102 protein-coding genes and 6 pseudogenes (2 of these 108 cut by a window edge) are annotated in these 113,684 nt (G+C 66.0%); 40 read left to right on the top strand and 68 right to left on the bottom strand.

From position 1 onward, the window contains the following. Positions 1–192, bottom strand: partial view of a branched-chain amino acid ABC transporter permease gene (locus tag ACZ5PO_RS11080; protein ID WP_464193276.1) — the beginning only. The gene continues 675 nt to the left of window position 1, outside the view; 192 of the gene's 867 nt are visible here — the first part of the coding sequence; the start codon lies at positions 190–192; its stop codon lies off the left edge, out of view. A 29-nt stretch (positions 193–221) separates the two neighbouring features. Further along, positions 222–1,385, bottom strand: a complete 1,164-nt coding sequence (locus ACZ5PO_RS11075) for an ABC transporter substrate-binding protein (RefSeq protein ID WP_464193274.1) — start codon at positions 1,383–1,385, stop codon at positions 222–224. A gap of 151 nt (positions 1,386–1,536) precedes the next feature. Between ACZ5PO_RS11075 and ACZ5PO_RS11070 the strand changes: the two genes are divergently transcribed. From ACZ5PO_RS11070 to ACZ5PO_RS11060, 3 genes are all read left to right on the top strand, one after another. Then, positions 1,537–2,874 carry an LLM class flavin-dependent oxidoreductase gene (locus tag ACZ5PO_RS11070; protein ID WP_464193272.1) on the top strand — a complete coding sequence of 446 codons (1,338 nt, stop codon included), beginning with the start codon at positions 1,537–1,539 and terminating at the stop codon, positions 2,872–2,874. A 58-nt stretch (positions 2,875–2,932) separates the two neighbouring features. Then, entirely contained in the window at positions 2,933–4,486 is a 1,554-nt protein-coding gene (locus tag ACZ5PO_RS11065; protein WP_464193270.1) for a class I adenylate-forming enzyme family protein, read from the top strand. Positions 4,487–4,642: 156 nt separating this feature from the next. Then, entirely contained in the window at positions 4,643–5,002 is a 360-nt protein-coding gene (locus ACZ5PO_RS11060; protein WP_464193268.1) for a rhodanese-like domain-containing protein, read from the top strand. On the opposite strand, the gene ACZ5PO_RS11055 is transcribed toward ACZ5PO_RS11060, so the two are convergent. The 13 genes from ACZ5PO_RS11055 to ACZ5PO_RS10995 form a co-directional block, all read right to left on the bottom strand. After that, entirely contained in the window at positions 5,003–5,449 is a 447-nt protein-coding gene (locus ACZ5PO_RS11055; protein ID WP_464193266.1) for an RrF2 family transcriptional regulator, read from the bottom strand. 1,328 nt (positions 5,450–6,777) lie between these two features. After that, entirely contained in the window at positions 6,778–7,539 is a 762-nt protein-coding gene (locus ACZ5PO_RS11050; RefSeq protein WP_464193263.1) for a 2,3-dihydro-2,3-dihydroxybenzoate dehydrogenase, read from the bottom strand. A gap of 34 nt (positions 7,540–7,573) precedes the next feature. Further along, the gene (locus ACZ5PO_RS11045) at positions 7,574–8,245 is read right to left on the bottom strand and encodes an isochorismatase family protein (protein WP_464193261.1); all 672 of its coding nucleotides are present in this window, start codon (positions 8,243–8,245) and stop codon (positions 7,574–7,576) included. After that, positions 8,242–9,888, bottom strand: a complete 1,647-nt coding sequence (locus ACZ5PO_RS11040; protein WP_464193258.1) for a (2,3-dihydroxybenzoyl)adenylate synthase — start codon at positions 9,886–9,888, stop codon at positions 8,242–8,244. Before ACZ5PO_RS11040 ends, ACZ5PO_RS11045 begins: the two co-directional genes overlap by 4 nt. Then, entirely contained in the window at positions 9,885–11,084 is a 1,200-nt protein-coding gene (locus ACZ5PO_RS11035) for an isochorismate synthase (protein ID WP_464193255.1), read from the bottom strand. The genes ACZ5PO_RS11040 and ACZ5PO_RS11035 overlap by 4 nt, the downstream gene beginning before the upstream one ends. Positions 11,085–11,178: 94 nt before the next feature. Then, complete coding sequence (locus tag ACZ5PO_RS11030) at positions 11,179–18,387, bottom strand: amino acid adenylation domain-containing protein (protein WP_464193253.1); 7,209 nt, start codon at positions 18,385–18,387, stop codon at positions 11,179–11,181. A 66-nt stretch (positions 18,388–18,453) separates the two neighbouring features. Continuing rightward, a complete protein-coding gene (locus ACZ5PO_RS11025; RefSeq protein ID WP_464193251.1) occupies positions 18,454–18,660 on the bottom strand; it encodes an MbtH family protein in 207 nt (68 codons plus the stop codon). A 102-nt stretch (positions 18,661–18,762) separates the two neighbouring features. Then, positions 18,763–19,023, bottom strand: coding sequence for a phosphopantetheine-binding protein (locus ACZ5PO_RS11020; protein ID WP_464193248.1), 261 nt, complete (start codon positions 19,021–19,023; stop codon positions 18,763–18,765). A gap of 159 nt (positions 19,024–19,182) precedes the next feature. After that, a complete protein-coding gene (locus tag ACZ5PO_RS11015) occupies positions 19,183–21,249 on the bottom strand; it encodes an ABC transporter permease (RefSeq protein WP_464193246.1) in 2,067 nt (688 codons plus the stop codon). 5 nt (positions 21,250–21,254) lie between these two features. After that, positions 21,255–22,436 (bottom strand): efflux RND transporter periplasmic adaptor subunit, encoded by a 1,182-nt coding sequence (locus tag ACZ5PO_RS11010; RefSeq protein ID WP_464193243.1) that lies wholly within the window; start codon positions 22,434–22,436, stop codon positions 21,255–21,257. Positions 22,437–22,441: 5 nt separating this feature from the next. Then, positions 22,442–23,707 carry an enterobactin transporter EntS gene (entS, locus tag ACZ5PO_RS11005; RefSeq protein ID WP_464193241.1) on the bottom strand — a complete coding sequence of 422 codons (1,266 nt, stop codon included), beginning with the start codon at positions 23,705–23,707 and terminating at the stop codon, positions 22,442–22,444. 417 nt (positions 23,708–24,124) lie between these two features. Next, positions 24,125–25,738, bottom strand: a complete 1,614-nt coding sequence (locus tag ACZ5PO_RS11000; RefSeq protein WP_464193239.1) for an alpha/beta hydrolase-fold protein — start codon at positions 25,736–25,738, stop codon at positions 24,125–24,127. Further along, entirely contained in the window at positions 25,732–27,900 is a 2,169-nt protein-coding gene (locus tag ACZ5PO_RS10995; protein WP_464193236.1) for a TonB-dependent siderophore receptor, read from the bottom strand. Before ACZ5PO_RS10995 ends, ACZ5PO_RS11000 begins: the two co-directional genes overlap by 7 nt. A 218-nt stretch (positions 27,901–28,118) precedes the next feature. Between ACZ5PO_RS10995 and ACZ5PO_RS10990 the strand changes: the two genes are divergently transcribed. The 7 genes from ACZ5PO_RS10990 to ACZ5PO_RS10960 all read left to right on the top strand — a co-directional run bounded on the left by ACZ5PO_RS10990 (position 28,119) and on the right by ACZ5PO_RS10960 (position 34,307). After that, positions 28,119–29,003, top strand: a complete 885-nt coding sequence (locus tag ACZ5PO_RS10990; protein WP_464193234.1) for a helix-turn-helix transcriptional regulator — start codon at positions 28,119–28,121, stop codon at positions 29,001–29,003. A 115-nt stretch (positions 29,004–29,118) separates the two neighbouring features. Further along, positions 29,119–30,057: a siderophore ABC transporter substrate-binding protein gene (locus tag ACZ5PO_RS10985; RefSeq protein WP_464193230.1), complete on the top strand. Its 939-nt coding sequence runs from the start codon at positions 29,119–29,121 to the stop codon at positions 30,055–30,057. Positions 30,058–30,186: 129 nt separating this feature from the next. Continuing rightward, a complete protein-coding gene (locus ACZ5PO_RS10980; protein ID WP_464196798.1) occupies positions 30,187–31,128 on the top strand; it encodes an ABC transporter permease in 942 nt (313 codons plus the stop codon). Next, a complete protein-coding gene (locus ACZ5PO_RS10975) occupies positions 31,112–32,086 on the top strand; it encodes an iron chelate uptake ABC transporter family permease subunit (protein WP_464193228.1) in 975 nt (324 codons plus the stop codon). The genes ACZ5PO_RS10980 and ACZ5PO_RS10975 overlap by 17 nt, the downstream gene beginning before the upstream one ends. After that, the gene (locus ACZ5PO_RS10970) at positions 32,083–32,841 is read left to right on the top strand and encodes an iron ABC transporter ATP-binding protein (protein WP_464193225.1); all 759 of its coding nucleotides are present in this window, start codon (positions 32,083–32,085) and stop codon (positions 32,839–32,841) included. Before ACZ5PO_RS10975 ends, ACZ5PO_RS10970 begins: the two co-directional genes overlap by 4 nt. A 265-nt stretch (positions 32,842–33,106) precedes the next feature. After that, complete coding sequence (locus ACZ5PO_RS10965; RefSeq protein ID WP_464193223.1) at positions 33,107–33,853, top strand: hypothetical protein; 747 nt, start codon at positions 33,107–33,109, stop codon at positions 33,851–33,853. A 253-nt stretch (positions 33,854–34,106) separates the two neighbouring features. After that, on the top strand, positions 34,107–34,307 hold the full coding sequence (locus ACZ5PO_RS10960) for a hypothetical protein (RefSeq protein WP_464193221.1): 201 nt from the start codon (positions 34,107–34,109) through the stop codon (positions 34,305–34,307). A 308-nt stretch (positions 34,308–34,615) separates the two neighbouring features. On the opposite strand, the gene ACZ5PO_RS10955 is transcribed toward ACZ5PO_RS10960, so the two are convergent. Beyond that, positions 34,616–35,812: an outer membrane beta-barrel protein gene (locus ACZ5PO_RS10955; protein WP_464193218.1), complete on the bottom strand. Its 1,197-nt coding sequence runs from the start codon at positions 35,810–35,812 to the stop codon at positions 34,616–34,618. A gap of 508 nt (positions 35,813–36,320) precedes the next feature. Here ACZ5PO_RS10955 and ACZ5PO_RS10950 point away from each other — a divergent pair. Continuing rightward, positions 36,321–36,593: a hypothetical protein gene (locus tag ACZ5PO_RS10950; protein ID WP_464193216.1), complete on the top strand. Its 273-nt coding sequence runs from the start codon at positions 36,321–36,323 to the stop codon at positions 36,591–36,593. Between the two features lie 62 nt (positions 36,594–36,655). Here the strand turns inward: ACZ5PO_RS10950 and ACZ5PO_RS10945 are convergent, their stop codons facing one another. Continuing rightward, complete coding sequence (locus ACZ5PO_RS10945) at positions 36,656–38,203, bottom strand: Fic family protein (protein WP_464193213.1); 1,548 nt, start codon at positions 38,201–38,203, stop codon at positions 36,656–36,658. A gap of 68 nt (positions 38,204–38,271) precedes the next feature. After that, positions 38,272–38,418 (bottom strand): hypothetical protein, encoded by a 147-nt coding sequence (locus tag ACZ5PO_RS10940; protein WP_464197266.1) that lies wholly within the window; start codon positions 38,416–38,418, stop codon positions 38,272–38,274. 72 nt (positions 38,419–38,490) lie between these two features. Between ACZ5PO_RS10940 and ACZ5PO_RS10935 the strand changes: the two are divergent. After that, positions 38,491–38,712 (top strand): annotated as a pseudogene (locus ACZ5PO_RS10935) (GDCCVxC domain-containing (seleno)protein); the annotation flags it as partial. 186 nt (positions 38,713–38,898) lie between these two features. Here the strand turns inward: ACZ5PO_RS10935 and ACZ5PO_RS10930 are convergent. From ACZ5PO_RS10930 to ACZ5PO_RS10910, 5 genes are all read right to left on the bottom strand, one after another. Beyond that, positions 38,899–40,041, bottom strand: a complete 1,143-nt coding sequence (locus tag ACZ5PO_RS10930; RefSeq protein WP_464193210.1) for an iron-containing alcohol dehydrogenase — start codon at positions 40,039–40,041, stop codon at positions 38,899–38,901. A 139-nt stretch (positions 40,042–40,180) separates the two neighbouring features. Then, positions 40,181–41,431 (bottom strand): ABC transporter substrate-binding protein, encoded by a 1,251-nt coding sequence (locus ACZ5PO_RS10925; protein ID WP_464193207.1) that lies wholly within the window; start codon positions 41,429–41,431, stop codon positions 40,181–40,183. An 84-nt stretch (positions 41,432–41,515) separates the two neighbouring features. After that, complete coding sequence (locus ACZ5PO_RS10920; protein WP_464193205.1) at positions 41,516–42,457, bottom strand: alpha/beta hydrolase; 942 nt, start codon at positions 42,455–42,457, stop codon at positions 41,516–41,518. 48 nt (positions 42,458–42,505) lie between these two features. Further along, positions 42,506–43,603: an LLM class flavin-dependent oxidoreductase gene (locus tag ACZ5PO_RS10915; RefSeq protein WP_464193202.1), complete on the bottom strand. Its 1,098-nt coding sequence runs from the start codon at positions 43,601–43,603 to the stop codon at positions 42,506–42,508. A 323-nt stretch (positions 43,604–43,926) separates the two neighbouring features. Further along, positions 43,927–44,718, bottom strand: a complete 792-nt coding sequence (locus tag ACZ5PO_RS10910; protein WP_464193200.1) for an IclR family transcriptional regulator — start codon at positions 44,716–44,718, stop codon at positions 43,927–43,929. A 566-nt stretch (positions 44,719–45,284) separates the two neighbouring features. Here ACZ5PO_RS10910 and ACZ5PO_RS10905 point away from each other — a divergent pair. The 15 genes from ACZ5PO_RS10905 (at position 45,285) to ACZ5PO_RS10835 (ending at position 61,146) form a co-directional block, all read left to right on the top strand. Further along, positions 45,285–46,307 (top strand): PDR/VanB family oxidoreductase, encoded by a 1,023-nt coding sequence (locus tag ACZ5PO_RS10905; RefSeq protein WP_464193198.1) that lies wholly within the window; start codon positions 45,285–45,287, stop codon positions 46,305–46,307. 69 nt (positions 46,308–46,376) lie between these two features. Beyond that, complete coding sequence (locus tag ACZ5PO_RS10900; protein ID WP_464193196.1) at positions 46,377–47,144, top strand: SDR family NAD(P)-dependent oxidoreductase; 768 nt, start codon at positions 46,377–46,379, stop codon at positions 47,142–47,144. Between the two features lie 40 nt (positions 47,145–47,184). Further along, a complete protein-coding gene (locus ACZ5PO_RS10895) occupies positions 47,185–48,759 on the top strand; it encodes a class I adenylate-forming enzyme family protein (protein ID WP_464193193.1) in 1,575 nt (524 codons plus the stop codon). A gap of 76 nt (positions 48,760–48,835) precedes the next feature. Next, a complete protein-coding gene (locus ACZ5PO_RS10890) occupies positions 48,836–50,434 on the top strand; it encodes an AMP-binding protein (protein ID WP_464193191.1) in 1,599 nt (532 codons plus the stop codon). A gap of 202 nt (positions 50,435–50,636) precedes the next feature. Further along, entirely contained in the window at positions 50,637–51,755 is a 1,119-nt protein-coding gene (locus tag ACZ5PO_RS10885; protein ID WP_464193189.1) for a cytochrome P450, read from the top strand. Between the two features lie 23 nt (positions 51,756–51,778). After that, on the top strand, positions 51,779–52,180 hold the full coding sequence (locus ACZ5PO_RS10880) for a Zn-ribbon domain-containing OB-fold protein (protein ID WP_464193186.1): 402 nt from the start codon (positions 51,779–51,781) through the stop codon (positions 52,178–52,180). Continuing rightward, a complete protein-coding gene (locus tag ACZ5PO_RS10875) occupies positions 52,177–53,349 on the top strand; it encodes a thiolase family protein (protein WP_464193184.1) in 1,173 nt (390 codons plus the stop codon). The genes ACZ5PO_RS10880 and ACZ5PO_RS10875 overlap by 4 nt, the downstream gene beginning before the upstream one ends. A gap of 109 nt (positions 53,350–53,458) precedes the next feature. Continuing rightward, positions 53,459–53,893 (top strand): PaaI family thioesterase, encoded by a 435-nt coding sequence (locus tag ACZ5PO_RS10870; protein ID WP_464193182.1) that lies wholly within the window; start codon positions 53,459–53,461, stop codon positions 53,891–53,893. An 82-nt stretch (positions 53,894–53,975) separates the two neighbouring features. Next, entirely contained in the window at positions 53,976–55,004 is a 1,029-nt protein-coding gene (locus ACZ5PO_RS10865; RefSeq protein ID WP_464193180.1) for a hypothetical protein, read from the top strand. Beyond that, the gene (locus ACZ5PO_RS10860; RefSeq protein ID WP_464193177.1) at positions 55,001–56,197 is read left to right on the top strand and encodes a thiolase family protein; all 1,197 of its coding nucleotides are present in this window, start codon (positions 55,001–55,003) and stop codon (positions 56,195–56,197) included. Before ACZ5PO_RS10865 ends, ACZ5PO_RS10860 begins: the two co-directional genes overlap by 4 nt. Further along, complete coding sequence (locus tag ACZ5PO_RS10855) at positions 56,190–56,660, top strand: Zn-ribbon domain-containing OB-fold protein (protein WP_464193175.1); 471 nt, start codon at positions 56,190–56,192, stop codon at positions 56,658–56,660. The genes ACZ5PO_RS10860 and ACZ5PO_RS10855 overlap by 8 nt, the downstream gene beginning before the upstream one ends. An 87-nt stretch (positions 56,661–56,747) precedes the next feature. Further along, the gene (locus ACZ5PO_RS10850; RefSeq protein ID WP_464193173.1) at positions 56,748–57,980 is read left to right on the top strand and encodes an ABC transporter substrate-binding protein; all 1,233 of its coding nucleotides are present in this window, start codon (positions 56,748–56,750) and stop codon (positions 57,978–57,980) included. Between the two features lie 601 nt (positions 57,981–58,581). Further along, positions 58,582–59,307, top strand: coding sequence for a helix-turn-helix transcriptional regulator (locus ACZ5PO_RS10845; RefSeq protein ID WP_464193171.1), 726 nt, complete (start codon positions 58,582–58,584; stop codon positions 59,305–59,307). A gap of 260 nt (positions 59,308–59,567) precedes the next feature. Then, complete coding sequence (locus ACZ5PO_RS10840; RefSeq protein ID WP_464193169.1) at positions 59,568–60,206, top strand: acyl-homoserine-lactone synthase; 639 nt, start codon at positions 59,568–59,570, stop codon at positions 60,204–60,206. A 7-nt stretch (positions 60,207–60,213) separates the two neighbouring features. Then, the gene (locus ACZ5PO_RS10835; RefSeq protein WP_464193167.1) at positions 60,214–61,146 is read left to right on the top strand and encodes a LysR substrate-binding domain-containing protein; all 933 of its coding nucleotides are present in this window, start codon (positions 60,214–60,216) and stop codon (positions 61,144–61,146) included. On the opposite strand, the gene ACZ5PO_RS10830 is transcribed toward ACZ5PO_RS10835, so the two are convergent. Genes ACZ5PO_RS10830 through trbB form a run of 11 tightly spaced genes read right to left on the bottom strand, consistent with a single transcriptional unit; the run spans position 61,091 to position 70,945 of the window. Next, a complete protein-coding gene (locus ACZ5PO_RS10830; RefSeq protein WP_464193164.1) occupies positions 61,091–61,390 on the bottom strand; it encodes a DUF2274 domain-containing protein in 300 nt (99 codons plus the stop codon). The two genes, ACZ5PO_RS10835 and ACZ5PO_RS10830, sit on opposite strands and share 56 nt — an antisense overlap. A gap of 25 nt (positions 61,391–61,415) precedes the next feature. Then, positions 61,416–62,594, bottom strand: a complete 1,179-nt coding sequence (locus ACZ5PO_RS10825) for a TraB/TrbI/VirB10 family type IV secretion system protein (RefSeq protein WP_464193162.1) — start codon at positions 62,592–62,594, stop codon at positions 61,416–61,418. Continuing rightward, entirely contained in the window at positions 62,591–63,631 is a 1,041-nt protein-coding gene (gene trbG, locus ACZ5PO_RS10820; protein WP_464193160.1) for a P-type conjugative transfer protein TrbG, read from the bottom strand. The genes ACZ5PO_RS10825 and trbG overlap by 4 nt, the downstream gene beginning before the upstream one ends. 59 nt (positions 63,632–63,690) lie before the next feature. Then, complete coding sequence (gene trbF / locus ACZ5PO_RS10815) at positions 63,691–64,371, bottom strand: conjugal transfer protein TrbF (protein WP_464193157.1); 681 nt, start codon at positions 64,369–64,371, stop codon at positions 63,691–63,693. Further along, positions 64,371–65,741, bottom strand: a complete 1,371-nt coding sequence (gene trbL, locus ACZ5PO_RS10810; protein WP_464193155.1) for a P-type conjugative transfer protein TrbL — start codon at positions 65,739–65,741, stop codon at positions 64,371–64,373. The genes trbF and trbL overlap by 1 nt, the downstream gene beginning before the upstream one ends. A gap of 4 nt (positions 65,742–65,745) precedes the next feature. Next, entirely contained in the window at positions 65,746–66,108 is a 363-nt protein-coding gene (trbK-alt, locus tag ACZ5PO_RS10805) for a putative entry exclusion protein TrbK-alt (protein WP_464193152.1), read from the bottom strand. A 24-nt stretch (positions 66,109–66,132) separates the two neighbouring features. Next, on the bottom strand, positions 66,133–66,894 hold the full coding sequence (gene trbJ / locus ACZ5PO_RS10800) for a P-type conjugative transfer protein TrbJ (RefSeq protein WP_464193150.1): 762 nt from the start codon (positions 66,892–66,894) through the stop codon (positions 66,133–66,135). Continuing rightward, positions 66,891–69,329, bottom strand: coding sequence for a conjugal transfer protein TrbE (gene trbE, locus ACZ5PO_RS10795; RefSeq protein WP_464193148.1), 2,439 nt, complete (start codon positions 69,327–69,329; stop codon positions 66,891–66,893). The genes trbJ and trbE overlap by 4 nt, the downstream gene beginning before the upstream one ends. Before the next feature lie 3 nt (positions 69,330–69,332). Next, positions 69,333–69,614 (bottom strand): VirB3 family type IV secretion system protein, encoded by a 282-nt coding sequence (locus ACZ5PO_RS10790; RefSeq protein WP_464193146.1) that lies wholly within the window; start codon positions 69,612–69,614, stop codon positions 69,333–69,335. Then, positions 69,615–69,905 (bottom strand): TrbC/VirB2 family type IV secretion system protein, encoded by a 291-nt coding sequence (locus tag ACZ5PO_RS10785; RefSeq protein ID WP_464196796.1) that lies wholly within the window; start codon positions 69,903–69,905, stop codon positions 69,615–69,617. It lies immediately after the preceding gene. A 38-nt stretch (positions 69,906–69,943) separates the two neighbouring features. After that, the gene (gene trbB, locus ACZ5PO_RS10780; RefSeq protein WP_464193144.1) at positions 69,944–70,945 is read right to left on the bottom strand and encodes a P-type conjugative transfer ATPase TrbB; all 1,002 of its coding nucleotides are present in this window, start codon (positions 70,943–70,945) and stop codon (positions 69,944–69,946) included. 423 nt (positions 70,946–71,368) lie between these two features. Here trbB and ACZ5PO_RS10775 point away from each other — a divergent pair, with 423 nt between their 5' ends. The 3 genes from ACZ5PO_RS10775 (at position 71,369) to ACZ5PO_RS10765 (ending at position 74,463) form a co-directional block, all read left to right on the top strand. Beyond that, positions 71,369–72,739 (top strand): hypothetical protein, encoded by a 1,371-nt coding sequence (locus ACZ5PO_RS10775; RefSeq protein WP_464193142.1) that lies wholly within the window; start codon positions 71,369–71,371, stop codon positions 72,737–72,739. 232 nt (positions 72,740–72,971) lie between these two features. Continuing rightward, entirely contained in the window at positions 72,972–73,424 is a 453-nt protein-coding gene (locus tag ACZ5PO_RS10770) for a hypothetical protein (protein ID WP_464193140.1), read from the top strand. After that, complete coding sequence (locus tag ACZ5PO_RS10765; protein WP_464193138.1) at positions 73,417–74,463, top strand: serine/threonine-protein kinase; 1,047 nt, start codon at positions 73,417–73,419, stop codon at positions 74,461–74,463. The genes ACZ5PO_RS10770 and ACZ5PO_RS10765 overlap by 8 nt, the downstream gene beginning before the upstream one ends. Positions 74,464–74,737: 274 nt before the next feature. Here ACZ5PO_RS10765 and ACZ5PO_RS10760 read toward each other — a convergent pair whose 3' ends face one another. The 16 genes from ACZ5PO_RS10760 to ACZ5PO_RS10685 all read right to left on the bottom strand — a co-directional run bounded on the left by ACZ5PO_RS10760 (position 74,738) and on the right by ACZ5PO_RS10685 (position 88,706). Then, a complete protein-coding gene (locus ACZ5PO_RS10760) occupies positions 74,738–76,648 on the bottom strand; it encodes a hypothetical protein (RefSeq protein WP_464193136.1) in 1,911 nt (636 codons plus the stop codon). Further along, positions 76,645–77,205, bottom strand: coding sequence for a hypothetical protein (locus ACZ5PO_RS10755; protein WP_464193134.1), 561 nt, complete (start codon positions 77,203–77,205; stop codon positions 76,645–76,647). The genes ACZ5PO_RS10760 and ACZ5PO_RS10755 overlap by 4 nt, the downstream gene beginning before the upstream one ends. Beyond that, on the bottom strand, positions 77,202–78,386 hold the full coding sequence (locus tag ACZ5PO_RS10750; RefSeq protein WP_464193131.1) for a dsDNA nuclease domain-containing protein: 1,185 nt from the start codon (positions 78,384–78,386) through the stop codon (positions 77,202–77,204). The genes ACZ5PO_RS10755 and ACZ5PO_RS10750 overlap by 4 nt, the downstream gene beginning before the upstream one ends. Before the next feature lie 235 nt (positions 78,387–78,621). Continuing rightward, positions 78,622–79,086: a CopG family transcriptional regulator gene (locus ACZ5PO_RS10745; protein ID WP_464193129.1), complete on the bottom strand. Its 465-nt coding sequence runs from the start codon at positions 79,084–79,086 to the stop codon at positions 78,622–78,624. Positions 79,087–79,095: 9 nt separating this feature from the next. Further along, the gene (locus tag ACZ5PO_RS10740) at positions 79,096–81,081 is read right to left on the bottom strand and encodes a conjugal transfer protein TraG (protein ID WP_464193127.1); all 1,986 of its coding nucleotides are present in this window, start codon (positions 81,079–81,081) and stop codon (positions 79,096–79,098) included. Between the two features lie 149 nt (positions 81,082–81,230). Then, positions 81,231–82,970 (bottom strand): relaxase/mobilization nuclease domain-containing protein, encoded by a 1,740-nt coding sequence (locus ACZ5PO_RS10735; protein WP_464193125.1) that lies wholly within the window; start codon positions 82,968–82,970, stop codon positions 81,231–81,233. A gap of 244 nt (positions 82,971–83,214) precedes the next feature. Continuing rightward, a complete protein-coding gene (locus ACZ5PO_RS10730) occupies positions 83,215–83,925 on the bottom strand; it encodes a lytic transglycosylase domain-containing protein (protein WP_464193123.1) in 711 nt (236 codons plus the stop codon). A gap of 46 nt (positions 83,926–83,971) precedes the next feature. Next, on the bottom strand, positions 83,972–84,517 hold the full coding sequence (locus ACZ5PO_RS10725; RefSeq protein WP_464193121.1) for a S26 family signal peptidase: 546 nt from the start codon (positions 84,515–84,517) through the stop codon (positions 83,972–83,974). After that, positions 84,514–85,032: a DUF2840 domain-containing protein gene (locus ACZ5PO_RS10720; protein WP_464193119.1), complete on the bottom strand. Its 519-nt coding sequence runs from the start codon at positions 85,030–85,032 to the stop codon at positions 84,514–84,516. The genes ACZ5PO_RS10725 and ACZ5PO_RS10720 overlap by 4 nt, the downstream gene beginning before the upstream one ends. After that, positions 85,029–85,283 carry a hypothetical protein gene (locus ACZ5PO_RS10715; RefSeq protein WP_464193117.1) on the bottom strand — a complete coding sequence of 85 codons (255 nt, stop codon included), beginning with the start codon at positions 85,281–85,283 and terminating at the stop codon, positions 85,029–85,031. Before ACZ5PO_RS10715 ends, ACZ5PO_RS10720 begins: the two co-directional genes overlap by 4 nt. Next, the gene (gene parA / locus ACZ5PO_RS10710; protein WP_464193115.1) at positions 85,280–85,915 is read right to left on the bottom strand and encodes a ParA family partition ATPase; all 636 of its coding nucleotides are present in this window, start codon (positions 85,913–85,915) and stop codon (positions 85,280–85,282) included. Before parA ends, ACZ5PO_RS10715 begins: the two co-directional genes overlap by 4 nt. Beyond that, a complete protein-coding gene (locus ACZ5PO_RS10705; RefSeq protein WP_464193113.1) occupies positions 85,912–87,075 on the bottom strand; it encodes a replication initiator protein A in 1,164 nt (387 codons plus the stop codon). Before ACZ5PO_RS10705 ends, parA begins: the two co-directional genes overlap by 4 nt. Positions 87,076–87,095: 20 nt before the next feature. Then, on the bottom strand, positions 87,096–87,377 hold the full coding sequence (locus tag ACZ5PO_RS10700; protein WP_464193111.1) for a helix-turn-helix transcriptional regulator: 282 nt from the start codon (positions 87,375–87,377) through the stop codon (positions 87,096–87,098). 121 nt (positions 87,378–87,498) lie between these two features. Beyond that, on the bottom strand, positions 87,499–88,146 hold the full coding sequence (locus ACZ5PO_RS10695; RefSeq protein ID WP_464193109.1) for a DUF2285 domain-containing protein: 648 nt from the start codon (positions 88,144–88,146) through the stop codon (positions 87,499–87,501). Next, positions 88,073–88,291 (bottom strand): transcriptional regulator domain-containing protein, encoded by a 219-nt coding sequence (locus ACZ5PO_RS10690; protein WP_464193107.1) that lies wholly within the window; start codon positions 88,289–88,291, stop codon positions 88,073–88,075. Before ACZ5PO_RS10690 ends, ACZ5PO_RS10695 begins: the two co-directional genes overlap by 74 nt. 136 nt (positions 88,292–88,427) lie before the next feature. Then, the gene (locus ACZ5PO_RS10685) at positions 88,428–88,706 is read right to left on the bottom strand and encodes a DNA -binding domain-containing protein (protein ID WP_464193105.1); all 279 of its coding nucleotides are present in this window, start codon (positions 88,704–88,706) and stop codon (positions 88,428–88,430) included. A gap of 142 nt (positions 88,707–88,848) precedes the next feature. On the opposite strand from ACZ5PO_RS10685, the gene ACZ5PO_RS10680 reads away from it, so the two are divergent. Then, positions 88,849–89,103, top strand: a complete 255-nt coding sequence (locus ACZ5PO_RS10680; protein WP_464193101.1) for a helix-turn-helix domain-containing protein — start codon at positions 88,849–88,851, stop codon at positions 89,101–89,103. A gap of 117 nt (positions 89,104–89,220) precedes the next feature. On the opposite strand, the gene ACZ5PO_RS10675 is transcribed toward ACZ5PO_RS10680, so the two are convergent. After that, on the bottom strand, positions 89,221–89,547 hold the full coding sequence (locus ACZ5PO_RS10675; protein ID WP_464193099.1) for a DUF736 domain-containing protein: 327 nt from the start codon (positions 89,545–89,547) through the stop codon (positions 89,221–89,223). Between the two features lie 1,030 nt (positions 89,548–90,577). Between ACZ5PO_RS10675 and ACZ5PO_RS10670 the strand changes: the two genes are divergently transcribed. Beyond that, positions 90,578–91,213 carry a DUF433 domain-containing protein gene (locus ACZ5PO_RS10670; RefSeq protein WP_464193097.1) on the top strand — a complete coding sequence of 212 codons (636 nt, stop codon included), beginning with the start codon at positions 90,578–90,580 and terminating at the stop codon, positions 91,211–91,213. A gap of 742 nt (positions 91,214–91,955) precedes the next feature. Here ACZ5PO_RS10670 and ACZ5PO_RS10665 read toward each other — a convergent pair. After that, positions 91,956–92,081, bottom strand: a pseudogene (locus ACZ5PO_RS10665) (DUF736 family protein); the annotation flags it as partial. Here ACZ5PO_RS10665 and ACZ5PO_RS10660 point away from each other — a divergent pair. The 5 genes and pseudogenes from ACZ5PO_RS10660 to ACZ5PO_RS10640 all read left to right on the top strand — a co-directional run. Then, positions 92,074–92,172 (top strand): annotated as a pseudogene (locus ACZ5PO_RS10660) (DUF736 family protein); the annotation flags it as partial. The pseudogenes ACZ5PO_RS10665 and ACZ5PO_RS10660 overlap by 8 nt on opposite strands. Before the next feature lie 123 nt (positions 92,173–92,295). Further along, positions 92,296–92,736, top strand: coding sequence for a P-loop nucleotide/nucleoside kinase family protein (locus ACZ5PO_RS10655; RefSeq protein WP_464193094.1), 441 nt, complete (start codon positions 92,296–92,298; stop codon positions 92,734–92,736). 37 nt (positions 92,737–92,773) lie between these two features. Then, entirely contained in the window at positions 92,774–93,115 is a 342-nt protein-coding gene (locus ACZ5PO_RS10650; protein WP_464193092.1) for an NmrA family NAD(P)-binding protein, read from the top strand. Between the two features lie 78 nt (positions 93,116–93,193). Then, the gene (locus ACZ5PO_RS10645; protein ID WP_464193090.1) at positions 93,194–93,850 is read left to right on the top strand and encodes an NAD-dependent epimerase/dehydratase family protein; all 657 of its coding nucleotides are present in this window, start codon (positions 93,194–93,196) and stop codon (positions 93,848–93,850) included. Between the two features lie 83 nt (positions 93,851–93,933). Then, positions 93,934–95,562, top strand: a complete 1,629-nt coding sequence (locus ACZ5PO_RS10640) for an ABC transporter ATP-binding protein (protein ID WP_464193088.1) — start codon at positions 93,934–93,936, stop codon at positions 95,560–95,562. Between the two features lie 61 nt (positions 95,563–95,623). On the opposite strand, the gene ACZ5PO_RS10635 is transcribed toward ACZ5PO_RS10640, so the two are convergent. The 6 genes from ACZ5PO_RS10635 to ACZ5PO_RS10610 form a co-directional block, all read right to left on the bottom strand. Further along, a complete protein-coding gene (locus ACZ5PO_RS10635) occupies positions 95,624–96,589 on the bottom strand; it encodes a hypothetical protein (protein WP_464193086.1) in 966 nt (321 codons plus the stop codon). A 33-nt stretch (positions 96,590–96,622) separates the two neighbouring features. Further along, positions 96,623–97,576, bottom strand: a complete 954-nt coding sequence (locus ACZ5PO_RS10630) for an OmpA family protein (protein WP_464193083.1) — start codon at positions 97,574–97,576, stop codon at positions 96,623–96,625. 71 nt (positions 97,577–97,647) lie between these two features. Next, positions 97,648–98,640 carry a trypsin-like serine peptidase gene (locus tag ACZ5PO_RS10625; protein ID WP_464193081.1) on the bottom strand — a complete coding sequence of 331 codons (993 nt, stop codon included), beginning with the start codon at positions 98,638–98,640 and terminating at the stop codon, positions 97,648–97,650. Positions 98,641–98,645: 5 nt separating this feature from the next. After that, positions 98,646–99,818, bottom strand: coding sequence for a hypothetical protein (locus ACZ5PO_RS10620; RefSeq protein WP_464193079.1), 1,173 nt, complete (start codon positions 99,816–99,818; stop codon positions 98,646–98,648). Between the two features lie 23 nt (positions 99,819–99,841). Continuing rightward, positions 99,842–100,384, bottom strand: a complete 543-nt coding sequence (locus ACZ5PO_RS10615) for a hypothetical protein (RefSeq protein ID WP_464193076.1) — start codon at positions 100,382–100,384, stop codon at positions 99,842–99,844. Beyond that, positions 100,353–101,813 (bottom strand): hypothetical protein, encoded by a 1,461-nt coding sequence (locus tag ACZ5PO_RS10610; protein ID WP_464193074.1) that lies wholly within the window; start codon positions 101,811–101,813, stop codon positions 100,353–100,355. The genes ACZ5PO_RS10615 and ACZ5PO_RS10610 overlap by 32 nt, the downstream gene beginning before the upstream one ends. A 231-nt stretch (positions 101,814–102,044) precedes the next feature. Here ACZ5PO_RS10610 and ACZ5PO_RS10605 point away from each other — a divergent pair, with 231 nt between their 5' ends. Next, positions 102,045–103,754: a S8 family peptidase gene (locus tag ACZ5PO_RS10605; RefSeq protein WP_464193072.1), complete on the top strand. Its 1,710-nt coding sequence runs from the start codon at positions 102,045–102,047 to the stop codon at positions 103,752–103,754. A gap of 5 nt (positions 103,755–103,759) precedes the next feature. Here the strand turns inward: ACZ5PO_RS10605 and ACZ5PO_RS10600 are convergent, their stop codons facing one another. The 3 genes from ACZ5PO_RS10600 to ACZ5PO_RS10590 all read right to left on the bottom strand — a co-directional run bounded on the left by ACZ5PO_RS10600 (position 103,760) and on the right by ACZ5PO_RS10590 (position 107,601). Next, on the bottom strand, positions 103,760–105,106 hold the full coding sequence (locus ACZ5PO_RS10600) for a hypothetical protein (RefSeq protein WP_464193069.1): 1,347 nt from the start codon (positions 105,104–105,106) through the stop codon (positions 103,760–103,762). Between the two features lie 30 nt (positions 105,107–105,136). After that, positions 105,137–107,242, bottom strand: coding sequence for a caspase family protein (locus ACZ5PO_RS10595; protein ID WP_464193067.1), 2,106 nt, complete (start codon positions 107,240–107,242; stop codon positions 105,137–105,139). Positions 107,243–107,334: 92 nt separating this feature from the next. Then, positions 107,335–107,601: a hypothetical protein gene (locus ACZ5PO_RS10590; protein WP_464193064.1), complete on the bottom strand. Its 267-nt coding sequence runs from the start codon at positions 107,599–107,601 to the stop codon at positions 107,335–107,337. 232 nt (positions 107,602–107,833) lie between these two features. Between ACZ5PO_RS10590 and ACZ5PO_RS10585 the strand changes: the two genes are divergently transcribed. Beyond that, a complete protein-coding gene (locus tag ACZ5PO_RS10585) occupies positions 107,834–108,010 on the top strand; it encodes a transposase (protein ID WP_464193062.1) in 177 nt (58 codons plus the stop codon). 321 nt (positions 108,011–108,331) lie between these two features. Here ACZ5PO_RS10585 and ACZ5PO_RS10580 read toward each other — a convergent pair. The 4 genes and pseudogenes from ACZ5PO_RS10580 to ACZ5PO_RS10565 all read right to left on the bottom strand — a co-directional run. Further along, positions 108,332–108,526 (bottom strand): annotated as a pseudogene (locus ACZ5PO_RS10580) (serine hydrolase); the annotation flags it as partial. Positions 108,527–108,663: 137 nt separating this feature from the next. Beyond that, a pseudogene (locus ACZ5PO_RS10575) lies at positions 108,664–108,822 on the bottom strand (DUF736 family protein); the annotation flags it as partial. Between the two features lie 142 nt (positions 108,823–108,964). Then, positions 108,965–109,288 (bottom strand): DUF736 domain-containing protein, encoded by a 324-nt coding sequence (locus tag ACZ5PO_RS10570; RefSeq protein WP_464193060.1) that lies wholly within the window; start codon positions 109,286–109,288, stop codon positions 108,965–108,967. A 549-nt stretch (positions 109,289–109,837) separates the two neighbouring features. Beyond that, positions 109,838–110,800 (bottom strand): annotated as a pseudogene (locus ACZ5PO_RS10565) (IS110 family RNA-guided transposase); the annotation flags it as partial. Between the two features lie 200 nt (positions 110,801–111,000). On the opposite strand from ACZ5PO_RS10565, the gene ACZ5PO_RS10560 reads away from it, so the two are divergent. Then, positions 111,001–111,267 carry a hypothetical protein gene (locus ACZ5PO_RS10560; RefSeq protein ID WP_464193057.1) on the top strand — a complete coding sequence of 89 codons (267 nt, stop codon included), beginning with the start codon at positions 111,001–111,003 and terminating at the stop codon, positions 111,265–111,267. 173 nt (positions 111,268–111,440) lie between these two features. Here the strand turns inward: ACZ5PO_RS10560 and ACZ5PO_RS10555 are convergent, their stop codons facing one another. From ACZ5PO_RS10555 to ACZ5PO_RS10545, 3 genes are all read right to left on the bottom strand, one after another. Then, positions 111,441–112,358, bottom strand: coding sequence for a DUF2493 domain-containing protein (locus ACZ5PO_RS10555; protein WP_464193055.1), 918 nt, complete (start codon positions 112,356–112,358; stop codon positions 111,441–111,443). A gap of 533 nt (positions 112,359–112,891) precedes the next feature. Then, on the bottom strand, positions 112,892–113,335 hold the full coding sequence (locus ACZ5PO_RS10550) for a DoxX family protein (protein ID WP_464193052.1): 444 nt from the start codon (positions 113,333–113,335) through the stop codon (positions 112,892–112,894). Positions 113,336–113,363: 28 nt separating this feature from the next. Further along, on the bottom strand, positions 113,364–113,684 hold the 3' portion of the coding sequence (locus tag ACZ5PO_RS10545) for a LuxR C-terminal-related transcriptional regulator (protein WP_464193050.1). The gene runs 309 nt beyond the window's last position; the window shows 321 of its 630 coding nt (coding positions 310–630); the start codon falls outside the window, past its right edge — the gene reads right to left on this strand; the stop codon is at positions 113,364–113,366.

The raw sequence follows: 113,684 nt of genomic DNA, 5'->3' as shown, positions 1-113,684 counted from the left end.
GAGCACGCAGGCAATCCAGACGAGAGGAATGCCGTGCTGCAGGGAGAAGGCGGCGATCATGCCCCCCAGCATCACCCATTCGCCCTGCGTGAAATTCAGCGCGTCGGTGCTCTTGAAGATGATGTTGAAGCCGACGGCGATCAGCGCATAGATGCTCCCCGTCCCGATCCCGCCGATGATGATCTCGATCATGTCCGGGCTCTCGTCGCCAGGTTTGCCGGTCACTTATAGTCGACGAGTCGGAAGCCTCCCTTGCCGTAGGTGATGATCACGAGATCGTCCTTCGACAGGCCCGAATGGCGGGTCGGGGAGAAGTTGAAGACACCGCCGACGGCCGGAAAGTTTGTCGTGGTTTCGAGCGCGCTGCGCACCTTCTCCTTGTCGTCCCCGCCCGCCTTCAGGGCTTTGGACGCGAGCAGGATGGAGTCGTAGGCCTGCGCCACATAGAAGCTCGGCGCCCGGCCGTGCTTGGCCTTGAACTTCTCGGTCAGCTCCTGGATCGGCTTTTTCGACCGATCGCCGTCCGGCAGGTCGTCGCCCACGACGAACTTGCCGGAAACGAGCAGAAGCCCCTCGACGGCGTCGCCCGCTAGATCCAGGTAGCGTTGCGCGACGAAGCCGAAGCCGTGCACGAGCGTGCGGTCCCCCAGGCCGAGCTGCTTGGCTTGCTTGATGAAGATGACGCCGGCCGGCGTCGCCGTCCAGGCCACGAGCGCCTGCACGCCGTTGTTCTTGGCACGGGTCAACTGCGGGGTAAGGTCGGTATCCGTCGGCGTGAAGGGCTCGTAGGAGACCTCCCAGCCATACTTCGCGGCGTTGCGCTTGACCACGTCGGCGGCCGACTGCCCGAAGCCGCTGGTATCATAAACGAGCGCGACCTTGGTGACGCCCTTCTTCTTGAAGTAGTCGGCCAGCCTGTCGAAGCACTGTTCGTCGTCGAGCGTGCTCTTGAACAGCCATTTCCGGCTGTCGTCGACCGGATATACAATGTCGGCGGCCCCCGAGATCGAAATCGTCGGGATCTTGGCTGCGTTGAGCACGGGACCGGTAGCAAGATCGATGCCGCTCGTGCCGCCATTGCTCGCAACGAAATCGACCCTGTCCTGGGAAATCAGGCGGCGAACCGCCGCCAGGCCCTTGGCGGTCTGGCTCTCGGAGTCGTAGGTGATCAACTCAACCTTCTTGCCGCCGATTCCGCCCGCCGCGTTGATCTCCTCGACGGCGATCTCCTGAGCGAATTTCTCATCCTGCCCGAGGAACGCCGCCGGTCCGGTCAGCGCCACGCTCGAGCCGATCTTTATCGTTTCGGCCGCTGCGGCCATGGACGGCACCAGCAACAGCACGACACCGGCCATGGCGGAGGTCACCTTCGACCCTTGCGTCATTCCTACATATCCTCTTATATCTATCAACTTGATAGGTTATTGGATCGCTAACGCGACGCACCGTGGTTGTCAAGCACAGTTTGAATTGATCCGATGTCCGATCGAGGGCGCAACGGACAATTGAGATTAAATAACTATGTCAGAGGCAAAAATGAGAAAGAAACGCAACGATACGATGCATCTCGGTGCGTTCGCGATCGCCGGTCCCGTCATGGGTAATTTTGGCTCATGGCGTTATCCGACGGCCGATAAGAACATTCTGGAGGCAAAGTACTACGCGAAGCTCGGCCGAATTCTGGAAGAAGGCAAGTTCGACCTGGTCTTTTTTCCCGACGTGCAGGCCGTGGCCGATACCTACGGCGGCAGCACCGACGCGCAGATCAGATACGGCGCGTTGGGCTCGCTGCGTCTCGATCCGCTCGTGGTGCTTTCGGCCATGGCCATCACGACGGAGCGCCTGGGTCTCACGGGAACCATCTCGACATCGTATTTCGAGCCCTATGCGGTCGCGCGCAAGCTCGCCACCCTCGACCACCTGAGCGGTGGCCGCGCCGGCTGGAACATCGTGACCTCGATCATGAACGCGGAGGCGGCGAACTACGGGCGGACCAATCACTTCCCGCGTGCCGACCGCTACGAGCGAGCGGACGAGTTCGTCGGGGTCGTCTGCAAGCTGTGGGACAGCTGGGAGGACGGCGCGGTCGTCTACGACCGGGAGACGCCGCTCTTCGCCGACCCGGCCAAGGTCGCCCCCATCGACCACCAGGGGAAATGGTTCCAGGTCAAGGGGCCTCTCAACATCAGCCGCCCGCCGCAAGGGCGTCCCGTCTTCGCTCAGGCCGGCGCCTCTCATCGGGGGCGAGATTTCTCGGCGCGGTGGGCGGACATCATCTTCGTCAACCACTCGTCGCTCGAGGCGGCGCAGGAGTTCTACGCCGACATCAAGGCCCGGGCCCGCGGCTTCGGGCGGAACCCGGACGATATCAAGATCCTGCCGGGCATCGTGCCGGTGGTCGCCGAAACCGAAACCATCGCCAGGGAACACGACAGGCTGCTCGTCGAGCTGATGCCGATGCTGGGCGGGCTCTCCACTCTCGCCTATCACCTCGACGTCGATCTCTCGAAGTTCCCGCATGACGAGATCCTGCCGGAGCTGGATGTTCCCGGCATCCAGGGCCACTACGACGAGGTGTCCCAGCTCACGCGCAAACTCGGCCTGACCCTTGCGGAGCTGGGCAAGCGTTACGGCATCGGCACGTTGCGCGACTTCATCGGCGATCCCGAACAGGTCGTCGATCGGCTGGAGGAATGGTACGATTCCCATGCCTGCGATGGCTTCATGATCCAGATCCCGTTCTTTCCCGGTGGAATCGAGGACTTCGTCCGCCTCGCCATCCCGGAGCTGCAGAGGCGCGGCCGCTTCCGCCTGGACTACGAAGGCACGACGCTGCGCGATCACCTTCGCATTCCGCGCCCGCCCTCCCGTTGAGATCGCCCGGTGCAGCCGCGCGAGCGGAAATTGCGCCCGTTGTTGCTCGGAACACCGTATGAACGGCATTGACTACTTCGAGAGAGGCTGGAGCCTCGGGCCCGATGCCGAGTGCATGGTCGACGCGTCGTCGGGCGAGCGCTTCACCTACGCGCAGGTGCGAGGCCTCACGCTCCGCATCGCCGACGCCCTGAAGGCCCGCGGCCACGGCATTCACTCCAAGGCCGCCGTCCTCAGCTACAACAACGGCACGGCCCTGACCGTCTTCCTGTCCCTGTTGAGGCTCGGGGTTGCGCCGATCCCCGTCAACGCGCGCAACACGCCGGAGGAGAACGGGCGTACGCTGGCCGCGCTCGATTGCGACATCGTGTTCTTCAAGGAGGAGTTTCTATCCGCCATCCCGACCATCGCGGCGCTTGCCCCTCGTATTCGCGATTTCGTCTGTCTCGACGAGGTTGCGGGCTGCGTGTCGCTCCAGGCGTGGATCGCGGAGCACGGAGAGACATGGTTCGAGCTGCCCCATGACGGAGACCGCATCTACCAGATCCTGCCGACAGGCGGCACCACGGGCCAACCCAAGGGTGTGATGCTCGCCAACCGCAGCATCGAGAGCCACGTCACCAACATGATGGCGCTGGCTCCATGCAAGGAGCGGATGGTGTTCCTGGCCGTCGCGCCGGTGACGCACGCAGCAGGCTACCTCGTCCAGACCACGTTCGTGAACGGCGGCCTGGTCGTCATCATGCCGACGGTGGATCATGCGCGGCTGCTGGAGGCGATCCCGCGCTACGGCGTGACCCACACCTTCCTGCCTCCGACGCTGCTCTACGACCTGATCGACCATCCCGACATCGGCCAGCACGACTACGCGTCGCTGCGCTATGTGATCTATGGGGGCGCCCCCATGGCGCCTGAGAAGGTACGCAAGGCGATCGGCATCTTCGGGCCGACGCTCTGCCAGATCTACGGCCAATCGGAAACGTCGTTTCCCAACACGTTCCTATCGCCAGACGACCATCTCCAGGACGGCCGTGTCGCCTCGCCCGAGCGCCTGCTGAGCTGCGGACGGGCAACCCCGTTCTGCCGCGTCGAGGTCATCCGCGACGGTGAGGTCGCACCCATGGGCGAGATTGGCGAAATCGCGGTGCGGGGCACCAGCGTAATGCTGGGATACTACAAGAACGAGGCGGCGACCGCCGAAGTCTCGGTGAACGGCTGGCACCTCACTGGGGACATCGGCTACCGCGATGCGGAGGGCTATTTCTATATCGTCGATCGCAAGAAGGACATGATCATCTCGGGAGGGTTCAACGTCTACTCGATCGAGGTCGAAGCGGTCCTGCTCAGCCATCCCGCCGTCCGCGAATGCGCCGTGATCGGGATACCCGATTCTCGCTGGGGCGAGATGGTTGCAGCGGAGGTCGAGCTGCTGTCGGGCAAGACAGCCTCCGCGGAGGAGATCCTCGCGTTCTGCAAGGAGCGCCTCGGCTCCGTGAAGGCTCCCAAGCGGGTCGAGATCGTGGAGCAGCTCCCGCGCAGCACCGTCGGCAAGGTCCTCAAGCGCGAAGTCCGCTCCAAGTACTGGAGGGGCAAGGTCAGGCAGGTCAATTGACCTGCCCGGCCGCCCATGCGGCTGCCGGCCTGACAGCGCATCCGTCGCGTGAAGCCTCTCGCCGCCGCCAGCCTCGCCGGCAGCGATGGACAGCCGCGCCCGAACGGTTCACCTTCCGCGTGTCTGGTTGCAAGCACGCAGTAGAGGACCACAGGGATGGGCATCGAAAGCCGTTTGTCGGCTGAGGCGGCCACCAAGGCGATGGCCGAGGGTGCCGTGGCCATCGACATCCGCCCCGAGCCCTCGCGCCTCCGTGACGGTCTGCTGGAGGGCGCCCTCATCATCGGCAAGAACGAGATCGTCGATGCGCTGAGCCCGACATCGCGGCGGCGTATTCAGCGAAGACCCGGCCAGCTGGCCATCATCTTCTGCACGACCGAGGGCGGCTCGGAGGCCTACCTCAAGGTACTCAAGACGCTGGGCGTGCCCGACCTCTACGATGTCGACGGAGGCTTCCGGGCGCTGTCGGCCATCGAAGGCCTTCCTATCCGCCGGCCTGAGCAGCCGACGTCCTGATCAAGGACAGGGGATCTCGACGAAAGCCGCCAGCGAGGCCTGGGCACGCAGATCGGCGAGCGTGCGCTCATCCAGCACCTCGCAGATCGCGTGCCGAACTTCGGTCATGATATGGCGCACTTCGCAACTGGCTTCGTCGCAGTCGTCGCAGGGCTCGTAGCGGGATCGGCTGGCGCAAGCGATGGGGGCGAGGGGCCCGTCGATCGCCCGCACCACCGAGCCGACCGTGATCTCGCCCGGGGGGCGGGCCAGGCGATATCCGCCCGATTTTCCCTTGCGGCTCACGACGAAACCACCGGTGCGCAGATCGGAGAGAATGGCTTCCAGAAACTTCCGCGGGATATGGCGCGCTGTGGCGATATCACTCGCCATGACGAGGGCTCCATTCTCGGCCCCGGCGAGATGAACCAGCGCCTTGAGCGCGTACTTGCCCTTCCTGCTCAGCATGACCGAACAACCCTATAAACGCACTATCCATATAGGGTAAGTGTTATTTTATCAGCAAGCCTCCCTGCGTAAGGCCCGCGATGGTCCTGCCGCTGCCACCTCCGATAGAGCGCGTCGCCGACGATCGACCGGCCAATCGTCCGCAATGCCGCATGGCCCCCGGCACATTGGCCGCCTGCGCCGCGGCACGCCTGGCCACGCCGAACGGGAAGCCGGATTCTCGGCAGCGCGGGCGAGATGGCGCCAGGAGAGCGCGAGCATCGGACGTCTCCGCTGATGCAGGAGAAGTTTGCGGGGTACTGTGGTCGGCCACGGCGGGTACGGCGGCGCGCCGGCCGCTCATGTCCTAGCCGCCAACGACCCGACACCGGGGAGGGCTACGGATGGATGATCTCGTCTCCCCAGAAGATCTCGACAAGTGGGTTCCGGGCCAGTAGATCGTCGACAGCAGCGAGCGGCTGGAACGGCGTAACGCTGCGGCGTTACCGCTCGCGACCGATCAGGCTGAGCTCGCCGGCGTGGAACTGGGCTTCAAAGTGGCCCTTGACTACGAATCTGGGGGTCAGAGGTTCGAATCCTTTCGGGCTCGCCATTATTTCCAACAACTTAGCCGAGTTTCACCGTTTCAGGCGCTGAAACGGTAAGGTTCGCGAGCTGGCGGGTAGGCTAACGAAGCGACGCCGGACCGGATAGCTGTGCCACGCCGCGTTCCAACCTTGCCAAGGTTGGGGTCGAGGGTTCGAATCCCTTCGCCCGCTCCAAATTCTCTCGCCTATTCAATGTTTTATAGAGCTCCGCCCGCCGAGCGGATCGGCGAGATTCGGCGTAGGCTACCACCGGGCTACCACGGCATAGACGCGATCTCCGAAGCGGGCCCTTGGCGACCGCTTCCGCGTGACCGATAACCTCCGCGCTCACCGCCACCAGTGCGGGCGGCAGGCGGAACCATTGCGATTAAAGATAGTCGGGGGGCTGGATTTAATCATAACTTGGGCATTGGCGCGGACGGCTCTGCGCAGGCGGTCGGCACGACCGATCTAGCGGCACAACTGAAAGCGCTTGAAGAGACCCACCGCCGCCTCAGATTGCCTTTCGAGCCGCAGCGTAACTATAGCCGCTGCCAATGTCGGGTCGAGCGTTCGAGTCGCCGGACCGGTACCGTCGTTCCCCACACCCTGGTCCCCCATCCTCTTCAAGTTGGCGGCATAGCAACTGCCATTGGACCGCGGACGAAATTTTGACCTCGAAGCCCACCGGCAGCGCCGACTGGAGCAACAGAGCGAGGCGCCTCTCGCCGACGATGCGAGGCGTTGGGCTCCTGAACCGGCTTATGCGCGCTGCGTTGCACCACCATCGACGTAGAGATCGGCCATCGTAACGTGGGCCGCGCGGTCAGATGCCAAGAATACCACGGCGTCGGCAATATCTTCCGGCATCGCCAGCTTGCCGAGGGGAATGCCTCCCTTGAACGTCGCGGGAGAGCCGGCGATGACCGATGCCGCTCCGTTCTCATCAGTCCACATGCCCGTCTGCATGGGGGTGAGCGTCGAGCCGGGCGCCACGACGTTGCAACGGATGCCTAATGGCGCAAGCTCCAGCCCGAGGCACCGCGTGAACATGGTCGCGGCCGCCTTGGAGGCCGCGTAGGCGGCCATGCCGTGGCGGGGGATGCCGGCGGCGTTGGAGCTGACAGTCACGATGCTGCCGGTGCGCCGCGGCGTCATCCGTCGCGCCAAGGCCCGGCCGAGATGAAACACGCCCTGGCTGTTGATGGCGAAGACTCGCTGCCAGGCCGCGTCGCTGGTCTCGGCGACCAGCCCCGTGGCGAGCACCCCGGCGATGCTCACGCCGATGTCGATGGGCCCCCATCCGGCCTCGATCTCGTCCACCAGCGCGTCAACGGCGGCGCTGTCGGTGACGTCCAGCGCCGCGTACCTCACGCCGCTGCGCACGGGCTGCCCCGCCACGTCGATATCGGTGGCCACGACGCGGGCTCCTTCGCCGGCCAGGGCCTCGACGACGGCGGCGCCTATGCCCCCCGCCGCGCCGGTCAGAAAGGCGATCCTGCCCGCGATGCCGCTCGGCCGCATCAGAGCCGGCTCCATCGGCCTGCCGATGCGCCGCTCATGGCGCACCGATGAGCTGGGCGGTGGTCAGCGGCACGCCGCAGACCGACGCCACGTAGGCGAGTGCCATGTCGTGCTTCTCCCGGGAGAAATCGGCGACGGCATCGGCCACCATAAAGGGCTCGATGTCGCGCATGAAAGCGTCCGCCGTCGTCAGCAGGCAGCCGATGTGGGCGTAGATGCCGCAGACCGCGAGCTGGTCGCGCCCGCGGGCCCGCATGAGCTCCTCCAGGTTGCTGCGCTGGAAGGCGCTGTAGCGGTGCTTGACGAGGCGGAGATCGCGCAGCCCCGGCGCAAGCTCGGGCAGGATCGGCTGGTGGGCGTGCTCATCGCTCATGCCCGGCCCCCACAGCGCCGCCTGCAGGCCGCGGTCGCGGCTGTCCTGGTTGACGGTCTGTGCCGTGTAGAAGACCGGAATGTCCGCCTCCCGGCACCGCGCGATCAGCCGCGCGATGTTGGCGATCGCCGGCGCGATCGGCGGCTGGTCGCCGGCGAACGGGCGCACGAAATAGCGCTGCATGTCGTGCACCAGCAGCGCCAGCCGCTGGCGCTGCGGCACGAAGGCGGCCCGCGCCGGCGGGATCTCGGCCGCGGTGGGCAGCGGATAGGGAGCGATGCCGGGCAGCCCCTTGGCTGCGGCCTCCGTGCTGGACTGAGCGATCGCGGTCATGGAGCCATCTCCTCTTCGTGCACGGGCTCGCTCGCCTGGACCAGGAGCGTGTCGCGCAGCCGCGCGCGCAGCTCCTTGCGGCTGACCTTGCCCGCTGCCGTCGTCGCGAAGCGATCGACGAACACCACCTGGTCCGGCACCTTGAATTCGGCGACGCCGCGCCGGCGCACCCATGCCCGCAAAGTCGCGGCCGTCAGCTTCGCCTGCCGCGGGATGACGACGGCGCAGCTCCGCTCGCCCAGCGCCGGATCGGGGACGGATACGATGGCGGCGTCGAACACGTCGGGATGGGCGAGCAGGTGGTCCTCGACCTCCTCGGCGGAGATCTTCTCGCCGGCGCGGTTGATGTGATCGCCGGCGCGGCCCTGGACCTCGATGTACCCGCCCGGCAGCCGGCGCACGATGTCGCCGGTCCGGTAGAAGCCGTCGTCGGAGAAGGCACGCCGGTTGGCCGTGGGGTCGTCGTGGTAGGCGCGTATGGTGTACGGCCCGCGCGTCATCAGATGGCCCGACGTCCCGTCGGGCACAGGGGTGCCGTGGTCGTCGACCACCAGGACCTCGTCGTCGGGGCTGATGGGCCGTCCTTGCGTGTTGATGACGACGTCGTCGGGATCGTCGAGGCGCGTATAGTTGACGAGGCCCTCCGCCATGCCGAACACCTGCTGGAGCTGGCAGCCGAGCGTCGGCCGCACGCGGCGCGCCACCTCGGGGATGAGCTTGGCGCCGCCCACCTGCAGCACGTCGAGGCTGGAGATGTCGAGCGCGGCTGCCGGCGCCGCATTGAGCCACAGCAGGGCGAGCGGCGGCACGAGGCCGGTGATGGTGACGCGTTCCTGCGCGATCAGCGCAAACGCCGTCTCCGGACTGGGCGCCGGGCTCAGCACCACGCGCCCGCCCGCGTAGAGCGTGCCCATGTGGCCTGGCGAGCTCATGGGAAAGTTGTGCGCCGCAGGCAGGGCGACGAGGTACACGCTCTGCGCCGTGATCCCGCAGATCTCGTTGCTGGCACGGAAGCTGTAGATGTAGTCGTCGTGGGTGCGGGGAATGAGCTTCGGCAGTCCGGTGCTGCCGCCGGAGATCTGCAGGAACGCCACCGACGCCGATGCGGGATCGGCAGGCAAGGCGCCGCCGGCAACGCACGACTCGAGCGCCGTGAACTCCTGCGCCTCGCCGACGATGATGACGTGACGCAGTGTCGGCTGCCGTGCCTGCAGCGCGCGGGCGAGACCTCGGTAGTCGAACTCGGCGTTTCGATCGGCCGCGATGTAGGCGGCTGCCTCGGAGCGCTCGGCCAGGTGGGCGATCTCCGTGAGCCGATGCGCCGGCAGCGCGTAGACGGGAATGAGCCCGGCCCGGAACAGGCCGAATACCACCGAGAAGAACTCGGCAATATTGGGCAGCTGCACGACGACACGCTCCCCCGGACGGAGCCCGAGCTCCAGCAGGCCTGCGGCGTGCGCCTCGGCGCGGCGGTTGAGCTCGGCATAGCTCCAGCGCCGTCCGCCATCCACGATGGCGATGGCGTCGGGCCGCTGCTCCGCGCGTCGGCGCAGGAACGCCGGGAAGGTCTCGCCCCGCCAGTAGCCCGCCTCGCGATAGCGACGGGCGAACGCGTCCGGCCAGCGCTGCTCCACGGGCTTCATGACCGGATCTCCCGCTCGAGATCGATGCCGAGGGCGGTGAGGAGCGCGGTGTACTTCGCCTTCGTCTCCTCTGCTTCGGCCCACGGGTCGGAACCGGGCACGATGCCGGCGCCCGCATAGAGGCGCGCCTCGCGCCCGCTGATCTCGGCGCAGCGGATGGTCACGTACCAGGCGCCGTCGCCCTGGCGATCGCACCAGCCGACCGTGCCGGCGTAGAAGTCGCGGTCGTAGGCCTCCAGCTCGCCGATCAGGCGAGCCGCCTTGGCGCGCGGCAGGCCGCAGACCGCCGGCGTCGGGTGGAGCGCCGCTGCCAGGGCGGCGGCGGAGGCGTCCGCATCCTTCAACTCGCCCTCGATCCGCGTGCCGAGGTGCCACATGCTGTTGGTCGCCGTCAGCGCCATGCCCTCGGGCCTGATCAGGCGACGGCACCAGGGCGTCAGCGTATCCAGGATGAACTCGACGACGAGGGCGTGCTCCCGGCGGTCCTTCTCCGAGCGGCCGAGGGCCGCGGACGCCGCCGCATCCGCGGCGAGGTCGGCCTGCCGCCGCGCCGAGCCGGCGAGCGGATGGGACAAGATGCGGCCTCGGCTCTTGGAGAGCAGCAGCTCGGGCGTGGCGCCGACCATGCTGCGCGGCGCGCCGTTCCGGGCCGGCAGGGGCATCCGGAACGCCGTCACCGCCGGGTCGGCCGACAGCCGCTGCAGCAGGGCAGCGACATCGATCGGCTCCTCGGCAACCGCCACCAGGCTACGCGACAGCACGATCTTGACCAGTCTGTCGTCCGAGGTCGGCTCGCCGGCCATCAGCGTCAGCGCGCGGGCGACCGCGGCGGCGAAGCCGGCGGCATCGGGCTCGTGGCGGATGTGCCAGCGACCAGCCGGGAGGCGCGGACGCCCGGACGCCTCGGCGGCGCTCCGCACGGCGCGGTGGACGGGCCAGAGACAGTCGTGGGCCGAACGGTCGAACGGCAACGCGCCGGCGACGATCGCCTCCGGGCCAGCCTGCCGGAAGAACGCGGCGACGCGCTCGCCGATGGTGGCGTGGGTCCCGCGCGGCAGCGGCGCCGGCCCGCCGAGGCCACGCAGCAGCCCGCGGCGCGACTGGAAGCTGATGAGGGTATCGCCGTCCGGCAGCGGCGCCTGAGCGATCCGCCTGGTGCGCTGGACGGCGCGGCCGTCCTCGATCGACAGTCTCATGATCGGTCTCCTGCCCGGCGCGCGGAGCCCATGCTCTGCGGGCAAGGGCAAACGCGCTTTGCGTCAACGTCGATGTTCACAAGCACGGACCGGCCTATTCGGCAGCGGGGCTGAGGCACCCGGCCGGCGCGTCGGCCTCTTCGATCAGCGCGTTGAGGAGAGGACCGAGCCGTTCGAGCGAAGCCGGAGAGACGATGTCCTCGTGCGAGCAATAGGGGAGGCGGTGGATCGAGAGGCTCCCCACCCGGCCGATCCAGCAGCCGTCGGTGTCGATCCCCGGCAGCATCGATTTGCCGGCAACGAACAGGTTCATGTGCCCGCCGTAGCGGGCGGTCGAGGCGCGCGACAGCAGCGTGACGCTGTCGCGATAGTTCTCGAAGATGTGGCCGAACATCTCCTCCTTTTCGCGCCGGAAGGCGTCGTCCATCACGTCGGCCATGGCGTCGTTGATGAACTTCTCCTGCTCGCGCTCGGCGCCGATGTTCGCCTGGGCACCGTCCGGGTCGCTCCAGTCGTGCGCCTCGGCGGGATAGGTGTCGAGCAGGCCGAGGAAACGGACGCATTCGCCCATGCGCTCCAGCCGGACGGCCACGCCGTGGGCGATCGTGCCGCCGAGCGAATAGCCCAGGAGAAAATACGGGCCGCGCGGCTGCACCTCGCGCAGGATAGCGAGCTGCCGGTCGCAGACCTCGTCCATGTCGGCGCTCATGGCGATCGGCCCGTGCGGACGGGGCGATTGCAGGCCGATGATCGGCATGTCCTTGCGCACATAACGCGACAGGACGCTGTACTGCCAGGAGACGCCGGACGCGGGATAGATGCAGATCAGCGGCGTGCCCCGGCCTTCGCGCAGGCGGACGACGAGGTCGAAGCCATCCTTTGCCATGCCGTCGACCAGCTCGCCCGCGACGAGGTGCTCGGCGAGCTTGGCGACCGTCGGCATGACCACGATCTGTCCGACCGAGACCTGGCGGCGCAGGTCGCGGCGGATGCGGGCGGCGAGGCGCATGGCGAGCAGCGAGTGGCCGCCGATGGCGAAGAAGTCGTCGTCGGCGCCGACGGACGGGGCGCCGAGCAGCTCCGCGAAGATGGCCGCGAGGCGGCTCTCGAGCCCCTCGGCCGGAGCCCGGCCGGCCGTGCCGGCAGCACCCAGGCCGGGCAGCGGCAACGCCTTGCGGTCGAGCTTGCCGTTCACCGACAGCGGCAGCGCGTCGAGCGCGACGAAGGCCACCGGGATCATGTGGGACGGCAGCACCGCCTGCAGCCGGCTCCGGATCTCGTCGGCGGTCGGTGCGGCGGAGCCCGCCGGAACCATGTAGGCCACCAGTTGGCGTTCGTCCGCGCCGGCGAGCCGGCTGCCACCGAGCGCGACCGCCTGGACCACGGCCCGCGCGACCCCCGGCAGCCGCTCGATCTGGGTCTCGATCTCGCCCAGCTCGACGCGCTGGCCGCGGATCTTGATCTGGTCATCGGTCCGCCCGAGGTAGTCCACCTGGCCGTCGGGCAACCAGCGGGCGACGTCGCCGGTCCGGTACATGCGCGTGCCGGCGTCGTCGGGCGAGGCGACAAAGCGCTCTGCCGTGATGTCGGGCCTGCCCAGGTAGCCCGACGCGAGCTGAACGCCGCTCAGGTAGAGCTCGCCGGCGACGCCGACCGGAGTCCGGCGCAACAGATGATCGAGAATGTGCAGCCGGGTGTTCCACACCGGCCGGCCGATCGGAACGCCGCCGCCGCCCCGGACGGCCTCGCCGAGGGCGGCGGCGTAGGTCACGTCGACGGCGGCCTCGGTCGGGCCGTAGAGGTTGTGCAGCTCGGCGGCGAAGCAGCCGCCGAATTCCTGCGCCAGGCTGCGCGGCAGCGCCTCGCCGGAGCAGAACACGCGCCTCAGGGTCGGGCAGATCACGTCCTGCCGGTCGCCGGTCTCCCGGACGGTGGCAAGGAACAGCGCCAGCATCGAGGGCACGAAATGCAGCGTCGTCACCCCGTGCGTCTCGATGAGCTCGACCAGGGCCGCCGGATCGCGGTGGGCCTCGGGCGGCGCCATCACCAGGCGCCCGCCGACGATGTAGCTCCAGAAGAGCTCCCACACCGAGACGTCGAAACCGCACGGCGTCTTCTGCAGCACCGTGTCGTCGGCGGCGAGCGGATAGGCATCCTGCATCCACAGGATCCGGTTCACGATGGCGTCGTGAGGCACGACCACGGCCTTGGGCCGGCCCGTGGTGCCCGAGGTGTACAGAACGTAGGCGGGGTGGCGCGGCGACAGCCCGTCCCCGGTCGACAGATCGCGCGTCTCCTGGTCCGGATCCGACAGGTGCTCGAAGAGGATGGCGGGGAGGCTGCCGCCGACGACCTGCCGGGTGGACGCATCGGTGACGAGGAGGCGTGGCCGCGCATCCTCGAGCATGAATGCGAGCCGGTCGCGCGGGTAGCTGAGATCCAGGGGCAGGAATGCCGCGCCGGCTTCGACCACCGCCAGCAGCGCAAGGCTGAGGCGTGCCGAGCGCGGCAGCGCCACGGCAACGATATCGCCGGGGCCGACGCCGCACTGCCGGAGCTGCTCGGCCAGGTGCAGCACCTCGTGGCGCACCTGGCGGAAGCTGAGGCGATGCGCTTCGTCGATCAGGGCGATCGCGTCGGGCGTTCGCGCCGCCTGGGCCACGAGCAGATCGCGCACCGTGAGCGCCGGCAGCGGCCTCTCGGTGGCATTGGCCGCCGCAAACAGCGTCAGATCGGCAGCGGTGGTCAGCGCGAGTCCCGCCACCGGCACGGCCGGCTGCCGCGCCAGCGTTTCGATGACCTGGGCCACACGCTCGGCCAGGCCGCGGGCGTCGCTCACCGCTCCGCGGTTTTCGACGAGCAGGGTCAGGCGGTCGCCCGGCAGCACCAGCAGCGCGAGGGGATAGTGGCTGTAGCCGCGGTTGCGGATGTCGCGCACTGCGAGGCCGTCGAGCTCCTGATCGAGGTAGCCGCTGTCCGGGTAGTTCTCCACGACCAGCAGGGTGTCGAACAGGTTGCCGCGGCCGGCGATCTCCTGGATCTCGCCGAGGCCCAGGCCGTCGTGCTCCATCAGCAGCGCATGCCGCTGCTGCTGCACCGCCATCTGCGCCCAGAGCGGCTGGTCCGGCTCGAGCGCGATGCGCACCGGAACGGTGTTGAGGAAGAGCCCGACCTGCTCGCCGATGCCGGCGACGTTGGCGGCGCGCCCCGACACGGGCGTGCCGAAGACCACGTCGTTCCGCCCCGCCATGGCACCGAGCACGACGGCCCATACCGCCTGCATCAGCACGTTCAGGGTGACACCCCGCCGGCGCGCCTCCGCCGTGACGGCTTGCGAGAGATCCGTCGGCAGCCTCAGCGTGACCTCCTCCACCGCGGCGGTGGCCGACACATGCTCGAACAGGCGGCAGGGAGCGGCGTCGGCGAGCGCCTCGGCCCAGATGGCGCGGCTCGCCGTCATGTCGCGCGCGGCGAGCTGGGTCACCACCTCGCCGTAGCCGACGGCGAGGGGCGTGAGCGGGGCATCGCGCCGATAGGCCTCGAACAGATCGCGCAACAGGAGCGGGGTCGACCAGCCGTCGATCATGAGATGATGGACGACAAGGATGAGAACATGGCGATCCGAGCCGCAGCGGATGAGCACGGCCTGGGCCAGGCGCCGGACGGCGGAGGCGACCAGATTGCGCTCGACCGCCGCCTGCTCGAGGCGCGCCAGCGCCGCATCCTGTTCCGCCGCGGCCAGGCTGCCGATGTCGTGCGCCGACCAGGGCCAGAGGTCGGCGCCGTCGGCGGACAGCGCCGGCACGACGAGGAGCGGCTCGTCACGCCCGTCGGCATCGAACACGCCGGCAAGCTGGGGGTGGCGGCGCAGCACGGCGTCGAGCGCCCGGCGCAGGCGCGCCACGTCGAGCGCGCCGTCGAGGTCGAGGCGGGTGAACGCGTTGTAACTGGCGGACCGGTCGCCGAGCTGGGCATGGAACAGCATGCCTCGCTGCGTCGGCAGGACGGGCAGGATGGCGTCGATGGCCCCATAGCGAGCCCGCAGAGCCAGAGCTTCGACCGGCGACACCAGCTCGGCGCGAGCGAGGCGGTCCGATTCGTCCTGCCGTGCCGGCGCGGCCGCCTCCCGCAGCGGCGACAGGGCAAGCGCCATGCGCCGCGGATCCCGGTGCATGAAGACGTCGCGCGGCCGCAGCGCGAAGCCGTCGGCCCGCAAGGCGTTGCACAGTACGATGGCGCTGATGCTGTCGCCGCCGAGCGCGAAGAAGTCCGCCTCGGCCCCCGCGGCCGGCAGCTTCAGCGCGCGGGCCATGGCTGCGGCGACCAGGGCTTCCTCCGGTGTCGCGGGCGCCGCGTCCACGTACACGGTGGGAGCGGGCAGGCGAGCCCGGTCGACCTTTCCGTTGACGTTGAGCGGGAGAGCATCCAGCACCACGATCGTGGCTGGAACCATGTAGTCCGGCAGCCGCTGCCGCAGGCCGACGCGCAACGTCTGGGCGTGGTCGGCGCGCGCACGCTCGTCCCAGCTCCGGGCTTCGGCCATCGCGCAATAGCCGATCAGACGATGGCTGTCGTTCAGCGCTTCGGCGATCACGAGGGCCGTATCGACGCCTGGAGCCGCCGCGAGCGCGGCTTCGATGTCGCTCGTCTCCACCCGGTAGCCGCGCACCTTCACCTGGTGATCGACCCGCCCGATGAACTCGACGAGGCCGGCGGCGCTCCATCGCACCAGGTCTCCGGTCCGGTACATCACGTCGCCGGTGCCTGACGGCGCGGCGACGAAGCGCTGTGCCGTGAGGTCAGGCCGCCCGAGATAGCCGCGGGCGAGGCCTCTGCCGGCGATGTAGAGCTCGCCCGCAACGCCGACCGGCACCGGCTTCAGCATCCGGTCCAGCACGTGGATCCGGGTGTTGGCGATCGGCCGACCGATCGCCGGCGCGGCGACGTCGTGCACCCGGGCGCGCAGCGCATCGACCGTATATTCGGTGGGGCCGTAGAGATTGTGCGCATGCAGGCCGCGGTGGCGGCGCAGCTCCGTCCAGAGCGCCGCCGGCGCGGCCTCCCCGCCGATCAGCACGATGCTGGGGTGGTGGTGGCCAGGAGCCATCAGCCCGCTGTTGAGCATCTGCGCGCAGAAGGAGGGCGGCAGGTCCATGGCGTCGATGCTGTCCGCCCGCACCCGCTCGACCAGCGCCACGGCGTCGCGGCGCGTGTCCTCGTCGATGACGTGCAACTCCTGGCCGAGGACCATCCAGAACAGCTGCAGCCAGGATGAATCGAAGGCGAAGGAATGGGTGTGCGCAGCGCGCAGGGCCCGGCCCGGATGGCGCTCGGCGACGGTGGCGAGGCCGGGCTCATAGATGGCCGTCCGGTGCGACCACAACAGGTTCACGAGCGCGCCGTGGGTGTTCATGACCCCCTTCGGACGGCCGGTCGAGCCGGACGTGAAGATGACGTAGGCCACGTCGTCCGGCCGCGGCGGGCGCTTCAATTCGGACGCGTCGACGCGGCCGCCGGCGAAACGCGCGCAGGCCGTTCGCGTGGCCGCATCATCGAGGCGCAGAACCGGGACGGCCTTCGGCAGCAGCCCGGCCGCCGCCGCCACCGTGAGTGCGAGGGCCGGGCGCGCGTCCTCGCACATGGCCGCCAGTCGCTCGGCCGGATAGTCGACATCGAGCGGAACGTAGGTGGCGCCGCTGGCCATCACCGCGAGCATCGCAAGGACGGCCTCCGTCGAACGCGGCAGCGCGACCGCAACGGCGTCTCCAGGCCCGAGGCCCCTGTCGACCAGAAGGCGGGCGAGTCGGAAGGCGCCGGCCGAAAGATCTATGAACGAGAGGGCGGCGCCGTCGCAGACCAGCGCCGTTGACTCGGGGGTCCGCGCGGCCTGTTCCGCGAAGACATCGACGATGGAGACGATTGCTCGCGGCGCGGCGATCTCCGCCCCTGCGGCGTGGGTGGCGATGATCCGCGCTTCGCCCGGCTCGATCACCGGCAACGCGGCGACCGGCGTTGCGGGATCGCGGCAGCACGCTTCCAGCAGGCCCTGCAGGCGCACACCGTGCCGGACGAGGTCCTCCTGGTCGTAGCGGACCGCATCGGCCCGCAGCTCCAGGGTGATGACGCCGTCGCGGATCAGGAGGCCGAACTCGATATCGTCGACGGGGCCGGTCGCCAGATGATGCGTCGTGCCGCGGACGTCGCCGAAGCGCAGGTCGTAGTCGAACATCCGATAGTTGACGACAGGGCCATAGAGCACGCGTCCCGAGCCGACGTAGCCGATGTCGCGCTGGATCTGCTCCGCGTCGTAGCGCTGGTGGCGACGGGCGTCGCGCAGCGCCAGCTTGACCTGCCGGGCGAGGTCCGCAAGCGTCATGGCGCCGTCCGCGTCGACCCGGACCGGCAGCACGTTGACGACGGGCGCAACGGCGGTGAGGGCGACGGACCCCATGCGCCGCATGAAGGGGACACCGACCACCTGCGGTCCGACGCCGGACAGACGGTGCAGGTAGGCGACGATCGCCGCCATGAGCAGGTCGAAGACCGCGAGCCCGTGCTCGGCGGCCATCCCGTCCAGGGCATCGAAGATGGCCGGCGGCAGCGGACGCGCGTGAGCGACGACGGCGGCCAGCGCTGCCGCCGGCCGCTCCCGGTGAAGAGACAGATTGCAGGGCTGTGGCAGATCCCGGCAGTAATCGCGCCAGTAGTCTCGATCCTTGGCGAAGGCCGGCGAGGCCGCGTAGGCCCGGTGCTCCTCGATCACCTCGGCGACGCCGGCGAACGGCGACGCGGTCAGCGCCTCGCCGGCGAGCAGGCCGCTGTAGATCTCGGCGACGCGGCGTGTAAGCGCCGTGAAGCTGAACCCGTCCAGCATCAGATGGTGATAGCGCTGGTACCAGAACCGGCGTGGCAGCCCGTCGGTGGAGGCGTCGATGATGACCTGCCGTTGCAGCGGCCGGTCGCCGCCCGCCGGCAGCTCGCGATGCAGATCCCCCTGCATGAACGCCCGGGCTGCCGCCTCCGGATCGGCTGCGCCGGTCAGGTCCAGATGCTCCGGGACGATCCGCGGCCGCTCGGTGGCGTCCGGGATCGTCTGCCACGGGCCGTCGGCATCCTCGCCGAACGAGGCGCCGACGGTGTCCGCCTCCGCCAATCCGCGCGCGATCGCGTCGGCCAGCAGGTCCGCCCGGATGGCGCCGCCGAGCTCGATCGCATGCGCGATCACATAGGCATTTCGCCCGGCCGAGACCTGATCGGCCAACCAGATACCGAGTTGAGTGCTGACGAGGGGCAGCTTTCGCATGGCGAATTCCTTGCGGCGCCGAAGGAGCGCGGAAAGGGGGAGGAACGGGGCGGCCGGCGCGATGGCTCAGCCGGAGGCCGGATCGAGGTCGCGCCAGGCGTGCGCGATGTGCTCCAGGCAGCTCGCCCGCTCATCGGGGCCGTGGACCACGCGCCAGCCCGGCGGCACGTCGCGGAACGTCGGCCACAGGCTGTATTGGCCGGCCGCATTGAGAAGCGCGTAGAAGTGTTGGCGCTCGTCGTCGAACGGGTTGACATACTGATCATCGATCATGATGGCGATCTCCAGCGGTGCGCCACGAAGCGCGTCTCGATCGATGCGGATTGAAGGACGGCCTCGGCGGCCCGGCGAGGACTTGGTTCGGGAACGGCGCACTCAGACCTCGCGTGAACGTTTCTGCTGCAGCAGGTTCCAGAGACCGTCGACGGTCGGGTTGCCGGCAAACTCGACGAAGCTCACGTCGAGCTTGGCGCGCTTCCATTCGCTGACGATCTGCATCGCCACGATCGAGTTCAGGCCAAAATCCAGCAGATTGTCGTCGTCGGCCGGATCGTCGTCCAGGAAGCGGCGCAGCTGCGCGCGGAGTGCCTCCTTGGACGAGATGCCGGCAACGATGTCCTGGCTGGGCGCATGCATATCTCATCTCCCACGGTTGCTTGCGCTGCGGTCTGCGATCATTATAAATTACCTATAATATTGGAAATTATATTTGTTGAATTCAAATAATTCATCTTGAGGACAGTTCTGATTGTTCATTTGTGATGGCAGGTCTGCTGGTGAGGCATTGCTTGTCCGTCACTCCCGCGCCAGCGCCTTGATGGGGTCCAGCCGCGAGGCCCGCAGCGCGGGCACGTAGCCGAACAGCAGGCCCATGCCGACGGCCGCCCCCAGCGCCAACGCGATGGCGCGCAACTGGAAGACCATGGTGACGTCGAAGAGCGTCGCGGCGGCGATGCCCAGGGCGAGCCCCAGGGCCACGCCGGCCACGCCGCCGGCGCCGGAGAGAATCATGGCCTCGACCAGGAACTGTCGAACGATGTCGCGGCTCGACGCGCCGACGGCCATGCGGATGCCGATCTCGCGGGTCCGCTCGGTCACGCTCATCAGCATGATGTTCATCACGCCGATGCCGCCGACCAGCAGCGATACCCCGGCGATCATCGCCAGCAGTCCGGCGAGCGCCGATTGAGTCTGCGCCACCGCGGCGATGCGTCCGGCCATGTCGTTGATGAAAAAGTCTTCCATCCGATGCCGCTGCAGCAGCGTCTCGCGCACGAGGCGCTTGGTCTCGGGCAGGCGCGCGGCATCCGCCACCGTGAGCTGGATGCCGCCGAGATCCATGCTGCCGATCAGCCGGGTCGCCGCCGTGAGCAGGGGCAGCACCACGCGATCGTCGCGATCCATGCCGCGTTCGTCGGGTCCCTTCGGCTCGAGCACGCCGGTGACCAGGAAGGGGATCTCGTTGACCAGCACGTAGCGCCCGGACGGATCGGGCTCGTCCGGGAACAGCCGGGATGCCACCGTCGAGCCGAGCACCATGACTGGCGCGCCGGCGCGCTCGTCGGCCGCGGTGAAGAAGCCACCCCTGCGCGTGCGCCAGCGGAACGTCTCGGTGTAGGCCGTCGACGTGCCAAAGGCCTCTGATCGGATGCTGGTGCTGCCCGCGGTCAGGGTTACCGTCGTCCAGCGTCCGGGATTGACCGTCTTGGCGTTGGGCAGCGCTGCGAGCGCCTCGGCGTCGGCGAGGCTGATCTGGCCGCCGGGAAGGTTGGGGTTGTCGTTGTCGGGCATGACCACGATCCAGTCGGTGCCCGTCGCCGCGGCGCGCGCCATCACCTCCCGGCGCGTGCCCTCGCCGGCCGCCAGCATCGCGATGACGGAGGCGGTGCCGATGACGATGCCGAGCAGCGTCAGAGCGGTGCGGAACGGATTGCCCACCAGCGCCGCACAGGCGGCGCGGAGCGCCTCGGTCAAGGCGAAGAGCGCCGGCGTGCGGCGCGCGGCGGTGTAAAGCTGCACCGGGCCTGCGTCGCCGGCGTGACTAGAGCCTTGCCGCGCTTCATCGAACCGCGGAAATGCTCTATCTGTTTGTTTTCCTGCACTTTCTTGACGCGAACCGGCGTCCGCTTCGCTCGAAAATGCGCTAGCGCGGGCCTCGCCGCTATCGGCGACAATGGCGCCGTCACGCAGCTCGACGATGCGGCGCGCCGCCTTGGCGACACCCGGATCGTGGGTGATCAGGATGATCGTGTGGCCCTCGGCGGCCAGATCCTGCAGCAGCGCCATCACGGCCTCGCCGGTGCGGCTGTCGAGCGCGCCGGTCGGCTCGTCCGCGAGGATGACCGCGCCGCCGTTGATGAGCGCCCGCGCGATGGAGACGCGCTGCTGCTGGCCGCCCGACAGCTGGTCCGGCCGATGCTCGAAGCGCCCGCTCAGACCGAGGCGCTCGAGCAGGGCTACCGCACGCGCGTGGCGCTCGAGGCGCGGCACGCCGGCATAGATGGCCGGCAGCTCGGCGTTGGCGCGGGCGCCGACGTTCGGCACCAGGTGGTAGCGCTGGAATACGAAGCCGAAGACATCGCGGCGCAGCCGCGCCTGTTCGTCACGCGCCAGGCCCGAGACGTCCCGGCCGGCGAAGCGATAGACCCCGGCCGTCGGCCGATCGAGGAGGCCGAGGATGTGCATCAACGTGGACTTGCCGGAGCCCGACTGCCCGACGATCGCAACGAATTCGCCGCGGCGTATGGTCAGGCTGAGGCCGCGCAGCACCTCGGTCGACACCGTGCCCTCGACGAACACGCGCCGGACGTCGACGAGCTCGATCAACGGCGCCGTCTGCGCGGGAGGGCGGTCGATGTGCATCGTCGTCACGGCGTGAAGCGGACGGCGCTCCGCCCCTCCTCGATGCGCTCGCCGGTCACGACCTTGGCGCCTTCGCTCAGGCCGTCGAGCACCTCCGCCTTGAAGCGCGAGCGCACGCCGATGCGAACGGGCCGGCTCGCGGGCGAGCCGTCGCCCTCCATGACCCTGACCGTGAACCGGTCCGTCTCCCCCTCCACTGGCTGGAGCGCCGTGGCCGGCACGACGAGCACATCGCGCGCCTCAGCGGTGATGAAGAAGGTCTGCGCGCTCATTTCGGGGCGGAGCTCGCCTTCCGAGTTGGGCACATCGAAGACGGCCGTGTAGAGCACGACCGAGCTGCGCCCCGACGTGGCGTTGGCGCCCGTCGCCGCCGCGCTTCCCGTGCGGCTGGGGCCCGGCAGGATCTGCCGCACCCGGCTGTCCCAGCGCCGCCCCGGCTGCCCCAGCGTGGTGAACCACACCGGCATGCCGGCTCGCAGCCGCGGCACGTCGGCTTCCGCGACCTGGGTCCAAACCGTCATCACGGTGAGATCGGCGATGCGCAGCAGTTGGGGCGTCTGGTAGGTGGCGACGAGCGTCTGGCCCTGGCGGGCATCGACCGACACCACGGTTCCCCCCATGGGGGCGAACACCCGGGTGTAGCCGAGCTGGGTCTGGTTCGAGCGCACGGTCGCCGTGGTCTGTCGGATCTGCGCGCGCGTCATCGCCAATTGCGCTGCGGCGGTCGCCGCCTCCATCAGCGCACGGTCGTGCTCCTCGGCGCTGGTGTACTGATTGCGCACCAGGCGGGCCTGACGCTCCTCGCGCCGGCCGGCGAAGCGTACCTTGGCCTCGAGCTCCGTCAGCTGGGCCTTGAGGCGCGCCAGTTCGGCCTCGCCCGCCTCGACCTGGGCCTGCGCCAGGGACGGATCGATCTCGGCCAGCAACTGGCCGGCCGACACCACGTCGCCTTCGCGCACATGCAGGCGCACCAATTGCCCGGAGGCCTGGGCGCCGACATCGACGTAGTCGCGCGGCTGCAGCTTGCCCAGCGCGGTGACGTTGTCCTCGATGTCGCCGCGCGTCACCACGGCCGTCTCGAAACGTGCCTCCTGCGACTGGGCGCCGAGGCGCGCATCGGCGAGCCAGGCGCCGCCTCCGCCCAGCGCGGCCGTGGCGGCCACGAGCCAGATGCGTGTCCGCGCCACGCCGCTCATCCGTCGGCCTGCTCTGCGGGCGCGATGGCGATGCCGCGAGCCGCGCCGGAGCGCCCCATGGCGGCGAAGATGGACGTGATCAGTCCGCCGAGCAGCAGTGCGGCGGCGCCGAGGATGACGATGCCCGTGCCTGGCACGACGCGCGCCACCAGGGCACCGATGCCGACGGCGCCGACGCTGTCGCCGACGACGTCCTGCGCGGCCCACAGACTGCTGATCCGGCCCAAGAAATGATCGGGCGTGTGGGTCTGGACGATCGTGTACTGCAGGAGCGAGGCGACCGATGTGGCGTAGCCGTAGGCCACCAGCACAGGCAGCGCGACGTACACGTGGCCTGCCGCTCCCAGCGCCACCACGCAGACGAAGGCCGCCATGCAAAGGCCCCCCATCACGACCTCGGGCTGGCGCAGGTCCTTCGCCCATCCGCTGAGGAGGGCGCTTACCGTGGCGCCGAGCGGGACCGCCGAATACATCAGCCCGATTTCGAAGGCGCCGGCGCCGTAGACGTCGGTCACCAGGGCCGGAAACAGGATGCGAATCGATGCCGTGAGGGTAACGAGCGTGCCGATGGCGAAGACGCACAGCAGCATCCGGTGCCGGAGCAGGAAACCGAACGCCTCGGCCATCATCCGCAGCGGATGCTGGACAGCTTGCCGCTCCGGCACCATTGCCGGCAGCGGCATCAGCGTCAGCACGGTCATCAGCGTGCCGAGCGCGGCCGCGCCGTAGTTCCAGCTCAGGCCGGCCCAGGCGATCACCATGCCGCCGAGGGCGGGCGAGACGATGTTGGCGAAGCGGGCGGTCAGCATGCCCAGCGCGCCCGCCTGCATCAGGTTCTCCCGGCCGACGATCATCGGCATCGCCGCCATCAGCGCCGAGACGCCGAGCGCGCCGAAAAAACCGTCCCAGAAGGCGAGGGCGTAGATGACCGGAAGCGAAGGGCTGTGCAGCGCGCTGTTGATCGCCAGCGCGACGAAGCCGGCGCCGCAGATGCTGCGCGCCATCAGGATCAGCCGGCGGCGATCGTAGAGGTCCGACAGCACGCCTCCGAGCATCAGCCCGATGAACATCCCGACGCCATCGAGCGCGGCGACGACGCCCACCTGAAAGCTCGACCCGGTGAGCTCATAGACCTGCACAGGAAGGCTGACCGCGAGCATGCCCAGGCTCATGAGCGAGATCGTCCGCGCGACCAGCAGGCGCCTAAAGTTGGCGTTGCGCCGCAACAGCCCCACGTCGACGAAGAGCCGCGATGCCGTCATGACGGAAAGCTCCCGGCGACGCGCCGCCGCTCGTCGGCGAGGGCAGACGGTTGTCGGGTCATGTCGCGTCCTCCTTTCGGGTTGACGTCGCAGTCTCGGCCGATCCGCGCACCCTCCGGCATCGCCAATGCCGGTCGATGCCGACGCCGGTTACGCCGAGGGCGCCACGGGGTGCTGCGGTCTGCTGCTCGCGACAGCCAAGCTGGACGTGATCAGCAACAGCCGACCGGCCGTGTGTATATCCGCGCTAGAGGAGGTCGTCGACTTCTCGATTCTGCGTTAAAACGGCAATTCCATTTTTGAAAACGGCAAGACGAAAGATTTCAATTTAACAATTATAAAGTCAATACGAATTAGTATAGCTAATAATATGTCTTCCTGGCTCGGAGACCAAATATTATTTCCTGTCGACTGCGGTTAGCGCCAAAGAGCGAGCAGGCCGTCGGCCAAGGCCCCGCGCCAGACGTAATAGTCGTGGCCTCCAGCATATTCCCGGTAGCTGACGGGGTAGCCTTTGGCGACGAGCACATCGCGCAGGTGACGCGAGGTTTCGAGGATGGCCGGCACATTGCCGTGCGACCTCTCGAACAGGCCGGCGGTCAGGTGGAAGCGCACGTCCCGGCGCGCGTGGCGCGCCACCCAGCCCGCGACGGACTCGGGCTGGTCCGGGGGGCTTTCCGGCGGGTGCCACCAGAACGAACCGGACAGGCAGATCGCATTGCCGAACGCATCGGGCCGCCGAAGCGCGATCGTGGCCGACGCGAGCCCGCCATAGCTGGACCCCGCCAAAGCAGTGCGGTCGGCCGGGATCGCTGCGCCGAGTTCCTGGCGTACGCGCGACAACAGCTCGTCGGCAAGCGCATCGGCGAACGCATCGTTGCCGGGCAATTCCCGGCCTCGCGTCTCCTGATCGATCGACGGAACGAAGACGGCGGCGATGGGTGGAAGCTGCCCCGACGCGATCAAATTATCCAGGATGGCCGGCGTCGGCACCTTGCTCAGGTAGTCGTCGGCATCGAAGACGACGAGCAGCCGGTTGCGCTGATCGCGCGGGTCGAAGCCTTTGGGGCGGTAGAGCGTGATGGTGCGCTCGTTACCCAGGCGAGGGCTTGCGAAGCGGAAGCTCGAAAGCGAGCCGGATTGCGCCCCCCGTTGCACGCCCGGTTTGGGCAAGCCCGGCTGCGGCGGCGCCTCCGGCAGCTCGAGGATCGAGTCCTGATTGAACGGGTCGATCGCCTCGGCGGGCCAGACCTTGGGGTTCAACGGGTCGGCCTTGGCGGTGGCGCGGATCGCCAGGCGCTGCTCGCGGGGCGTTCCGGGCAGCACGGGAACGTCCGGCGCCAGCTGATACGACAGCCGCGTCGACCGCGGCACGACGAAGCTCTTGAACCAGACATCCGAATCGGCCACGCGCGTCAGGTTCTCGTGGTCACCCGACGGGGCGCCGAACAGGCGCACGTTGCGCTTGGCGCCGCGCGCCAGGAAGGTCACGAGCGCCTGGCCGTCGGGGCCGGGCTCCAACAGCGGCGCGCCGTCCCGTTCGATCCGCTGCCAGAAGGCCGCGCTGCTGGCGCCCTTCGCCAGATCGGCGGCGAGGCCGGCGATGGTGGGACTGAGATATGGCGTCGGCGGCGCCACCTGCTCGGCCAGCGTCAGGTGCGACGTGAGCGTGACTGCCGCCTCGCTGTCGGCGGCGCGGGCGGTTGCCCTGATGGTCAGCGGCCCGGTGTCCTCGGCGACGAACTGAAAGGACATGCGTCCGCCCATCCGTGTCGCCAGCCGGCGGAGATGCCGGCCGTTGGCCGCCGTGAGGTCGACATCGAAGCTGCCGGCGCGAACGGCGAGATCGCCGCGCACGTAGTCCCCGGCCTGCGCATCCATCGAGAAGGAGGCGACGTCTCCCGCCCGAAGGACCGGCGTGGCCGATGGCCTGTCGATGCTGAGGCTCTCCGAAGCGGCCCGGGCGGGAACGCCCCCCGCAAGGGCCGCGGCCAGGCAGGCCCGCGCCACGACGGGAATCCGGCCTACCATCGATACTTGAGCTCGGCGGTCACCAGGCGGCCCTCGCCGTAGAAGCAGGCGTAGAGGTTGGCGCAGGACGCGACGTAGCGCTTGTCGCCCAGGTTCTTGGCGTTGATCTGCAGCGCGAGCCCCTTCAGCGTCGGGCTGACCGCCTCGAAGTCGTAGGCGAGCATGGCGTCAAAGAGCGTGTACGGATCGACCTTGAAGGTATTGGCGTTGTTGCCCCAGCTCCAGCCGATGTAGCGCACGCCGCCGCCCAACGTCAGCCCCCGCAGGGCGCCTGTCGTGAAGGCGTACTTGGCCCACAGCGCGGCCTGGTTGGTCGGCACGCGGGCCGGCATCCCGCCGACCTCGTCCTCCGTCGGCGAATCGACGATCTTGGAGCGGATGTGCGAATAGCTGGCGATCAGCGACAGGTTCTCGTTGATCTCGGTGCGGGCCGACAGCTCGACGCCGCGATTGTGGATCTCGCCGATCTGCGAATAGACGGTCTGGCCGACCGCCGGGTCCCAGGCGCCCCAGACGATGTTCTGCTGCTTGAGGTCGTAATAGGCGGCCGTCAGCAGCGTTCTGGTGCCGGGAATGGCATACTTGACGCCCGCTTCGAACTGCTGCGCGGTGGTCGGTTTGAACGCCGGATCGCCGGTCTGCGGGGCCTGGATCGCCGGCTCGAACGAGGTCGAGTAGCTGGCATAGGGGGCCAGGCCGAAGTCGAAATTGTAGACGGCGCCGACGCGCCAGGTCCAGGCACGGTCGTCGTAGGACTGGTTGTCGCCGAAGAGCTTGTCCCGGATCTTGGTGCTCGCCCAGTCGTGACGCACGCCGCCGGTGATGTTGAGGTTGCCGATGGCGACCTGGTCCTGGAGGTAGACGCCGGTCTGCTTGGCGGTGAGGGTCTGGTCGTCGGAGGGATCGAGCAGCACGCCGCCGTAGTTGAAGCCGCCGTAGATCGGGTTGATGAGGTCGATGGTGGGAACGTCCGAATTGTAGCCCCACTGGTAGTCACGCTTGCGGTAGCGGTAGTCGAGACCGGCGAGCAGCGTGTGGGAGGCGAAACCCGTATCGAAGTTCGCCACCATCTGGTTGTCGACCGCGAATTGCTTCCACTTGTCACGGCCGCCGCTGGCGTTGCGGTGGACCACCGTATCGTTGCCCGTGACCGGATCGGCGCTCGTGTAGCCCCAGACCAGCGTGCGATGCTCCAGATCGACCTGCTGGTAGCGCAGGTTCTGGCGGAACTTGAGCTGGTCGTTGAAGGCGTGCTCGAACTCGTAGCCGATCCAGGCCTGCTCGCGCCGCATCCGTTCGTAGTTGGGGTCGGAGACGAAGAAGCTGCGCGGCACGAAGCCGTATCCGGCGATCGGCTTCACGGTGCCCGCGGCGTCGAGGAAGTTGCGGAAGCCGGCGTCGGGCTCGTATTCGTAGCCGCCGAGCACGGTAAGCTTGGTCGCGTCGCTCGGCGTGAAGGTCACCGATGGGGCGATGGCGAGCGCCCGCTGCTTGGTGAAGTCCTCCTGCAGGTCGCGGCTCAGGCCATAGCCGACGACGCGGTAGGCGAGCGTATCGCTGCCGGGCACGCGGTCGCTGACGTCGAAGCCGGCGCTGACGTAGTTGCCCGAGCCGGCGGTGAGCACGAGCTCGTGCAGGGGCGTGGCCGTCGGCTTCTTGCTCGTCATGGCGATGATGCCGCCGGGGTTGGCCTGGCCGTAGATGACCGACGACGGGCCCGACAGCAGCTCGACGCGCTCGAGCAGGTAGGGGTAGATCTTGGCGTAGTCGACGTCGCCGCCGAAGAACAGGCCGTCGAGGTAGCGCGGAACGTAGTAGAAGCCGCGCACGAACACCTCGTCGCGCACGTTGGAGGCGCCGCGGTATTCGGTGAACACGCCCGGCGAATAGCGCAGCGCCTCGGCGACGCTGTCGACATGCTGGTCCTGCATCTGCTCGCGAGAGACCACCGAGATCGACTGCGGCGTCTTCAGGATCGCGGTGTCGGTCTTGGTTCCGCTCATGCTCTGCTTGGCGACGTAGCCGCCTACGGGACCGTTGCCGACCTCGCGCCGATCCGACGTGCCCCCCTGGATCTCGATCGTGTCGAGCGCGATGCTGCCGCCCCGCTCCTCGGCGCCGGCGGCGCTCGCCGCCAACAGGCTGGCGGAGCCCAGCAGCACGGCACGCGCGGCGCCACGACAAACCGACGATCTTGGACGACGACGCCCCATGCCTCACCCCTGAACAACCTGCGTTCAGAACCGTTCTAAGTTCGTCCCGCAAACTTGACTGATGGGGCCTTGTATATGAATAGGTAATGGAGCGTCGACCGTGAGTGTGTCGGTGAAAACGGCAAAAAGGCCCGTAGAAACGGCACGTTCTTTGGATTGGTTTAAAGATGCAAGACCTGCCGCAGGTGGAACTGAAGCCTAACATTCCGCAACATTTGTTTGTTGGAACGGTCGACGGCGCGCCGACCTGTGAGGAAAATCCGGACATCTATGATATCTGGCCCAAATTCACGGTCATGGTGATTCTTCAGGGGGCCCAGCATTTCGTGGTCGATGACGTGCCGTTCCGCATCAATGCGGGTTTCGGGTCATCGTGCGTGCCGCAGCTGTTCCTGCTGAATATCGCCCGCTACGCGAAATTGCGCTTCATCAACGACAGCGTCGTGCCGCTTCGCAAGGTGATGATCTCGGCGCCGCTGCCCTGGATCCGGCGCCTGACGGAGTCGCAGCGTACCGGCCTGCCGGAACTGAAGGCCTTTTTCGCCAAGCATCTCGCCCACTTCAGCATGAAGCCGGGGCGCAACATCCTGCTGCTGGCCGAGCAGGTGATGGCGCCGCCGCCCACCATGCAGGGGGAGATGACGACGCTCTACAAGCAGTCGCGCGCGCTCGACATCATGTGCTTCGCATGCGCGGCCATGGTGGAGCACAACCGCGCGCGGCCCCGGCCCCACATCATGAACGGGCGTCAGAGCGAACGCGTGCGCGACTACATCGCCGAGAACCTGGACCAGACGCTGACGATCGAGGCGATCGCGCGCCATGTCGGCGCCAGCGTCTCCAGCGTGCAGCGCCATTTCAAGGAGCACTTCGGCATCACCGTGTTCGAGTTCATTCGCAACCGGCGGCTGGCACTCGCCCACGACATTCTCGAGCGCGACGGCGTGACCATCGCCCAGGCGGCCTATGCGGCCGGATATGCCGACCCGTCGAGCTTCGCCACGGCATTCAAGCGGGCCTACGGCGTCGCCCCCAAATACAAGCGCAGGTGATCGCCGCCGGCGCCGCTACAACTCCGGCGCGCCCGCCCTCCACGAGCTTGCAGCGCCGCGCAGCCTGCGGGGCCGTCCGACCATCCCGCGAACCGATCTCACGAGGCGCATCGTCATGAATACACTCCGGCTCACCATGGCCCGGCTGATGGTCGCCGCCTGCGCGGTGGTCGCCGCCGCGGGACCGGCCCGGGCGGCCGAGATCGTCATCGACCACGCGCAGGGCAGGACGTCCTTGCCCGAGCCACCCCGCAAGGTGCTCGTCTTCGACATGGCGAGCCTCGATACGCTCGACGCCCTGGGCGTCGCCGTTGCCGGTGTCCCCGGCGCCAACATCCCGGACTATCTCGGCAAATACCGGGCCGAGCGCTACCTCAAGGTCGGCACCTTGTTCGAGCCGGACTACGAAGCGGTCAATGCGGCGAAGCCGGACCTCGTCATCGTCGGCGCCCGCTCGGCCCCGAAATACCGGCAACTGGCCAGAATCGCGCCGACCGTCGATCTCACCATCGATCCACGCCATTTCCTCGCGAGTGCGCGGACCAACATCGAGACGCTCGGTCGCGTCTTCGGCAAGGAGGCCGAAGCGGCGGCCCTGGTTGCCGGCATCGATCGCTCGGCCGCCCGCTTGCGCGAGCGCGCGCCGTCCGCCGGCAAGGTCCTCATGGTCATGGTCAACGGCGGCAAGCTGACGGTCTACGGCCACGGCTCCCGCTTCGGCTGGATCTTCGACGAGATGGGCCTGGACTCCGCCGTCTCCCAGGCGACGGCACCGACGCCCCATGGCGAGGCGGTGTCGTTCGAATTCATCCTGAAGACCGATCCCGACATCATGATCGTGCTCGACCGCGACGCCGCCGTCGGACAGGCCGGAACGTCGGCGCGCCAGGTCATGAGCAACGATCTGATCGCCGCCACCAAGGCGGCCAAGGCCGGACGCATCATCTACGTCGACCCCGCCTTCTGGTACATCGCCAGCGGCGGCGCCACGGCCCTGCGCCGGACCACGGAGGATCTCGCCGCCGCCCTCGGCACCGGGCCGGTGCCCCGGTGAGCATCCGAGGCCGAGGTCCGGTGCCGCGTCGGGGTGCCTGCGGTGGATAAGAGCGATCGCTGCGATCCAGCACAGCCGCCGCGGCGCGCCGACCGGCCATGGCCTCGCCGGAACGCCCTTGGCGCGGCGCTGGCCGGCCTTGCGGGCCTCGCGGCGGTCAGCCTGTTCATCGGCGTCGGCGATATGGACCTGGCCGCGCTGGCAAGCGGAGGAGGCGACGGGCACGCGCTGCAGCTCCTGCTCATCAGTCGGATCCCCCGCACCCTGAGCACGATGTTCGTCGGCATGTCGCTCGCCATCGCGGCCGTGATCATGCAGATGCTGTTCCGCAACCGCTTCGTCGAGCCGACCACCGCGGGCACCGCGGAAGCCGCAAGCCTCGGCCTGCTGGCGGTGACGCTTGTCGCGCCGGGGCTGCCGGTGCTCGCCAAGATGCTCGTCGCCGCAGGGTTTGCGCTCGCCGGGACCTTCCTGTTTCTGCGCATCGTCGGCCGCATCGCCTGGCGGGGCGGGCTCCTCGTGCCGCTGACCGGCATCGTGCTCGGCGGCATCGTCCACGCCGTGACGACGTTCTTCGCCTATCGCTATGACCTGCTGCAATCGCTGCACGGCTGGACCAGCGGCGATTTCTCGGGCGTTCTGCGCGGCCGCTACGAGCTGCTGTGGCTGACCGTCGGGCTGGCGCTGCTGGCCTACGCCACGGCGGACCGCTTCACCGTCGCCGGCCTTGGCGATGCCTTCGCGGTCAGCCTCGGGCTCGACTACGGCAAGGTCGTCACGCTCGGCCTGATCATCGTCTCGCTGGTCGTCGCCGCCTGCGTCGTCACGGCGGGCATCGTTCCCTTTCTCGGCCTCATCGTCGCCAACGTCACCGGCCTGATCCTCGGCGACAACGTGCGCCGGACGCTGCCTTGGACGGGGATTGCCGGGGCGGCGTTCCTGCTGGCCTGCGACATGGCGGGCCGGCTCGTCCATTATCCCTACGAGATACCGGTCGGCACCGTCGCCGGTGTCGTCGGCAGCGCCATCTTCCTCTATCTGCTGTTCCGCCGGAATGGCCGCCTTGGCTGAGCCCGCGCCGAGGCGACCGCGCCGCGTGCTGGCGGCCCTCGCGCTGCTGGCGCTGGCCGCCTGCGTCTGCTTCATGACCGTTGGGGCGCGCGGCAACTGGGACTTCGTGCTGCCGTTCCGCGGCGCCAAGCTCGCCGGCCTCGTGCTGGTCGGGCTGGCCATCGCGGTGGCCACCGTGCTGTTCCAGACGGTGACGCAGAACCGCATCCTGACGCCCGCGGTCATGGGCTTCGATGCGCTCTACGCCGCGATGCAATCGGCGCTCGTGCTGGGCCTCGGCACCAGCGCCATGAGCGCGCTCGATCCGCAGTGGTCGTTCGCCCTTCAGGCGCTGCTGATGATCGGCGCTGCGACGGGGCTCGCGCGATGGCTCTTTCTCGGACGTCGGCGCGACATCCATTTGCTTCTCCTCGCCGGCGTCGTCTTCGGCATCTTCTGCCGCAGCGTCGCGCAGATGCTCCAGCGCGTGCTCGACCCCAACGACTTTTCGGTGCTGCAGGACCTGCTCTTCGCCCGCTTCAACGCGGTCGCGACCGAGCTGCTCCCGATCGCGGCCGTCGCGATCCTGCTCGCCTGCGCGCTGGCCTGGCACGCGCGCCGCAGCCTCGACGTGCTCGCGCTCGGGCGCGAGCACGCCATCAACCTCGGGCTCGACTATGAACGGCTGGTGGGCGTCCAGCTCGCCGTCGTGGCGCTATTGGTCGCCGTCTCCACCGCCTTGACCGGCCCGGTCCTGTTCTTCGGCCTCCTGGTCTCGAACCTCGCGTACCATCTGCTGGGCACGGACAGCCATCGCTACACGCTGCCGGCGTCGGCGCTGCTCGCCGTCATCTGCCTGGTCGGCGGGCAGACCGTCCTCGAGCGCCTGCTGAGCCTCGCCACGGCGCTCAGCATCGTCATCGAGTTTGCCGGCGGCCTGGTCTTCATCCTGCTCCTGCTGAGGGATCGCCGCCCGTGATCGAGATCACCGATCTGAGAAAACGGTACGGCGATGCCGTCATCCTCGATGGCGTCTCGATGTCCGTGCCGCGAGGCGGCCTGACCGCGGTCATCGGCCCCAACGGAGCCGGCAAATCGACGCTCCTGTCGATCGCCGCCCGCATCGTTCCCATGGACGGCGGGCGCGTGACCGTCGATGGCCTCGACGTGGCGCGCACGCCGGGCGACGTGCTGGCCCGCAAGCTCGCGATCATGCGCCAGGACAATCACATCACGCCGCGGCTGACCGTTGCGGAGCTCGTCGCGTTCGGCCGCTATCCGCACAGCCGCGGCCGGCTGACCGTGGTCGACCAGGAGAGGATCGCCGCCGCCCTCGGATACGTCGAGCTGGGCGGGCTGCGCGGACGCTTCCTCGACGAATTGTCCGGCGGGCAGCGTCAGCGCGCCTTCCTGGCCATGGTCTTGGCCCAGGACGCGGACTGCCTGCTGCTCGACGAGCCGCTCGGCGGCCTGGACATGAAGCATTCCGCCGCCCTGATGAAGCTCCTGCGCCGGGCCGCGGACGAGCTCGGCAAGACCGTGGTGCTCGTGCTGCACGATATCAACTTCGCGTCGTGCTACGCCGACCGCATCGTCGCCCTGAAGCGGGGACGGGTCGTTGCCGACGGAACTCCTGCGGAAGTTATGGATGCCTCCGTCTTGGCCTCGGTCTACGAAATGGACATCAACGTTCAGCAAATCGATGGCCGAAAGCTGGCTCTATATTACGTATGACGACCGCGCCCGCCCCGCCGGCTCCAGCGCCGCTCTTGTCGACTGCGTTCGGCCGGCGCTCTGACTATGGCAACCTTGGGGGGGCGATTGGCCGCCCTACGCCGACATCATCTCGACCGCGGACGGGCCGTCGTGAGCCACGACTGGCTCGCGACGGGGCGGGTCGAACAGCGGCAGCGATCGGAATCTCGCGCCCCCGGTTTGCGTAGCTGCTGGCTGGGCCGTAGGATCGCCGAGGCCGTCGTCTCGGGGAGAACCACAGCTCATGTTGACCGTCTCTGCCATTGGAAGCTGTCGCGTCTTCACACCGCTGAACCTGGTCCGCCGGCGCAAAGAGATCTTGACGGGGCACGCCAATGCCGAATGGTATACTCATTCGACGAAGGATGTTCTTCAGAAACTGGAGATTATGAACGCCAAAAAATCCGTGCCGACGGACGTTCTTCCCATGCTGATCCACGGCATGCACAAGTATTTTCCCGACGCTATCAAGCCAGACTTCTATCAAAATACCGACGTATTCGTGATTGAGATTGCATCGATTAAGCTATTCTTGCACGAAGGTTGGTATCTGCAACAGTGGTGCGTGCATGACGCCGAGAAGGGTCTGATCGACGACGAACGCGCCGCAGCCCTGGCCAAATCGGCGACGAGAACGGTTCAGACCAAGGACGAGCTCGTCTCGGACATGCTGGAGATCGTCTCGCGATCGAGCGCGCCGGTGGTCTTTGTGCCCCACGTCAATTGCATGGGCCGGAATGGCGCTCCGATCCCCGAACGAGTGCTGATCCGCGAAGCCATCATCGAGGCGTGCGAACAATGCGCCGCCAAGATGTTTGACCCGACGCCCCACGTCTTCGAGGCGGGATATCAGATCGCGATGTCTGACGTCGGCCATTACCGGAACGAGTTTAATCTGCCCATCGGCCGGAAGCTCGCGGCCTTTATCGAGGATGCATACGGCCCAATCGATGCGGCCAGCGATTCAGCCGCACAGCCGACCGCTGCCTGAGCCGAGACCTTGCGCGTCACCAGGAGCGGGGGAGAGCCTTAGCCCGTAGAGCTCTCGGCCAGCGCGCCCTCCGCACGGGGCCCTAGATTGGGGTGCTCTGCAGGTCGTATCGGCTCAACGTGCGCCAAGCGCGACGGTTCCGGGTCGACATCTTCGGCTGCCGCCCTATTTCATTATCACCGGCACGGGATTCCCGGGCGCCGGCGGCTGTGAGACCAAGCGTGCTCCCGCCTGAAGGCAATGGAGCGACGCCGTGCCGAATATCCAGCAGATGCTCAATGAGATTGAGCTTGACCTTGCCGACGGGGAAGCCCACCTCGCGCGACAACGCGAACTGATCGCCGACCTCCGTATGCGGGGTCAGGGCTCTGCCTTTGCCGACGAGATCCTGATGGAGCTCCAGGAGATTCAGGCCAGGCAGATCGCACTGCGCGAGAAGCTCCGGGGGAGGTGATGCACCGGGTCCGGCTGCGCGCTGCCCCCTTCCCTGCGGACGACAGCTGCCCCTTGAGCGAGCGGCTGTAGAGCCGCAGCGGCGCTACCCCTACGATCGAAGGCGATAGCGTGCTGCGTCGGGGCAGGCCGATGTTCCTCAATCCGAAGAACGGTATGTCTGCTCTCAGGCCTTCTGGCGTCTGCTTCTGCACCGTGCGAACGGTGCAGATCAGGATATCGCTCTTGGCGAACCGGACCAGCGAGATCGGCCGCAGGGAGGGACAAATCGGGAACAACCTCGCTCCGGAGGTTGCGCGATCGGATGATTCAAAAAAGGACGCCGGCTTCAATAGCGAACACGGACTGGGTTTTCTTGTTGCCGTTGCGCCCGAACGTTTGGCCGACACCGGCATCGATGATGCCAACGAAGGAATACTCGGCCCGCGCGAAGAATCGGTCTTTCTGCCAAGTCGGCGTGAGCGTCACCGAATAGGCTTTGCTATCAGGTCCATAAAGCAAGTTGATCGCATTTGAGTTACGATTGCCCGACTTCTTAATATACTCGACACGAGCGGATAGTGATAAATTCTTCGTAAAAGCGTAATTCGCGAGAAATGCACCGCCAAATGTCGATTCAGATTCGGAAATTCCGATAGATGCATCCTTAGATACGCGTGTATACTGAATGAAAGGCGTTAACGTCCACGATCCCGAGGTGTAATTGTAGCCGAGACTGTACATGCTCTGGTTGTTTTGTAGCAACGGAGCTGCAGGGGTCTCGCGCGCTGACGGCGCAAGATTGCCTCCCGCACTGAAGTTCAACTTGCTGCTTTCGCCAAGCTTGTAGGTGATGGCACCCATTAACCAGGTCAGCCGCCCAGAATAGAAACCATCCGTAATCGATCCGGCGATCGATAGATCGCCCTTCTCGTACAAGATCTGTGCGCCCCTGCTGATACTGTTCGACTGATTGAAGAGCAGTCCACGAACAATGTTCAGATTTTGATATGTAAAGGTGGCTTCTCCGCCGAACAATGAGTTCAGCTGACCGGCTGAGAGCGACAAACCGCCGCCAAGATCAACGGTGGCGAAGGCCAGCGGCACAGGGCCAAAATTCCTGACCATCGTCGTCTCAACTACATTCGCGTTCGATGCGCCGAGTGACGGAATGGAATAGATGCCTGCTTGGACAAAAAATTGAACCGGCCCATCGGCTTTCTGAATGATGAGCTGCAGGTTGCCGAAATCCATGCGTCCAGCCCGGTCTTCCAGGAACGCGTTGCTCTGCAGATACCCGTAACCGGTAAGCGCGCCCGAGATGCTTAGCTCGCCGAGAGGGCCGGCATCGTATTTGGTTGGATTGGGATTGAGACTGATGGTGCCCCCGCCGAGGCTGTCGGAAACGGTAGCGGGGATCGTCTTGTTTGGTGCATCTTGCGCATTGGCAGTCTCCACCAGAGCCGGCGCAGTCATGCTGCTGAGACTTAAGGCCATGACGATGCGCGGAGCGAGCCGGAGCGCCATTACCGTACTTTCGGGTTGAAATGCGGGAAGCGTGGATTGGGCTCAAGCTCGAAAGCCCATGCGAATCACAAATAGAAATGAACGGGCGCCATGCCGACTGTGCCGAACAAGACGTTCGGCCAGATGCCATCGCTGGCTGCCGCAAACATGAGCCTAGGACGGCCACCGGTACGGTTGACCGTACGATCACGGAGACGGATTGCGCGAGAACTACCGTGTAAGATAGACAATCGCGCCCTAGCGAGCCGCTGGGCTCAAACGAAAGAGCCGGACCACCTGGGCCCTGGCTTTGTTGGATCATGCTTCGTAGCCTTCTTGGGTCAGAGCTGCTTGGAAAATAAATTGCATGTTTCGGCATTTTTTAAGAAAAACGACCTCCTAAAGCATATAGTTGTAAAAATAATTTATAGTATTTCATTCAACCTCTGTCGTTATTTCAAATGCAATGCGTCGCTTGCTGTCAAGAGGAAAATTCAGCGGCCGCCACAGGCGCCGCGAACATGAAAAGATGCCCTCACGACTTGGTGAAGGCATAGGTCTGAAACAAGTTCGTCGCGGCCGCGAGCCGGCTTCCGTCGCGGTGGCTAGGCCGGGCAGCCGGCTCGCCTGCCAAGCTGCGCCGACCGGCGTGCCTTTAGTTTTGTCGCTGATAAAAGAGCACGCAGCCCGCTGGGAGAAGCTGGTCGAAGCAATCGAAATCCCGAACATTGCGCGGAATCCCGACGTCAGCCCCGTCTTGCGTGACCAGTTCCGGTTCGCCGTCGCGACGGGCGGTTCGTGAGCGAGGAATTCAAGGCCAAGGGCTGTCCCTGTCGGCAAATGTGAACTGCCCCGCACTGTCCGCTAGGACCTCGACAGGCGCCGCGCCGTCGAGCCGAAGGTCTCCTCGTAGATGGTCTCGACGGCTTCCGCTTCGTCGGGGGTCAGCCCGGCGAATTCGCCGCTGAGCGCCCGCTTCGACAGCCGGCCTGAATTCTGGTCCAGGAAGCTTCTCAGGAGCTCAACCTTGCGATCCGGCATGTCGGCGACCCGCTGCACGGCCAGGGCGAAGCGGTCGTAGGCTTCGAGGAAGGCGACTTCATCGGGCAGGTCCTGCTCCACTGTCTGCGCCACGCAGGCGTAGAGGAATTCTGCATGGGCTGTGGCGTCGAAGTACCGGTAGTAGTCCGCGGTCTCGCTCAGCACGTCGACATTGCCCCTCGGCGTGGGGCGCCAGTCGATGAGCGGCAGCATCTCCGACGAGTAGCTCTCCAGCACCGCCTTGTAGGCTTCGATCCGGCGCTCGATCGCGCTGCTGATCGGAAAGGCCACGCCCGGCGGGTTATAGCGGGCCTGCGCCAGCACATGGTGGAACAGCCAGCGGTGGAGGCGGCCGTTTCCGTCGTCGAATGGATGGACGTAGACGAAGCCGAAGCCAATCGAGGCCGCCGCGATCACTGGATCCAGGCCCCTCGGCGCGGCGCGCTCGTCGAACTCGCATATGCCCTCTACGAGGTCCGGAAGGTCCTGATAGCGCGCGCTGATGTGGTCTGGGACGGGCTCATGGGTGTCGCGGTCATGCACGCCGACGAAGCCGCCTTCCTGCCGAAGACCGAGACGGACGAAGCGCGCGTCGCCGATGACGACCCTCTGAAGCCGTTCCAGTTCCGTCAAGTTGAGCGGCCGGGTGCCGGCTTGGGCGATCGCTTGCGCCCAGCGCGTAGCGCGCCCGCCTGAGGCGCGCTCGCCCTCGATGGCAAATGACGACTTGCTGTCCTTCACGAGGAGGAAGGCCGCAGCGCGAGCGATGAGGTCGGATCGGGTGCGCCCGATGACCTCGCGGGCCCGCTCGCCGTAGCGACCAGCGCCGGCGACCTGGAGGGCTGCGGAACGGCGGACCAGGGGGCAGAAGCGCGGTGTGCCCGGCAGGTTGTCGAGCACTTTGTGCCGCGAGGACGGCAACGCCGTCTCCAGCCCATACTGGAGGTCTGGATCGAGCACGGGAACGGCGCGCACCTTGCCTGGGTCTGGGACGTCGAGCGTGCGAGCGGTCAGCCACTCGTAGAGGAACCAAAGCCGTCGCGCGAACGCGCCGGTCGGCGTCGCCAGGACGATCGCGGCGACCTCCGGCTCGGAGACATTGCGAAACAGGGCGGCGAGGACGCCGAGGTCAATACCCTCCCATTTGAAGGCGAAGGCGAGATGGCCGGCGAGATCCGGCGTCGGGCGATGGCGGGGCGTCAGCATCAGCCAGTCGCCCGTCGAGCTCGGATGGTGCCGGCGCGCCAGCGCGGTGAGACGGGGCGGCAGGGGCGTCCGCAGGCCGTAGCGCTGAATGAGCGCGGCGTACCCTGCCGGCGCACCGGGCTCTGGCAGAGGCCGTCCGGCGAAGTCGCGGACGTAAGGCTGCACCCATTCCCCTGCGCCGACAGTCTCTGTTAGGTTGTTCCCCATCGAAGACTCAATTCTGCGGATTCGGTTCACGCCGTGCGAATATCTATCACCGACCCCGCAGTTTTGCGAGAGAGGTTCACCGCATGTCGGGCGGCGGCGCCAGGGCCGACCGCGATCAACTCGCCAACGATGAGCCGGAACTGCAGCCCGGGATAATCAATGGTCGTTCCCATTCAGGCAATCTATCCGCGCGGCTGTTCACGGGCATCCCCATCACGATGGACTTGCGATCTCCGGTGACGCCGATGCCTGAGACAGCTCTCGTTCTGGAATCCACGATCACGTGCCCGAACTGCGGTCATCGCGCGACCGAGACCATGCCGTCGGATGCCTGCCAGTATTTCTACGGCTGCAAGGCGTGCTGCGCACTTCTGAAGCCGAAGTCCGGGGATTGTTGCGTATTCTGTTCCTACGGCAGCGTGCCGTGCCCGCCGATTCAGGCTGGAGGCGGCGCGCCGACCTGCTGCGTCGGTGATGCTGCGGCCGTCGAGACCAGGCCGGGCCGGACGTGCGCGAGGGGCTGGCCGCGTTCCACCAGAGGCGAACGCCCCGGTTCGCGCCGGACTCACCTGTCTAGCTGGGCCGGCCAAGGAGAGGCGCGTGGCGAGTGCAGCTTCTCGCGCGGCGCGCGAGAAGCTGCACCCCTCCCCTGACTACCAGGCGCATTCCAGCAGCGCGCCGACCGTCTCTACATCCGGAATTGGCCTTGGGTTAGCCAGCACCCAAGCGTCGCGCAAGGCTACCTCGGCGATATATGGGAGGGCATCCTGCCTAACTCCCGCATCCCTCAATCGCGCGGGCAATCCGAGGACGCTGACCAACTGAGCAACGGCATCACCAAGCGCCGCCTCTTTAGAGCCCATCGCCCCCAATAACGCAGATTGCCGATCATTGTTCGCCGACGCGTTGAACCGCAATACATGAGGCAGCATCACGCATGACGTCTCTCCATGCGGCATGCCCGCCACACCACCAAGCGCATGTCCAATTCCATGGCTTGCCCCCATATCGACCCCGGCGGCCATCCCTTGGCTGGCCAACCATGCCCCAATTTGGCAATCCAGACGCCATGCCAGGTCGCCCGGGTCCTTCCTGGAGGCCAGAAGTGCATTCGGCAGGACGCTCGCGGCGTGAAGCGATGTCGCATCGCTCAGCGGCGTAGCATTTGTCGAGCACCAAGTCTCCACAATATGGTCGATGGAACGCATTCCCGTGCCGTGCCAGAGTCGCGGCGGGGTCGCGAGGGTCATACGAGCATCCAAAATGACAATGTTTGGAGCGATTTCGGCGTGAAAGTAACCCTGCTTACGGCTCAGAACTTCGTTGGTGAAACCTGCTATGTTCGTATATTCGGCGGCCGAAAGAGTGGTCGGAATCATGATATATGGCGGACGTGGGCCGGCAGCAGGAAATGGCGGCAGCAATCTATCCATTTCCTGGTGATCTACAATATTATTTGCCAGGCACAATCTCGCGGCTTTGATTGCGTCGCAGACTGACCCTCCACCGAGGCCAACAACACCATCCGCCTCCGTGTCCCGCAACAACTTCGCAATTCCCGTAACGTCCTCGCGCGGAACATGGGCGCGCACCGCGCTGAACTCGGCCGCATAAGCTGATCCGATCGCGGCTCGGATATCTTCTATCAGACCGCCGGAGCTCGCCAAGCTGCGATTCGTAACGAGTACAACCCGGGCTAAGGACAGCTCTCTGATCGCATCTGGTAGAGCTTGTCTCGTAGGAACTCCATATGAGATCGACTGTCGAGGCGTGGGTCGATAGTAGCCCGATCGCATACCTTGCTATCTCCTTCGTAGCGACTTAAAGCCCGTCCAGAGCCGAAGCTCGCGACTGTCGCCGTCTGCTCCCTCCGTCCAGCGGACAAATGGCAACGGATTGTACTCGGCATCGATAAACGAACCCGTCAGCAGCAAACTATCTGCCGGCAGGCTCGCCAACGTGCTGCCAACGTTGGCCGTCAAATCGAACCATCGGAAAGTCTTTGAAGGGGCTACGATCACTGGGGGTAACTTTAAACTTCAACCCCGGCATAAACAGAGGAGGAGAAATATCGATATCGATCGCCTTTTTCATGATGTTCTGGCGCGTCAGATCATCGCCAGCTCTTTCTAGTATATCAATTAGAATGCTACTGGTTGCATAAGCGTAAATGAAAGTGAAACTTTCAACATCCTCCTTCGGCAGATAACTCGCCATGAAAGCCCTATAGCCGCGGACGTCGCTATCAGCACTCACCTTGGGATCCGTGACGTCTTTGACAGCCGTATGCGTCAGAATTCCCTTGGCATTCTCAAGCCCTGCTGGTGCAAGGACGAGGGGAATTGACCCCGACGTCCAACTCAAGTATATTTGCGGCTTCCAATCCAGCTCTCCTATTTTTCGAATCGCCTGGGCCGAAGCCTTCGCCAGCGCACCCAGAACCACAACGTCCACCCCGGCATTTCGCAGGCTAACGATCTGCGAGTCGACCGTCGGATCGGCGAACTGATAGGGTTGCTCGCTCACTATGAAGCGCGCGGCGTCAGCGCCAAAGCCGTCCTTTAGTCCGTTAATATAATCACGCCCGAAGTCGTCAGCTTGATAAAGAATTCCAACCTTAGCATTTTGATTTCTCCGTTTAATGTCGATCGCAAACAGCCTCGCATCAAGATAATATGCCGGAACAGCTTTTGTCGTCCAAGGATTCTCACTCGCTATATCGAATGTGACGGCCCCGGAATTTGCCAGAATCTGCGGCACTTTCCTTTGCGTTAGATAACGTCGCACAGCAATATTACCCGCCGTTCCTTGCGAATTGTATATGAATAAGACGTTATCGGATTCGACCAGCTTACGCGTCTTTTCGATAGCCTTGGGCGGCGACAAGCCGTCGTCCTCACATAGCAGCGTGAGTTTGCGGCCATTGACCCCGCCACGGTCATTCACCATCGTAAAAAAGGCGCGCGTCGCCGCGCACGTCAACCCGTAGGCCGACGCCGGACCACTCAGCGGCACGGTCATTCCAATCTTGATTTCGGTGTCGCTCGCGCCCGGGTCATACTTTCCTTCAGCGACGGCAGCACCTGCGATCAACATGGCCGAAAGCGGCAACATGCTTGCCGCACGGCGGACGGTTTTCATTTCCTTGGCCCTCCCTTTATCTTTTGAGCCGCCGAACTCAATCATGAGCGAAGCGTGCGTCGTGGCCGCCCCTACAAGGCGGCCGTAGCCGTTAAGCCGGCACGGCAGGCAATAGAGCCGATGCGACGATCACAGAAATCTCGCTTTGAGCTGAAGGGCGGCTAGTGCCACCTCGCTCTCGGCGACCCCGATGAACTTGCCCATCGTGACAAAGCCGTGCAACTGGCCTTCAACGAGCCGATAGGTAACTGGAACGCCCGCTTGCTCGAGCTTGGATGCGTAAGCCCTCCCCTCGGGGAGGATCGGATCAACCCCAGCTGCCATGACATAAGCGGGCGGCAGCCCAGCATGGGATTTTGCGAGCATCGGAGATGCGCGCCAGTCGCTGCGGTCGGCGACGCCGTTCAGATAATGATCGCGAAAATAGTCGAGCCCGCCCGTGGTCACCGGCACGCCCGTCATGAGCTCCTTTTCGGGCTCGCTCCCCCATGTAAAGTCGACGGCCGGATAGATCAACAGCTGGAAGCCGAGTTCTGGCCCGCTGCCATCGCGAGCCGCAATCGCGACCGCAGCCGCGAGATTACCGCCGGCGCTGTCGCCGCCGACGGCAACACGCGAGGGGTCAACACCCAGCGCGGTTCCGTTCGCCGCAACCCATCTTGTCGCAGCAAAGGCATCCTCGAACGCGGCTGGAAACTTGCAATCCGGGGCTAACCGGTAGTCGACTGAAACGACAGCACATCCGGCAAAATTCGCTATCCAAGCGCATGGTACCTCATGTGTGTCGAGGTTGCCGACGACCCATCCACCTCCGTGGAAGTATACGAGCACCGGAAGCTGATCGCTCGGTCGAGTGCCGACCCCGCGGAAGAGCCGCAGCGCAATCTCTCCGGCTGGCCCTGGCGCTGCGAGTTCGCGCACTTCGGCGACCGCCGGCATTGAGGGTTGCAGAGCATGGCGCGCGGTAATATAGGTTGCACGAGCCTGCTCTGGAGTGAGCGTTTCAAATGACGGTCGGCCCGAGCGCCTCATAAATTCGAGCACTGCCGCTGAGTCGGGATGGATGTACACGGCGTGTCTCCGCATCACCTGCCGAGAGCGAAATACTTCTATTCGCGGCTACGTCGGCGCATTCGTCATTTTCGCGGGGCCCCACGTCTTTAAAACGGGCAAGACCTCCTTTGCGAATAGCTTAAGGCTCTCCTCGGCGAGGACGTACGGCGTGCCGCCAAAACGAAAGCCGGCAGCGAAATCAAAGTCACCGATCACGCGCCGGCGCTCTTCAAGCCCACGGAGGATCTTATCCGGGGTGCCCCAGCTCGAAGCTTTCATGTAGCCTTCGATTGCTCCGGGTAAGCCGCCGCCCTTGCGCGCAAGTTCCGCCTTTTCTTGATAGCTGTCGTAGCCCTTCACAGTCTTGAAGTGCTCGCCTAACAGCTCGTACATGTGAAAGTTACTTTCGACGAATTTACCTTGATGTTTTCGCGCTAGCTCCTCCGTCGCAGCAAGATCCGCTCCGCATACACAATACTCGGCGATCAGATGCGGAGGCAAATCTTTATTATGCTGCTGCCGATAGAGCTCCCGCCCGCGATTGATCGCGGGCGCGCGAAGCTCCCATGGCCGGTCCGCAAACATCATCATGCGCGCTCCCAGCTTTGCCGCGGACGCGATAGAGTCTTCACTCGAGGCTACAGCGTAGATCCGATCATCGAACGAGTGCTGTGGTTTCGGCCTCAGTTCTACGCGCGGTTGTCTGTAGAATGGCCCGTCACCCTCGAAGATACCGGTCTCGAGCGCCCTCACGACCATGGGAGCAGCTTCGTCAAACCGGGCTCGGGATTCGTCCATGCTTACGCGAAAACCTTCAAATTCGCGGCGCGCCAGACCACGGCCCAGGCCAAGTCGGAGACGCCCGCCGGATAGCAGATCCAGCACAGCGGCATTCTCCGCAACCCGCAGCGGATCATGCCACGGCAGGATCACCGCGGCCGTCCCCACGTCGACGTTGGGGCAAAGCGCGGCGAGATGCGTCATAAGCTGAATGTTGTCGGGGATCATCGAATAGTTGAAGAAGTGATGTTCAGCCGTCCAGAGCACGTCGAAGCCGCTGTCGGCGGCAAGCCGCGCAAGCTTGATCTCCTCACTCCAGACCTGATGGTCGCTCATCCCCTCCCAGCCATAGCTGGAGAAGATCATTGTGAAGCCGACATCCATTGCGCTTTCCTCTTCCCCAACGAGCCGTCTTTGCGGCGCATGCTGCTGAAACAGGTACGCTACCCTATGATCCGAGGCAAGCGGCTTAATTCGCCTTCGGCGAATCTATCCGCCATTGGCTGATTCCGACCGGACCATCGACCGGATCATCTGCCAAGCGAACGCATCCCACGGCGCCCTAATGGACGCGGGCTCTCCAGATCTGCCATTTGGTGAGGTTGATGATGACCTCGGCCACGGACGCGAGCGATGTCCGCGGCCGTCGAAGCGCTTGGCGTAAGCGCGATGGGCCCGATCGAAAGCAGGCGGTTGCTCAAGGCCCCCTAGCGGAATTCCTGCTGGGATGGGGGCCGATAGCCCAGCCTCTCAGATATTCGCTGCGCGCAAGCGATGACCTTGCGCGCCAGATCGCCCTCTGGTTCGGCATCCGAAGCCGCCCCTGGCTTGACAAGCGCTATAGCCAACGCAACGGTGCCATCCTGTTCAAAAACTGGTGCACCGAGAGCTATTACGCCTGGCGTGGTCGCGCCCACGTTGCGGGCGACTCCAAGCCGCCGAACTTCGCTGACGTCGCGCTCCAAAACGGACAGTGAGGGAGGACGTTGCTGGCCGCCGAACCGATGGCTCTCAAATTTCAGCGCGGCCCGTACAACTGAACGGGGCATATAGGCAGCAAACACGCGCCCGGTCGCGGTTGTCGAGAGAGAGAGTACGGTTCCGGGCCTCAGCACGACATGCAGGGGATAGTCAGCCTCTATGACAGAGACGGCTGCAGGCCCTAGATTGCCCCAAACCGAAATGGCACCGGAATGATCGGCGCCACTGCAGAGCTTCCGGACCTCCTCGTTTGCAATTCGTAATGGATCCAACCGCTGAAGCGCTGCTAGTCCAATGTGCAACGCTTGCGGACCGAGATCGTATCTCCCGGAGGCCGGATCCTGTTCGACGAGCCGCAACCTGCCGAAGCTTACCAAGTATGGATGCGCCTTTGCAGGCGTCATCCCTGCCTCACGCGCTAAGTCCTTCAGCGTCATCGCCTTCCGGCTTCTGGCGAGCGCGAGCAGGAGCTCTCCACCTATCTCGAGTGACTGAATTCTCCGCTGTCCACGTTCCATCGGTAACCCAAAGCGCAATCGAGGGAGGGCGCACTGTATCAGTGCGCCAGCTTTGTCGCCATGCCTCAGCCATCGCTTGGCCAAAATCCGCCAGTGGCGGAGGCATTATCTATTGACAAATTTATTTGCTACCCGATTATGGGCGAGCGGGATGCGGCTATGTCGGCCTGCGGCTCCACCTAAGGTCGGCTCAAACCGGCCCTCGCCGCCTTCATTCGGCCGGCTCAGTCCCACGCCCGATCGGCCGCGACGGCGGTCGGCGAATGTAAACGATAGTTGCCTGATGCTCGCGAGACGGGAGCTTTGCTGATAGAATCGTGGTGACCCAAGGCGGATCAGACTTTGCTTGCCAGGATGTCGGCAGACGTAGCCATACGATAGGCGCGGTCGAAGGGATGCGGATCCGCGGGCTCGGCGCAATCAACGAATGTCGGGATCCGGGTTGGGCGCGCAGTCGATGATTAGCAAACGCCCCTTCCGTCGACCGAGCGTCCCGTCAGGGGTGATTAGACCAAACTGAGAATGATGTGGAATCCAGTTCCAGCGTTAGAAGGCTCCGCTTATCCGTGACCATCGACACTGACCTAGGGCTCGATCTTACCGCCCTTCCATCAAGCAATCAGGGGCTCCACGCCGACCCGCAGGAACTCGATTGGGTCGACGCAGTTGTCAGCCATGTGCGGGACGAGGCCCTGGACGTCCGGTCGTTTGACTTCGCCGCGGCGAGCGGCATGCGGTTGCCAGACTGGGCCCCCGGAGCGCATATCGACATTGAGATCGACGGAGGAAGGGTTACGCGGCAATTCTCGCTCTGCGGAGCGGCAAATAGCGGTACCTGGACTGTCGCGGTTCTGTACGAGGGCGCCGGGCGGGGTGGATCGGTCTGGATGCATCGAAACGCCGCTCCGGGCGCGCGGCTGAAGGTTCGCGGACCCCGTAATCATTTCCCGCTCCGTGAGGGGGCGCATACCAAGCTGATCGCCGGCGGAATCGGCATTACGCCGATCATTGCCATGGTGCGAGACCTCGAGGCGCGCGGCAGAAGCTGGGAACTGCTTTATGGCGGGCGGCGCCGCGAGACGATGGCATTCTTGGACGAGCTGACGCAATTCGGGCCAAAGGTTATGATCTGCCCGGCAGACGAACTCGGCCAGCTCAACCTCGACGCCTTTCTGGGCCGTCTGGCTGCGGATACCAACGTATATTGCTGTGGGCCTGAACAGCTTCTTGACGCGGTTCAGGCCTTTGCCCGCGAATGGCCCGACGGCGCCTTGAACATGGAGCGCTTCCGACCTATTCGCGGCCGGACATTTGAGGATGATCGACCCTTCGAGCTTGAACTCTCCCGCTCCGGCACAACAGTCACCGTCGCAGCAGGCGAGACCATGGTGGAAGCCGCCGCGCGTATAGGCGTCCATATCCCGACGTCTTGCGGCGAGGGCATCTGTGGCACCTGTGTTTGCGACGTCGTCGACGGCATGCCCGAGCATCGCGATTCTTTCCTCAGCGGCCTCGACCGCGATGAGAATCGGAGGGTCGCTCCATGCTGTTCGCGCGCCCGGACCAGCAGACTGGTGATCGACTACTAGAATGGAATGCTCAGGCGGCTTCATCAAGGGATCACTGTCCCGCGGTCCGATCAGAAGTGGGTGTCTACGGTGAGTGACGTGACTCGAACCTATATCATTACCGGCGCGGCAGGGGCCATAGGTGGCGCCGCCGTCGAGCGTCTGCTGAGCAAGGGCGCAAACATACTCGCTACGGATATCAGTCAGCGCCGCCTGGACATGCTCAGCGAGCGTATGGCGGGGGGCAGCGGTCGGTTGGCGACCTTTCGAGCAAACCTCAAGTACGAAGGCGAGGTCAACGCCGCCGTCGCCTGCTGTCTCGAAACCTTCTCGGCCCTGCACGGCGTCGCGAACGTCGTCGGCGGCATCGTCGGAATGGACGCTGAATCTGTCGACCGACCGCTGAGCAGGACCGACCCCGCATACTTCCAGCGGACGTTCGAGCTGAACGTCGATACGGTGTTCTTGATGTGCAGGGCGGTAGAACCGCATTTCACTGCACAGTCCTACGGCAAGATCGTTAATGTCGCCTCTCTTGCAGCTTTTGCGAACCGGAATGAGCAAGGCGATTTCCCCTACAGCGCGGCGAAAGCGGCGGTCATCGCGCTGACGCAACGGTTGAGCCTTCTCCTCGGCCCAGCCGGGATCCGATTGAATTGCGTTGCGCCAGGATTGGTAATGAGCGACCTCCCCCTGGAGGTGTTCGATGCCGGCTATGTCGAGCGCCACATTGCCGATACTGCGCTCAAGAAGCTCGCGACCGCTCACGATCAGGCGGAAGCAATCGCCTTCTTTCTCGAACCGCAATCCGACGCGATCACCGGCGAGGTTCTCCGGGTCGCAGCCGGATTGCGCTGACCCGGTCAGGTTGCTTGAGAAGACCTTGAGAAGAGCGACGATGCTGAGATACGAATTTGATTGTCTGAGCAGTGACATCCTCGTCCACAATGCGCGGGCTTACGCCAACTCCGACGCTGTGGTCTGTGAGGGTCGTCGACTGTCTTGGAAGGACCTCAATGCGCGCGTGAACCGCCTTGCGAACCTTCTGAATGCTCGCGGGGTGCGCAAGGGCGACAAAGTCTGCACCCTGATGACGAATTCGATAGAAGCCTTCGTCGCGTTTTGGGGGACGATCAAAGCTGGCGCCGTAATCGTGCCGCTAAACCCGATGCTCGACAGGGACGCCTTCGCGCGCCTTGCGGACGCGTCGGACGCCGTCGCAATGATGTCGGATGCCTCGAACCACTCCTTAGTCGACGCTGTGCGATCCGCGCTGACAAAGGTGCGCCAGGACCTATATCTGGGGTTCGGCTTTGCCGCGCAGGGTTGGCAGGATGGCGAAGCCGCGCTTGACGCTCATTCGGATGCCGAGCCATGTGTGCGTATCGGACCTGCGGACACGATGACGATCATCTATTCCTCGGGCACGACAGGCGAGCCAAAAGGCATTGAACACACTCATGGGGCGCGGCTCTACTACTTTCTTGCCTTCTCGCTCTCAACCGAAATAAATCGCAATTCCGTCGCGATCTGCTCGACGCCGATCTATGCAACCGGAACTTGGATCACGATGTTCCCAGCTATCTTGCGAGGTGCCAAGATCGTGCTCCTCAAGAAATTCACCCCCGAGGACATACTGCGCGCGATCGAGGCTGAAGGCGGCACCCACACATTTATGGTGCCGGCGCAGTACATCGCAATGCTGCAGGCCGATATCGGCCAATATAACCTCTCCTCGCTAAAAGTCTTCGTTACCGCCGGTCAACCACTGCCGGAAGTGGTTCAGGAGCGCCTGCTCAAGTCTTACCCCGGGGTCACCATTCGCGAGGTCTATGGAGCGTCGGAGGGTTATGCGACGATCAGGCTTCCGGACGATGCGGGCGAGTTCGCGCGCAAGTCAGTCGGCAAGCCGAACCTGCTCGATGAATTCAGAATCATCGATGAAGCCGGGAACGAACTACCCGATGGCGAGACGGGCGAGATCGTGGCGTATGGACCCGGTATTATGAAAGGCTACTACAAGCGCGAGGATCTAACGCGGGCCGCGATGTGGACCAGCCCGAGCGGAAGGACGTTTGTCCGCTCCGGCGACGCCGGCTTCCTCGATCCCGATGGTCATCTGCACTATGTCGGTAGGATCAAGGACATGATCAAGTCCGGCGGAATCAATATCTATGCGATCGACATTGAGGACGTCATCATGCGTCATCCGTCGGTGCACGAGTTGGCGGTGATTGGCGTGCCGCATCCGAAATGGGGCGAGGCGCCGTTAGCCATTATTGTGCCGAAGGCGGGAGAGGAGACAGATCCTAACGACATTCGCGAATGGGCGAACAGCCGCGTCGCCAAATATCAGCGCGTCGCAGCGGTGATCTTGTGCGATGATCTGCCGCGCGCCACTTACGGGAAAATTCAGAAACAGGTACTCCGACGCCGGTATGCGGACTTCTTCGGCACGGAAGGATTTCTGTGATGCCCTGCCCGCAGCAGCATCCATGGGCTCACGACGCGTGTGTGGCCTACAGCAAATGACCTCGGGAAATAGTTCGATGTCCGATATTCGCACTTTCGACTATGCGACAATCGTCGGTCGTCAAGCGCGGGAACGCGGTGATCGGGTGTATATGCGCTTCGAGGACATGAGCTACAGCTTCGCCGATGCACACCGGTTGAGCAACAGGATTGCCAACGGATTGCTTCGGCTCGGGCTAGGCAAGGGAACTACTGTCGCGCTGCTGCTCGACAACTGTCCCGAAATAGCCTGGTACTACTTTGGCCTCGGCAAGATCGGCGCCGTGGCGGTGCCACTGAATACGGCCGCAAAGGGCGAGCTGTTGGCCGGGTATATCAAACGCTCCGAAAGCGCCGCTATCGTGATCGACGCTGCCTATGTGGACAAAGTCGCAGCGCTTAGCTCCGTCGGCATTGATGTCCGGACTTGCGTCGTCGTCGGCGAGGCAGATGTCAGTCCGCTCCTGGCTGCAGGGCTAACCATCGTCCCGCACGAACGAGTTATGGAGGCGTCTGACGTGGAACCGGACATCGCAGTCCACTTCAATGACATCGCTTATCTGTCCTTCACGTCCGGCACGAGTGGCCCATCGAAGGCCAACATATCGACCCATTCGCATGCGCTGACGATGGCGAAGGCCGTAGCCGATGCCTTCGACTATGGTCCCGATGAGGTTATGTATTCCTGCCTACCGTTGTTCCATGGCAATGCGATGAGATCGCTCTTCGTCCCGATGCTCACGGGTGGCAGCGTTGCGGTGGCTCGCCGGTTCTCTGCTTCCGGCTTTTTCGCGGACGTCAGGCGATACGGCGCGACACAGTTCAATTTGCTGGGAGCGATGGCCAATATTCTGTGGTCGCTCCCTGAAAGCGAAGCGGATCGAAGCCACGGCGCATCCAAATGCATGATCATACCTGTACCGGCCTTTTCTGACGCCTTCAGCCGCCGGTTCGGGGTGCAGCTCCTGTCGGCCTACGCGCTCACGGACTTCGGCTACGTTTCGTTTCTCAATGCGACCCGCCATCCTACGAAGCAAGCTTCCGCTGGCAGGGTGCAGCCGGATGTCGATCTGGCCATTCTTGACGATGATGATTTTGAGGTCTCGCGCGGCCAGGTGGGAGAAATTTGCCTGCGTCCCCGGCGCCCGTGGACGTCAGCCCAAGGCTACTTCGGGATGCCGGAAGCAACCGTGATGGCGTGGCGCAACCTATGGTTTCATACCGGGGACCGCGGATATCTCGACGATGATGGCTTCCTTTACTTCGTCGACCGGAAGAAGGACGCCATTCGCCGGCGCGGCGAGAATATCTCCTCCTTCGAGGTCGAGCAGATTATTCTTGGCCATCCGGCCGTTCTCGACGTCGCGGTCTTTGCCGTGCGGTCGGAGATGAGCGAGGACGAGGTCATGGCCTCGGTCGTACTGAAAGAAAGAAATGTGCTCCCGGAGGAGGAGCTGATAAGGTATTGCGCGCGCGAGATGTCATATTACATGGTTCCTCGATACGTACAGTTCGTCGAATCTCTTCCACGCACACCGACGGCCAAGGTGGAGAAATACAAGCTGCGTGAAGCGGTCGAACGCGACATCTCACACGTGTGGGATCGAGAGCGAGCCGGAGTCGACATCGCAAGGTAGATCTTTAACTGCCGCGTTCGCCGTCGATCTCCGCGATGTCTGGCTGGCCGTCCAAAACGAAGCACGTATTTGTGCGCCTTAGGAAAGAAGTGAGACTCCTATGCCCCTCGTTTTCGACCCCGACGATGCAAGGATCCGTAGGGACCCACACGCCTTGTTTGCTGACCTTCGGGCCGAAGAACCGGTGCACTGGAGCCCGAAAATGAAGAGCTGGATCGTCACCGACTTCGCGATGGCGACGAGAGTTCTGACCGAGTTCGAGACATTCACCGCCGAGCGGATGCGGGACCTTGAACCTCGGGTCGCCCCCGAGCGACGCGGTGATCTGCGGCAGCTGATCTACTGGCTGAATCACTGGATGCTCTTTCGCGATCCTCCGCAGCATACGGAGCTTCGACGCCGTCTGGCCGCAATCCTGAGCCCGAAGGTGTTCCTCAACTTGTCGGGCCACGTCAGCTCAGTGATTGATCACCAATTCGCCGCTATCGAACGGGGCGCTCCCGTTGAATTCGTCGCGAAGTTCGCACACCCGATGCCAGGCTACGTCGTCATGGATATTCTCGGCGTGCCGCGCGACCGCCTGCTGGAGACGAAGGGTTACTCAAATGACATGATGCTGTTCATCGGCGGCTCGCGCAACGCCGATGACAAATATCAAAGAGCCCGAGCCGGAGCGGAGGCGATTGCCGAGATCTTCCGCGACGCGATCGCGCGGCGCAGGCGCAGCCGGGACGGGAACGATGTCCTGGGGCTGCTTATCAACTCCGAAGTTGACGGTCGCAAGATGTCCGACGACGAGATCGTTGGAACGATGATGATGCTCTTGAACGGTGCGCACGACACCACCGCGAACGCCATCTCTAACACAGTGATGCTTCTGGCGGCGAATCCAGGAATTGCGCAGCACTTGCGGCAAAATCCGGCGCAGCAGGCCATCGCGATAGAGGAAATGTTGCGCTACGAAGGGCCGATTCTCTCGGTTGGCCGTCTTGCTGGAAAGGACACTGAGCTCGGAGGTCAGAAGATCGAAGCCGGGAATCGGATCTACGTCATGCTCGTCGCGGCGAACCGCGACCCGAGCATCTTCGAGGCTCCGGATGAGCTGCGTATAGATAGATCGCCCAACCCTCATATGGCATTCGGCAAAGGGCAACACTTCTGTCTGGGAGCGCCGCTGGCGAAGCTGGAAGTTCAGCTGACTGTCAAGCGCGTGCTTGAGCGCTTCGAGCGGATCGAGATCAACACGCCTCCTGAAGATATGCAGTGGCACGACTCGCTTGTCGCGCGGGGACCGATGGCGATGTCCATCACGCTTCACTGAGCAATGGCCGGAGGGAGCACGACATGGGCGCCGAACCAAAACCGAACTGGGTCACCAAAGCCTTCTGGGAGGCGGCTGCGCAGCGTAGTCTGATCTACCCCTGCTGCGATCGCTGCGATAACCGCTTCTTCCCGCCGCATCCGGCCTGTCCGAAGTGCCTCAGCCTGGAGTGGTCCTGGAAGGACAGCACTGGCAAGGGCACGATTTATAGCGCGGTGACGGTGTACAAGCCGCCCATACCGGACATGGCGACGCCGTACGTGCTGGCTATCATCACATTGGATGAAGGCGTGCACATGCTCGCCAACGTCGTTGGATGCCCACCCGAAGCAGTACAGATCGGGCAGCGTGTCGCCGTAAACTGGGACGCGTGCGCGGGCGGCTGTACGGTGCCCAATTTCGAACTCTCGGCTGATCTGTCATGAGTCATATCGTCAAAAGCCCGGCTCCCCTTGCTGCGGCGGTGGTCGGTATTCACACCACTCAGCAGGGGATGGGCATCGACCGTCCTGCCGTTCACCTCGTTCTTGAGGCCATTTCAGCAGCCCTCGCCGACGCGGGCATCGCCAAGTCCGAGGTTGACGGCATCAGCGCTTGCTGGCCTGGTCCGACCGGAACTGTGATGCTTCCAGGCTCTATCGACTGGGGGGCGCAACTCGGCATTCCGTTGCGGTGGGTCGACGACAGCTATCCGGCCGGTGTCCCTGCCCTGATGGCCGCGACGGCGGCCATAACATCTGGCCTATGCAACACCGTCGTCGTCGCCGGGGGCCAGTCGCGTACGCGGATTCCCGGCGCGGTCCTAGAATATACCCGACCGGACAATGAATTCACGGCTGTGTTTGGCTCGTATACGCCAGCGCAGTTCGCGCTGGTGGCGCAGCGCTACTTTCATGTCTTTGGCGCAGACCCGGCGAAAATGGCGGGGATCGCAGCAGCAATCCGGAATATGGGCAGCATTCGCCCGGGGGCCGCGCTGTTCGGGCGGGGACCCTACGCAGCCGACGACATCATGGCCTCGCCGATGGTTGTCGAGCCATTCCATCTCCTCGAGCTCTGCCTTGCCAGTGAGGGGGCGGTCGCCTACGTGGTCACTTCGCTCGACCGAGCGAAGGATTGCGCTCGTCGACCCGTGCGCGTGCTCGGCGGTGGGATGGAGTACAAGCGACAACAGTATGTCGATCCGCCGCTGTACGATGAGGCGAAGAACCTCGGCGCCGACGCCATTGCACGTGCCACCGCCATGGCGGGCGTGTCTATCGCGGATATCGACACCTTCCAGCTTTACGACGCCAATGCCTGGGAGGTCGCCCGGCAGTTCGAGGCCCTCGGCTACTGCGCTGAAGGAGAGGGACTGGATTTCGTTATGGAGCGAGGCGTTGGGCCGGAGGGCCTGGCGATCAATACCGACGGCGGACTTCTGTCATTCGGCCATCTTGGCTCGAGCGGGCCGACGCTGAAGATCGTCGAAGCGGTAAGGCAGCTTCGTGGCGATGCACCGACCTCTCAGCGCCGGGGCGCCGAGTTGGCGCTGGCCACCGGAGCGGGCGGCGGAGCGCTCTACTACAACCTCGCCATTCTGGGACGCGCGTGAGGAGGATGAAGGTGAGGCGGGCATCGCGCAGGCATCTCCGATGAAGCGCTCCGGATGCAGGCCGATCTACTTAATGTAATGGTTCGTTTCGAAAGGTTCGGTGAACTAAATGCCGATATCCGTATGGCCATCGCAGGCTCTTCAGCAGACCGAATTAGACGAACTGGCGATTCCCTCCCCGTTCCGCGACATGTTGGGAGTGCATGTCGCAGATTGGGAGCAAGGCCGCTGCGTCGTCGAGCTTGAAGTCAGGCCGGACCTTGTCAACTTTTCCGGCGCCATCGCCGGGCCGGTTGTCGCTGCCATGATCGATATCGCAGGTGGCCTCGCCGGCTGCTACAGCCCCGACCGCGACAATCGCATCACTGCGGTAACGCTCAGCGTCACGACCGCTTTCATGAGCACCGTCAAAGGGGGGCGGGTGCAGGCCGTGGCGGTCAAGCAGGGTGGCGGCCGGCGCGTCTATACAGCGACTGTACATGTTTATGGTGAGGACGGTCATATGATCAGCACCGGCCAAGGGACTTACCGGTATGTCTCCTAACACGGCGTCCGAGAGGATCTACGTCATCGGGCTGGCCATGCACCCAGCCGTCCACGCCGAAAGAGGCTTGCGACTGGAGGAGATGGTTTTTGAGGTCTCCAGGCGCGCTCTGCACAACGCCGGGATCAGCCGCAGGCAGCTCGATAATGTCGTAATTGCCGCTTGTGATGAGCTGGACGGGCGCCCGATATCAAGCATGCTGATGGCCGCGCCGGCCGGTGGCTACCTTGTAGACGAAATCAAGGTGACCGAGTCTGGGCTGAATGGCCTGGCTGCCAGCGTCGCGCGCCTTCGCTCGGGTGAATTCCAGGCCGGGCTCGTCGTGAGCTGGTGCAAGAGCTCGAAGACGGACGTCGCCGCGGTCATGCGGCTTCGGAATGATCCGTTCTACTACCGCTCGCTGAATATCGGCGGCCTAGTTTCGGACGGGATGTTAGCCCAAGCCGTTGCGAGCGAGTTCGCAGTGACCCGCGATGAGATCGCACACCGCGTCAGAGCGGCCTATGCACGGGGAGCGTCAAACCCCCGCGGGCTTGGCTCGCCCGTCCCAACCGTTGACGTCGTTGAAAATGGGGCTTCCACGGCGCTGCCGATGCGCGAGACGGACTTTGCGCCGCTCAGCGACGGTGCGGTGACGCTCGTCCTCTGCACCGAGAGGTTTTTAGCTGACAACAGGCAGTGCATGCCGCTCGCCACCTTGTCCGGCATCGGTTGGGCGTCCGATTCCTACCTGCTGGGGATGCATCGCCTAAGGAGTTTCGACGCCGCGCGCAACGCTTGGGAGATGGCCCTGGCGCAGTCGGGACTCTCGGCAGACGATCTCGACTTCGCCGAGCTGGATACGCCGTCCGCTTGGCACGAGGCGGCCCTGGCACGGATTTTTGGGCTGATTGATGCCCAGATCTCCCCCTCGGGCAGCAATTTCTCCCAAAACCCGTTCTTCTGCATGGGTCTGATCAACGCGGCGGAGGCCGTTCTAAAGCTATCCGGTGCGGGCGGCGAGCCGGCGAACGCGCGACCCCGGCGCGCCGCGGCACACGGATGCCACGGATTTGCGCAGCAGGGCCATGTGGTCGCGATATTCGAGGCGATGGGGGGCCAAGTTAATTGAGCACACAAGACGTTGCCGTTCTCGGCACTTATCAGAGCGATTTCCGCACCCACGATATGTCGCAGACCTACATCGAGCAGGTGCAGACAGCGGCGATCGGAGCATATCGCGACGCCGGCATGAGCGTCGACGATGTCGATGCAGCGGTGATTTCGCTGGCGCCAACTTTCTTCCTCGGGGTCGCCGATGCGGACCGTTGGGCGATCGACAACATCGTCTGCGCAGGCAAACCAGTGCTTCGAGTCCATACCGGCGGTGCGACCGGCGGGTCGGCTGTCCACATCGCCTGTTCGCTAATTCAATCTCGCATGGCGCGGTCGGTGCTGATCGTCGGCGCTGAACGGATTGCCGAAACGCCCGATGCGCAGAAGGTGTTGAATCTGATTTTCGACGCTTTCTATGAGCGGGACATGCCGCTTTCGACCAACACGCTCGTGGCTTTGCGGGCGTGCGCGTACCTCCATCGCCACGGCTTCACGCAGGAAGATCTCGCGCGCGTCGTCGTGCGGGCCCGACGCAATGCGATGAGGAATCCGCATGCTCATCTCAAGGGTGATATCACCGTTGACGAGGTGATGGGGTCGAAGATGATCGCCTACCCGCTCAAGCTGTTCGACATCTGTCCAAGGTCGTCTGGCTGCGCAGCCATGATCCTGGGTAACATGGATATGGCTAAGCGCTACCGGACCAATCCGGCCTTTGTGAACGGCATTGGCTCGCTGAGCGATACATACTGGATGGGCGACCGGACCGGCCCGACGGCCGATACCGATCTGGTCGAATACGATCTGATCCGGATGGCCGCGACGACCGCCTATAAGCGCGCGGGCATAACCGATCCACTAAAACAAATTCAGGTGACCGAATTTTACGATCCATACAGCGTCAATACGCCGATTTCCTTGGAGCAAGCAGGCTTCTGTAGTCGCGGCACTGCGCTGAGGCTCGAAAGGGAGGGCCACTGGGATCGCGATACAGGCGCCGTAGCCGTAAATCCGTCGGGCGGCACGCTGTGCACGAACCCCATTGCCATCACCGGGCTGGTCCGGTGCATCGATGCCGCCACTCAAGTCATGGGAACGGCCGGCGATATGCAGGTCAGGAACGTGCGGCGCGCGCTCGCGACAGCCAGCGGCGGCACGGCACAGTTCTATAACTGTACAGTCTTTGGAGCGGAGCCAACTCATGGGTAACGGGCTTGTGGAATCCGGGCACGACGTGATGTCCGATGAGATCACACTGCGCTACGATTACGCTCTCGGTAAGGTGGCCGGACGTTTCATGCTTGGACTGAAAGAGGGTAAGATCCTCGCCACGCGGTGCTCCAGGTCCGGCCTCACCTATCTCCCGCCCCGCGCCTACTGCGAACGCAGCTTCGAGCCGTGCGATGAATGGGTCGAGGCTGGCTCAGAGGGGGTCGTCGAGGCCTCCACCATTGTCGTGCGCGGCTACGAAGGCAAGCGAAAGGCGCCCGTCGCGATTGCGCTTGTGCGGCTTGACGGCGTGGATTCAGCGATCGCGAACTATGTCGACGGCCTCGACCTGTCGGATCTCGCTTCAGCGATGGCGCGTATCGCGCCCGGAACGCGATTGAGGGTGACATTCGCTGCCGAGCGCGACGGCCGGATCACCGACTTTTCGTTTCTGCCGCTCTAGACTGATGACGAAGGCATACGTGCAAAACAACAAAGAATATCGGCTCTTCGGTACGCGTACGACGAGCCTTTAAGGAGGGGATAAACCATGCGCAATATCGAGCCCCGTCGCCTCACAATCTTCGCTGGCAGCCTAGTATTCGTGCTTTCGTTCAACAGCTTCGCACATGCGCAGAAGAAGTACGATCCGGGGGCGAATGATACTGAGATCAAAATTGGAAATATTTGCGCCTACAGTGGTCCGGCCTCGGCCTACGCGACTGTTTGCAAGATCGAGGCGGCCTACTTCAGGAAAATCAACGACGAGGGGGGCATCAACGGCCGAAAGATCAACTTCATCTCCTACGACGATGCCTATAGTCCGCCCAAAGCGGTTGAGCAGGCTAGGAAGCTCGTCGAAGGCGACGAGGTCCTGCTTATTTTCAATCCCGTGGGTACCGCGTCCAACGCGGCAATCCAGAAGTACATGAACGCCAAGAAAGTGCCGCAGCTTTTTCCTGCGTCGGGCGCGACCAAGTGGGGAAATCCGAAGGAATATCCCTGGACGATGGGTTGGCAGCCAACCTTCCGGAATGAAGGAATCATTTACGCCAAGATGATACTGCGCGACCAGCCCAACGCGAAGGTCGGCATTCTCTATCAGAACGACGATTTGGGCAAAGACTACTTGGCCGGCGTCAAAGACGGCTTGGGCGATAAAGCCAAGTCGATGATTGTGGCCGAGGCGTCCTACGAGCTCGCTGATGCAACGATCGACTCACCCTTGCTCAGAATCAAGGCGGCTGGCGCTGACGTGCTGCTCAACTTCACGACTTCGAAGTTCGCGGCTCAGGCGATACGGAAGGTTGCCGAGATGAACTGGAAGCCGGTGCATTACCTTGCGAGCGTGTCACAATCGGTCGGAGGTGTGATGAAGCCGGCGGGTCTGGAGAGCGGAAAAGACATCATAAGTAGCTATTACCTAAAGGATCCAACGGATCCCACCTGGAAGCTTGATGATGCCATGGTGGAGTGGAGCACGTTCCTGAACACGTACTTCCCGGATGCCGACCGCTCCAATGTATTGAATGTGTATGGCTATGCCGTCGCGCAGACCTTAGCCTATGTGCTCAAGCAATCTGGTGACGATCTCACGCGCGAGAATATCATGAAGCAGGCCGCCAATATCAAGGACCTCCGTCTGCAGACGCTCCTGCCCGGCATTATCATCGGCACGAGTTCGACCGACTATTATCCAATCAAGGCGCTACAGCCGCTGCGCTTCGACGGTGAAAAGTGGGTGCCGTTTGGATCAGTTCTCGTCGGGGCAACTGAGAAGTAGCTGGTCTTCGGCGACGCGAGTGGGCTGCTGCCCGACCCATCGCGTGTGGGCCAAGGCGGTTGGTTCAAGCAGCCGCCCTCGAGCGGTCGGCCAACGTTCTTTGCAAGACTGCGACACTAGGCGTTGATCGCGTAGAGGATTCCATTGGCTTCAGGGTTAGAGTTAAGCGGAGGCTGGGCTTGGTGGGTTCGGCCCTACAGGCTGGGTCTTCGAGACCACGCGCTGCCGGGGGACAGTGGAGGCGAGAGCCGACGTTGCCGTTGCAGATCGAAGTCTCGCCGCGCCTGACGGTCCCCCCGCAGCCGAAACGACGTCAAAAGATGTGGCTCTGCGGAGACCGCATGGCCGGAGGCGCGGGCGGCAAGACGACCACTGGCCCCAGTAGCACCGATGGCTGCTCAGCGCCGAGTGCGGCTTGAGCCTCGCGACCAAGCGCACGGCACAGGGCGCAGGTCACCATCCGCAGATCTGCAAAGGCGCTTGCCACAAGGATTGCGGCGTGTGCGCTTAGCTCCGGCCAACGCTCATGGCTGGAGCGGAACAGGAGCTGAGCCGAATGGTCTGCGCGGGTGCAGACCAATAGCTCGGCCGCGGAGCTTGGATGGAGTATCTCGAAACGGCGCTCAGCGAGCTATTGGACTCACTTGAAACGGCCAATAGCGAAAGCGAACTTTATGTGGCTGCGGAGCGATTAGTCCGACGATCGGGCTTTCGCTGGTTTGCGTACTTTGCCAACGCCGGGACGAACCGAAAGGTGTTGTCTTCATACCCCCGCTCTTGGGTTAGACGTTACCTCGACAATAGTTATGAGCGCCTGGATCCCGTCATCGCGAAAGCTCAGTCGACTCAAAAGTATTTTCTATGGGATAGTCGCGCGACAAGCGTGAGTGCAAAAGCGCAGCGCCGCTTCTTCGATGAAGCCGCTGAGTTCGGTATACGATGGGGCATCACGCTGCCGATTCGTAGCGGACAAGGTCGCTTTGCTGCCCTCACGCTCGCAACCGAAAGTGCTGACGCATTTTCGGCCTTATCCGAGATCGAATCAATTGAGCTGCTGCAGATTGCAGCTCTATATTATCACGCACACGCTCACGCCAAACTTCAGCTCGGTCGGGCGCCCACCGTGGGCACGCTTCTGACAGAAAGAGAAGGACAGTGCCTGTGGTGGTCGGCTCAGGGCAAGACCACTTACGAGATTGCAACAATTCTCGGCATAAGCAAGCGCACGGTCGTGTTCCACCTTGAGAATGCACGAAGCAAATTGCAGGTCTCGAACATTACCCAGGCGGTCGCGCAGGCTTTGCTGCGCCGCCTCATCACGCCGTAGATCGCCGCCCTGCGGCCTCCGTTCGTGCCTGCCACGGCCCGCCGCGACCAAGGAGGACGAGGGCCTGGATCGCCTACGGATCGGCGGGCAACCTCGCTGTCCTTCACACACGTAGGGCGAAATTCGACTGGGATGCTGGCCCGATGCCGAGATGTATCGAGCCTTGACTTCGGCAATTTGCCATATACCTGGAAAATTCTACAGCTGAATCAAAAGCGCATAGATGGCTATTTTCGCGCATCGGTAGCACGGAGGATCCGATGCGCGTGCTTGCTCTTTGTACTTCCGAGGTCGGTCGCCACGCTCAATTGGTCGCCGATATGCATACGCTGCGTCAACGGATTTTCCGAGATCGGCTCAAATGGGACGTCTCAAGCTCAGGAATCGTTGAGGTCGATAGCTACGATGCTTTTGGCCCAACCTACCTGATCGGTCTCTCGGACACCGACGCGGTCGTGGGTTGCGCACGGTTGCTGCCAACCACTGGCCCGACGATGCTAGCCAACACGTTTTCTGCTCTGCTTGGCGGTCATCCGGCTCCGTGCAGCTCAACGGTCTTTGAGAGTTCGCGCTTCTGCGTCGACACCGCGCGTATTGATGATGTTGGAGCGAAAGGTCTGCGTGAGATGACGTTCGTCATGCTTGCGGCCGTTCTAGAGTGGGGACTTTGCGGTAAGTTGGAGGCGATTGTCACGGTGACCGACACGCGATTCGAACGCATATTAAAACGAGCGGGTTGGCCTTTGGAGCGTTTCGCGACGCCGCGGCAGATAGGCACCACGCAGGCCGTTGCCGGCCGCCTTCCCATCACGCAGAGCGCGCTAATCGCAGTACGGCAAGCGGGAAACCTCGCCGGTCCTGTGCTTGTCCTGCCTCGGGGCGACTGCGTGGCGGCCTGAGGCCGGCTTGAACACGTTGATGATGAACTTTGTTTCGATCAGGCACGCGTTAGCAGTTGCCGATCAGCATAGCTTCCGCCGCGCCGCTGGCGCCTTGGGCGTGAAGCAATCGGCTGTAAGCCGGCGTGTGCTTGCCCTGGAGGACGCTCTCGGCGTCTCACTATTCGAGCGCCATCACCGCGGCGTCGTCCTCACGCGCGCCGGCGCGGAGTTCCTGGCATCAGCACGTCGCGTCCTGGGTGATCTGGAGAGCGCGGCCCTCACGGCTCGAGCTGCCGGTCGCGGCGAGCTCGGCTGCTTGTCGCTTGGGCTCAGGACATCGCTTGCTGGCGGCCGCCTCAGGGATTCGCTGATCGTGTTCCTCAAGCGCTTTCCTGATGTGGAGGTCAAGGTCATTGAACGCTCGCGGGAGGAGCTGATCGAGGGCTTGCAAGCGGAAACAATCGATATCGCCGTTGTCGGCCAGCTGATTGATCAGCGGCTCACTGACAGTGCGATGCCGCTCTGGGACGAGCGCATCATGGTCGCCCTTCCGGAGGCACATGCATTGGCGCTCCGGCCGTGGATTGCGTGGTCGGACCTGCTGGGATCCCGCATGCTCGTGCAGCGCCGCGACGCTGGCCTTCAGCTGCATGAGTACCTCATCAGGGCGATCGAGGCGCCCGATGCTCGGCCCTTGATCGTCGAGCAGGATGTACCGCGGGACAACATCCTCGCCCTTGTGAGCGCCGGCCTCGGCGTGAGCCTCGTTGGCGAGGCCGTGACCACGGCGGTGTACCCCGGCGTGGTCTTTCGCGAGCTGCGTGAGCACGGTTTGAGCAGCACGATCCCGTACTTCGCCTATTGGAATGATAGGAGCGACAACCCGGCACTGCGCCGCTTTCTCAGCCTGTTGAGGGAGCGCTATCCGGTTCGCCGGTCCGGTCCAACGAATGGCTGAGCGCAGCTGCCTCGCCGCCGCGGCCTTCGTGTGAGCGTCGCGCCCGGGCAAAGCCCCGATCGGTCGCCATGAAGCGCGCGAGCATGGGCGCGATGAGCTTGGCTGGATCGAGCTTGGCCTGCCTGGTCTCCTGCACGAGCACCTCGGCATAGGCGACGAGATCGTGATGCACGGTGGCCGGCAACTCCACGGTGAGCTTGACCGGCTTGTCGTCGGCGATCGGACCGAGTTTCAGCTTGGCCACGTGTGTCTCCCTGAACGGCGATGAATCAGTTCGGATAAGGCGCAAGGACAAGGTCACGCGTGACGATCACGCGCACCGGGAAGCCCGGCCGAACGGTGAGCGTCGGTGGCACGTTGAGCTGCTTGCGCACGATCTGCTGGCCGGCGTCATTGATGGTGTCCTGGCCGCCGTTGCGGATGGCGCGGATCAACCGGTCGTCGTCGTCGTTGCCGAGCTCGGCGCTGACGCTGAGCAGGGTCGAGAGCCCGGCCGCCTTGGCGAGATCCCACCAGTGGTAGTCGACGCCGTCCTCCAGGCCGGCATAGCCCTGGGTGTCGGCGCCCGGCTGGCGCTCGAGCACAATGGAGCGGCCGTCCGGGAATATCAGCCGGTTCCAGACCAGCAGGATGCGGCGCTGGCCGAAGCCCACGTCGTTGTCGTACTGGCCGATGAGGCGCGTACCCTGCGGGATGAGCAGGAAGCGCCCGGTCGCGGTGTCGAACACGGGCTCGGTGACCTGGGCGGTGATCTGGCCCGGCAGGTCGGAGCGGATGCCGGTGATGAGCGCCGCTGGAATGACTGCGCCCGCCTGCAGCAGATAGGGCGAGGCCGGCCGTGCGATGCGCTCGGCGCTGACGGTCCGCCGGTCGACTGGCCCATTCAGAAAGGCAGCCTGACGCTCAGCCGTCGTCCCGGATTGCGGCCCAATACCATTCGTTCCCGCGGCACTCGATCCCGGAGCGGCCGCGCGCGCCTCGAGGCTGGCGAACAGGCGGCTGACGCGCGCCGCCTCGGTCTCTTGCTGCCGGCGCTGCTCGGCCGGATCGGCCATGGGCGACGGCATAGGGCCGGGCACCGGCACCGGCTGGCCCTGCTCCTGGGCGCGCAGGATCGGCCGCCCGAGATCGCCGGGCAGCGGCGGTCCGAGCTTGGGAACCCCGGTGTAGTCGCGCGGCAGGCTTTGCAGCCCGTCCGCCGGCTGGCGGTTCTCCGTATTGTAGAGCTCGGCCGGCGGTCCGGAGGCCTTTCGGCTTTGCAGCGCGTAGATGAGCGCGCTGCCGAGCCCAACGCAGACAACAGCACCGAGCCCGGCCAGCACTTTTCGCGAGAGGCGCGTCACCCGCGGCCGCTCGGCGCGCAGCCGCAGGGCGCGCTTGATGTCCTCAGGCGTCCGGCCGTCCTGGGACGGCACCTCATCAGGGTTGATCGCGGGCTCCTCGCTCATGAGCGGCTCCCGTCGCTGCGCACGATCCGCACCTTCTGCTGATGCTCTCCGCCCAAGCGGAGCTCCGCTGCCGCGAAGAGACGGTCAACGATCAGCAGGTTGGCATGGGCCCGGTAGTTGACGATCTCTGGCTTGCCGTCCGGGCCGATAACGAACAGCGGCGGCAGCTCGCCCTGCACGATGCCGCGCGGGAACTCGATGTAGACCTTGCGGCCGTCGTCATAGGCCGTGAGCGGTCGCCATGGGGGCGTGTCGCCCTCAATGGCGTAGCGATAGCGGCGCTCGATGAACGAGGGCAGCACCGGCGTCGCTGGCGCGGCGCGAGCCCGGCTGGCGCGGTCCTCGGGATACGCCCAGGCGACGGCCGGCATGTACGGCTTCTCGCGCGAGCGCAGCTCGATCAGGTAGGTGCGGCGGTCGGTGTTGATGACCAGGTTCGTCTGAAGGTCCGGCCGTGTCGGCTTGACCAGGATATGGACACGCCTGTCGTCGCCGCTGCCGCTTTCGGTATCGCCGATGATCCAGCGGGCGGTGTCGCCGGCAGCGACCGGGCCCGAGCCCGCCAACTGCTCGCCAGGCTCGAGCGCCACTTCGGTGATCTGGCCCGGTGCGGCATACACCTGGTAGAGCGCTCCGGGGCTATACGCATAGATCTGCACGGCATTGAAGTAGCCGCCACGCCGCGGCTCGACCCGCGCGGCGTCGTTTGCCGTTTCGACCCGGCTGACCGGCTCCTTGGCCTCAGCGGCGCCGGGCTTGCCGCCCCGCGCGGGCGTCCAAGCCGGCGGCGCGAGCGGCGGTTTTGGGCGCGGATCGACCAGCGTAGAGACTGCCGGGGGCGGCGGCACGTCGGTGTCGTAGCTGATCTGCGGCGGCTTGTAGGCGCAGCCGGCGAGCGCCGAAGCGCAGAGCAGCAGAAGCGGCCATGCGGATTTGCGCGAAGGCGCCGATCCGGAACCACGGATCAGCGCCCATGCGGACAACCGCAAAGCCGGATCTCCGCCTCTACGCGGACCCGACAATCCGGCAGCACCCATCCACGGGACTGCGGATCTCAGGGAAGCCGCGCTTCCGGCTTTGCGGAAAGACGGCTGCATCATCCGAGCTCCCGGGACCAGTTGATGGCGTTGACGTAGATGCCTAGCGGATTTTTCCGGAGCCGCTCGGCATCGCGCGGCGGCTCGACGACGATGGTGAGGATGGCGGTCCAGCGAGAGGTCTCGGCAAGCGAGCCGTCCTGGTAGCGGCGCTCGCTCCAGGCCACCCGAAAGCTGGCGGGCGAGGCGCGGATGACGCTAGACACGTCGACGGCCACCTGCTGCTTGCTGACTTTGGCGAAGGGATCGTCGCCCCGCGCGTAGTCGTTGAGCGCAAGCGCACCGCGGTCGGTCACGACGTCATAGGCGCGCAGCCAGTTCTGGCGCACGATGATCGGGTCTGCCGAGATCGAGCGCACCTGCTCGATGAAGCGGGCGAGATGCCAGGCGACCTGCGGATCGCTGGGCCGATAGTCCGCCTGCGCGGGCGCCACCACCTCGGCCCGGCCGAGCTTGTCGACCTGAACGACCCAAGGAACGACGGAGCCGCGCACCGACTGCCAGACGAGGGCCGCGGCAAAGCCGGCGGAGAGCGCCAGCGAACCGAAGGCCATCAGCCGCCAGTTCTTCGCCTGCACGCGCGCGGAACCGATGCGGTCATCCCAGACCTGGGCAGCGCGCTGGTAGGGTGTGACGGGCTCGGGCGTCTTGCCGTAGTGGGTCGATGGTCTGCGGAACATCACGGACTGCCTTGCGAGAGGTCGACAGACGTGCCGCCGCCGTGACTGTCCCCGCCGCGGACGGCGTGAGCGGCTGCGGAGACGCCATGGCTGATCTGCTGGGAGCGCTTCATGCGCCTGGCCCAGGCGGGCGGATCGCCGGTAGCCGTTGGCGCGGCGGACGGAGCGGTTGCGCTGACGTCACCTGCGCCGCTGCCCGTGGAGCTGCCGGATGAAGCGCCGTCCGGCGCTTCAGAGGCGGAGCCAGCTCCGCCCGCAAAGCTCGACCGCAAGCCGTCAGTGGCACGCGTCGCCGCCCGGCGGAGCGGCGAGGTGGCCGCACCGCCGGCGGCCCGCGCCACGCCGCCCAGACCGGCGGCGACGCCGGCAGCCCCAGACTGACCGGCCGCGCCGAGGCCGTAGGCAGCGGCGGCGCCACCTGCGAGCGCGGCGCTTCCGCGCGCTGCGGCCGCGGCCCCGCCGGCAAGAGAGCCGGCACCTGACGCAGCCGCGCCGATCGCCGCGCCACCGGCCGCAGCCATCCCGCCGGCCGCAAGACCGGTACCGACCGCAGCGCCGGCGCCGAGCTGCGGCCCACCGGAAACGAGCCCATTCGCGATGCCGGGCCCAAAGATGCCGAGACCGAGCAGCGACAGCGCCGCGAGCACGATCGCCATGGCCTGGTCGATAGTCGGCGTATCGCCGCCAAAGCCGGCGGTGAACTCGCTGAACAGGGTCGAGCCGATGCCGATGATCACAGCGAGCACGAGGACCTTGATGCCGGACGAGATGACGTTGCCCAACACCCTTTCGGCCACGAAGGCCGACTTGCCGAACAGGCCGAAGGGGATCAGCACGAACCCGGCGAGCGTCGTCAGCTTGAACTCGATGAGCGTGACGAAGAGCTGGATCGCCAGGATGAAGAAGGCGAGCAGCACCAGCGCCCAGGCCAGGAACATGCAGGCGATCTGAATAAAATTCTCGAAGAACGACCAGTAGCCCATCAGGCCCGAGATCGATTCGAGCAGCGGCCGTCCGGCATCGAGCCCGGTCTGCGCCACCTTGCCGGGGTGCAGCAGATCGGCCGTCGAGAAGCCGGTGCCGGAGGCCTTGAGGCCGAGGCCGGCGAACGACTCGAAGACGATGCGCGCGAGGTTGTTCCAGGTCGAGATCAGATACGCGAACACGCCGACGAACAGCGTCTTCTTCACCAGCCGGGCGACGATGTCGTCATCGGCCCCCCAGCTCCAGAATAGGGCTGCCAGCGTCACGTCGATGACGATCAGGGTCTTGGCGATGAAGGCGACCTCGCCGCCCAGCAGCCCGAAGCCGCTGTCGATGTAGCGGGTAAAAACTTCTAGGAAATGGTCGATGACTCCCGTGCCACCCATGGCGTCAACGGGCCCCTGGCGGCAGAGGCGACAGGGACGGAGCCGGTTCTTGCGGCTCAACCTTCCTGCAAATCGGGCCATCCATCGTGGTGCCTGCGGCGTGATTGGGCCGCGGGCACGAGGCTGTGCGCGAGCCGCCTAGGAAGCGCTTGCGGCTGTCGGCCCACGCCCCGAGGCAAGCGGCGTCGCGCGTGGCCGCCTCGCCCAGCAGTTGGCAGTGATCGAGCTCGTTCTGACGCGCGTCGGCCACAGCCTCGCCGCCGCCGCCCCATCGAGGCCGCGGCTTATCCGTGCCGCCCCTGAGCTCGAGCGCCGTCATGGTCATCGCAGCCGCGACGAAGATCACGGCGCCGAGGCGGGCGAGCATCGTCGTGTCCATGCCCACTGCCCCTCAGTTGCCGCCGTAGAACATCTTGGCGTTGCCGGCCTGGTAGCCCGCGCCCGGCGCCAGGAAGCGGCGGCGCTGCTCGCGGCCCTGATCCGCGGCTGCCGCCTGCTCGGCCGATTGCAGCGCCTGGGCGCGGCCGTTGGCTGCCACGGCAGCGGTCAAGTCGCTGAGCTGCTGCGCCTGAAGCGCCAACAGCTGGTTGCCGGCTTGAGTGGCCTGGAGCGCGCCACTGGCGCCCTGGCTCTGGCCGACGAGCGCCGACAGCTGCGTGCGGTTGGTGTCGAGGTTGCCGACGATGCCCGCCTGTACGCGCATGGCATCCTGGAGCCCGCGCACGGTATTCTGCCAGCGGCTCTTGGCATCGGTGATCAGCTGCTGCGCCGACGACAAGGGATTCGTCGCGCCATAGGTGGTCTGGAACGCTCGGTCGACCTGGTCGACGTTGAAGGCGATGCTTTGGGCCTGGCTCAGCAGCTGCTGCGTCCGTTGCACCGACTGCTGGAGCTGTTGCAGGACGGAGTACGGCAGGCTCGTAAGGTTCTTGGCCTGGTTGATCAGCATCTGCGCTTCGTTCTGAAGCGAGGTGATCTGGTTGGTCACCTGCTGTAGGGACCGAGCCGCCTGGAGCAGGTTCTGGCCGTAGTTGGTCGGGTCATAGACCAGCATCTGCGCCGAGGCCGGGTGGACGACGAGGGGCGGCAGGGCGATCGAAACAGAGAGAGCCGACGCAGCCCACAGCGCCATGCCCGAGGGACGGATGGTCATCCAAGAGTCTCCAGATTGGTGAGGTCGGGGATCAGGTCGGCCGCCCAGGCCACGTCGCGGTGGCGCAGCCAGGCCTCGAGGAAGTTTTCCCGGCCGTGCTCGGCCAAGATGCGGGAGATGGCGGCCTGATCGGTCTTGGAGGAAGCAGCGCACAGCGCCAGCGCCACTTCGCTCAGGCCGAGCTCGAACAGCCGGTTGCCACGGCGGGACTGGCAGTAGTAGTCGCGCTTCGGCGCGGCGCGGGCCAGAATCTCGATCTGCCGGTCGTTCAGGCCGAAGCGCCGGTAGATCGCGGTGATCTGCGGTTCGATCGCCCGCTCGTTCGGCAGCAGGATGCGGGTGGGGCAGCTCTCGATGATCGCCGGCGCGATTGCCGAGCCGTCGATGTCGGAGAGCGATTGGGTAGCGAAGACGACCGAGGCGTTCTTCTTGCGCAGCGTCTTCAGCCATTCCCGCAGCTGGCCGGCAAAGCCCTCGTCGTCGAGGGCAAGCCAGCCCTCGTCGACGATGAGCAGGGTCGGCCGGCCATCGAGGCGATCCTCGATGCGGTGGAACAGGTAGGCGAGGACAGCAGGTGCGGCACCCGTGCCGATCAAACCTTCGGTCTCGAAGACCTGGACCGATGCACCGCCGAGATGCTCGCTTTCCGCGTCGAGCAGCCGGCCATGCGGGCCGCCGACGCAGTATGGCCGCAACGCCTGCTTGAGCTCGTTCGACTGGAGCAGGACGGCCAGGCCGGTGATGGTGCGCTCGCCCGCCGGCGCACCGGCGAGCGACGTGAGCGCCGTCCAGATGTGCTCCTTCGCCTCGGGCGTGATGGCGACACCCTCGCGCGTCAGGATGGCGACGATCCAGTCGGCGGCCCAGGCCCGCTCCGGTACCTCGTGGATGCCGGCGAGCGGCTGAAGCGAGACGCTTTCGGCTGCGTCGTCGGTCAGGCTGCCGCCGAGATCGTGCCAGTCACCACCCATGGCCAGCGCGGCGGCACGGATCGAGCCGCCGAAGTCGAAGGCGAAGACCTGGGCCTTGGCATAGCGGCGGAACTGGAGCGCCATGAGCGCCAGCAGCACCGACTTGCCGGCGCCGGTCGGTCCGACCACCAGCGTGTGGCCGACGTCGCCGACGTGAAGGGATAACCGGAACGGGGTCGAGCCCTCGGTCTTGCCGAACAGCAAGGGGGGCGCACCGAAGTGCTCGTCCCGTTCCGGCCCCGCCCACACCGCCGACAGCGGGATCATGTGGGCGAGGTTCCTTGTGGAGATCGGCGGCTGCCGCACGTTGGCGTAGACATGGCCCGGCAACGAGCCGAGCCAGGCATCCACGGCATTGATGGTCTCCACCATGGCGGTGAAGTCGCGGCCCTGGATCACCTTTTCGACCAGCCGCAGCTTTTCGGCCGCAAGTCGCGGATCGTCGTCCCAGACGGTCACCGTCGCGGTCACATAGGCCTGTCCTGCGACGTCGGCGCCGAGTTCTTGCAGCGCGAGATCCGCATCGGCCGCCTTGTTCGCCGCATCGCTGTCGACCAGCACCGAGGCTTCGTTGGTCATCACCTCCTTGAGGATGGCGGCGATCGACTTGCGCTTGGCGAACCACTGCCTGCGGATTTTCGTGGTCAGCCGGACTGCATCGGTCTTGTCGAGCAGGATTGCCCGGGTCGACCAGCGATAAGGAAAGGCGAGCCGGTTGAGCTCATCGAGCAGCCCTGGCGTCGTCGCGGTGGGAAAGCCGACGATGGTCAGGGTGCGCAGGTATGTGTCGCCCAGGCGCGGCTCCAGGCCGCCGGTCAGCGGCTGATCGGCTAGGAGCGCATCGAGATAGATCGGCGTCTCCGGCACGCGTACACGGTGGCGCTTGGTCGAGACGGTCGCGTGCAGGTAGGTCAGGGTCTCGCCGTCATCGAGCCAGCGGCACTCCGGCATAAAACCTTCGATGAGCTGAAGCACACGGGCCGTCCGATCGACGAACCCGCGCAGCAGCTCCTGAGCGTCAACGCCCTGCCCGGACTTGCCCTCGTAGAGCCAGCGCTCGGTGCGGGCGACATCCTCGGGCGGCGACAGATAAACGAAGGTGAGAAAGTAGCTCGACTCGAAGTGAGCGGCGTCCTCCTCAAAGTCGGCCTTGCGCTCGGCATCGACGAGCGCCGAGGCGGCGTCCGGAAAGCGGCTCGCCGGATAGGCCCCGACCGGATGCCGCTGCGCCTCGACAAAAATCGCCCAGCCGGAGCCCAACCTGCGAAAGGCGTTGTTGAGCCGGCCGGCGACGCCGACCAGCTCGGCCGGCACGGAGGAATCGAGGTCCGGTCCGCGAAAGCGGGCGGTGCGCTGGAACGAGCCGTCCTTGTTTAGCACCACACCTCCGCCGACGAGCGCGGCCCAGGGCAGGAAGTCGGCAAGGCGTGCCGCGGTCTGGCGATACTCCGCGAGGTTCATCATGGCTCACACGCCCAGGAAGCCGGGGATGCGCAGATGGCGCCGCGCCACGTCGACGAACTGCGGGTCTCGCCGAGCGGCCCAGACTGCCGCGAAGTGCCCGACGGCCCAGAGGCCGAGGCCGACGAGCCACAGGCGCAGGCCAAGGCCGAGCGCAGCAGCCAGCGTGCCGTTGAGGATGGCGATGGAGCGCGGCGCGCCGCCGAGCAGAATCGGCTCGGTCAGCGCCCGATGGAGCGGAGCCGCGAAGCCCGGCACCTCGGCAGTCTGCTCGACGAGGCCGGCCATCTAGATCAACGCCCCGCCGCCGAAGCTGAAGAACGACAGGAAGAAGCTGGACGCAGCAAAGGCGATCGATAGGCCGAAGACGATTTGGATCAGCCGACGAAAGCCGCCAGAGGTGTCGCCGAAGGCGAGCGTCAGCCCGGTCACGACGATGATGATCACCGCGATGATCTTGGCCACCGGCCCTTCGACCGATTGCAGGATCTGCTGGAGCGGCTGCTCCCAGGGCATCGACGAGCCCGAGGCGAGCGCGGCTGTTGCGAACATAGGGCTCGCAAAAGCAGCTGCGGTCATCGCCGCCAGATGGCGGCGGGCGCGGTACACGGATCGGATCACGAGGCATCTCCCGAGGGAACGAGGGTGAGGATCGGCGCGGTCTCGAGCGGCGTGACGCAGTAGTCGCCGTCTGTGGTGAGACCCTCGACGGAAGCGAGCTCGATCAGGCGCCGGGCCGAGCCGCGGCCGGCCAGCACCGCGATGACATCGATGGTCTCGCCGATGAGCGCCCGTGGCACCGTGATGACCGCTTCCTGGATGAGCTGCTCCAGGCGCCTCAGCGCGCCAACCGCGCTGCCGGCGTGAATGGTGCCGATGCCGCCGGGATGACCGGTGGACCAGGCTTTGAGCAGATCAAGCGCCTCAGCGCCGCGCACCTCGCCGATGGGAATGCGATCCGGCCTCAAGCGCAGCGACGAGCGGACCAGGTCGGAGAGCGAAGCAACGCCGTCCTTGGTGCGCATGGCCACCAGGTTCGCGGCCCGGCACTGCAGCTCGCGCGTATCCTCGATCAGCACCACGCGATCGGCGGTCTTGGCGACCTCGGCCAACAAGGCGTTGGTCAACGTCGTCTTGCCCGTCGACGTGCCGCCGGCCACGAGGATGTTCTGTCGCTCGGCAACGGCGACGCGAAGCGCCTCCGCCTGGGCCGCGGTCATGATCCCGGCCACCACGTAGTCCTCGAGCGTGAAGACGCCGAGAGCCGGCTTCCTGATGGCGAAAGCGGGAGCTGCTACGACCGGCGGCAGCAGGCCCTCGAACCGCTCACCCGATCCTGGCAGCTCGGCGGAAACCCGCGGGCTCCCGGCATGAACCTCGGCGCCGACATGGTGCGCGACGAGGCGCACGATCCGCTCGCCGTCGGCCGGCGGGAGCCACTCGCCCGTATCAGCCAAGCCCTCCGATAGCCGGTCGATCCAGAGCCGGCCGTCGGGGTTGAGCATCACCTCGACGACCTGCGGGTCCTCCAGGAAGCCTGCGATGGCCGGCCCAAGCGCCGTGCGCAGCATGCGCGCGCTGCGAAGCCCGGACTCCGATTGCTGGTAAGACGCTGCCATATGGTCCCCGCCCACCTGCGGGCGCACACGACGGCGGCCCTGGATCGGGGATGATTAGAAAAGGCAGGACTGCGGGCACCGCAACAAGCTCAAGGGAGTAGTAGTGGCCTGGCGGGTAATGACAGGAGGACGGCGGATCGCTCTGCGTTGCAACGAGCGAGGGTTCATCCGCCCTCTGACGTCCGCATTGCGCCAGACGCGGCCATTGGCATCTTGCCTGAGAGCGGACGCTGGCGTGCCCGCTGCAGCCATGGCGGGTCTCGACCCGACTCGGCCAGCCAACAGGTCCGCTTGCTGGCTTGCTAATGCCCAGCAAGCGGCAGAGACCGACCAGGGAACCGACACATCGGTCTCACTGCCGCATTTGAATTCGCGCTCGTCAGCTACGATATTTGCAAGCGCGAATCTCGGATGTGCACGCATATGCGCCCAATTTCAAAAATCCGTTTCGACGCCCTAGCGGGTTACGCCCGCCAGCCGTTGTCGCTTTTCCTGGCTGCGGAGATGGCCTGGTTCGAGCATGGCAACGAGCGGGTGCTCGGGACTCTTATCCGCGACAACGAAGACCGCGACTACGGCGGGATCATTATGGCCCTGGACCGGAGGGGCCGCTTCCGCTGCGTCCACGTGAGCCCGTTCATTAAGTCGCGGCGCCATGCAGAAGTTGCAATGCGCCGGGAGATGGAGTCCGTCGCGCACCAGGACGACGCCGAATACTACCAGGGCGACGAAGAAGGCGAGCCGCTGGACTTCTTCACACCGGTGGTCGCGCGTGAGCGCCTGCACCCGGATTTCATCAAGATCGCCGAACAGGAAGGCTTCTCGTCGGCGCGCGGCATCCTCGAGCCAATGATGCACTGGTACGAAGACCCGGACGGCAACTTCGTCGAGCAGTTCCAGACGACCGGGTTCGACGCCCGGATCTGGGAACTCTACTTATTCGCCGCGTTTAGTGAGATGGGCTACCAAATTGACCGCACCGAGGCCGTTCCTGACTTCACCTGCAAGGGTCTCGGAGTCGAGTTCTGCGTTGAGGCGACAACCGTCAACGCCAGCCGCAAAGGTCCGCTGGCAACCGTTCCGTCGCTCGAGACCGAGGAAGGCCGGCTCGCTTTCTTGCGCGAGTTCATGCCCCTAAAATACGGCAGCGCGCTCCATACTAAGTTCAAAAAAAACTATTGGGAGAAGCCCAATGTAAAGGGCAAGCCGCTGGTCTTCGCGATCGCCGACTTTCAGGGCGGCCCGTCCATGATTATGACTCGATCAGGTCTTCATACGTATCTCTACGGATACCATTACGATTGGCATAAGGACGAGACCGGCCACCTGCACATCACTCCTCGGAGGATTGAGAAGCATCGGTGGGGCACGAAGGAGATCGCGTCCGATTTCTTCAGTAAGCCCGGCGCCGAGAACATTAGCGCCGTCGTGTTCAACAACAGCGGTACGATCTCGAAGTTCTTGCGGATAGGTATGCTCGCCGGCTTCGGCTCGCCTCGCGTGACCCTGACGAGGGTCGGCACCGCCGTGGACCATGACCCCGATGCCGCTGAGCCCCTTACCTTCAGGCACGTAGTCAACTCGTCCGATTACAAGGAGACGTGGGTCGAAGGGTTTGACGTGTTTCATAATCCGAACGCCCTCCACCCGGTTGAAGAGTGGATGATGCCCGGCGCGTCTCACCACTGGCTGCTACCGGACAAGCAGATGCGGAGCCACACGCCGGACCGGCAGCCGCTGGGGTCGATAACGCAGATCACGGTGAACGAAAGTGCGACCGTTGAGGCGAGCTAGCAATTTGTGCTTCCCCGAGGCGAGCTCGGCCGCCCGGTCCGCGTCTCTGACCTGACACGCCCAGCTCGGTCGCGCAGGCGGCACGGCGAAGCGCGTCTTCGGCAGGCGCACTCGCGGCCTTTGACGCGAACCCCATAGGTGTCGAGCGGGAACAGGAGTACGTTCGGCTCGCAAGAACGGCGATCCCGAAACTCGCAGCAGTGCGAGCGAAGGTCTGCTGACCGAGGAAGGCATGATCACGATCGGCATCCGAGCCGCGCCGAGGACCGTCACGTTCGCCGTCTACGACAGCGCTACCGAAACGGTGCTCAACGTCGAGGAGATCAAGATCCCGGCCGCCTTCTCGAAGCCGGACGGCTTGAAATACGCGCGCAGCAACCTGCTCGACGTCCTCCGCGAATACCGCGTCGAGCGTGCCGGCGTCCGGATCACGGAGCCGAACGCTGACCCGAACGTCGACCGCGTCCAGTTGGAAGGCGTCATCCAAGAAGCCTTCGCGAGCAGCGACCTCGCCGGCTACTACGTCGGGCAGATCGCGTCGATCTCGGCCCGCATCGGGATCCCGAGGGCGTCCTTCAAGCCGTACATTGATGGCGAGGAGAACTACCCTGTCGACGGATGGAGCGGGATGTCAAAGGAAAGGCGCGAGGCGGTCCTGACCGCGTTGGGGGCGGTCGATGCTTAGGCCCTACAACCGCGCCCAGGTCACGTTCGACCTGATCAGGGAGATCGGCCAGGATGGACACAACTCGCGCACCTACGTGGCCCGCGACCACCAACTCGACGCGGAGATCGTGATCAAGGAGATCCAGAAGGCGAGCCTTGCCTCCGCGCCCAGCTTCTTCGAGGAGTCGAAGGCGCTCTATGCCAGCGCCCACCCGAACATCGTCCAGATCCATTACGCCTGCGAGGACGCGGACGCGATCTATCTCGGGTTGCCCTTCTACCGCCGTGGATCCGTCAAGAGGCTGATGGCGGCTCAGAGGTTGACCGTCAGGGAGATCGTGACGCTCGGCTGCAATGTTCTCAGCGGGCTGCACAACATCCACTCGAAAGGGCTAATCCACTTTGACGTGAAGCCGGACAACGTGCTCCTGTCGGAACGTGGCGAGGGCCTCCTGTCTGATTTCGGGCTCGCGAAGCAGATGAACTTCGCCGGCGTGGCGCTCCAGGACCGGCTCTATAACAAGATGGTCCCGCCCGAGGCGACGCGCGGGACCGATCGTTTCGACCGCACGTTCGACATCTACCAGTTCGGCCTGACCCTCTACCGCATGTGCAACGGCGACGGGGCGTTCGATGCGCAGTACGCGGCGTACGGCGCCGGCGCGGCGTTCGACCGGATCGCGTTCCGTAATGACGTGAGGAACGGTCGCTTTCCCGACAGGCGCGCATTCCCGCCGCACGTGCCGTCCCGGCTTCGGACCGTGATCCGGACCTGCATCGAGACCGACGCCGCGAACCGGTACCAATCCGCCGTCGACGTCTCGAACGCGCTCGCCGACATCTCTGGGGAAACGTTGGACTGGCGGCTCGTCGAAACGCGTGATAGGAGGATGTGGGCAAAGAACGAAAACGGAACATTGTACGAGTTCACAGTGCCGAGCACGGGGCCGACTGAGTGCTACAAAACGGTCAATGGCGGCCAGAGGCGCAGGCACACGGCGGGGTGCAGGCCGACCATGACAGATCGCGACATCAAGACGTTCCTGGGCTCCTATTGATGAAGCGGGTCAGGAACGACCCCAGCAAATACGTGAAGCGGTCGGATATCGGCCCGAAGCGGCAGGACCGATCGACGGAGCGACGCACCCCCGAGCAAGCCCAGCGGGAGAGGGACTACTTGGTCGCGCCGATCGATGATGCTGGCTACATCGACTTCAGCGTTCCGGCGGCTGCGCGCCGTCGCTAGCTAGAGGCGAAGCGGATGCCCTTGAAGCCATTGTCGCCGATCAGATCCCGACGACGTACCTGTACTGACCGCGTTCGCGAGCGGTTTCAGGCGATGTGAACGTGGGTCAGGATTTGAACGTGGACGCCGGTCAGGCCGGCAAAGGCGGAGCCGGTGATGATCAACTGAGCACCCTCGAAGGCCTCGTCCTTCAGAAGATCGATGAAGGGCTGGACGATGAAGTTCTCTTTATCTCCGATGGACTCGCCGGAAAACTCACCGGGAACGTCAATGATTGCCAGTCCCGGATAGTGGGTCTGAGGGCGGGGGCTGAGAGACAAGAGGCCGTAGTTGTAGGCCATCAGGAAATAGAGGGTGTCGGTCCCGCCCAAGGCGCCCTGCCACTTCTTGCGCCCGATCCGGAAGGTGACGCTGGACCGCGTCAGATCGATCTCGACCGGGCTGTGCTTCCAGGTGTGGGGCCGCTCGCGATTGAGCGCTTCGAGATAGGCGTTCATTCCGTCCTCGAGCCACTGGGCCGCCGCGTCGAAGTCGATCCTCCTGAAGGACTCGTCGACCCGGTCCGCCAGCGGCCTGATCTGGTCTTCAAGCGCCTGGACCTGGGTCGTCAGGGATTTGCCCAGTTCGAGCGCCGCGGTCACGCGATCCATCTGCTTGGCGCGCTCGGCGGCCTGACCTAGGGCGACATCGATCGCGCTGACGTCGGCCTGAGCGAGCGCGGCAACGGCCTGACGCGCTGGACCGAGCTCGACCTCGATCGCGCGCAAGGCCTGCTCCGCCGCCCGCGCCTCCGACGCCTGCTTTTCGACATCGCGACGCAAGATATCAAGGAGATCATCCGCCTCTTTCAGCTCGCCTTTCAACCGGTCCTGTTCAAACCGAAGACGCACGACGCCGAGCCCCTCGATCTCGGGGTCGTCGGGGAGATGCTGGTGACAGACGAAGCAGTGATCCGGATCATGCGCCGCCTTGAGCGCCTGGTCGCAGGCCGGACAATGGGTGACGCGCAGGTCGGAAAGGATGTCGCCAGCGTCCGCCGCGCGAGCCATGCGGTCGATCTCGTCAGCGAGATCCTTTCGGTATCTCAAGACGTCCTTGAGCCGTTCCTCAGCCGCATGGCGCTTGCGGCTGACTGCCGTCAACGCCTCCAGCGTTTCCGCCCGCGCGTAACTGAGAGACTCGACCCGAGACCGCTGAGCAAGGGGGACGGTCCGTGCGCTGGCCTCGGCGAGAAGGCGCATGCGCTCGTCTTGAAGCTTGTCGACGGTGTCGCGCAGCCGTTGCCGGGCGGCGAAGATAGTTGTGTCGCTCACGCCGAGGTTAACATCGTCGGCGTCGAGGAGATCGGCCGCCAGATCATTCAGGGTTTGGCCATACTGTTCTCGTCGCGCCCGAAGGTTCATGGCTTCGAGACGCAACTTCACCAGGACGCCGTAGTCCTCGCTGTATACGCGGTCGGCTAGACCTAAGAAAGACAGCAGGCTGGCGTGGAACTCCGCGTCAGGCTGGAGGTCGACGAGACCGCCCCAGAACCGTTGCTGTCGATGGATATGGCGAAGCAGGCTTCTGAAGCTAAGTTCGGGCCAAGTCTGGCCGGACGCCGGATTGCCTTTGGGAAAGTTCACCACGGGGATGGCGAGCTTCTCCATGAGCCAATGCTGGAACTCTCGGGCGAGCATGCCCTCGCCGTCCACGAAGACCTTTCCCTTGGCCCCTGGCTGGGTCCAGCGGCGCTCTATGCGGAAGGCGTCTTCGCCGATCTGAAGCACAGCCCCGGCGGCGTCGTACTTCTCCGCCAGGCCCTCCGCGTCAGCACTCTCGTAGGGATTGGCGCCCGGATCGCCGAGGAGAAAGTCGAGCGTCTGGAGCCATTTGGTCTTGCCTGTGTTGGGCGGTCCAACGAAGACGTTCACGCCGGTCTCGAACTCCAAGGTTTCGACATTGCCTGTCGCTGGGCGTCGATCAATGGAGGTGACGGATAGAAAGGCGCCGCTCATGGGGTGATGACCTGACCGAGGGTGCGCTTGCCGACTTCCTTGTCGAACAGGCGGTAGATAAGATCCTTGAGGAACGTGCCGGACTTCGATCCGAACACATTTTTCACCGCGCGCTGGCGGGCGATCAGATCCTGGAAAGACGGCCTGGCGGCGAGTGCCTTGGCCCGCTCCTTGCCTAAGGGCGACAGGGCGATCTGGTAGGACTGCTTGTGCTTGGTCACGGTGATCAGCTGCTTGGCCTCGAGCACGCCGAGCACCTGATAGTATCGCTTGTCCCAGGGTCCGTAGTGGTGCCGCACCATCGAGGATTCCACGGCGTCGTCCTCGCGGGTCGTCGCCGTGACCGCCTTGTCGACCGCGGCGCGCGCCGCTTCAAAGAAGTCGGGATACCGCGTGAAAAAGTCCAGCTTGGCCATTTTCGTCAAGCCGTCGATCCGGCCGGATGTGCCGCAGACGTGCACCAGGAGCAGCAGTCTCGCGGCATGAAACTCCAGGATGTCATCGGCCGCGAGTGGTAGACTCGCCGGCTGCATTCCAAGACGAGCGAGCGACTTCACAGGGCGACCCTGTCGAAACGCAACAAGCATCGATCCGCGATGTCGTAGAGGCAGCCCATGAGGAACGCCGCCTGATCTTTGGCGCCACTGGGGCGCGCGGCGTTCAGGGCGTCCATCTCCGCCAGGCAGCGGGCATGGAACTGCGGTCCTTTCAAATCGAGGACGCCCGCGGCGAGGTCGGCGCTGAGCGATTGAACCATGGATTTGACCTGTTCCTGAAGCCCTTCTGCCGTTTCGGGCTCCATATAGGTCGCGGTTCGGACCTTCGCGGCGTAGCCGAGGCGAAGGTTGACGGCCATAGCGATGAGCGATTCCGGAAGGTCGGCCGCCCTCATCTTCTCGGCGAGGGCGCCGCCGGAAGGAGCTTGGGCGCCCTGCGCCAGTTTAGCGAGCCGTTGCTGCCACCAACCAACGGCTTCCGCGCGCATGACGACCTTCCGGGCCTTGTCGGGTATCCATTTGGCGTCACCCGCTGCCTTGACCCAAGCTCGCATCTCGGTGAGGAGCACATTCATCTGCTCCAGCAGCAGCAGCTGGCCCGCTTTTTCCGCGAGATGGAACAGCCGAACGACGTTGGCCTTCTGGACCGTCTTCAGATCATGACGCACGTCCCAGAGACAATTTTCCAGCCAATACCTGCAGCCGTTATCCTTCGGCGATCTCAGTCCGGGGAAGCGGGCATTCAGAGCAGTCTCCAGCGCCGTCATGGCGTCGCAGCCGGGCCTTCGGCCATCCGCGCCGAAGGCGTAGGAGAGCGGGGTCAAGTCCGAAACGACGGGACGAAGGGTCACCATGCGGAAGGCGGCGACCTCATCGTGTTCATCGCGCCCGAGCGACGTCTCGAAGATCGACGTGCCCACGGCGTCCCTCTTCTTGCGCTGGCAGATGTCGGCGACTGACCAGAGCTTGTCGGGCTCGCCGGCCTTCACTTGAACGAACTCGGCCGTCGGCTTGCCCTGGGTCGCGCCCAAAGCGCGAACGAGGATCAGATCATCGTGGGTCTCGAAGTGGATCTTGGCTAGACCCGCATCTTCAATCATATCGAGTAGAAACCCGACTGCGATCTCGTCCTGATAGGAGAACCCTTGTCTTGCGACCGGGCCGCCCTGCTCCTTGGGAATGGCGTTGTCGATCGACGGCCAAGACTTTGGTTGCTGCGCTGTCGCCACAGTCTCAGGCAAGACGCGTCAGCCAGAAATTGAAACTATGCACAGCCCCCTCGCGCTGCGTTCATTTGCTGGACTGTAACTGCCAGTCTCCGCATCCTACAAGTGTGCTGGCGGCTAAGCTAGCGCATGCGTGCCCGGCTTCTCCAAAAAAGGCCAATCGAAAGTGCCGGATGAATCAGGTTCGGATCCACTAAGATCAAGCTGAGCATCGGTTTGCGAAGCCGACGTTTGGAACGTCAGCGATGGGTCAGGAGCGGTCCTGGGCCGTCGCCGAAGGGGGGCGCTCGTTGAACGCTCCCGATACATCCTCGGCAACCTCCTCCCTGACCCGCGGCCCCTTGGCGAGCCGGCGGCCGAGCGCGGCAACGAAAGCGTCATAGCGCGCGCCGGCCTGAGCCCGAGCCGCAGCCTGCGCCGGCTCCGGCAAGGGCGGATTGGTCGTCAGCCAGAAGCGCACGAACACGGCCATCATCTCGATGGAGATGCCGAGGTCGCGTTCCAGGCGGGTCAGCCGCCGATCGAGCTGGTCGAGCCGCTTGGTGGTGACCGCCTCCTGCCGCTCGGCCGCGTCTGGGGACAGAAACGAGGCGATGGCGGCTTCAGCGACGAGGGAACGCGAGTGCTCGCGGCGTGCGGCGTAGTCGGCCAGGGCCTTCATGATGTCCGGCTCGAGGTAGACCGACAGACGCCGCTTCTTGGGAGACTTCGACATCGTGTGGCCTCAGAGCTCCATGCCGTCGTTGGGATCGAGCGAGACTTGGCGGGCAACGCCCTGCATGACCCGGTTCATGCGGCTCACGCGGACGCTGTCGTCTTCCGCGTCGGCGTCGAACTCGGCGGCAAACTCGTTGTCGATCGGGACCGTCCGCTCAACGATGACCGTCCTGTTCAGTTCGGGCTGGTGGCGCCGCTCGGAGCCAGTCGGATCCTCGTCAGAAGCTGCCTCATCTCTCGCGGCCAGCCCGGCGAGCGGCCGGGGCGGTATCGGCAGGCCGCTCCAATCGTCGGCCTGTGCCTCGCCGCGCTTCGTCAGCACGGGCGGCGGCAGCACTCGTTCCTGAAGCCGCCGGTCCTCGTAGTAGCGGGCCTTCTTCGCCCGGAGGGGCGGCGTGCCCGCCACCATGACGATCTCGTCCATCGGAGGAAGCTGCATCACCTCGCCGGGAGTCAGCAGCGGTCGCGCCGTCTCCGAGCGCGAGACCATCAGGTGGCCAAGCCAGGGGCTGAGCCGGTGCCCGGCATAGTTCTTCATCGCCCGCATCTCGGTCGCGGTGCCCAGGGCGTCGCTCACGCGCTTGGCCGTCCGCTCGTCATTGCTCGCGAAGCTGACGCGCACATGGCAGTTGTCGAGGATCGAGTTGTTCGGGCCATAGGCCTTCTCGATCTGGTTCAGGGATTGCGCGATCAGGAAGCTCTTGAGGCCGTAGCCGGCCATGAACGCCAGTGCGGACTCGAAGAAGTCGAGCCGGCCGAGCGCCGGGAACTCGTCGAGCATGAGCAGCAGACGATGCCGGCGACCCTTCGCCTGCAGGTCTTCGGTCAGGCGCCGACCGATCTGGTTGAGGATCAGGCGGATCAGCGGCTTGGTGCGGGCAATGTCGGACGGCGGCACGACGAGGTAGAGCGTCGTGGGCTCAGCTGCGCCAACGAGGTCGGCAATGCGCCAGTCGCAGCGGCGCGTGACGGTGGCGACGACGGGATCGCGGTAGAGGCCGAGGAACGACATGGCGGTCGACAGCACGCCCGAGCGCTCGTTCTCGGACTTGTTGAGCAGCTCCCGTGCGGCGCTGGCGATGACCGGGTGAGGCCCGGCCCCGCCAAGGTGGGCGGTCCGCATCATGGCTTCGAGCGTCGCCTCGATCGGCCGCTTCGGGTCGGACAGGAACGCCGCGACACCCGCCAGCGTCTTGTCGGCCTCGGCATAGAGCACGTGCAGGATGGCGCCGACCAGAAGGGCATGGCTGGTCTTCTCCCAGTGGTTCCGCCTGTCGAGGCTCCCTTCCGGGTCAACCAGGATGTCGGCGATGTTTTGGACATCGCGGACCTCCCACTCGCCGCGGCGCACCTCGAGCAATGGATTGTAGGCCGCCGAGGCCGCGTTGGTCGGATCGAACAGCAGCACGCGGCCGTGCCTGGTGCGGAAGCCGGCGGTGAGCTGCCAGTTCTCGCCCTTGATGTCGTGGACGATGGCGGAGCCGGCCCAGGTCAGCAGCGAGGGCACGACCAGGCCAACGCCTTTGCCCGAGCGGGTGGGCGCGAAGCACAGCACATGCTCCGGCCCGTCATGGCGAAGATAGTCGGGGCCGAGCTTGCCGAGCACGACGCCATCGTCACCGAGCAGGCCGGCGGCCTTCACCTCATCGGGCCTGGCCCAGCGGGCTGAGCCATAGGTCTCGACGTTCGCAGCCTCTCGCGCCCGCCACACCGACATGGTGACGGCGGCGGCGATGGCAATGAATCCGCCCGATGCGGCGATGACCGCGCCCTTGAGGAAGATTGCCGGCGCATAGGCGTCGAAGGCGAACCACCACCAGAAGAAGGCAGGGGGGTAGTGGATCGGCCAACCGAGAAGCTCGAACCATGGCCGTCCAAGCTGCGGCTGAAAGCCGAGTTCCCACGCCGTCCACTGCGTCGCCGTCCAGGTCGCGACGAGCACGATCAGAAAGACGACGAGAACCTGCCCCCAGAGGATTTTGGTCGCGGGCAAGAGGCTCCCTCCTTCGCGTAGGAGGTCGGTCGTGAACGGCGTCAGCGTCAAGCCAACGGGGGGCGGCGTAGCGCAGTGATCGCGCCATGGCGCAGGAATACAGGGAACAGCGCAGGCCGGCCTGCATGGCTACGCGGCAGTCGTCCGGTTCAGATGCCCAGTCCCCGCCTGCGGCCAAAGTCCCAGTCGATGCCGCCGTCGGCGCGCGCGAGACCGGAGACATGGCGACCGACGTTCTTTTCGAGCGATGGCGACCAGGGCACGAGCTGGAAGCCGAGGCCATCGTCGATCATGGCGAAGCGGCCGGAGGCGAGCGCGAAGCGCTGCCGATAGGTGCCGGAAACATATTCGCCGGCGGCGGCACGGTTGAACGGGCGTCCGCTGTCCGCCGCAAGCTTCTCCGCGAGCGCGTCCAGCTCGCGCCGGCGCAGAGTCTCGATGAGGTTGCGACTGAAGCTCACGCCCCGGCCCTGTCGCTCGGCGAGACCCTCCTTGATCAGGTGCTCGGTGCGTCGATCAAGAGCGTCGCGGACCTCGGCACCAAAGCCGCCGATGCCAAGTGCAACGGGCTCACGGGAAATCGCCTGGCGGTCGAGCCAGGTGGCTCCGTCGGCCGTGACCTGCTGCTCGATCGAGAGGTCCGATCGGACCGCGAGCGCGACGCGCCGGCGGCCCTGCGCATCCTCGAACTTGCGCAGCTCGACAATCGCGCCTGGGGCGCCGTCACCGGCGGCGTCGAGATCCGGCAGCGTGACGTGGTGCGTGCGGCCGTCGACGCCATCGACAATGGCATAGGCGCTCCCGTTCAGCTCGTCGTCGAGACCGCGATCGACCAGCCGGCCGGTGACGGGTTCGTCCAGGCTCTCGCTCGCCAGCACGTAGCTCGCCGCACCCCGCTCGATGCCGCGCTCGGCGAGGCCGCGGTGAATGCGTTTGATGATGTCGCCGCGTTCGCCGAGCTCGCGCAACGTCGCCTCGGCGTCTTCGGCCATCGACCACTGGCCGGGCCCGACCAGGTCGGCCAGGCCGAGCGCTTCCAGCTTGCGCAGCCGGCCGACCTTCAGCGCATGGAATTCATCGGGCTGCCGGTCAGCATGCGGCGCAAGGTCGATGACGCCGGTGCGGTTGCTGTCGCGCGCGAGTTGGCGATCGAGGTTGGTCCAGCGCTCGGCCTCGATCTGGCGCTCCAGCGTACGGCGGATGTCATGATCAGTCCTCGGCCCGAGCTCCTGCGTGACCAGGTCGCGCGCCCGGTCGCGCATCCCGTCCTTGACGTAGTCGCGCGCGATGACAAGGTTCTCGCCATCATCCCGGACGCCGCGCACGATCAGGTGGACGTGGGGATGCTCGGTGTTCCAGTGGTCCACGGCGACCCAGTCGAGCTTGCTGCCGAGGTCCTTCTCCATCTGCCCGACCAGCTCGCGCGTGAAGACCTTGAGATCGGCCATCTCGACAGCGTCGTCAGGTGAGACGATGAAGCGAAAGTGGTGCCGGTCATCCTCGCACCGCTCCGCGAAGGCTTTGGGATCGACCTCATCCGTACCGGGGCCGAACAGCCGCGCCTTCTCACCGTCCCGGGTGACGCCCTCGCGGCGCAGATAGCCGAGATGGGTTTGGAGCGACGCGCTCCGCCCACTGTGACGGACAACGCGTGTTTTGATGACGGCGCCGCGGGAGCGCGAGGTGATGAGGCGGTTGGCCTGAATCGAGGCGCGCTGGCCCCGGCCGAACCGCGAGCGCGCGCCGGAGCCAACCCCTCCTTTCCCGGAGACCGAGCCGCCGGCGCGCTGGGCGGCCGCCAGTGCCTGGGCGACGAAGGGCCGCGCGCGCTGTGCCCTCGTCGAGCGGATGCGGCCTGGCCGGATGCGGAACTCGTCCTCGCCGCTCATGGCCAGAACCCCGCACATCGCGTGATGGCGCTGAGGACCTTACGAAATCGAAGAGGCCGCAGGCCGCGCCGGTCCGGCGCACCTCGCGAATTTGCAGCATAACCCTTTGAACCAGCACGACCGACCGCCGGCGCACATCGCGCCCCTTTATCCTGCCATCCCACGGTCGGGCGCTTGTATTCGCCTCCGGATCCTCTCTGTGCTGCTCGGGAGCACGCCCGTCCGCGATCTCTGGCAGGAGCGATCACTGCCGGCCTCCGAGGGCTGGCGGCGTGATGAACAGGCCCGCGGCTTGCGGCATGAGGGCAGAGGATTCACGTGCAACCAGATTGCCGGCAGAACGACCTTCGGTCTGCACGGAAGTGGCCGGTGGCGTGCCTTCTGGTCGTGTGACGAATAGCGGCGCGTGACGCCACGCCACCGGATTGTTCGCGTCGACTTTGGCAAATTCGACCTCGCCGCCACCAACAAGCGGTCCAAGCATCGCGACATACGCCCGCGTTTCGGCCGGCAGCGTGCCATCGCCGACAAGGAAGGCGTCATAGCGGGCGGGACCCACGTTGTAGGCCGCGAGAAAGCCCGGCGCGCCGTAGCGGTCGTGCAGCTCGCGCAGGTAGGCGGCGCCCGCCAGGATATTGTCGCGCGGAGCGAACGGGTCGCTGCCGAGATGGTAGCGCGCTCGTAGCTCCGCCCACGTGTCGGGCATGAGCTGCATGAGGCCCATCGCGCCCTTCGATGAAACGGCGCGGGCATCGTCGGCGCTCTCGACGCGCATGACGGCCCGAATCCAGGCAGCCGGAATGCGGAAGCGCTGTGATGCCTCGGTGACATGAGCTGCGTGGGGATCTTCCGAAACGACGCGCGGTCGCTGCTCGCTTGCTGCTGGACAGACCGGCGACAGCGCAGCCATGCCGACGAGGCCAGGCAACAAGCAGCAAGCGGCGAGCCGATGCATAACCGGGTTCCCATTCTGTCGTCGTGCGAGGAAGGAGGCGTTCCGGTCAACGCGTCGGCGCAAACCATTCAAAGCGGCCTGAATTGTCCGAGGCGGTCCATAGCGGTACCGCGCGGCCGATGATCGAGCTCATCGAGACTGGCCCGAAATACCGCCCATCGAGGCTGTCGCGCACGCCCCCATTCATGAGAAAGACCTCGCCGTCGGCGATGCGGCGGCAGCCCTGCCAGGCCGGCAAGCTGCGGCCTCGCCGGTCGCGGTCCAACGCGTCGCCCATCGCAATCCCATCGACGGTGATGGCGCGGCCCGTACGGCAAACCTCTTGCCCGGGGAGCGCCAGCACGCGCTTCATCAACAACACGCCACGCGGCAGGTATTGTCGTTCGGCCAGGAAGCCCGCAAGCGGTTCTGGTGCGTCGACGGCGACGAGATCGGGCACCTCGAGCTGCCCCGGCGGGCCGATGAGGTAGAGGCCGATCGGCGCGCTGGCCGACGCGTTCCAGATCAGCTTCGGCGTAATCGGGACGACTGACAGGCCGCCTGTCACCAGTGCAGCGAGGGACGTCGTCATGACATAGCCTATGCGCATCACGGCCCGGCCCTCAGGCGCTTCAAGTGGGCGCGATGCTGACCCTGCGTGTACGCGCGCGGCTCATGGCCGGCGGTCAGCCGGTTGTGGATGTGGCGCCAATGGTCGGGCGACACCTCTGTGGGATCGATGCCGAGCGCTTCAATGGCTTTGATCGCCCGCAGCACGCACCCAACCTTGGACCAGCCACTGAGCTTGAGCAGAATGTCGCCACCGGGACGTACGAACGGCAGCGTCTGATAGGGCTCGCCCGGCGACACGGTGCGGACGATGTCGATGCGCGAGATCATCGTCCCGTAATCGTTGGCGGCCCAGCGCACGAGCGCAAAGACACAGCCGGGGCGGAACGAATGAAGGCTTCGGCATCGGTCGAGGAAGTGAACGTCGCTGGACTGGCCGAAGCGAATCCAGAACTCGATCCGCTTGGCGATCCACGTCAGCTCGACGCGGGTGAGGTCATCGGCGTGCGCGGCCGGCCATTGGCCAGCGCCCGCGGGGAAAGCCGCGTGGTTGGTCATTGCGTGTCCTCGTCGGTCTTTGGGAATTCGCGCACGAAAAGCTCGCGCAGCATGTCGGCGACGGTGACGCCGCGCCGGAACGCCACGATCTTGATGCGGCCGCGGAGCTCAGGCGTGACGTCGATAGTCAGCCGGGCGGTGAAGCCAGCCGCATCATCGCTGCGCACCGGTGGTGCTTCGGCCGCTTTGATCCAGCTCTCGGCGTCGCCCGGCCGCGCGGCGAAGCCGCGTTTCGGAGCGCGCTCCGTCACCCAAGCCTCCCGACCTCGGCGGCAAACCGGGTGATCTCGCGCGCGGCGGGACCCTGTTCGTCGATCTCGAAGACGAGCCGGCCGGACTGCGCCGCATCGGCGAAGGCGACGCGCTGACCGATCTTGCTGGCGAGCACCGGCGGATCGTGGTCCGCCAGGCTCTCGGCCGTTTCTCGGGCGATGATGGTGCGGGCGCCGCAACGGTTGAGCGCAAAGCGCGCGGCGAGCTGTGGGCGGAAGATGCGCGCCTCGTTCAGCAGCTTCAGCATCTCGCCAGAAGCCCAGCCGTCAAAGGGCGATGGTTGCACCGGGATCAACACCAGGTCGGCGGCGAGCAGCGCTGAACGCATCAGGCCGGCAATGCGCGGCGGGCCGTCGATGACGACGTGATCGGCGTCGCGCGCCAGCTCCGGCGCCTCGCGGTGCAACGTATCGCGTGCCAGGCCGATGACGCCGAAGAGTCGGGGCGCTCCTTCTCGTGCCCGCTGCTCGGACCAGTCGAGCGCCGAGCCCTGCGGGTCGGCATCGACGAGGGTGATGCGCTTGCCCTGCCTCGCCCATTCGCCAGCGAGATGAAGCGCAAGGGTGGTCTTGCCGACTCCGCCCTTCTGGTTGAGGAGCGCGACGATCACGGCCGATCTCCTGCCTTGCGATGGAAGAGCCGCCGTTTTGGATGCGCAGTATCCAGAGCCGTAGATGCGGCTTTGCGGAAAGACGTCTCGCGTTTACGTGGCGCCGAGCCTGGTTCTTCGATCGCCTTTTGATCGTCGATGATTGGTCTTTCCAGGCGCAGACAGCCCCTAGAACCGTTAGATTCTCCGTTAGAATATAAGTTAGAGGCGCGATTTGCGGTGTGATTTCTGACAGTTAAGCCGTGTTTGGGTTCCGGATGGCACGTGCCCCTGGTTCCCGAAGGCACGCGCGGACGGGTTCCGGAAAGCACGAGGCTATCCACAGCCCGCCCACAGGTGGGTCTCGGTTCGAAGGCGAGTACGGAGCGGCCGCCAACATCGAGTTCGAGGAAGAGCAGGTAACCCGGCAGCGGCTGCCGCCGGATGATGTCACGCAGCTCGAAGGCGAAGCGCTTGAAGGGCGAGAGGCTGCCCGATTTTAGGTGGAGATGGCGGAAGTCGAAGCGCCAGCCATGGCGCTGATGGCCCCCATGCTTGCGCACGATGCGATAGAGCCAGCGCTCGAGGCCACCGGTCAGGTCGAAGTAGGCGCGGTCGATGGTGAGGATGAGCGCGTCGTCGAGGACGGCGCGGTAAAACCAGTCCGGAACGATGAGCTCGATGCCGGTCCCGTTGCCGCGCCGATCGGTGCGTTGTTGCCACTCGTTGATCCAGGAGAAGCGATGGCGCCACCCTTCCGTCGGCTGGCGGATGGAGGTGGCGACGGTGGTGGTCTGGAGCCGATCGAGCGCCGCCTTCAGGCGCAGATAGTCACGCACCGAGGTGCCGCGCCCGATGAAGGTCAGGATCTCGTAGGGGGTGGCGGCCATCAGGCGCGAGGTGCGCAAGCCTTTGTCGCGCGCCTCGACGATCTGGCTTGCCGCCCAGATCAGAATGTCGGCGTCCCAGATCGTGGCCATGCCGTGATCAGGCACGGCCTCGACCCGGATCCAGACGTCGCCGGCGACGAAATCGATCGGCCGGATCCGGCGCGACTTGGCGAGGCTGAAGAAGGGGTAGGCCATGAGGTCCTGGGCGTCGCGGGGGGCGTGATCGGCCGGGCGCGCCCGGAACAGCTCGAGCTGTCCGCGCTCCGGCGATGGGCGATGTCGCGGCGGCATCGAGCAATGCTGCGGGGCGATCAGCGGCCGTAGCGGCCGGCATGCGGCGCCGGCGGGGGCTCATGTCGCCTGGCGGGCAACACCGAGCCGCGCGGATCGGAGGTCGACGTGACGGCGCCGCGATCGGCCCAGGCTTGCAGATCGTCGACGGCGTAGACGACGCGGCCGCCGAGTTTTCGGTAGGCCGGGCCGGTGCCGTAGGTCCGGTGCTTCTCCAAAGTCCGACCGGACAGGCCGAGAAAGCGGGCGGCTTCGGGGGTGCGCAGAAAGCGCGGCGGCAAGCCGGCGAGCGGATCGGGCATGAAAGGCCTCCGTGACGTTGGGGGCGCGCCACTTGGAAGAGCGGCGCTTCGAGGGTCACGATGGCGGAGGGGCGTCGCGGAGGGGGATGCCGGAGATGTGGGGTCGCGTTTTCGATATCCCTCAGGAGGAGGAGGCTCGCTGGCGCATGCGCAGCGGATAAGTCAGCAGCTCGCGATAGCCGCCACCCATGAGCCTGAGGCCGAGCTGAACGAGACGCACGGTGCGCTGGTGCAGGTCGTGGGTCTTCCAGCCGCGGCTCGGCACCCGGTCGGCGCCGAACAGCGTCTCGGCAACGGTGCGGTAGGTGGCACCGTCCAGGCGGGCGTCGAGCGCCCTCAGAGCCAGCGCCAGACGTTGCCGTCGCTGATGAGGCAATGCCCGGAACACAGGGCCAGGCGGATGCCCTGAGAGCGCCCGCCACAGACGGCGGGCGGCGTGGGCCCGAAGCTCAAAAGCTTCGTCGAGCGGCAATGTGGCGGCGTAGCGTCTGCCGCTGAGCGGCCTGTCGCTGAGCAGCGCTCGATGCTCGACGCCGCCGAGGCGCAGCAGCACGCAATAACCGTCAGGCGTCCGACGGAGGTCGACGGGAAGCTCGGACCAGTTCAGGACAAGGGAGTTGGCGGCGCGCGGGTCATCAATTCGTGTCAGCGGCACGATCGCGGGCAGCGCGTCGTAGCGCCAGAAGACCGGCTGCTCAGTCGCTGGAATCCTTGGATCGGCGGCGAAAGTAGAGACACCAGCGGCGCATGCGAACTTCAGCCAAAGCATCCTCGTCGGATGCCGCCGCGGCTGCCCTCAGCGCATCGTCGACGTATCTCGGGTTGCGCCGCAGAAACTCGAAGGCAACGCCTGCGGTATCGAGCCCTTGGACATGCTGATAGGCGGCTGCCGACCGCCAGTTCGTTCGCTCCATCGCGCGCCTCGAATCATCGAGAGGATGAGACGAGGATTGTTCGCAACCGGTGCGCGCTGGGGAGCCCGCTAGAAGGCAAACCACGATGCCGGACGGGGATCGGTGAGTTTGTGCGAGCGATGCGCGGTCGGCGCGCTCAGTGGGGTGGACCGCCGCGCAAAAGGTGGCGGTAGCCGTGCTCGGTCATCCATTTGGCCCGGCCCAGATGGCTTTCCCAGGCGCGGCGGGCGCGCTGCGGTTCGCGCGCCGGATCGATATGCAGGACGATCTTGGCGACCTCGGCCCAATCCGCGCCGTCCGCGTCCGCGTCGAGCAGTCGCAGGTAGGTCACCGCGTGCTCCATGTCGTAGCCGGTGAGCGTCTCGGCTGTCGGCGCCTCGTCGGCGACATCGGGATCAAGGGGCGGCTTGGGCATGGCTCGCTTACGTTGGGGACTACCTCTGGCACCGTCCGACACCCGTCGCTGAAGCGCTGGCGGCGCGGCCAGCCGGCATCATCGGATGATGAACCGCAATTAACATGCCGCGTATTATAATGCGTAGCACCAAAATGCACGATTGGCACTCATCCTGTGGATGGACATCCGCAGGGTCTTCGGAGCCAACTTGCGCCGGTATCGGACTGCGGCAGGCATCAGCCAAGAAGCCGTAGCCGAACGCATGGGCGTTGATCGTGCGCATGTCAGCAGCATGGAGCGAGGCCAGCAGAACGTGACCCTGATCACCTTATGGCATGTCGCGTTGGCGGTAGGCGCACGACCAGCCGCTCTTTTGGATGAGGCAGTGGAATTGGACGAGGACGAGACGTCCTAGCGTCTATGCAATGGGCGGCCGCCCTGCAAAGCTGGCAGATCCGATCGTGCCAAAGAATGCGCTGTTTGAGTGCGACGAAAGCCCGCCCGGTCGACCGGGCGGGCCTGTTCACTCAAGTCAGTCGCCGCTGCGCTTGGCGAGCCGCGACCAGCTCAGACTGTAGCCCTCGCCGTCTTCATCATCGAAGAGGTTGGCAAAGATCGGGGCGGTGAAGCTCGGATCGTCGAGCTTGAGGCTCAGATGGGGGCGCCCCTCGTTGGAGCGCTTGGTCCAGGCGGCGCCGATCTCGACGCGGCCGACGAAGACGCGGTGGCTCGGGGAGCTCTCGCCGGACCGGTTGGCCTCGGGTGCGATGCGGGCGTTCTTGGCCTGGAGCGAGAGGGTGACGATGCTGCCGGTGAACTCGTCGTTGCCGGTCCTCTTGAAGGCGCCGATGGTCGCCATCGTGGCTCTCCTTGATCTCTGTCCCGAGCCCGCACCATGCGGCCTCGATGGCGATCGACGGGGCGGAGGCGACCGACACCGCACGCGCTCGCGGGCCGCAGCGTCAGCGGAGGATGGCAGCCAGGCGACTTTGTTGATGTCGCGAGGAATGAGCGCGCAGCGGCGGCGGCTCCTTCGCTCCTACGGCTTCCAGCTCGAGCCGGCTGTCGCTCCACGGGGTCTGCCCTTCCGGTGCGGTATGCACGCATGCTCACCGTTCGTCCGGCCGTGGTCGAGGCAGCCTTTCCGCCAGCGCTGCCATGGCATGACCCTGGCTGCCAAGCCAACGTCTCGCATCCGAGCTCGACGGCCGCCGCCATATCGACCATGCGGTGAGAGGGACTCGGCCTTTGCCTCGCACCCACGCCGCCCCGCGGCAGCGAGCCCGTGAGACGCTCGGGCCGGCCAATCCGGGCGTGCGCCACGCCGTCGTCGTCACTGCGAGCTTCACGATGCCGTGCCAGTGCACGAACTGACGAGACGCCGTTGGGGAAGAGCCCATCGGCGGCCCATGTTGGGATGCTTTGCGCGCGAGGAGCAGCCGCCCGTTGGCACACGCTGCGCGACGGCGGGGTGCGGAAAGGCAGTCGCAGGAGTGTGAGCATAGCGACGCCGGAGGCGGCACGCGGGACCGACTGCTCGCCCGAGACCGGTCAGCAGGGCAGCCGCAGGAGGGTCAGCATCGCGACGGCGCCCTGGCGTCGGGACCTGGGACCGACTGCCCCCGGCGAGGGCGGCCGGATGATTGCGCGAAGGATCGTTGCCTCGAAGGGCCGAGACGCAACAGCGGCTCGGTAAGGCTACTCGGTTGAGCTCGTCGAGCGGGCCTCCGCATCGCCACGATGCGAAGGCCGACGGCGGCCAGAATGCGCAGATGTGCGTCGCCGAGGCGCGGCTCGGCGCCAGTCGCGGCTGATCGGCCAGGAGTGAGCGCATCACCTTTGCCGGCGCGGCGAGAGGCTATATATTGTTCTTTCGTCGGAGAATGGTTATGGCTATTGCCGCGCGCATCTACACGCCCGCCGAAGCCGCCGCTGTCAGCGGGGTGGCGGTGAAGGCGGTCCACAACGCCATCGACAAGAAGATCGTCGAGACGAAATCCGAGCGTCGTCCACGCGGTGCGGCCCGGCGCACGCTCACTTATGAGGGGCTGCTGCGCCTGAAGCTCTGGCACGGCGTCGGGTCGGCTTTGAGCGTCGATCGCCGTGCGAAACTGTTCGCGGCGATTGCGGCGACGCCCAAGGCCAGGACGGTGCGGGCCGACGACCTGCTGATCGTTGATGTGGGAGCGGCGCGCAAGCAACTCGACGCGCGCATCCGAGCGCTCGACGAGGCGGAGGCCGCCATCCATCGCGACAAGGCCATTCTCGGGGGCGAGCCGGTGTTCAAGGGAACCCGCATTCCGGCGCGCGCGATTGCGGCGATGCTCGCACAGGGGGCGCGCGCCGAGGAGATTCTCGAAGGCTATCCGGCGCTCACACCGCGCATGCTGGACCTGGCGGCGATCTGGGTCGCCGCCCATCCGGCCCGCGGGCGGCCGAAGACGCTCGACGAGCAGGGATTGCGGCCGACGTCCACGCAGCGGCTGACGCTCAAGGGTGATCCGCGGTCGCGCCCGTCCGCATGAAATTCCTGATCGATGAGTGTCTGCATACGTCGCTCGTCGAGGTGGCGCAGCAGCACGGCCATCAGGCCAATCATGTGAACTGGCTGGGATCTCGGCGGCGAGACAGACTGGGATCTCATGCCGCGGATCGTTGCCGGCGACTTCACCTTGGTGACCAACAATGCGCGCGACTTCCGCAAGCTCTATGCGAAGGAGCCAATTCACGCCGGCTTGGTGATCATCGTTCCGCAGGTGACGCCGCGCGCCAGCGCGAGCTGTTCGACGCCGTATTGGAGGCGATTGCGGCCGAGGACGCGCTGGTCAACGAGATCATCTTCACGAGGCCGGCGAGGCGATCCTGCGGAGATATACGCTTCCCCCATGAAACGAGAAGGGCCGGCCGGGAGGACGCGCCGGACGCCTCCCGAGGTCTCTGGACGCGCGGAAGGCGGCTCAAGCTCCCTCCTCCTCGAGCCGCTGCCGCTCGGCTTCCGCGAGCAGTTCCTCAATGCGCCGGAGCGCGTTGAAGGACTGGGTCAAGGAGCGCGAAAGACTGCTCAACCGGCGGGTTGGGGGGGACCGCCCATCCTTTGACGCGGGGCGACTGCCGATAGAATGGGCGGATACAGAGGGAACGCCCCGGGGTGCAAGGGTCATGGTCAGCGCGCGTGGCTGCGCCCCGCTTTGGGGATGGAGCGGGAGCGGTTGCGCTTGGCAGAGGAACACCCCGCCCGAACGATTCGGGCGGGGCGTTGCAGGAGGCTCAGTCGGCGCCGCGGCGTCCGTTGGGGCGGGACCAGATGAGGTTGTAACCGTCGCCGTCCTCGTCCTCGCCCTCGAAGAGGTTGGCGTAGATCGGGCCGGTAAACGAGGGCTCGTCGAGCTTCACCGCCCCCATTTACGCCAACCTCTTCGAGGACGAGGACGGCGACGGTTACAACCTGATCTGGTCGCGGCCCGCCAAGCGCAGCGGCGACTGAGGCGGCGAGAGAGCCCCCGGGCCTCCTGGGCGGGGCATCGCCTCCGAGGATGCGCGACGAAGGCCGTCGACTGCTCGGGAGAGTACCGCAAGAACCCCCGGCGGAAGGACGATCGGTCAGCGTATGGCGACACTTCACATGATCTGCGGCCTCCCCGGTTCGGGGAAGAGCACGCTCGCGCGACAGCTCGAGGCGGCAACCCAGGCGGTCCGCTTCGCGCCGGACGAATGGCTTTGCGAAGTCGGCTTCCCCCTCTATGACGAGACAGCGCGAGCCTGGGTCGAAGCCTTGCAGTGGCGTATGGCCGGACGCTGCCTGAGGAGCGGGGCCAGCGTGATCCTGGAGAACGGCTTCTGGTCCAGGCAGGAGCGAGACCACTATCGCGCCGCGGCCGGACAGGCGGGAGCGGAGACGAAGCTGCACGCTTTTGCGGTGCTGCTGGAGGAACTCAAGCGCCGGATCGTCAAGCGCAATCGATCAACCCCCGCGGATCAGATCGTCGATCCGGATGATCTCGATGGCTGGTCCGCGCTCTTTGAGGCGCCGGCGCCAGACGAACTGTAGGAAACCGCCACGCGGCGTGCAGGGCCCAACGGGCGCCTTGGCTGCGTTCGATCGGCAGTCTGAACGGAAAAGCGAAATGGGCACGCGCGCGGTGATCATCGGCGGCACGGGGCAAATCGGCCGCGCGGTCGCACAGGTTTTGCTCGACGGCGGCTGGTCGGTGATGCTCGCCGCGCGCGGGACAGGGTCCGGGGCCAGCGGCGTCCTCGCCCGTGGCGCAAGCTTCGTGGCCATCGACCGCAATGAGCCCGATGCCCTGGCCAAGGCGATCGGGGACGGCGCCGCCGTCGTCATCGACACCGTCGCGTACGACAAGGACCACGCCCGCCAGCTCCTCGCGATCGAGGAGGATGTCGGCGCCTTCATCGTCGTCTCCTAGGCGAGCGTCTGCCGCGACGCGGACGGACGGACGCTGGACGAGGCGGCGCAAAATGGCTTTCCCGAGCTTCCCGTGCCGATGCGCGAGGACCAGCCTAACGTCGAGCCCGGCCCCGCCAGCTACTCGACGCGCAAGGCCGCCCTCGAGCGCGCACTTTTCGACCATGCCCGACGGCCCGTGACGATCCTGCAGCCCTGTGCGATCCACGGTACCCATTCCGGCCATCCGCACGAGTGGTGGTTCGTCAAGCGCATGCTGGATGACCGCCCCGTCATCCGGCTCGCCTATGAGGGCCGAAGCCGCTTCCACACCACCGCGGTGGCCAACATCGCTGCCCTCGTCACGACGGTGCTGGGGCGGCCGGGAACGCGCGTGCTGGATGTCGCCGACCCGGAGGCGCTCACGGCCGCGGACATCGGCGCTCTCATCGCTGACCATATGGGGTACGCGGGGGCGATCCTTCCGCTCGGCGTCGACGATGTGCCGGCAGACAGCGCGGTCGGCCGATCGCCCTGGTCGATCCCTCGGCCGTTCATCCTCGACACAAGCGCTGCGACAGCATTGGGTTATGGTCCGGCCACCACGTACCGGGACGCAGTTGGTCCGATCTGCGATTGGCTCTCGGCGCAGGAGGGGCGCGGCTGGGAAAGCGCCTTTCCGGTGCTCGCCAGCTATCCCTGGCCGCTCTTCGACTACGCGGCCGAGGATCAGGCCGGGCTTTGGTCACTGGCATGAGCCCGCCGCGGCGGCCCAATCTCCGCCCAGTCCCACGGCCATAGGGGGGCGACTTCCCTTCGTCCCCGATTCGCCCTCGCCCCATGACCCAGCCCGCCGTCTTTGCTCCGATCTCCGAAATCCTCCGCGCCTACTGGAGATCCGACCGCCGGACGCTGCTCCTCGTCGCCGTCGTCGTCGTCCTCTCCAGCGCGAGCAGCGTGGCGGCGCCCTATCTCTTTTCACGGCTCGTCGACCGCCTGCCGCAGGAGGGGGCGGTCGCGGCGCTCGCCTGGGGCTTCGTGCTCTATGCGGTGCTGCTGGGCGTGTCCTCGGCGCTACAGCACATGGTGCAGTATCTCTCCTTCATGAGCGCGGAGAACCTGGGCTTCATCACGGGGACCCGCTTTTTCGAGCGCATCCTGACGAAAACCACCGGCTTCTTCGTCGAGCACAATCCAGCGGAAATCCAGAATGCGAGCGCGCGGGGACGCAGTGCGCTGACGACGCTCGTGCAGCTCGGCCTCATCGTCTTCGTTCCCGGCGCGACGCAGATCCTGCTCACGCTCGCCACGCTCGGCGCGCTGATCAGCATCGAGGTCGCCGCGATCGTGGTCGTCTACGGAACTGCCGCGGTCACGCTCACTCTGATCTCCGCCCGCCGTGCGCGCGTGTTCCTCGACAAGGCGATCGAGGCCGGCCAGGACAACGCGCGCTTCGTCGGCAACGCCATGAACGCCTTGGAGACGCTCAGGCATTTCGGCAGCCATGGCTGGATGAGCCGCCGCTTCACCGCCAAGGCGCAGGAGGTCCGGGACAATTGGCGCGCCTATGTGCTGCAGCGCGTCGGCTACATCGCCCTTCTGGGATTGGGGCTCGCCATCCAGTTCGCCGTCACCTTCCTGCTGCTCCAGCTCAATATGCCGTTCGAGATGATCGCCCATGCCATCGACGACGTGGTGCGCTCGCGCGCCGCGCTCGTGCCGCTGGCGACCATGTGGGCTGCGCCGGAAGAACGGCAGGTGTCCCATGCATCGGTCTTCGCGCCGCGCGCGGGCCGGATCGTCTTCGAGAACGTGGGCTATGCCTATGAAAACGGCCGCGGCGTGAAGGACATCTCCTTCACCGCGGAACGCGGGGCCATCACGTTCCTGGTGGGCGAGACCGGCTCCGGCAAGTCGACCGTCTTCAGGCTGGCGCTGAAATCGATCGAGCCGGATCGGGGCCGCATCCTCGTCGATGGTATCGATCTCGCCGGCGTCGACCGGGCAGACTGGTATGCCGCGGCGGCGGTCGTGCCGCAGGACATCGTGCTCCTCAACGAGAGCCTGGCCGACAACATCCTGCTCGGCAGGCCGTTTGATGAGGACCGCCTGCGCCGCGCGGCCGACAAGGCTGCAATCCTTCCCTTCGTTGAGGCACTCCCCGACGGCTTCGAGACCAGGGTCGGAGAACGTGGCCTAAGACTCTCCGGTGGTGAGCGTCAGCGCATCGCGATTGCTCGTGCGCTCTATGGCGATCCGGCGATCCTCTTTCTCGACGAGGCAAGCTCGGCGCTCGACGAAGCGACCGAGCGCGACATCATGGAGCATATCCGCCGGCTCTCCCGCGACGTGACCGTGCTGGCGATCACCCATCGGCGCGCCATCATCGCGTCGGCGGACAAGGTCGTGGATCTCGGTTGCGAGCGAACTCCGGTGCCAGAGCGAGCGCCGGGTCAATGGACCGGTTGACGTCGCAGCACGAGAAAAGTCGCGCATGGCGCGCGCCCTGCATGACCATTCCCGCGAGCCGTCAGCGGGTCGCAATGCGGTTCATGACGAACGTATTGCCGGCAAAGCTGACCTGGCCGCCGACGTTCATGTGCTCCAGCATCAGGCGCAGGTTGCGGTTGATCCGGGCTGCGTCCGAGCGGGTCTCGTACCAGTATTCCTCTTGGCCGGCGCTGGCGCGCACCGGGCGGTGGTGCTCGTAGCAGCGGAAGGCGCTGATGTATTCCTCGACGGCCTGCACCTCCTGCGGCGAGAAACCGTTGAGGCGGATGACATAGGCGGTCGGCAAGCCGGCGCAGGCCTCGCCATCCACCGGCGCCGCGGCCACCCCGCCCCCCGGTAGCGGCGCCGGAGCCGGTGTGGTGACCGGAGCCGGCGCCGTGACCGCGACGCCCGTCGCGTCCCGGCGCGGCGCCACGAAGCCGTCGAGCTTCTGAGTGAGCGCGCCGGCGAGCTCTGCGGCGAGCACCTTCGCATCGGCGCCGACGCGCTCCAGCAGGCATTCCCGGTCGCAGGCCTGCGGCAGCGGCGCCAGCTGCAGGCCGGTGACCTCGAAGGATCCGATCGCCTGGCCGGTCCTGACGTTCAGAAGCCGCCCGGCGACGCGTACGTCCGGCCGCACGATGTCGGAGACCGTCGACTTCTGGGCCGAGGCGTAGATCTGGAAGATGGCGACCACGTCCAATGGCGGCGCCTGCACGCCGCGGGCCACGTCGATCAGCTCGGCATCGCGCCGGCGCACGCGGCCCGGGTGGGAGATGCCCATGGCGACTGCCGTCTCGTCATAGACGTTGTAGCCGCGCACATTCATCGTCTCGCCGAGCTCCTGGATGACGCGCTGAAAGATGCGGTTGCCGCGGGGCACGGTGTCCTGGTCGGCGTCCTCGCCCATCACCACGATGTTGGGGCGCGTCTGGGCCTGGGCGGCCCCGGCGACCGCGAGGCAGGCGAGCGCTGCGGCCAGGAGGGTCAGTCGTTTCAGGAGCATCGGTCGGTCTCCGTGAGATGGTGGGAATACGTCTCAGTCGTCGATGCCGGACCAAGCGGGCCGGCGCGGGTCGTACCAGGCGTTGAAGCGCACGATGGGATCAGCGCCGGCGATGGGCCGGCATGAGACCGGGGAGGGCGCCGCGCCGAAATCGTCGAGCGCGTCGCTCGGCAGCCGCCAACGCGGATCGTTGGGACCGGCACGACAGCCGGAGACGACCTGCCAACCGGTGCCGAATGCCCCGGCGTCGATCTCCACAGGCGCGTCGTCGACCCGGCCATCGAGCGCGGATGAGCGCTTCGGCGGCGCGATCAAGGCGATCTCCACCCGGCGATTGACGCCGGACAGCGGCTCGTCCGGTCGCTTGAGCCGGGTCTGGCCCCAGCCGTGCACCACCAGCCGCAGCGGATCGATGCCGTAGGCCCGAGCCAGGAAGCCGCGCACGGCCAGCGCGCGGCGCAGCGACAGCACGCGGTTGTAGCCGGGATCGCCGGCCGCGTCGGTATGGCCGGCGACCAGGAAGCGGTAGGGCATGAGCTCGCGCGATTGCAGCGCGCGTCCGAGCGGCTCGAGCTGTGCTCTCGCGTCCGGCGTCAGATGGGCACTGTCGTAGGGGAAGAAGACGGTGATATCGATCGCATGGCCGTAGTCGACGCGCACGCGGCGCTTGCCGTCCTCGGCATCGACCTCGCGCACCTCGCCGCTAGCGTTGGGATTGCCGTCCACGAACGGGGCCAGCGAGCGAATGATGTCGGTCGCCGACGGCGCGGCCTGCGGCACCTCGGCCGGCCCGGCCGGGGCCTCGTGCGGCGCGGCCGCCGGCGCCTCGCCACCTTTGGGCGCCGGATCGGTGAGCGGGTTGCTCTGGGCGCAGGCCGGGCCTGCCGCCACGAGCGCCGCGAGCGACAGACCGGCAAGCCAGGCTGAGCCCGGCTTGCAGCGGCGGGTCGTCGTCTTGGGCTTCATCCACACGATTGCGGTCCTCATGTACTGCGCACGTCGGGCGTTCCGCATGTGCCCCTTCCGTGGGACCCGGAGAGCGGAATCTGCGGCAGCGCTCATCGGCGGAGCACCGAATTCATCTCGTCCGGGCTCAGCCCGCCGGCTGGCGTGCTCGTCGGCGCCGGCGTCGCGAGACCGCCCGCGTCGGCGGGCGCGGGAGCTGGCGCGGCAGTGCGCGGCGAGGCGTCGGGCGCCCCTGGGGAGGCCGGCGGCGGGCCGCCGGCTTGGGCCAGGCGGGCAAGGATGCGGCTGTCGGCGAGGATGGCGGCCATGCGCGTCGCCGTGTTGAAGCTCGTGGGATCCTTCGGGTCGAGGCCGCCCTCCTTGTGCAGCGCGATGCCGTCCGCCCGGCTGTCGAACAGCAGCGAGCCGGAGCTGCCGCCTAGCGTGTCGCAGCGGTGGCGCAGCTCGGCGCCGTTCTCCTGCTCTTTCAGCGCCATGCAGCGGAAGCGGCTCATCACCTTGGGGCGGCCGAGCGGATGGTGGATCACCAGCATCGACCGGGTGCCCTCCGGCGCCGCCCCGGCCACCCGGACGAAGCCGTAATCCGCGGTCGGATTACCGCTGACGCGTGCGACCGCGTAGTCGAGGGCGGCGCTCCATTCCTCGGGCTGGGGCGCGATGTCGAAGCGCTTCGCCCCTTTGCCGTCGAGCGTCAGGTAGTCCATGAGGATCGAGGCCTTGACCGGCTTCAGCTCACCCTCGACCGGCAGGCAATGGTGATTGGTGAGCACATGGTTCCCCTCGAGCAGCGCACCCGTGCACGACTCGCCGATTTCCTGCCCGGTCCGCTGATGGCGCAGGATCACGTCGATGCGGCCGATCGGCCGCGCGATGAGGGCGAGCGGATCTTTGGAATCCAGCTCCGCCACGGGCTCGAAAGCGCCTTTGTGCGCGTCGATGTAGGTCGCGGCATCGCCCGTGCTCTGCCGCTGCGGCAGTTGCGCCTTGCCGTAGTCGGCCGGATCGAAGCCGATCGCCTGGGCCTGAGCGTGCCCGGCGGCAACGAGGATGACCAGCGAGATCGTGGCGGCGATTGAGCGGAGCATGGCCTTTACGGAACCAGTTGGTGCGTGAACGAGCCGAGCGGCCGACGGGTCGCGCCGTCCCCCACGAATACCTGCAAGCTGTAGACGACGTTTTGGCGAACATGGTCGCGCAGAAACACGAGCTGGCTGCCGTCGCGCTGGCGGCTGATGGGCAGCGCCACCGCAACCAGCGCCGGCGACACCTCGACGCTCATGGTCTGCGGGTCGCGGACGCGGATGGCGAGGCCGCACAGGGCGGGATCGAGGCGCGTCGCGGCGAAGCTGTCGCCCTCCAGGGGTACCGAGCGCTGCTCGGGCGTCCCCACGGCGAACAGCAACTGGCGGCAGGAGCGCCCGGCGGGGGCGCGCACTTCGGACACCGTCACCGGCGGCGGCTCCGGCGGAGGGGGCGGAGAACTGGGCCGAGCCACTGCGACCCGGCCGCCCTGGCCCGACGCCTCCGTCGGCGGAACCGTGCTGGTCGGGCTCAGCGAGCGGACCGCCAGCGCCGTCCCGGCCAACGCAACGACAGCCGCGGCCAGCCCGGCGGCCAGAGGCCAGCGGACCGCGCGGCGCGCCGCGCGGTCCGGCGCAGGCGGCAGTTGCACCTGCTTCCGCGTCAGCTCGTCGAGACGCACCGCGGCGGCCACGAGCGATTCGGAGGGGAGCGCATGGAGCGGCCGAGCCTGCTCCTGCTCGTCGAGCAGGCCCTTGGCCGCGGCGGCGCCGGTCCCGGCGGGCAGCAGCACAGCCAGCGCGGTCGTCGGCGTCCCATCCAGAAGCGCCCGGGAGCTGTCGATCTTGTCGAGCAGCGCGTAATCGCCCGGGATCACCTGAAGGTCGAGGTCGAGGGCGCCGGTGGCCCACAGGATCAGGTCGGCCTGATCGGGCGCATCCGTCAGACTGTGGCCGCGGGCGATGAGCAGGTGGGCCAGCGCCACCGGCGCCTCCCAGCTACGCCCGGCGTCGAAGGAGCCGGAGAGGCGCAGCTCGTAGGCGCCAGGCGCCGGACGGTTGCCAGCCGACCCATGGGCGAGCGGCCCTTCCGGCCCGACGAGGCGCGCATAGTCGGCCGACCAGGGCAGCGGCCGGTAGTCGCCGTCGGCAAACGCGGCGGAGGCAGGCAGGCCGGCCCGCACTTTCAGGCTTCTGACCACCAGCGGGCCGCCGGTGGTCGGGACGATGACGAGGACGCGCATGGTGCGATGAGGACGGCGACCGGTCAGACCAGGAAGATCTCGGCACGCGGATTGCGCACCAGCGTTGCCAGACGCTTCATCTCGGGCAGCGACGGGTCGAGAACGAGGATGATGGCGCCGGCGATCGGCTCGGGCAGGGCAAGCCGCAGCGCGTCCTCGTCCGTACCGATCTCGATGAGTTGCGGCGGCGGATCCTGGACCCCGGTGATGACCAGCAACGGCGGCGACCCGCCCTCCCCATCCGAGATGGTGAGCGTGAAGCTGCCGACACGACGCTCGCCGACCGCGCCGTCCGAGGCGGCGATGGCCAGCGGCGCGTGCGCCTGCGCCAAGCTGGCGAGCATCGTCCGGTAGCGGCGGCCGACGACAGGATCGGTGCGGATCGCCCGCTCGACGGCGAGCGACACCGCTGCTGCGGGCGCGCGGCGCGCGTGGGCCCACAGCTCCGCCGCCCGCACGGCCGGGCGGGGCTGCGCCGCCACGGCGCGCGGCAGCTGCCGGGCCACGTGCAGCTCCGCCAGGAGCTCGGCCGGGTCAGTCGGCGATCGGTCGGGCTGCTTCGGCATGGGGCACCTTTCCGATATAGGCCTCGTGGAAGGCCGCGGCGAACATATCCTTGTCGGCCAGGAACACAGCCGCCAGCGGCCGGCGCCTGGCGAGCGCCGCCGCGGCGCCGATGAAGGCGGCGACCTCCTCGGCCGCCTTGACCAGGCTATCGTCGAGCTTGGCGAAGGCCTCCGCCAGCGCAGCGCGCTCCGCGTCGAAGCCGGCCCGGCGCACGCGCTTGATGTCCGCCTCGGCAGCAGCGAGCACGGCGGCAACCCGTTCGTCTGCGACGTCCTGGCGCCGCAGCCGCAAGGCCGCTGCGATACGCACCATGCGCTCGACATGGCCGGCCAGATCCCGGGCGCGCTCGACGACGGCCTCGTAGGGGCCGGCCTCGCCGCAATGGACCCGCTCCTCGACGGCCGCGCCGCCGCCGCCACGCCTGAGGCGGTTGGCGATGCCCGACTGCACACGGCCGAAGCTGACGGCCCGCAGGACTGTCAGCGGCTGCTGGCGATGGAAGGGCTCGAGCCAGACGAGATCGATCAGATCGTCGCGCTCGGCGCCGGTCAGGACCTTGGGCGTGTCGGGCAGCGCCGCCAGCGTGCCGGCGAGCGCCGTTGCCGTGTCGTCGAAACTGACGAGGTCCCCCAAGGCACCCTCCAGCCGATCCGCCCAGCCTTCGATGGCCTCGAGCGACACGGCGCCGCGCACGTGCAACAGGCCGCCCACCGCCGCTGTCAGCCGGCTATAGGTGACGAAATGCTCCGCGACCGTGCGGAACTGCGTCCGCTCGCCGGCTTCGATCTCATGGCGCCAGTAGGCGACGATGTCGTCGTCCTCGAAGGCGCCGCGGCCACGCCGGTGTGCGCCCTGAGCCAGGAAGGCGAGAATGGTGCGAAACCGCTTTTCCACGGGCGCCAGCGGCATGTGGGCCTGGCGATAGGCCCCGGCGAGGCGGGCGAGGCGCCGCGTCAGCTGCGTCACCGAGGCTTCCGAGCCGCCGTCGAGCTCATCCAGCCATTGGCTCACCTCGGCGAAATGGCCGAGGTCGTCGGCCGTCAGCACGAACTCCGCCAGCGCCAGCAGCCGCGCTGCACCGGCCCACGTTGCGCGCCACGCCTCCCCTTCGACGTCCGCGACGATGCCCTTGTCGTCCACCAGGCCCGGATGGCTTGCACGCAACGCAGCGGCGAGGGCGCCCGGCCGCGCGAGCCGCGGATCCAGAATCATGTCGATGAGGGCCCGCGCCGGCGAGGCGGTCGCCGACGGACGCTCGGCCAGCGCCCCGAGCAGATGGGCGAGGTCCCAGAACGGCTTGTCGCGATTCGGCCGCATGGCCCCGACGACGGCGCGCGTCAGCCAAGCGGCCTCGCCGCTGGCGAGTGCCCGTCCGTCGATGACGCCGGCAAGATCGGCGGCGCAGCGCTCGTCGAACCCCAAGCTCATGGCGGCTCCCCGTTCCAGCCCCTGTCCGAACACAACCGAGGCGCGGGAATGTGGTCGAAAATGAAACCCTGTGGCAAGTTCCGCCGCCGCATGGCGCTCCTGCGGGAGCCGCCGCGACGCTGAAATCCCTCTCGTCGTCCCATGCCTGGGCACGACAGACGCGTTTCCGCCAAGCCCGCCACGGCAAGCGGAACGGTATGGACCACGGACCGAACCGACGAGGGCTCGCCGATGATCAAGACTTCGCCCGCAGCACTCCTGGTGGCTCTATGCATCGCCATCCTCGCGATGGCGACGAGCGCCGATGCGCAGGTGCGCAAGGTGCCGGAGGCCTTGATGACGGCAACCGCAGGCGGCGGCCAGGAGCGCGTCATCGTCGAGCTTGCCTCGCCCGCCCAGGGTGGGCGGCAGGAGGCCTTCCGTCAGCCGGAGCGCTACATCACCGATATCCTGCGGGATACAGCGCGGGGCGTGAGCGCCATCGGCGATGCGCCGCTCGTCGTCGCCGAGGTCAGCAGCGCAGGGTTGCGCCGGCTGGAGAGCGACCCGAGCGTCGCCCGCGTGCTGCCCGACCGGCTGATGCAGGCGTTCCTGCCCGAATCGACAAAACTGCTGCACTTGCCGGAGGTCTGGAGCACCGCCAAGGGCGACGGCCTCGCCGTCGCCATCCTGGATACGGGCGTGGCGCGACGACATCCGTTCGTCGCCCGGCACATCGCGGCCGAAGCCTGCTTCTCCTCCACGGCGCCGGCCCAGCATTCGCGCTCGCTGTGCCCGAACGGACAGGCCGAGCAGACTGGAGAGGGCGCTGGGGACGCGTGCGACTACCGGGCCGTCGCCGCCAATTGCGTGCACGGCACCCATGTCGCCGGCATCGCCGCCGGTGCCGCGGGCCAGAGCAAGACGGGGCCGCTCGATGGCGTGGCGCCGCAGGCCAAGATCGTCGCGGTGCAGGTGTTCAGCCGCTTCGAGGGCGAGACGGTCTGCGGCAAGGGCGTCAAGGTCTGCATCAACGCCTGGACCTCCGACGTCATCAAGGGCCTGATGTTCGTGGAGCGGACGGCTGGGCAGACGAAGATCGCCGCGGTGAACCTGAGCCTCGGCGGCGGCAAGATGGACGCCACCTGCGATCTGCAATCGCCCTATGCCGACATCGTCAAGCGGCTCACCCAGGCCGGCATCGCCGTCGTGGCGGCGGCGGGCAACAACGCCTATGTCGGCGCCGTGTCGGAGCCGGCCTGCATCAGCGCGGCCATCACCGTCGGCGCCACCCGCAAGGATGGCACGATCGATGTCAGCTACTCCAACACGTCCGACAAGATCGACGTGGTGGCGCCGGGCACGCAGATCCTCTCGGCGGCGGCGGACGGCTACTACAAGCTCGACGGCACCTCCATGGCCGCGCCCCACATCACCGGCCTGATCGCCGTGTTGAAGGCCCGGCACCCGGAGGCCTCCGTCGCCGACATGCTCAAGGCGCTGAAGGAATCCGGCACGAAGGAGACCGATCCACGCAACAAGCTGAGCTTCATGCTGCCCGACGCCCGGCGCGCCATGGCCGCCCTCGATGGCGCAGGGCAGCCCGTGCAGCCGGCCCCCGCCCCGGTCGCACCGCAGCCCCAGCGGCCGGCGCCGGACCCGCGCGTGTCGAGCTGCGGGCCCGTGTGCGTCGAGATCGACAAGGGCACGCGCCGGATCATCTTCGTGCTGGCCGACCGCAACCCGGTCAGTCGCGAGACGCTCGCAAGCCTGCGCACGCTGCTCGGCGCCGGCGCCAAGGTGGAGGACATCGGCGACGGCAAGCTGGTGGTCGAGCTGCCGGAGGGAACCAGCGGCAACGACGTCGATCGCGCTCGCCGCGGCGTGGGCGACGGCACCCGGGTGTTCCCGGATACGCCCTTGCAGACGCTCCAGCCGGGGCAGCGCATCCAGATCCGCTAAACCGGCTACCGCACCAGGACGCGGGCCGTCGCCTCGCTGACGCCGGGGGTGGCGCGGGTCTTATCGAGGAGATCGAGCACCTCTTCACGTGACAGCAGTTTCGCTTCCGTCGTGGCGCCGGGCGCGGCTGCCAGCCACCGCTCGTGCAGGGCGGCTGGCAGTTGCCCCTCCACCCCGAAGCAGTCGAACAGGTTCTCGAAGGCGCCGCTCAGCACGATCTCCGACAGGTCGAAGCCGCGCGGATAATGCGTGACGCCCGGGGTGACGGCGCTGCGCCCCGCCCCGCCCTTGACCGGCAGGGTCACGAACGCCGTCTCGTCCGGGGCCAGCACCCAGCAGTAGAGGTTGAGCTTCGCCTTGGCCTCGATGCGGATGTCGAGCCGCTGCCCCTGGCCAAAGGGCGCGGCCAGAGGCACGGCGTCGAGGCGCGCACGGTCGACCAGCGCGGTGGCCACCACGTGGTCGAGAAACGGCCGCACCGCCGGGTCGCAACCGAGCCCCTTGATGTCGATGCGCCGCCGTCCTGTTGGCGCCAGGACAGCCCCGTCGCGGTCGAATGCGACGCTCATCCATGACTGGCCGCTGCGGTCATGGTCGAACGTCCCGCGCGCCGTGACGCCGCCCGGCGGCGCGGCGCAGGCGCCGCCGGGCGGGCGGCGCACGTCGAGGCGCTTCTCGCTCAGCATGCGCGAGGGCGCGCGCGCCTCCGCATCGAGGGCGATGGTCAGTCGGTCGGTCAGCACGCCGGCGCAGAGGCTGTGGCCGGATCCGGCGCTGAGTGGGCAGACCGTGACCACGCGCGCGTCGGGCGCGCTCTGCACGAGGTTGCGCACGGCGCCCTGCATCACCTGATCGATGTCGGCGAGGCCGGGCCCGGCCCTGACGGGCACCTCCAGCAGATCGCTGGTCACCTTGCAGTCGGCGGCCTTGGTGATCGCCTGCAGTCGGAAGGAGGCGGTGCCGCCGGCTCGGCTCGGCGCCACGAAGAAGACGGACGCGTCGCCGTCAAAGGCCTTGCGGATCTGTTCCTCGGCTTCGGCGCCGCTGAGGCCGGTGGTGCCTTCGCGCAGCCCCTTGATGCGGACCACGTCGGCGGCAGCCGCCATGCGCACGCGTCCGGTCGCCTGCAGGCGGCTCTCGACCAGAAGCCTCGCCTCCTCGGCCTGCTCGCGTGACAGCGCCGTCTGCTCCGGGCCGAAGCCGACGACCGCGAGCGACAGCGGTTTGGACGGCGAGCAGGCGGCCACGCCGTCCAGCCACTGCGCCAGCGCGTCGGCACGCGCCACGCCCGGAGCCAGGCACATGAGCAGCCCAGCCACTGCGGCCCCGCTCAGAAGGCGCGTACGGTTCACCACCATGCCCTGCGGCCGCCCGGTTCCACGTCAGTTCTGATCCTGTCCCGTGGCCTTGGCATAGACGTCGAGCGCCCGCACGAACACCGGGTTGAAGCGGCCGTCGACGGCCCCTTCGTAGTACTGAGCCTTTTGCACCGCGCGCTGCACCGCCCGCACCGTATCCGGCTTGAGCTTCTGCGGCGCCACGTCGGTGGCGGCCACGGCGGCGGCGCCGAGTTCGCCCTTGGTCAGGGCCCGCAGGATGAGGCCGACCGACGACTGACCGGGGAAGAAGGAGCCGAAGCCATTGTCGATCAGGATGGCCATGCTCACCATCGCCATGGGGTCGCCTTTGTCCGCCGCCGTCTTGAACAGGTTGAAGCCCTTCTGCGGATCCTTGGGGATGCCGGGACCGCCGTTGAGATAGTAAGGCACCAGCTTGGTGATCGCGAGGTTGTCGCCGGCCTCCGCCGCCTTCTGGTACCAGCGGATCGCCTCCGCCTCGTTCTTGGCGACGCCTCGCCCATACTCCAACATCCGCGCGACGTTGGTCATGGCGATCAGATTGCCGGCTTCGGCTGCCTGCCGATAGAGCCTCAACGCCTCCGGCCGCGACAGCTTCACGCCCTGGCCGTTCTCATAGAGCGTCGCGAGGTTGTTGATCGCCGCGATGCTGCCGGCGTCGACGGCCTGCTTGTACGCATCGAAGGCCGGCTTGTAGCGGTCGAGCCGGTCGTAGGCGCGGCCGAGCTGGTAGAACAGGCGCCGCACGTCGGGATGCGCCTTGGTGGCGGCCAAGCATGCGTCGACGGCCTGGTTGCCATCCATGTTGCGCATCGACCGCCCCTTTATATTAGCCGGCTTATCCGGATCGTCGGGCGCGGCGGCAAGGTCGTCGCAGCGCTTCACCTTCGGATCCCGACCCGGATCGCCGGCGCCGAGATAGCCCTCGGCGAGGGACCGGTAAGCGCAGACCGAGCCGCAGCCGTTGAGGTAGTCCTGGAATTTGCCGAGCGCGCTCAGGCGCTGCCAGTTCTGCTCGTCCTTGGCGGTCTCGGCGTCCTCCTTGCCCTGCAGCAGCAGGGCCATGGCGTTGGACCGGTAGGTGCAGATGTCGCGGCATTGCCCGATGTAGCGCTCCAGTGCGTCCCGCGTCCCGGCGGCACGCGCCTCGCGCCAGCGGGCTTCGTCGCGCGCCTCGGCGACCGGCCGCACGATGGCGGAGACCGGCGCATTGATCCTGAGCGAGATGGAGGCGGCGTCGACCTCCGGCACCTGCTCGCGGCCGCTCTCACGGCGGGCGCTGGCCGCGACCTCGTCCTTCAGATAGGCCTGCAACTCGGTCCATTGCAGCACGCCGCCGTCGCCGCCCGCTGACGCCGGCTTATGGGCTAGGCCTGCGACGCCCATGAGGAAGCGGCTGGTGAAGAGGCCGAGGCCGATCTTCTGGTCCCAGTTGGCCGGGGTGGCTCCCGACGTCGCCACCAGCTTGATCACGCCGGCCGCCGCCTTCGGGCGCGCCGGCTCGAAACCCGGCGCGGAGACCGCGAGCAGCGTCTCGCCCTTGCGCCCGGTCTCGCCGGTGAAGCAGGCGTCGATCATCACCACCACCTGCCGCGGCGCGCCGACCTTCTGTTTCACCAAGTCCAGGTTGCGGTAGAGCGTATCGAGCAGGTAGCCGCTTTCGCTCTGGCCGGGGTTGCCGTCCTGGGGCAGCAGGAACGGCTGGCGCGTCGCGAGATCCGGCACGCCGTGGCCGGAATAATAGACGAACACGTTTGAGCGGCCGGAGGCCACGCTGCGCCAGAGCCGGCCCGATTGCGGATTGCGCTCGGTGCCGAACACCTGGTTGAACTCGTTGAGCGTCGCGTCCTTCAGAACGAAGACGTTCTGCTCGCGGAAGCCGAGCGACTTGATCAGGTATTCCTTGATCGCGTCGGCGTCGTTGTGGGCGAAATCGACGGGCACGGTCTGCTTGTAGGTGCGGTTGCCGATGACCACGGCGATCGAATCGGCATTGTCGTCAAGGCCGGTCGGAGCTGCGGCCGCGGGCCTGGCCAGAGTCGTGGCGGGCGCCCCCAACGGTGCTTGCGCGGCCACAGGCACCGCCAAAATGGTGAGCATCATCAACGCGATGAAGGCACGAGACAGCATCGTTTTCCTCGCATGGCTCCAGTCCGGCGCGGCCGCCCATCATGCGCAACGGGCCGCCGCCTGTCATCCGCACCGAGCGCGCCCATGATATGTCAATTGAGGTAGAGACCGCGGCCGCACCGGCGGGCCCGGCGCCATTCCAGGTAGCCGCTGCGGGTATTGTAGACACGAATGGTCTTATAGACGCAGTAGAGACCGGAATTGCGGCCGTTGTAATAGACTCCGCCGTTGTCGAGATCGATCCCCAGGAACTGCGGGTCAGCCTTGTTCGGAGCGGCTTCGCCGGCTGTAGCCGGCTCCGCAAGGGTTGCCAGGCCGAGGATGGACACGGCGAGCACGCCGAGGATGGTCTTGGTCATCGCTTGCTCCTTCTGCGGCAGGAGCACGGGCGGTCGCCCCTCCTGCTCACAAGGCCCGTGCGGAGGGCAGAGCGGTTTTTGCGATGGCTGGTCGCGGGCGGTCTCGGCCACGCCCCTAAGATCTTGTTCTGAAAGCGCAACGCTGTGCGACCGGGATCAAAGGTGACATTTTTGGACTGCAACCCTCGATTGAGACAGCGGAAAGCGGTAACAAGGCTCCGAAGGGCGGGTCATGTCAAAGCAATCTGAACGCGTGTTTCATCGGCATTCAAGGAAGCGGCCGTCGCGATGGAGCGCCGGTCGCAAGGTTGCGCCGTTGGCTAGGGAATTGGGCGTCGCACGGCAGGTGCTGTATCGTTGGCGAGCCGAGGGCATCGCCGGGTTGAGCATAAGCGCCGTAGCGGCTTGAGCGGCATTGGAACTGGGCGGAAAGCTCTATGTCTGCCGGCCGGCAGCCACGCTAATCAAGGCATGAAAATTGCCAGCTAAACGAAATGAACTTGGAGCCTGAAACTCCCCTAACCGCAGCGTGGGTCACTGCCCCCGACCTCGAGCCGGTGCGCCTCTCACTTCTGGGGGCCGGCGAGCACGCTTTACGGAGAGCGGCCGCCCCCTAGAGATGGCGTGCCCGCCGAGTCTATGACCTTCGGAACCGGACGAGCGGCCAGTCAGGTCGGGATCATCGCCGCGCGGCACGCTAAGCCGCATGTGGATGACGAGTTCCCGGAATGGTCTGTGCTCTGGGTCCTCTGCGGGACCAGCCACGTGTCCTGTCGCGCGGGTCGCCCAGCTTGGCTTCGTTGAGGGTCGTCTCGGTGCGATCGAGACGCGTTACCGTGTCCTCGATCGAGCGAAGATAGGCCGTCAGGCCTTCGGGCCCGCCGATGACGCGAAGCAAGAGGTTCGCGGCCGTGTTATCGCTGACCGACCCGCGGCGCCCCGCCTTGAGCGAGGCACCGCGTCCTCGCCACCCTCGGGATTATGCGGAGCGTCACCACGCCGAAATCCGCAGAAATGCTCGGCTCTGAACACGTCGCTCCGCATAACTCCTTACTCCGCATAATCGACGCGGCCGACGAAGGCCCGGTGGCTGGGAGCGTTCTCTCCGGTGGCGCGGGCCTCGGGGACGATGCGCACGCCCCGGGCCTGGACGCTGAGGGTGACGATCTCGCCCGCGAACTCGTTGGTGCCGGTCTGCTTGAAGGTGCCGATGGTCGCCATGGTGGTTCTCCTTGATCTGATGTCCCGAGCCCGCACCATCGCGGCCTCACATGAGGGGTGCTCATCAAGCTGTCGTTCCGAGTTGCTGAGTGGTCGGTCTCGAGGACGCCCCGCAGCGTGCGGGGCGTCCTGCCGAGGGGTGTCAGTCGCCGTTGCGGCGGTTCGGTCGCGACCAGATGAGGCTGTAGTTCTGACCGTCCTCGTCTTCGACCAGGTTGGCGTAGATCGGAGCGGTGAAGCTCGGGTCGTCGAGCTTGAGACCCAGGTAGTTGCGGCCCTCGTTGGACTGCTTGGCCCAAGCGGCTCCGATTTCGATGCGGCCGACGAAGACCCGGTGGCTGGGAGCGTTTTCGCCGCTGGCGCGCGTATCGGGAACGATGCGAACCTTCTTGGCCTGGAGGGAGAGGGTGACGATCTCGCCGGTGAACTCGTTGCCGGACTGCTGGAAGGTGCCGATGGTAGCCATTGTCGTTCTCCTGACCGGTTGCCGAAGCCGCCCTGTGCGGCCTCGATAGCGGTCGTGAGGCGACGGTTGGGCCGACTGCATCCTGTGGGACCGCAGCGTCAGCGGAGGACGGCGGCAGCCAAGCTTGTTGTCCCGCGAGGAATGTGGCGAAGCCGCAGGGGAAGAAGGTTGGCGAAGCCGTTGCAGGCCGAGGCCCGACGGGCGCCAGACCAGCCAGAAGAGAGGCCGTACAGGGGGATACTGCATCGGTCTCACGGGAGCGATGCCGACCATCACCCTTCAGCTATGCATTTGGCACTAGCGGCGGATCTGCCCCACGCCATGAACTTCAGGTCTGAGCCCATCTCCTGATCCGCGCCTTGCACGTATCAACCTCACATCCGGTCGCCGCTCGAACGGCCGCACCATAATCCCGCCTACGGCGGCAAGGGCTCAGGAGGGCGAGACCAATCTCGATGACGGCGTTGAAAGCCATGCCGCAATGCGGTCGTCCACCTGGTTCCGGCGAGGCTGATCAGGCCCAGGCCGAACTCGTAAGCGATCAGATCGTCATGGTCTGACCACCGCGCCTTCGATCACCACGCCGGCGCAGGTGTACTTCCACAAGGCCACCACGAGCTTGCGGGCCAACGCGGTGATCATCACCTTCTTGAAGCGCCCGCCGTTCTGGGCGACACGCTGGTTGAACCAACGACTGAGCGCAGATGCGGTCGACCTTGCTGGAGATGGCGTGGCTTTGAAGGCGTGAGTTCCCGGACTTGCCGATCTCCTGTTCCCGGTCGATCGACCCACTCTGCCATGGCGTCGGTGCGAGCCCGGCATAGGCTGCGACCTGCCGGCGATTGTCGAAGTGCCGGAACAAGCCTTCGCCCCAGAGCACCGCCGCAAACTCAGGTCCGATGCCGACGACCTTTGACAGCGTGACCACCTCGCGCGACGACTGGCGCGCTTCGGCGAGCATGGCATCACGCTCGGCTTCGACGGCCCTGATCTGATCGAGCAGCAGTTCCATGCGATCCAACTCACCCAGAACCTGGCGCTGCATGTGTTCGGGCAGCTCCCGCCCATCACCTGTCCGCAGCGCCACCAGCCGCTCGCGACGATTGGGCCGTAGCGGATCGTACCCGCTGATGCCCTGGGAGAAGAGCAGACCTTTTATCCGGCTGCTGTGCCGGATGCGCTCCTCCATCAGCACCTTGCGTTCCCGCACGATGCGTCGGCGGTCCTCCTCATCAGGTGTCGGCACACGCAGCATGGAACAGACCCGCGGTTCGCCGCGCTTGAACGCGAGCAGCGCGCGGATCAGAGTCTCGCCGTCGAGCCTGTCCGTCTTCACCCGCCGCTTGCGGCGTGATGTTCGATGGACGCGGCATCGACGACATGGCTTTCGTGACCCTCGGCCAATAGCGCCCTGTGCATCCAGACGCCGTCGAGGCCCGCCTCCTGGATAATGACGAAGGGATAGTCGCGACCGGAGCGGTCCCGGACCTTGCGCAGCAGTTGAGCGAGCCGGTACGACACATTGAGGGAAACGGTCGGATTGCGAGATCGGGAGCGCCTGGCCACCGATAGCTGCCCCTCGATCGAAGGGGTTCCCACTCGACGGCCTGCCGGCCCGTCCCTACATGCCACGTGTCGCCGGTGGGAGGGGGCCGCGCCGGAGGCAGAATGATTTCGTGCTCCCGCCTGACGCCATACATGGGAGGGGCGCCATGCCGAACGTTCTGCAGCAGCTTGACCAGGTCGAGTTGGACATCATCGCCTGCGAGGAACAGATGGCCCGCCAGCAGGAGGTCATCGACGAGCTGGCATTCCGCGGAGAACCCACCGACTTTCCGCTCGCGATTCTCAGGGACTTGGAGGACATACAAGCCAGGCAGATTGTGCTTCGTGACAAGCTGAGGGCGGAGGTAGCTCACCGCAGATTGGCAGACCCCTCGGCTGAGCCAGTCCGCCCCGTCCCGTCACCCCGGCTTTAGCGCCGGCACGGAGACGAGGCGGGCCTTCGCGAATTCGCCACTCTGCCCGCGATAGGCGATCGTCGGGAAGGACGCGGCCACGCTCCGACCAAGATGGTCCTGCGGATTACGCGCGGACGCGCCGCCACGGCCTTGGTGGCCGTGGAGCAGCCATGCGGATCCTACGACGGTGCTCACCCGCCGCCGAAGGTCCAGACGGGGATTCCGAGTTTCCGCGCCTTGTCGCGGAGGTTCTGCTGGATGCCGGTGCCGCCGAAGACCATGACGCCGATCGGGAGCACCGCGAGCATCTGATCGTTGCGCTTGAAGGGCGCCGCGCGGCTGTGCCGTGTCCAGTTGGGCGCGAAGCCGATCTGGGGAACGCCCCGGTGGTCGGCCCAGCGGGAGGCAATCCTTTCTGCGCCCTTCGGTGACTTGCCGTGCATCAGCACCATGTCGGGATGCCGGGCATGCACCTTGTCGAGGGCGTCCCAGATCAACCGATGGTCGTTGAACTCCAACCCGCCGCTGAAGGCGACCTTCGGCCCTGGTGGCAGCAGGGCCTCCTGCTCGGCGCACTTCTTGGCCATCAAGAAGTCGCGGCTGTCGATCATCGCCGCGGTGATGGCCTTGTGGTTGACCATGGACCCCGTGCGCGGGTGCCACGGTGCGCCGATGTGCCGTGCGTAGTGCGCGGCTGCCTGGTCGCGCATCAGTTCGAAGGCATCGCGGCGCTCGATCAGCGTCTCGCCTTGAGCGGTCAAGCGCTCAAGTTCAACGGATCGGACCTCGCTACCGTCCTGTTCCTGCTGCGAGCGGCGCTGCGCCTGCTCGTTGTCGTCGAGCTCGCGCTCGACCCGCCCGGTGGCGCGGTGGAAGAGATGAACGGTCGACCAGAGCAGGTCGTCGAGATCGGGTTCGAGGCGGGTGTCACGGAGGGTGGCACTCAGGGCGTCGAAGATGTCGGCCACAGCGCCAGCGAGATGATTGTCTTCGGGCAGCGGCCGCGGATCGGGCTCGTCCTGCGGCCGGTAGCCGAAGAGTTGAAGTTGGGTCAGGACGTGGTCGGTCGGGGATGTGGCGTGGTGCGGTTCGTCGCCGTGCTCGCTCATGGGGTGCGCCCGTCGGGTGGACCGCGACCGTCGCGGCCTTCATGGCGACGAAGCCGTCGGACGGGACGGACCTGCACCCGGCGCGCGGCGCCGAGCCGCAGCGTCAGCGGAGGATGGCGAAGGCCGGCTATTTTGCTTCGCGATGGAAAGCGCCCGCCGCTCGGGGCCCCCATGGCGATGGGGTGAGCAGGGCGCGCCGGAAAATAGTCGGCCGCAGCCATTGCCGATCCGTCTCGACTGACGGCCGATCGCCCTCTGGAAGGCCTAGGCGTGGTCCTCCCGACGATAGACTGCATCCGGGCGACGGGCGGTGCACCGCCACCCGCACCTCTCCCTGGCTACGGTCTGAACCGAACCACGGAGCGCATCATTAAAGTCCGCGATGGGTGGCGAGCGCGCGTCGAACCCAGGCCGGAAAGCAGACGTTCCCCGCCGTTGCCCACGTCTCGCGCCGGAAGGCGCAGCAGCACCCGCTAGCTGTCGCATGGCTATCCGGGCTTTCCGCGATCATGTCGATGACGCCGCCGGTACGGCTATCCGCGGATCGTCACCGCCACCGCCGCCGCGGCCAACAGGACGGCGCCCGGCAGGTGCGTCCAGTCGCGATGACGAATCAGGGTGATCACCGCGGAAAGCAGGATGACGCCGCCGCTGGCGCCGGCGCGCGAGGTCCCGGGGAACAGCAGCAGCAACCCCGCCGTCGCCTCGAGGCCGCCCGTCACCCGATGAAAACCGGCCGGATAGCCCCAGCGCGCGAAGGCGTCGCGGACCGTGCTGCCCGCCGTTGCGAATGGCGCGGAGCAATCGATCCTCGTCGTCGACGGCGAGCTCTGAAGCGGAGCCGTAGCGTTCCGCGCGGGTGGAGATGCGGGCGGATACGCTCGACTAGGCTCTCTAAGTCTAAGGTGTAGGGTTTGGAGATCGGCGGCTCGTCGCAGAGGGATGGATCGACTGAGTGGTTTCCGCCGGAGGTGCAACAGTGCCGCTGATGCGGGGCAGCAATGGCTACAAGCGCAGCTGCGAAACCTTAGCCACGGCCGCAGTGCGAGACGTCACGCCGAGCGTCTGCAGCAAGGCGGAGACGTGCATGCGGGCCGTAAACGGCGAAATGCCAAGTTCGCGCGAGATTTCTTTGTTGGATTTGCCAACAGCCAGGAGGCGAAGCACTTCACGCTGGCGCTGAGTGAGGCCCTGCAGCGAGTCGCGGCGGCTCTTGGATGCGACGGCGGAGCCACCTCGTTTGACGACGAACTCGCCCGCCCGAATAGCGGCGATCGCCGAGCCGATCTCGTCCGGCGGCACCTCCTTGCCGATGAAGCCGTCGGC

This window comes from Chelatococcus sp. KU-N122, assembly GCF_055391085.1.
This window is presented reverse-complemented; position numbering and strand designations above follow the sequence as displayed.

Excerpts from the sequence above, each read along its gene's own strand:
- ACZ5PO_RS10985 (WP_464193230.1), top strand. The coding sequence starts at position 29,119 with ATGAATACACTCCGGCTCACCATGGCCCGGCTGATGGTCGCCGCCTGC.
- trbG (WP_464193160.1), bottom strand. The coding sequence starts at position 63,631 with ATGGGTGCTGCCGGATTGTCGGGTCCGCGTAGAGGCGGAGATCCGGCT.
- ACZ5PO_RS11065 (WP_464193270.1), top strand. The coding sequence starts at position 2,933 with ATGAACGGCATTGACTACTTCGAGAGAGGCTGGAGCCTCGGGCCCGAT.
- trbJ (WP_464193150.1), bottom strand. The coding sequence starts at position 66,894 with ATGACCATCCGTCCCTCGGGCATGGCGCTGTGGGCTGCGTCGGCTCTC.
- ACZ5PO_RS10760 (WP_464193136.1), bottom strand. The coding sequence starts at position 76,648 with ATGAGCGGCGCCTTTCTATCCGTCACCTCCATTGATCGACGCCCAGCG.
- ACZ5PO_RS10670 (WP_464193097.1), top strand. The coding sequence starts at position 90,578 with ATGGCTATTGCCGCGCGCATCTACACGCCCGCCGAAGCCGCCGCTGTC.
- trbL (WP_464193155.1), bottom strand. The coding sequence starts at position 65,741 with ATGGGTGGCACGGGAGTCATCGACCATTTCCTAGAAGTTTTTACCCGC.
- ACZ5PO_RS10695 (WP_464193109.1), bottom strand. The coding sequence starts at position 88,146 with ATGCTTTGGCTGAAGTTCGCATGCGCCGCTGGTGTCTCTACTTTCGCC.
- ACZ5PO_RS10735 (WP_464193125.1), bottom strand. The coding sequence starts at position 82,970 with ATGAGCGGCGAGGACGAGTTCCGCATCCGGCCAGGCCGCATCCGCTCG.
- ACZ5PO_RS11035 (WP_464193255.1), bottom strand. The coding sequence starts at position 11,084 with ATGAGACTGTCGATCGAGGACGGCCGCGCCGTCCAGCGCACCAGGCGG.
- ACZ5PO_RS11030 (WP_464193253.1), bottom strand. The coding sequence starts at position 18,387 with ATGCGAAAGCTGCCCCTCGTCAGCACTCAACTCGGTATCTGGTTGGCC.
- ACZ5PO_RS10955 (WP_464193218.1), bottom strand. The coding sequence starts at position 35,812 with ATGGCGCTCCGGCTCGCTCCGCGCATCGTCATGGCCTTAAGTCTCAGC.
- ACZ5PO_RS10870 (WP_464193182.1), top strand. The coding sequence starts at position 53,459 with ATGCCGATATCCGTATGGCCATCGCAGGCTCTTCAGCAGACCGAATTA.
- ACZ5PO_RS10770 (WP_464193140.1), top strand. The coding sequence starts at position 72,972 with ATGATCACGATCGGCATCCGAGCCGCGCCGAGGACCGTCACGTTCGCC.
- ACZ5PO_RS10855 (WP_464193175.1), top strand. The coding sequence starts at position 56,190 with ATGGGTAACGGGCTTGTGGAATCCGGGCACGACGTGATGTCCGATGAG.
- entS (WP_464193241.1), bottom strand. The coding sequence starts at position 23,707 with ATGACGGCATCGCGGCTCTTCGTCGACGTGGGGCTGTTGCGGCGCAAC.
- ACZ5PO_RS10620 (WP_464193079.1), bottom strand. The coding sequence starts at position 99,818 with ATGCGCGTCCTCGTCATCGTCCCGACCACCGGCGGCCCGCTGGTGGTC.
- ACZ5PO_RS10635 (WP_464193086.1), bottom strand. The coding sequence starts at position 96,589 with ATGCTCCTGAAACGACTGACCCTCCTGGCCGCAGCGCTCGCCTGCCTC.
- ACZ5PO_RS11020 (WP_464193248.1), bottom strand. The coding sequence starts at position 19,023 with ATGCATGCGCCCAGCCAGGACATCGTTGCCGGCATCTCGTCCAAGGAG.
- ACZ5PO_RS10765 (WP_464193138.1), top strand. The coding sequence starts at position 73,417 with ATGCTTAGGCCCTACAACCGCGCCCAGGTCACGTTCGACCTGATCAGG.
- ACZ5PO_RS11075 (WP_464193274.1), bottom strand. The coding sequence starts at position 1,385 with ATGACGCAAGGGTCGAAGGTGACCTCCGCCATGGCCGGTGTCGTGCTG.
- ACZ5PO_RS11050 (WP_464193263.1), bottom strand. The coding sequence starts at position 7,539 with ATGCGGCCGAGCGGCATCGCGGGCAGGATCGCCTTTCTGACCGGCGCG.
- ACZ5PO_RS10655 (WP_464193094.1), top strand. The coding sequence starts at position 92,296 with ATGGCGACACTTCACATGATCTGCGGCCTCCCCGGTTCGGGGAAGAGC.
- ACZ5PO_RS10730 (WP_464193123.1), bottom strand. The coding sequence starts at position 83,925 with ATGCATCGGCTCGCCGCTTGCTGCTTGTTGCCTGGCCTCGTCGGCATG.
- ACZ5PO_RS10555 (WP_464193055.1), bottom strand. The coding sequence starts at position 112,358 with ATGAGCGAGCACGGCGACGAACCGCACCACGCCACATCCCCGACCGAC.
- ACZ5PO_RS10850 (WP_464193173.1), top strand. The coding sequence starts at position 56,748 with ATGCGCAATATCGAGCCCCGTCGCCTCACAATCTTCGCTGGCAGCCTA.
- ACZ5PO_RS11070 (WP_464193272.1), top strand. The coding sequence starts at position 1,537 with ATGAGAAAGAAACGCAACGATACGATGCATCTCGGTGCGTTCGCGATC.
- ACZ5PO_RS10965 (WP_464193223.1), top strand. The coding sequence starts at position 33,107 with ATGTTGACCGTCTCTGCCATTGGAAGCTGTCGCGTCTTCACACCGCTG.
- ACZ5PO_RS10875 (WP_464193184.1), top strand. The coding sequence starts at position 52,177 with ATGAGTCATATCGTCAAAAGCCCGGCTCCCCTTGCTGCGGCGGTGGTC.
- ACZ5PO_RS10705 (WP_464193113.1), bottom strand. The coding sequence starts at position 87,075 with ATGCCGCCGCGACATCGCCCATCGCCGGAGCGCGGACAGCTCGAGCTG.
- ACZ5PO_RS10790 (WP_464193146.1), bottom strand. The coding sequence starts at position 69,614 with ATGGCCGGCCTCGTCGAGCAGACTGCCGAGGTGCCGGGCTTCGCGGCT.
- ACZ5PO_RS10885 (WP_464193189.1), top strand. The coding sequence starts at position 50,637 with ATGAAGAGCTGGATCGTCACCGACTTCGCGATGGCGACGAGAGTTCTG.
- ACZ5PO_RS10865 (WP_464193180.1), top strand. The coding sequence starts at position 53,976 with ATGGTTTTTGAGGTCTCCAGGCGCGCTCTGCACAACGCCGGGATCAGC.
- ACZ5PO_RS10585 (WP_464193062.1), top strand. The coding sequence starts at position 107,834 with ATGTCAAAGCAATCTGAACGCGTGTTTCATCGGCATTCAAGGAAGCGG.
- ACZ5PO_RS10625 (WP_464193081.1), bottom strand. The coding sequence starts at position 98,640 with ATGCTCCGCTCAATCGCCGCCACGATCTCGCTGGTCATCCTCGTTGCC.
- ACZ5PO_RS11055 (WP_464193266.1), bottom strand. The coding sequence starts at position 5,449 with ATGCTGAGCAGGAAGGGCAAGTACGCGCTCAAGGCGCTGGTTCATCTC.
- ACZ5PO_RS10890 (WP_464193191.1), top strand. The coding sequence starts at position 48,836 with ATGTCCGATATTCGCACTTTCGACTATGCGACAATCGTCGGTCGTCAA.
- ACZ5PO_RS10785 (WP_464196796.1), bottom strand. The coding sequence starts at position 69,905 with ATGACCGCAGCTGCTTTTGCGAGCCCTATGTTCGCAACAGCCGCGCTC.
- ACZ5PO_RS10975 (WP_464193228.1), top strand. The coding sequence starts at position 31,112 with ATGGCCGCCTTGGCTGAGCCCGCGCCGAGGCGACCGCGCCGCGTGCTG.
- ACZ5PO_RS10720 (WP_464193119.1), bottom strand. The coding sequence starts at position 85,032 with ATGACCAACCACGCGGCTTTCCCCGCGGGCGCTGGCCAATGGCCGGCC.
- ACZ5PO_RS11060 (WP_464193268.1), top strand. The coding sequence starts at position 4,643 with ATGGGCATCGAAAGCCGTTTGTCGGCTGAGGCGGCCACCAAGGCGATG.
- ACZ5PO_RS10840 (WP_464193169.1), top strand. The coding sequence starts at position 59,568 with ATGCGCGTGCTTGCTCTTTGTACTTCCGAGGTCGGTCGCCACGCTCAA.
- ACZ5PO_RS10940 (WP_464197266.1), bottom strand. The coding sequence starts at position 38,418 with ATGGGAACGACCATTGATTATCCCGGGCTGCAGTTCCGGCTCATCGTT.
- ACZ5PO_RS10615 (WP_464193076.1), bottom strand. The coding sequence starts at position 100,384 with ATGCCGAAGCAGCCCGACCGATCGCCGACTGACCCGGCCGAGCTCCTG.
- ACZ5PO_RS10610 (WP_464193074.1), bottom strand. The coding sequence starts at position 101,813 with ATGAGCTTGGGGTTCGACGAGCGCTGCGCCGCCGATCTTGCCGGCGTC.
- ACZ5PO_RS10630 (WP_464193083.1), bottom strand. The coding sequence starts at position 97,576 with ATGAGGACCGCAATCGTGTGGATGAAGCCCAAGACGACGACCCGCCGC.
- ACZ5PO_RS10930 (WP_464193210.1), bottom strand. The coding sequence starts at position 40,041 with ATGCGATCGGGCTACTATCGACCCACGCCTCGACAGTCGATCTCATAT.
- ACZ5PO_RS10990 (WP_464193234.1), top strand. The coding sequence starts at position 28,119 with ATGCAAGACCTGCCGCAGGTGGAACTGAAGCCTAACATTCCGCAACAT.
- ACZ5PO_RS10645 (WP_464193090.1), top strand. The coding sequence starts at position 93,194 with ATGCGCGAGGACCAGCCTAACGTCGAGCCCGGCCCCGCCAGCTACTCG.
- ACZ5PO_RS10915 (WP_464193202.1), bottom strand. The coding sequence starts at position 43,603 with ATGGATGTCGGCTTCACAATGATCTTCTCCAGCTATGGCTGGGAGGGG.
- ACZ5PO_RS10675 (WP_464193099.1), bottom strand. The coding sequence starts at position 89,547 with ATGGCGACCATCGGCGCCTTCAAGAGGACCGGCAACGACGAGTTCACC.
- ACZ5PO_RS10570 (WP_464193060.1), bottom strand. The coding sequence starts at position 109,288 with ATGGCTACCATCGGCACCTTCCAGCAGTCCGGCAACGAGTTCACCGGC.
- ACZ5PO_RS10910 (WP_464193200.1), bottom strand. The coding sequence starts at position 44,718 with ATGGAACGTGGACAGCGGAGAATTCAGTCACTCGAGATAGGTGGAGAG.
- ACZ5PO_RS10825 (WP_464193162.1), bottom strand. The coding sequence starts at position 62,594 with ATGAGCGAGGAGCCCGCGATCAACCCTGATGAGGTGCCGTCCCAGGAC.
- ACZ5PO_RS10925 (WP_464193207.1), bottom strand. The coding sequence starts at position 41,431 with ATGATTGAGTTCGGCGGCTCAAAAGATAAAGGGAGGGCCAAGGAAATG.
- trbE (WP_464193148.1), bottom strand. The coding sequence starts at position 69,329 with ATGATGAACCTCGCGGAGTATCGCCAGACCGCGGCACGCCTTGCCGAC.
- ACZ5PO_RS10950 (WP_464193216.1), top strand. The coding sequence starts at position 36,321 with ATGCCCTCACGACTTGGTGAAGGCATAGGTCTGAAACAAGTTCGTCGC.
- ACZ5PO_RS11045 (WP_464193261.1), bottom strand. The coding sequence starts at position 8,245 with ATGACCGCGATCGCTCAGTCCAGCACGGAGGCCGCAGCCAAGGGGCTG.
- ACZ5PO_RS10590 (WP_464193064.1), bottom strand. The coding sequence starts at position 107,601 with ATGACCAAGACCATCCTCGGCGTGCTCGCCGTGTCCATCCTCGGCCTG.
- ACZ5PO_RS10595 (WP_464193067.1), bottom strand. The coding sequence starts at position 107,242 with ATGCTGTCTCGTGCCTTCATCGCGTTGATGATGCTCACCATTTTGGCG.
- ACZ5PO_RS10690 (WP_464193107.1), bottom strand. The coding sequence starts at position 88,291 with ATGGAGCGAACGAACTGGCGGTCGGCAGCCGCCTATCAGCATGTCCAA.
- ACZ5PO_RS10845 (WP_464193171.1), top strand. The coding sequence starts at position 58,582 with ATGGAGTATCTCGAAACGGCGCTCAGCGAGCTATTGGACTCACTTGAA.
- ACZ5PO_RS10895 (WP_464193193.1), top strand. The coding sequence starts at position 47,185 with ATGCTGAGATACGAATTTGATTGTCTGAGCAGTGACATCCTCGTCCAC.
- ACZ5PO_RS11025 (WP_464193251.1), bottom strand. The coding sequence starts at position 18,660 with ATGATCGATGATCAGTATGTCAACCCGTTCGACGACGAGCGCCAACAC.
- ACZ5PO_RS10880 (WP_464193186.1), top strand. The coding sequence starts at position 51,779 with ATGGGCGCCGAACCAAAACCGAACTGGGTCACCAAAGCCTTCTGGGAG.
- trbB (WP_464193144.1), bottom strand. The coding sequence starts at position 70,945 with ATGGCAGCGTCTTACCAGCAATCGGAGTCCGGGCTTCGCAGCGCGCGC.
- ACZ5PO_RS10685 (WP_464193105.1), bottom strand. The coding sequence starts at position 88,706 with ATGCCCAAGCCGCCCCTTGATCCCGATGTCGCCGACGAGGCGCCGACA.
- trbK-alt (WP_464193152.1), bottom strand. The coding sequence starts at position 66,108 with ATGCTCGCCCGCCTCGGCGCCGTGATCTTCGTCGCGGCTGCGATGACC.
- ACZ5PO_RS11000 (WP_464193239.1), bottom strand. The coding sequence starts at position 25,738 with ATGGTAGGCCGGATTCCCGTCGTGGCGCGGGCCTGCCTGGCCGCGGCC.
- ACZ5PO_RS10605 (WP_464193072.1), top strand. The coding sequence starts at position 102,045 with ATGATCAAGACTTCGCCCGCAGCACTCCTGGTGGCTCTATGCATCGCC.
- ACZ5PO_RS11015 (WP_464193246.1), bottom strand. The coding sequence starts at position 21,249 with ATGCACATCGACCGCCCTCCCGCGCAGACGGCGCCGTTGATCGAGCTC.
- ACZ5PO_RS10745 (WP_464193129.1), bottom strand. The coding sequence starts at position 79,086 with ATGTCGAAGTCTCCCAAGAAGCGGCGTCTGTCGGTCTACCTCGAGCCG.
- ACZ5PO_RS10640 (WP_464193088.1), top strand. The coding sequence starts at position 93,934 with ATGACCCAGCCCGCCGTCTTTGCTCCGATCTCCGAAATCCTCCGCGCC.
- ACZ5PO_RS10775 (WP_464193142.1), top strand. The coding sequence starts at position 71,369 with ATGCGCCCAATTTCAAAAATCCGTTTCGACGCCCTAGCGGGTTACGCC.
- ACZ5PO_RS10560 (WP_464193057.1), top strand. The coding sequence starts at position 111,001 with ATGCCGAACGTTCTGCAGCAGCTTGACCAGGTCGAGTTGGACATCATC.
- ACZ5PO_RS11040 (WP_464193258.1), bottom strand. The coding sequence starts at position 9,888 with ATGAAGCCCGTGGAGCAGCGCTGGCCGGACGCGTTCGCCCGTCGCTAT.
- trbF (WP_464193157.1), bottom strand. The coding sequence starts at position 64,371 with ATGTTCCGCAGACCATCGACCCACTACGGCAAGACGCCCGAGCCCGTC.
- ACZ5PO_RS10700 (WP_464193111.1), bottom strand. The coding sequence starts at position 87,377 with ATGCCCGATCCGCTCGCCGGCTTGCCGCCGCGCTTTCTGCGCACCCCC.